At 31.2% G+C, this 115,343-nt stretch carries 106 protein-coding genes, 2 tRNA genes and 2 riboswitches (2 of these 110 running past the window's edge); of the genes, 66 read left to right on the top strand and 42 right to left on the bottom strand.

Annotated features, from left to right (window positions below; genetic code table 11):
* Nucleotides 1–799, bottom strand: partial view of a histidine kinase gene (locus MHN29_RS01535; protein ID WP_235273365.1) — the 5' end (the start) only. 1,424 nt of this gene lie to the left of the window's left edge; 799 of the gene's 2,223 nt are visible here — the first part of the coding sequence; its start codon is at nt 797–799; the stop codon falls past the left edge of the window.
* Between the two features lie 227 nt (nt 800–1,026).
* Between MHN29_RS01535 and MHN29_RS01530 the strand changes: the two genes are divergently transcribed.
* Nucleotides 1,027–2,145 carry a VWA domain-containing protein gene (locus tag MHN29_RS01530; RefSeq protein ID WP_235273366.1) on the top strand — a complete coding sequence of 373 codons (1,119 nt, stop codon included), beginning with the start codon at nt 1,027–1,029 and terminating at the stop codon, nt 2,143–2,145.
* 51 nt (nt 2,146–2,196) lie between these two features.
* On the opposite strand, the gene MHN29_RS01525 is transcribed toward MHN29_RS01530, so the two are convergent.
* The 4 genes from MHN29_RS01525 to MHN29_RS01510 are packed head-to-tail and all read right to left on the bottom strand — an operon-like array spanning nt 2,197 to nt 6,403.
* On the bottom strand, nt 2,197–2,988 hold the full coding sequence (locus MHN29_RS01525; RefSeq protein ID WP_235273367.1) for a glucosaminidase domain-containing protein: 792 nt from the start codon (nt 2,986–2,988) through the stop codon (nt 2,197–2,199).
* On the bottom strand, nt 2,988–3,902 hold the full coding sequence (locus MHN29_RS01520) for a 1-aminocyclopropane-1-carboxylate deaminase/D-cysteine desulfhydrase (RefSeq protein WP_235276243.1): 915 nt from the start codon (nt 3,900–3,902) through the stop codon (nt 2,988–2,990). The genes MHN29_RS01525 and MHN29_RS01520 overlap by 1 nt, the downstream gene beginning before the upstream one ends.
* Nucleotides 3,903–3,924: 22 nt before the next feature.
* Nucleotides 3,925–4,482 (bottom strand): hypothetical protein, encoded by a 558-nt coding sequence (locus MHN29_RS01515; protein ID WP_235273370.1) that lies wholly within the window; start codon nt 4,480–4,482, stop codon nt 3,925–3,927.
* 1 nt (nt 4,483) lies between these two features.
* A complete protein-coding gene (locus tag MHN29_RS01510) occupies nt 4,484–6,403 on the bottom strand; it encodes an ABC-F family ATP-binding cassette domain-containing protein (RefSeq protein WP_235273371.1) in 1,920 nt (639 codons plus the stop codon).
* Nucleotides 6,404–6,519: 116 nt separating this feature from the next.
* On the opposite strand from MHN29_RS01510, the gene MHN29_RS01505 reads away from it, so the two are divergent.
* The gene (locus MHN29_RS01505) at nt 6,520–6,915 is read left to right on the top strand and encodes a DUF983 domain-containing protein (protein WP_235273372.1); all 396 of its coding nucleotides are present in this window, start codon (nt 6,520–6,522) and stop codon (nt 6,913–6,915) included.
* 4 nt (nt 6,916–6,919) lie between these two features.
* On the opposite strand, the gene MHN29_RS01500 is transcribed toward MHN29_RS01505, so the two are convergent.
* From MHN29_RS01500 to topA, 7 genes are all read right to left on the bottom strand, one after another.
* Entirely contained in the window at nt 6,920–7,969 is a 1,050-nt protein-coding gene (locus MHN29_RS01500) for an FAD-binding oxidoreductase (protein ID WP_255689027.1), read from the bottom strand.
* Between the two features lie 76 nt (nt 7,970–8,045).
* Nucleotides 8,046–8,903, bottom strand: coding sequence for a gliding motility protein GldN (gldN, locus tag MHN29_RS01495; RefSeq protein ID WP_235273373.1), 858 nt, complete (start codon nt 8,901–8,903; stop codon nt 8,046–8,048).
* Between the two features lie 18 nt (nt 8,904–8,921).
* A complete protein-coding gene (gene gldM, locus MHN29_RS01490; protein WP_235273374.1) occupies nt 8,922–10,454 on the bottom strand; it encodes a gliding motility protein GldM in 1,533 nt (510 codons plus the stop codon).
* Nucleotides 10,455–10,496: 42 nt separating this feature from the next.
* A complete protein-coding gene (gene gldL, locus MHN29_RS01485) occupies nt 10,497–11,132 on the bottom strand; it encodes a gliding motility protein GldL (RefSeq protein ID WP_235273375.1) in 636 nt (211 codons plus the stop codon).
* A 51-nt stretch (nt 11,133–11,183) separates the two neighbouring features.
* Nucleotides 11,184–12,566 carry a gliding motility lipoprotein GldK gene (gene gldK / locus MHN29_RS01480; RefSeq protein ID WP_235273376.1) on the bottom strand — a complete coding sequence of 461 codons (1,383 nt, stop codon included), beginning with the start codon at nt 12,564–12,566 and terminating at the stop codon, nt 11,184–11,186.
* Between the two features lie 99 nt (nt 12,567–12,665).
* Nucleotides 12,666–13,826: a formimidoylglutamase gene (locus MHN29_RS01475; protein ID WP_235273378.1), complete on the bottom strand. Its 1,161-nt coding sequence runs from the start codon at nt 13,824–13,826 to the stop codon at nt 12,666–12,668.
* A gap of 62 nt (nt 13,827–13,888) precedes the next feature.
* Complete coding sequence (gene topA / locus MHN29_RS01470; protein WP_235273379.1) at nt 13,889–16,375, bottom strand: type I DNA topoisomerase; 2,487 nt, start codon at nt 16,373–16,375, stop codon at nt 13,889–13,891.
* Between the two features lie 204 nt (nt 16,376–16,579).
* On the opposite strand from topA, the gene miaB reads away from it, so the two are divergent.
* The 8 genes from miaB to MHN29_RS01430 all read left to right on the top strand — a co-directional run bounded on the left by miaB (nt 16,580) and on the right by MHN29_RS01430 (nt 25,475).
* Entirely contained in the window at nt 16,580–18,034 is a 1,455-nt protein-coding gene (miaB, locus tag MHN29_RS01465) for a tRNA (N6-isopentenyl adenosine(37)-C2)-methylthiotransferase MiaB (protein WP_235273380.1), read from the top strand.
* A 15-nt stretch (nt 18,035–18,049) separates the two neighbouring features.
* Entirely contained in the window at nt 18,050–19,279 is a 1,230-nt protein-coding gene (locus MHN29_RS01460) for a sigma 54-interacting transcriptional regulator (RefSeq protein WP_235273381.1), read from the top strand.
* 45 nt (nt 19,280–19,324) lie between these two features.
* Complete coding sequence (locus tag MHN29_RS01455) at nt 19,325–19,831, top strand: LptE family protein (RefSeq protein WP_235273382.1); 507 nt, start codon at nt 19,325–19,327, stop codon at nt 19,829–19,831.
* Nucleotides 19,832–19,834: 3 nt separating this feature from the next.
* Nucleotides 19,835–20,581, top strand: a complete 747-nt coding sequence (locus MHN29_RS01450; protein ID WP_235273383.1) for a hypothetical protein — start codon at nt 19,835–19,837, stop codon at nt 20,579–20,581.
* Nucleotides 20,581–20,922 (top strand): preprotein translocase subunit SecG, encoded by a 342-nt coding sequence (gene secG, locus MHN29_RS01445; RefSeq protein ID WP_150900108.1) that lies wholly within the window; start codon nt 20,581–20,583, stop codon nt 20,920–20,922. The genes MHN29_RS01450 and secG overlap by 1 nt, the downstream gene beginning before the upstream one ends.
* Before the next feature lie 168 nt (nt 20,923–21,090).
* A complete protein-coding gene (groES, locus tag MHN29_RS01440; RefSeq protein WP_150900107.1) occupies nt 21,091–21,366 on the top strand; it encodes a co-chaperone GroES in 276 nt (91 codons plus the stop codon).
* Nucleotides 21,367–21,402: 36 nt separating this feature from the next.
* Nucleotides 21,403–23,037, top strand: a complete 1,635-nt coding sequence (gene groL / locus MHN29_RS01435) for a chaperonin GroEL (protein WP_150900106.1) — start codon at nt 21,403–21,405, stop codon at nt 23,035–23,037.
* A gap of 95 nt (nt 23,038–23,132) precedes the next feature.
* On the top strand, nt 23,133–25,475 hold the full coding sequence (locus MHN29_RS01430; protein WP_235273384.1) for a hypothetical protein: 2,343 nt from the start codon (nt 23,133–23,135) through the stop codon (nt 25,473–25,475).
* 38 nt (nt 25,476–25,513) lie between these two features.
* Here the strand turns inward: MHN29_RS01430 and MHN29_RS01425 are convergent, their stop codons facing one another.
* Nucleotides 25,514–26,491 carry a polyprenyl synthetase family protein gene (locus MHN29_RS01425; protein ID WP_235273386.1) on the bottom strand — a complete coding sequence of 326 codons (978 nt, stop codon included), beginning with the start codon at nt 26,489–26,491 and terminating at the stop codon, nt 25,514–25,516.
* A 62-nt stretch (nt 26,492–26,553) separates the two neighbouring features.
* Between MHN29_RS01425 and MHN29_RS01420 the strand changes: the two genes are divergently transcribed.
* Nucleotides 26,554–27,117: a hypothetical protein gene (locus MHN29_RS01420; protein WP_235273387.1), complete on the top strand. Its 564-nt coding sequence runs from the start codon at nt 26,554–26,556 to the stop codon at nt 27,115–27,117.
* A gap of 4 nt (nt 27,118–27,121) precedes the next feature.
* Here MHN29_RS01420 and rlmN read toward each other — a convergent pair whose 3' ends face one another.
* The 11 genes from rlmN to ruvC form a co-directional block, all read right to left on the bottom strand.
* A complete protein-coding gene (gene rlmN, locus MHN29_RS01415) occupies nt 27,122–28,162 on the bottom strand; it encodes a 23S rRNA (adenine(2503)-C(2))-methyltransferase RlmN (protein ID WP_235273389.1) in 1,041 nt (346 codons plus the stop codon).
* 70 nt (nt 28,163–28,232) lie between these two features.
* Nucleotides 28,233–29,282 carry a tRNA preQ1(34) S-adenosylmethionine ribosyltransferase-isomerase QueA gene (gene queA, locus MHN29_RS01410; RefSeq protein ID WP_150900102.1) on the bottom strand — a complete coding sequence of 350 codons (1,050 nt, stop codon included), beginning with the start codon at nt 29,280–29,282 and terminating at the stop codon, nt 28,233–28,235.
* Nucleotides 29,283–29,349: 67 nt separating this feature from the next.
* Nucleotides 29,350–30,582 (bottom strand): 3-phosphoshikimate 1-carboxyvinyltransferase, encoded by a 1,233-nt coding sequence (locus tag MHN29_RS01405; protein ID WP_235273390.1) that lies wholly within the window; start codon nt 30,580–30,582, stop codon nt 29,350–29,352.
* A gap of 5 nt (nt 30,583–30,587) precedes the next feature.
* Nucleotides 30,588–30,836: a hypothetical protein gene (locus tag MHN29_RS01400; RefSeq protein ID WP_235273391.1), complete on the bottom strand. Its 249-nt coding sequence runs from the start codon at nt 30,834–30,836 to the stop codon at nt 30,588–30,590.
* Entirely contained in the window at nt 30,837–31,163 is a 327-nt protein-coding gene (locus MHN29_RS01395; protein WP_086031186.1) for a nucleotide pyrophosphohydrolase, read from the bottom strand.
* 46 nt (nt 31,164–31,209) lie between these two features.
* On the bottom strand, nt 31,210–31,590 hold the full coding sequence (locus MHN29_RS01390) for a VOC family protein (RefSeq protein ID WP_235273392.1): 381 nt from the start codon (nt 31,588–31,590) through the stop codon (nt 31,210–31,212).
* The gene (locus tag MHN29_RS01385; protein ID WP_235273393.1) at nt 31,556–32,791 is read right to left on the bottom strand and encodes an MFS transporter; all 1,236 of its coding nucleotides are present in this window, start codon (nt 32,789–32,791) and stop codon (nt 31,556–31,558) included. Before MHN29_RS01385 ends, MHN29_RS01390 begins: the two co-directional genes overlap by 35 nt.
* A gap of 1,343 nt (nt 32,792–34,134) precedes the next feature.
* Nucleotides 34,135–34,887, bottom strand: a complete 753-nt coding sequence (locus MHN29_RS01380) for a cyclase family protein (RefSeq protein WP_235273394.1) — start codon at nt 34,885–34,887, stop codon at nt 34,135–34,137.
* 10 nt (nt 34,888–34,897) lie between these two features.
* Entirely contained in the window at nt 34,898–36,010 is a 1,113-nt protein-coding gene (hemW, locus tag MHN29_RS01375) for a radical SAM family heme chaperone HemW (protein ID WP_235273395.1), read from the bottom strand.
* Between the two features lie 89 nt (nt 36,011–36,099).
* Nucleotides 36,100–36,459, bottom strand: a complete 360-nt coding sequence (locus MHN29_RS01370) for a four helix bundle protein (protein WP_235273397.1) — start codon at nt 36,457–36,459, stop codon at nt 36,100–36,102.
* A 41-nt stretch (nt 36,460–36,500) separates the two neighbouring features.
* Nucleotides 36,501–37,052 carry a crossover junction endodeoxyribonuclease RuvC gene (gene ruvC, locus MHN29_RS01365; protein ID WP_235273398.1) on the bottom strand — a complete coding sequence of 184 codons (552 nt, stop codon included), beginning with the start codon at nt 37,050–37,052 and terminating at the stop codon, nt 36,501–36,503.
* Between the two features lie 265 nt (nt 37,053–37,317).
* Here ruvC and MHN29_RS01360 point away from each other — a divergent pair, with 265 nt between their 5' ends.
* The 8 genes from MHN29_RS01360 (at nt 37,318) to MHN29_RS01325 (ending at nt 43,350) form a co-directional block, all read left to right on the top strand.
* Nucleotides 37,318–37,650, top strand: coding sequence for a hypothetical protein (locus MHN29_RS01360; protein WP_235273399.1), 333 nt, complete (start codon nt 37,318–37,320; stop codon nt 37,648–37,650).
* 75 nt (nt 37,651–37,725) lie between these two features.
* Entirely contained in the window at nt 37,726–39,447 is a 1,722-nt protein-coding gene (locus MHN29_RS01355; RefSeq protein ID WP_235273400.1) for a tetratricopeptide repeat-containing sensor histidine kinase, read from the top strand.
* Nucleotides 39,440–40,186, top strand: a complete 747-nt coding sequence (locus tag MHN29_RS01350; protein WP_150900092.1) for a LytTR family DNA-binding domain-containing protein — start codon at nt 39,440–39,442, stop codon at nt 40,184–40,186. Before MHN29_RS01355 ends, MHN29_RS01350 begins: the two co-directional genes overlap by 8 nt.
* Nucleotides 40,187–40,524: 338 nt before the next feature.
* A complete protein-coding gene (locus MHN29_RS01345; protein WP_235273401.1) occupies nt 40,525–40,920 on the top strand; it encodes a DUF1842 domain-containing protein in 396 nt (131 codons plus the stop codon).
* Nucleotides 40,921–40,938: 18 nt separating this feature from the next.
* A complete protein-coding gene (locus MHN29_RS01340; protein WP_235273402.1) occupies nt 40,939–41,403 on the top strand; it encodes a hypothetical protein in 465 nt (154 codons plus the stop codon).
* Between the two features lie 67 nt (nt 41,404–41,470).
* A complete protein-coding gene (locus tag MHN29_RS01335; RefSeq protein ID WP_235273403.1) occupies nt 41,471–42,841 on the top strand; it encodes a beta-1,3-glucanase family protein in 1,371 nt (456 codons plus the stop codon).
* On the top strand, nt 42,834–43,142 hold the full coding sequence (locus tag MHN29_RS01330; protein WP_235273405.1) for a hypothetical protein: 309 nt from the start codon (nt 42,834–42,836) through the stop codon (nt 43,140–43,142). Before MHN29_RS01335 ends, MHN29_RS01330 begins: the two co-directional genes overlap by 8 nt.
* A gap of 31 nt (nt 43,143–43,173) precedes the next feature.
* Nucleotides 43,174–43,350 (top strand): hypothetical protein, encoded by a 177-nt coding sequence (locus MHN29_RS01325; protein WP_235273407.1) that lies wholly within the window; start codon nt 43,174–43,176, stop codon nt 43,348–43,350.
* 66 nt (nt 43,351–43,416) lie between these two features.
* On the opposite strand, the gene ade is transcribed toward MHN29_RS01325, so the two are convergent.
* The 3 genes from ade to MHN29_RS01310 all read right to left on the bottom strand — a co-directional run bounded on the left by ade (nt 43,417) and on the right by MHN29_RS01310 (nt 47,200).
* A complete protein-coding gene (ade, locus tag MHN29_RS01320) occupies nt 43,417–45,039 on the bottom strand; it encodes an adenine deaminase (protein ID WP_235273408.1) in 1,623 nt (540 codons plus the stop codon).
* A 79-nt stretch (nt 45,040–45,118) separates the two neighbouring features.
* Nucleotides 45,119–46,732 (bottom strand): phosphoenolpyruvate carboxykinase (ATP), encoded by a 1,614-nt coding sequence (gene pckA / locus MHN29_RS01315; protein WP_235273409.1) that lies wholly within the window; start codon nt 46,730–46,732, stop codon nt 45,119–45,121.
* 84 nt (nt 46,733–46,816) lie between these two features.
* Entirely contained in the window at nt 46,817–47,200 is a 384-nt protein-coding gene (locus MHN29_RS01310; protein ID WP_235273410.1) for a DUF423 domain-containing protein, read from the bottom strand.
* A 79-nt stretch (nt 47,201–47,279) separates the two neighbouring features.
* Between MHN29_RS01310 and MHN29_RS01305 the strand changes: the two genes are divergently transcribed.
* The 3 genes from MHN29_RS01305 (at nt 47,280) to MHN29_RS01295 (ending at nt 50,261) form a co-directional block, all read left to right on the top strand.
* Nucleotides 47,280–48,650, top strand: coding sequence for a saccharopine dehydrogenase family protein (locus MHN29_RS01305; RefSeq protein WP_235273411.1), 1,371 nt, complete (start codon nt 47,280–47,282; stop codon nt 48,648–48,650).
* Nucleotides 48,651–48,671: 21 nt separating this feature from the next.
* Nucleotides 48,672–49,202, top strand: a complete 531-nt coding sequence (locus MHN29_RS01300) for a DinB family protein (RefSeq protein ID WP_235273412.1) — start codon at nt 48,672–48,674, stop codon at nt 49,200–49,202.
* A 213-nt stretch (nt 49,203–49,415) separates the two neighbouring features.
* Nucleotides 49,416–50,261, top strand: coding sequence for an alpha/beta fold hydrolase (locus tag MHN29_RS01295; RefSeq protein ID WP_235273414.1), 846 nt, complete (start codon nt 49,416–49,418; stop codon nt 50,259–50,261).
* A 17-nt stretch (nt 50,262–50,278) separates the two neighbouring features.
* On the opposite strand, the gene MHN29_RS01290 is transcribed toward MHN29_RS01295, so the two are convergent.
* Both MHN29_RS01290 and MHN29_RS18255 read right to left on the bottom strand, forming a co-directional pair.
* The gene (locus tag MHN29_RS01290; protein ID WP_235273415.1) at nt 50,279–50,998 is read right to left on the bottom strand and encodes a tRNA1(Val) (adenine(37)-N6)-methyltransferase; all 720 of its coding nucleotides are present in this window, start codon (nt 50,996–50,998) and stop codon (nt 50,279–50,281) included.
* Nucleotides 50,999–51,130: a hypothetical protein gene (locus MHN29_RS18255; protein WP_255689031.1), complete on the bottom strand. Its 132-nt coding sequence runs from the start codon at nt 51,128–51,130 to the stop codon at nt 50,999–51,001.
* A gap of 108 nt (nt 51,131–51,238) precedes the next feature.
* On the opposite strand from MHN29_RS18255, the gene MHN29_RS01285 reads away from it, so the two are divergent.
* Nucleotides 51,239–51,976: a thioredoxin family protein gene (locus MHN29_RS01285; RefSeq protein ID WP_235273416.1), complete on the top strand. Its 738-nt coding sequence runs from the start codon at nt 51,239–51,241 to the stop codon at nt 51,974–51,976.
* Here the strand turns inward: MHN29_RS01285 and mnmD are convergent.
* The 3 genes from mnmD to MHN29_RS01270 all read right to left on the bottom strand — a co-directional run bounded on the left by mnmD (nt 51,973) and on the right by MHN29_RS01270 (nt 53,573).
* Nucleotides 51,973–52,626 (bottom strand): tRNA (5-methylaminomethyl-2-thiouridine)(34)-methyltransferase MnmD, encoded by a 654-nt coding sequence (mnmD, locus tag MHN29_RS01280; protein ID WP_235273417.1) that lies wholly within the window; start codon nt 52,624–52,626, stop codon nt 51,973–51,975. The two genes, MHN29_RS01285 and mnmD, sit on opposite strands and share 4 nt — an antisense overlap.
* Nucleotide 52,627: 1 nt before the next feature.
* A complete protein-coding gene (locus MHN29_RS01275; protein ID WP_239176061.1) occupies nt 52,628–52,960 on the bottom strand; it encodes a hypothetical protein in 333 nt (110 codons plus the stop codon).
* Between the two features lie 100 nt (nt 52,961–53,060).
* Nucleotides 53,061–53,573, bottom strand: a complete 513-nt coding sequence (locus MHN29_RS01270) for a DUF4920 domain-containing protein (RefSeq protein ID WP_235273419.1) — start codon at nt 53,571–53,573, stop codon at nt 53,061–53,063.
* A gap of 122 nt (nt 53,574–53,695) precedes the next feature.
* On the opposite strand from MHN29_RS01270, the gene MHN29_RS01265 reads away from it, so the two are divergent.
* Nucleotides 53,696–54,745 carry a branched-chain amino acid aminotransferase gene (locus tag MHN29_RS01265; protein ID WP_235273420.1) on the top strand — a complete coding sequence of 350 codons (1,050 nt, stop codon included), beginning with the start codon at nt 53,696–53,698 and terminating at the stop codon, nt 54,743–54,745.
* A 67-nt stretch (nt 54,746–54,812) separates the two neighbouring features.
* On the top strand, nt 54,813–55,700 hold the full coding sequence (locus MHN29_RS01260; protein ID WP_235273421.1) for a TlpA disulfide reductase family protein: 888 nt from the start codon (nt 54,813–54,815) through the stop codon (nt 55,698–55,700).
* Nucleotides 55,701–55,734: 34 nt separating this feature from the next.
* On the opposite strand, the gene MHN29_RS01255 is transcribed toward MHN29_RS01260, so the two are convergent.
* From MHN29_RS01255 to MHN29_RS01245, 3 genes are read right to left on the bottom strand one after another with little or no spacing between them, the layout of a single operon-like run.
* Entirely contained in the window at nt 55,735–56,124 is a 390-nt protein-coding gene (locus MHN29_RS01255) for a nucleoside triphosphate pyrophosphohydrolase family protein (RefSeq protein WP_235273422.1), read from the bottom strand.
* Nucleotide 56,125: 1 nt separating this feature from the next.
* The gene (locus tag MHN29_RS01250) at nt 56,126–56,806 is read right to left on the bottom strand and encodes an HAD family hydrolase (RefSeq protein ID WP_235273423.1); all 681 of its coding nucleotides are present in this window, start codon (nt 56,804–56,806) and stop codon (nt 56,126–56,128) included.
* Nucleotides 56,807–57,538 (bottom strand): SDR family NAD(P)-dependent oxidoreductase, encoded by a 732-nt coding sequence (locus MHN29_RS01245; protein ID WP_235273424.1) that lies wholly within the window; start codon nt 57,536–57,538, stop codon nt 56,807–56,809.
* 39 nt (nt 57,539–57,577) lie between these two features.
* Here MHN29_RS01245 and MHN29_RS01240 point away from each other — a divergent pair, with 39 nt between their 5' ends.
* Nucleotides 57,578–57,793 (top strand): hypothetical protein, encoded by a 216-nt coding sequence (locus tag MHN29_RS01240; protein ID WP_235273425.1) that lies wholly within the window; start codon nt 57,578–57,580, stop codon nt 57,791–57,793.
* Here the strand turns inward: MHN29_RS01240 and MHN29_RS01235 are convergent.
* The 3 genes from MHN29_RS01235 to MHN29_RS01225 form a co-directional block, all read right to left on the bottom strand.
* Nucleotides 57,790–58,710: an ion channel gene (locus MHN29_RS01235; RefSeq protein ID WP_235273426.1), complete on the bottom strand. Its 921-nt coding sequence runs from the start codon at nt 58,708–58,710 to the stop codon at nt 57,790–57,792. The two genes, MHN29_RS01240 and MHN29_RS01235, sit on opposite strands and share 4 nt — an antisense overlap.
* Nucleotides 58,711–58,794: 84 nt before the next feature.
* Nucleotides 58,795–60,840, bottom strand: coding sequence for a dipeptidyl peptidase 3 (locus MHN29_RS01230; protein WP_235273427.1), 2,046 nt, complete (start codon nt 60,838–60,840; stop codon nt 58,795–58,797).
* Nucleotides 60,841–60,884: 44 nt separating this feature from the next.
* Nucleotides 60,885–61,445, bottom strand: coding sequence for a DNA-3-methyladenine glycosylase I (locus MHN29_RS01225; RefSeq protein WP_235273428.1), 561 nt, complete (start codon nt 61,443–61,445; stop codon nt 60,885–60,887).
* A 98-nt stretch (nt 61,446–61,543) separates the two neighbouring features.
* On the opposite strand from MHN29_RS01225, the gene MHN29_RS01220 reads away from it, so the two are divergent.
* Entirely contained in the window at nt 61,544–61,951 is a 408-nt protein-coding gene (locus MHN29_RS01220) for a DUF6146 family protein (RefSeq protein WP_235273430.1), read from the top strand.
* 56 nt (nt 61,952–62,007) lie between these two features.
* Nucleotides 62,008–63,753, top strand: a complete 1,746-nt coding sequence (sppA, locus tag MHN29_RS01215; RefSeq protein ID WP_235273431.1) for a signal peptide peptidase SppA — start codon at nt 62,008–62,010, stop codon at nt 63,751–63,753.
* Between the two features lie 55 nt (nt 63,754–63,808).
* Here the strand turns inward: sppA and metK are convergent, their stop codons facing one another.
* A complete protein-coding gene (metK, locus tag MHN29_RS01210; RefSeq protein ID WP_235273432.1) occupies nt 63,809–65,065 on the bottom strand; it encodes a methionine adenosyltransferase in 1,257 nt (418 codons plus the stop codon).
* Nucleotides 65,066–65,374: 309 nt separating this feature from the next.
* Nucleotides 65,375–65,485, top strand: a riboswitch (SAM riboswitch).
* 156 nt (nt 65,486–65,641) lie between these two features.
* Between metK and MHN29_RS01205 the strand changes: the two genes are divergently transcribed.
* The 24 genes from MHN29_RS01205 to MHN29_RS01090 all read left to right on the top strand — a co-directional run bounded on the left by MHN29_RS01205 (nt 65,642) and on the right by MHN29_RS01090 (nt 90,620).
* On the top strand, nt 65,642–66,934 hold the full coding sequence (locus MHN29_RS01205) for an O-acetylhomoserine aminocarboxypropyltransferase/cysteine synthase family protein (protein WP_235273433.1): 1,293 nt from the start codon (nt 65,642–65,644) through the stop codon (nt 66,932–66,934).
* A gap of 23 nt (nt 66,935–66,957) precedes the next feature.
* The gene (thrA, locus tag MHN29_RS01200; protein ID WP_235273434.1) at nt 66,958–70,356 is read left to right on the top strand and encodes a bifunctional aspartate kinase/homoserine dehydrogenase I; all 3,399 of its coding nucleotides are present in this window, start codon (nt 66,958–66,960) and stop codon (nt 70,354–70,356) included.
* Nucleotides 70,357–70,396: 40 nt separating this feature from the next.
* Nucleotides 70,397–71,563 carry a PLP-dependent aspartate aminotransferase family protein gene (locus tag MHN29_RS01195; RefSeq protein WP_235273435.1) on the top strand — a complete coding sequence of 389 codons (1,167 nt, stop codon included), beginning with the start codon at nt 70,397–70,399 and terminating at the stop codon, nt 71,561–71,563.
* A gap of 27 nt (nt 71,564–71,590) precedes the next feature.
* On the top strand, nt 71,591–71,998 hold the full coding sequence (locus MHN29_RS01190) for an Rrf2 family transcriptional regulator (protein ID WP_150900140.1): 408 nt from the start codon (nt 71,591–71,593) through the stop codon (nt 71,996–71,998).
* A 120-nt stretch (nt 71,999–72,118) separates the two neighbouring features.
* The gene (locus tag MHN29_RS01185) at nt 72,119–72,373 is read left to right on the top strand and encodes a DUF2061 domain-containing protein (protein ID WP_235273436.1); all 255 of its coding nucleotides are present in this window, start codon (nt 72,119–72,121) and stop codon (nt 72,371–72,373) included.
* Entirely contained in the window at nt 72,370–72,996 is a 627-nt protein-coding gene (locus MHN29_RS01180; RefSeq protein WP_235273662.1) for a phosphoadenosine phosphosulfate reductase family protein, read from the top strand. The genes MHN29_RS01185 and MHN29_RS01180 overlap by 4 nt, the downstream gene beginning before the upstream one ends.
* An 11-nt stretch (nt 72,997–73,007) precedes the next feature.
* A complete protein-coding gene (gene cysD, locus MHN29_RS01175) occupies nt 73,008–73,913 on the top strand; it encodes a sulfate adenylyltransferase subunit CysD (protein WP_235273437.1) in 906 nt (301 codons plus the stop codon).
* A 53-nt stretch (nt 73,914–73,966) separates the two neighbouring features.
* Nucleotides 73,967–75,214, top strand: a complete 1,248-nt coding sequence (locus MHN29_RS01170; protein ID WP_235273438.1) for a sulfate adenylyltransferase subunit 1 — start codon at nt 73,967–73,969, stop codon at nt 75,212–75,214.
* Nucleotides 75,215–75,226: 12 nt separating this feature from the next.
* The gene (locus tag MHN29_RS01165) at nt 75,227–75,574 is read left to right on the top strand and encodes a 4Fe-4S dicluster domain-containing protein (RefSeq protein WP_150900059.1); all 348 of its coding nucleotides are present in this window, start codon (nt 75,227–75,229) and stop codon (nt 75,572–75,574) included.
* Nucleotides 75,575–75,610: 36 nt separating this feature from the next.
* Nucleotides 75,611–77,713: a nitrite/sulfite reductase gene (locus MHN29_RS01160; RefSeq protein ID WP_235273439.1), complete on the top strand. Its 2,103-nt coding sequence runs from the start codon at nt 75,611–75,613 to the stop codon at nt 77,711–77,713.
* A gap of 12 nt (nt 77,714–77,725) precedes the next feature.
* The gene (cobA, locus tag MHN29_RS01155) at nt 77,726–78,493 is read left to right on the top strand and encodes a uroporphyrinogen-III C-methyltransferase (protein WP_150900057.1); all 768 of its coding nucleotides are present in this window, start codon (nt 77,726–77,728) and stop codon (nt 78,491–78,493) included.
* On the top strand, nt 78,490–79,071 hold the full coding sequence (locus MHN29_RS01150) for a bifunctional precorrin-2 dehydrogenase/sirohydrochlorin ferrochelatase (protein WP_235273440.1): 582 nt from the start codon (nt 78,490–78,492) through the stop codon (nt 79,069–79,071). The genes cobA and MHN29_RS01150 overlap by 4 nt, the downstream gene beginning before the upstream one ends.
* Before the next feature lie 69 nt (nt 79,072–79,140).
* On the top strand, nt 79,141–80,196 hold the full coding sequence (locus MHN29_RS01145) for an NAD(P)/FAD-dependent oxidoreductase (RefSeq protein ID WP_235273441.1): 1,056 nt from the start codon (nt 79,141–79,143) through the stop codon (nt 80,194–80,196).
* A gap of 10 nt (nt 80,197–80,206) precedes the next feature.
* On the top strand, nt 80,207–80,536 hold the full coding sequence (locus tag MHN29_RS01140; protein ID WP_235273442.1) for a 2Fe-2S iron-sulfur cluster-binding protein: 330 nt from the start codon (nt 80,207–80,209) through the stop codon (nt 80,534–80,536).
* A 25-nt stretch (nt 80,537–80,561) separates the two neighbouring features.
* Nucleotides 80,562–81,305 carry a serine O-acetyltransferase EpsC gene (epsC, locus tag MHN29_RS01135; RefSeq protein ID WP_235273443.1) on the top strand — a complete coding sequence of 248 codons (744 nt, stop codon included), beginning with the start codon at nt 80,562–80,564 and terminating at the stop codon, nt 81,303–81,305.
* Nucleotides 81,306–81,327: 22 nt separating this feature from the next.
* Complete coding sequence (gene cysM / locus MHN29_RS01130; protein WP_235273445.1) at nt 81,328–82,218, top strand: cysteine synthase CysM; 891 nt, start codon at nt 81,328–81,330, stop codon at nt 82,216–82,218.
* Between the two features lie 144 nt (nt 82,219–82,362).
* The gene (locus tag MHN29_RS01125) at nt 82,363–83,973 is read left to right on the top strand and encodes a T9SS type A sorting domain-containing protein (protein ID WP_235273447.1); all 1,611 of its coding nucleotides are present in this window, start codon (nt 82,363–82,365) and stop codon (nt 83,971–83,973) included.
* Between the two features lie 141 nt (nt 83,974–84,114).
* Nucleotides 84,115–84,218: riboswitch (SAM riboswitch) on the top strand.
* A 51-nt stretch (nt 84,219–84,269) separates the two neighbouring features.
* A complete protein-coding gene (locus MHN29_RS01120; RefSeq protein WP_235273449.1) occupies nt 84,270–85,283 on the top strand; it encodes a homocysteine S-methyltransferase family protein in 1,014 nt (337 codons plus the stop codon).
* A gap of 6 nt (nt 85,284–85,289) precedes the next feature.
* Nucleotides 85,290–87,968 carry a methionine synthase gene (gene metH, locus MHN29_RS01115; RefSeq protein ID WP_235273450.1) on the top strand — a complete coding sequence of 893 codons (2,679 nt, stop codon included), beginning with the start codon at nt 85,290–85,292 and terminating at the stop codon, nt 87,966–87,968.
* Between the two features lie 9 nt (nt 87,969–87,977).
* On the top strand, nt 87,978–88,934 hold the full coding sequence (metF, locus tag MHN29_RS01110) for a methylenetetrahydrofolate reductase [NAD(P)H] (protein WP_235273451.1): 957 nt from the start codon (nt 87,978–87,980) through the stop codon (nt 88,932–88,934).
* 131 nt (nt 88,935–89,065) lie between these two features.
* A complete protein-coding gene (gene trxA / locus MHN29_RS01105) occupies nt 89,066–89,383 on the top strand; it encodes a thioredoxin (protein ID WP_235273452.1) in 318 nt (105 codons plus the stop codon).
* Between the two features lie 70 nt (nt 89,384–89,453).
* A complete protein-coding gene (locus tag MHN29_RS01100) occupies nt 89,454–90,374 on the top strand; it encodes a DUF58 domain-containing protein (RefSeq protein WP_235273453.1) in 921 nt (306 codons plus the stop codon).
* Nucleotides 90,375–90,428: 54 nt separating this feature from the next.
* A tRNA-Asp gene (locus MHN29_RS01095) sits at nt 90,429–90,502 on the top strand.
* 44 nt (nt 90,503–90,546) lie between these two features.
* Nucleotides 90,547–90,620: transfer RNA gene (locus MHN29_RS01090), tRNA-Asp, on the top strand.
* Nucleotides 90,621–90,734: 114 nt separating this feature from the next.
* Here the strand turns inward: MHN29_RS01090 and MHN29_RS01085 are convergent.
* Both MHN29_RS01085 and MHN29_RS01080 read right to left on the bottom strand, forming a co-directional pair.
* Nucleotides 90,735–92,273 (bottom strand): RagB/SusD family nutrient uptake outer membrane protein, encoded by a 1,539-nt coding sequence (locus tag MHN29_RS01085; protein WP_235273454.1) that lies wholly within the window; start codon nt 92,271–92,273, stop codon nt 90,735–90,737.
* A gap of 15 nt (nt 92,274–92,288) precedes the next feature.
* Complete coding sequence (locus MHN29_RS01080) at nt 92,289–95,324, bottom strand: TonB-dependent receptor (RefSeq protein ID WP_235276242.1); 3,036 nt, start codon at nt 95,322–95,324, stop codon at nt 92,289–92,291.
* 270 nt (nt 95,325–95,594) lie between these two features.
* Here MHN29_RS01080 and MHN29_RS01075 point away from each other — a divergent pair, with 270 nt between their 5' ends.
* The 13 genes from MHN29_RS01075 (at nt 95,595) to MHN29_RS01015 (ending at nt 114,120) form a co-directional block, all read left to right on the top strand.
* A complete protein-coding gene (locus MHN29_RS01075) occupies nt 95,595–96,593 on the top strand; it encodes a GntR family transcriptional regulator (protein WP_235273456.1) in 999 nt (332 codons plus the stop codon).
* A gap of 3 nt (nt 96,594–96,596) precedes the next feature.
* Nucleotides 96,597–97,490 (top strand): aldose 1-epimerase, encoded by an 894-nt coding sequence (locus MHN29_RS01070; RefSeq protein ID WP_235273458.1) that lies wholly within the window; start codon nt 96,597–96,599, stop codon nt 97,488–97,490.
* On the top strand, nt 97,483–99,495 hold the full coding sequence (locus tag MHN29_RS01065) for a trehalase family glycosidase (RefSeq protein ID WP_235273459.1): 2,013 nt from the start codon (nt 97,483–97,485) through the stop codon (nt 99,493–99,495). Before MHN29_RS01070 ends, MHN29_RS01065 begins: the two co-directional genes overlap by 8 nt.
* On the top strand, nt 99,495–102,521 hold the full coding sequence (locus tag MHN29_RS01060; RefSeq protein WP_235273460.1) for an aminotransferase class III-fold pyridoxal phosphate-dependent enzyme: 3,027 nt from the start codon (nt 99,495–99,497) through the stop codon (nt 102,519–102,521). The genes MHN29_RS01065 and MHN29_RS01060 overlap by 1 nt, the downstream gene beginning before the upstream one ends.
* A gap of 17 nt (nt 102,522–102,538) precedes the next feature.
* Nucleotides 102,539–105,682 (top strand): glycoside hydrolase family 2 TIM barrel-domain containing protein, encoded by a 3,144-nt coding sequence (locus tag MHN29_RS01055; protein WP_235273461.1) that lies wholly within the window; start codon nt 102,539–102,541, stop codon nt 105,680–105,682.
* 3 nt (nt 105,683–105,685) lie between these two features.
* Nucleotides 105,686–107,332: a solute:sodium symporter family transporter gene (locus MHN29_RS01050; RefSeq protein WP_175578710.1), complete on the top strand. Its 1,647-nt coding sequence runs from the start codon at nt 105,686–105,688 to the stop codon at nt 107,330–107,332.
* Nucleotides 107,333–108,478 carry a galactokinase gene (gene galK, locus MHN29_RS01045; RefSeq protein WP_235273462.1) on the top strand — a complete coding sequence of 382 codons (1,146 nt, stop codon included), beginning with the start codon at nt 107,333–107,335 and terminating at the stop codon, nt 108,476–108,478. It begins immediately after the preceding gene.
* A gap of 8 nt (nt 108,479–108,486) precedes the next feature.
* Nucleotides 108,487–108,927 (top strand): DUF4440 domain-containing protein, encoded by a 441-nt coding sequence (locus tag MHN29_RS01040; RefSeq protein WP_235273463.1) that lies wholly within the window; start codon nt 108,487–108,489, stop codon nt 108,925–108,927.
* A 3-nt stretch (nt 108,928–108,930) separates the two neighbouring features.
* A complete protein-coding gene (locus MHN29_RS01035) occupies nt 108,931–109,953 on the top strand; it encodes a UDP-glucose--hexose-1-phosphate uridylyltransferase (protein WP_235273464.1) in 1,023 nt (340 codons plus the stop codon).
* Nucleotides 109,954–110,199: 246 nt separating this feature from the next.
* Nucleotides 110,200–111,027: a prephenate dehydratase gene (locus MHN29_RS01030; RefSeq protein WP_235273465.1), complete on the top strand. Its 828-nt coding sequence runs from the start codon at nt 110,200–110,202 to the stop codon at nt 111,025–111,027.
* A complete protein-coding gene (locus MHN29_RS01025; RefSeq protein ID WP_235273467.1) occupies nt 111,024–112,166 on the top strand; it encodes a pyridoxal phosphate-dependent aminotransferase in 1,143 nt (380 codons plus the stop codon). Before MHN29_RS01030 ends, MHN29_RS01025 begins: the two co-directional genes overlap by 4 nt.
* 2 nt (nt 112,167–112,168) lie before the next feature.
* Nucleotides 112,169–113,017: a prephenate dehydrogenase gene (locus MHN29_RS01020; RefSeq protein ID WP_235273468.1), complete on the top strand. Its 849-nt coding sequence runs from the start codon at nt 112,169–112,171 to the stop codon at nt 113,015–113,017.
* A gap of 20 nt (nt 113,018–113,037) precedes the next feature.
* Nucleotides 113,038–114,120, top strand: a complete 1,083-nt coding sequence (locus MHN29_RS01015) for a bifunctional 3-deoxy-7-phosphoheptulonate synthase/chorismate mutase type II (RefSeq protein ID WP_235273469.1) — start codon at nt 113,038–113,040, stop codon at nt 114,118–114,120.
* Nucleotides 114,121–114,154: 34 nt separating this feature from the next.
* On the opposite strand, the gene MHN29_RS01010 is transcribed toward MHN29_RS01015, so the two are convergent.
* Complete coding sequence (locus MHN29_RS01010; RefSeq protein ID WP_235273470.1) at nt 114,155–114,850, bottom strand: GLPGLI family protein; 696 nt, start codon at nt 114,848–114,850, stop codon at nt 114,155–114,157.
* Between the two features lie 122 nt (nt 114,851–114,972).
* Here MHN29_RS01010 and rsgA point away from each other — a divergent pair, with 122 nt between their 5' ends.
* Nucleotides 114,973–115,343: the 5' end (the start) of a ribosome small subunit-dependent GTPase A gene (gene rsgA / locus MHN29_RS01005; protein ID WP_235273471.1), read on the top strand. Its footprint extends 571 nt past the window's final position; the window shows 371 of its 942 coding nt (coding positions 1–371); its start codon is at nt 114,973–114,975; its stop codon lies off the right edge, out of view.

Raw genomic sequence — 115,343 nt, 5'->3', positions numbered from 1 at the left:
TCAATGCACTTTTATAACTATCTAAAGCTTTCTCTAATTCTAATAAATTTTTATACGCATCTCCTAATCCTTCATAAGCTAACAAACGATCATATTTACTTAACTTCCCCTTTAATACTTTTTTATAATTCCTCTTTGCATCTCCATTCTTTAAGGCTAATAATTCAGTTTTGGCTAGCAATAACAATACTTTATTATCATAAACTTCATTTATAGATGCTTTATAATTCTCTATTGCTAAATCGTACTGTTTCCAATATGTATATATTTCCCCTAGCTCTTTATAAGAAACTGACTTACGTCTTTTAGTTTCACTTTCGTTAAGCATTCTTTCAACAAAAGTTAAACTTTTATCTAAATTTTTTTGTTTATAAAATTTTACTGAATCAAAATATTGACTATACAGGTCTAAATCTTTTTTTCTTGATCTTCCTCTACTATTAAAAGAAACTTTGCTAAAACTATATTTAGATTTTTTCTTTCCTTCAAAATCCTTAACTAAAACCTTTATGTCTTCACTATCTTTAATAGTGTAATAAACAGTCATAAAATCTGGATGAGTAACCACAAGTTCATCTTTTGATTTTGCTTTAACTATATATCTATCCTGAGAATTTGAAAACAAAAACCTCTTACCGTTTACTGATACATCTGCATTTTTAATTGCCTCACCTGAGTTATTATCTACTACCTTAACTTTTACTGAAAACTCTTTAGCTACATTCTCTTTATTTTGAGAAAAAACCACACAAAAATTCAATAATAACAGTATAAATAATATGCTTATTTTTTTATTCATCTTTCTCTTAATTAGTGTAAACATACATACAAAAACTGAGTTCGAAAAATTGAAAACTTCCGGAATATCCTTAAAACACTCATCAAAAACCTCTTTTACTCATTTCTTAACTCTAATTACTCATTAACACCGACTGTTTACTCATTCTAGTTTTTTTATCAAATAAGTTGCTCTTAGTTTTGAAATAATTAGCCACCAAACTATTGATAACTTAAAACAAAATAATTATGAAAACTCAAGTATTAAAAATTTTATTCGTTTTTACTTTTCTATTTTCTATAGTTGGTTATGCTACCAACCCTGATAATAAAACACAAACCACTAAGGTTGCTATATTATTAGACACAAGTAATAGTATGGATGGGCTTATTAATCAAGCAAAAGCTCAATTATGGGAAATTGTAAACGAATTATCTTATGCCAAATGTAATGGAGTAACTCCTAAATTGGAAATTGCATTGTATGAGTATGGTAACGATCAATTATCTTCGAAAGAAGGATATATTCGTCAGGTATTACAATTCACCAGTAACTTGGATGATATCTCTGAACATTTATTTTCTTTAACCACAAATGGAGGAAGCGAATTTTGCGGGCAAGTTATTCAAACCTCTCTTAATGAACTTGATTGGGGTAAAAGAAAGAATGATTTAAAAATGATTTTTATTGCAGGAAACGAACCTTTCACTCAAGGTAAGTTAAACTATAAAGATGCGATAACCAACGCTAAAGAAAAAGACATTACTATTAATACTATTTTTTGTGGTGATTATAATTTAGGAATTTCTGGAATGTGGCAAGATGGTGCTATTTATGGTGGTGGTGATTATATGACTATTAATCACAATAAGAATATTGTTCATATAGTTACTCCTTACGACAAAGAAATTATCATTTTAAATAAAAAACTAAATAAGACTTATATTCATTATGGAAACAAAGGATACTCTAAGTATAGTAATCAAACAAAACAAGATTCTAATGCTCTTACTTTAAACGAAGTAGTTGTTGTAAAAAGAGCTGTTACTAAAAGCTCTAAATTGTATAAAAATGCTGAATGGGATTTAGTTGATGCTTCTGAAGAAAAAGAAATTGATTATAATAAATTAAAGAAAAAACAACTTCCTAAGCATTTACAAAACAAGTCTTCAAAAGAAATAAAAAAGTATGTAGAAACTAAACGTAAGGAACGATTAGAAATTCAAGAAAAAATAAAAGAATTAAATAAAAAAAGAAAACTATACGTAGCTAAAAAACAACGTGAATCATCTAAGAATAACGAGTTGGAAAGTGTTATGATTAAAGCGATAAAAAACCAAGCGAAAAAGAAAAACTATTCTTGGTAGGTTTAGTTTGATTAGTAGTTAGTTTTCAAAGCGGAGTGGTACTCCGCTTTTTTATTTTACTATTAGTTTTTCTCCTATACTAATGCTGTTACTTGTAAGTCCATTGGCTTCTTTTATTTTACTTACAGTTGTTTGGTATTTCTTTGCTATAGAATACAAAGTATCCCCTTTTTGCACTTCATGATATCCTCTTTGAATCTTTTGAGGTTTTCTATAATTTTTAGGTTTTACCCTATCATATTTTGCTAAATCATATTTTTTTATAATACCAATTAATTTTTGCGGATAGCGTTTATCTGTTGCGTAACCTGCTCTTCGTAAACCATAAGCCCATCCTTTATAATTTGTATGCCCCAATTTAAATAAGCTTGCATAGCGTTTACGTGTAAGTAAAAACTGCGAATGATCTTCATAAGATGTTTCTGGATATTTATATTTTCTGAAACACTCTCCTTTTTCATCATCGTCATGTGTTACACTTTTTCCTTTCCAACCTCTATGACATTTGATTCCAAAATGATTATTTGATCTTCTTGCTAAATCACTTCTTCCACTCCCTGATTCTAATACTCCTTGCGCTAGTGTTATACTTGCTGGAATATTATGCTCATGCATTTTTTTTACAGCAATTGGTGCAAACTTCTGAATATAAGCTACTGTATGGTTTGTATTTGTTTTTAAAGGTTTTTGTATCTGCTCTAATTGTGGTAGCTCTGGCACCACTTCTTCAACCTCTTCTAAAACAACTTCTTTTTGCTTTGACTTAACTACATTTTTATTAGAACCACAGCTTACTAAAAATGCTGTACAAATTGCTATATAAAAAACTAACTTTATTCTCATTAAATGTTTATTATCTCTTGATTTTTATTCTTTAATTTTTGGTTTACCCCTGTTATTCCTTGTAAACCTCCTGTATGAATTGCTAATACTTTACTATTTCTTGGAAATTCATCTTTCTTTACCTTTTCTAGTATTCCAAACATCATTTTACCTGTATAAATTGGATCTAATGGAATATTTGTAGCTTTTTTGAACTCATTTATAAAACAAATTAGCGCTTCATTATATTTTCCGTATCCACCAAAATGATACTCATTTTCCAAGCTCCAATTATCATTCCTTTGAACAAACTGTTGAATTTCTTTTTCTAAAAAACTTCCTTTTAATGCTGGAAAACCAATTATTTTTTGATGCTCTTTAGCTGATTCTATTAGACCAGAAATAGTACCTCCAGTACCAATTGCAGAACAAATATAATCGAATTTTTCATCTTCTTTTGTTAAGATCTCTTTGCAACCTTTTATTGCCAATTCATTAGTTCCTCCTTCTGGTACCAGATAAAAATCTCCAAACTCTTTTTGAAGTTTTTCTACAAAACCTTTTTCTGTTTTTTGTCTATAAACTGATCTCGAAACAAATTTAAACTCCATTCCATTTTTAAAAGCTTCTCTTAAAGTTTCATTTTGAGCTAATGTTTTGTCTAAATCTATCCCCAGTTCATCTCCTCTTATTACTCCTATAGTCTTAAATCCCGATAATTTCCCTGCAATTGCTGTTGCTGCAATATGATTAGAAAATGCTCCTCCAAAAGTTAACAAAGTGCTTTTTTGTTGTTCTTTAGCTTGAGCTATATTGTATTTAAGTTTTCTGAATTTATTCCCAGAAACAAATGGATGAATTTGATCTTCTCGCTTTATATAAAGCGTCACTTGTTTTTCTTCTAAAATAGGAAGAAGAACTTGTTGATTTTGTATATTAGGATTGGACAAAAACAATTTATTTCCAATAATTTATTGATTCAAAATCATTATTATAATCTCCTATATAAGTGTTTTCCCAATATATTTCTCCTCCCTCTAGCTCAACGAAAACTCTGTAAAGCCCACTCTCAAATTTACTTGCATTTATAGTTAATGAATTGGTAAGTTTTGTTGGCTTTATTTCTTCAATAGCTTTGTTTATAACCTCACTCGCTGTGTATAAATCATTTGTCAAATAATCTTCAAAAACAACGTTTTTAAACACATTTGTTGACTGTCCCTTTAAAACCCAAACCTTTAAAATATTTTTTTGTGAAGCCAACTTAAAAATATTGACTGCTGGTATAGGATACATCGTAACAATTTTATTTTTCACATATTTAGAAGGATCATTTTGATCTTTTTCTTTCTTATAAAACAACCCATTAGGATTTCCTAAACGGCCTATTTCTAGTCCAAAATCATTTATTAATTTTATTCCTGTAACTATAGTTATATCTTTTATTTCATGGCTATCTTCATTACTACTACAAGATATTAACGCTAAAAGTGTGATGATTAAATACTTTTTCATTTTAATTATAATTTGCAATTTGTTCTTCAATTGTTTCCCATTCTTCCATTAAAGTATCAACCTCTGCCTTCTTTGCTTTATAGTTTTCAAAGAAATTAGGCTGAGAAGATACCTCTTCATAGTTTTGAGCTAACTCTAAGTCTATTTTTTCTATTTCTGCTTCGATGTCAGCTATTCTATTTTCAATTTTATTTATTTTATTTTTTAACTTTTTAATTTCTTTTTCTTGCTCTCTAGATAATTTATAACTTTCTTTCTTTGAAGTATCTTTACCTTCTTTTACAACTGTTTTCTTTTCTGCATCACGCAAACTTTCCATTTTGTGCTGCTCTAAGAAATAATCAATATCTCCTAAATATTCTTTTATTACTTTGTCTTTAAACCCATAGACTGTTGTAGTTAAACCTTGTAGAAAATCACGGTCGTGAGACACTATAATTAATGTTCCATCAAAGCTTTGAAGCGCTTTCTTTAACACATTTTTTGAAGCTATATCTAGGTGATTTGTAGGCTCATCCATTATTAACACATTGAATGGTGATAATAATAATTTACATAATGCTAAACGATTTCGTTCTCCTCCTGATAATACTTTTGCCTTTTTATCAACCGCTTCTCCTCCAAATAAGAATGATCCCAACATATCTCTGACTCGCATTCTATTAGAATCTGTCGCAGCATCTTCCATAATTTCCAATACTGTTTTTTCTGGTGGTAATTCTTCTGATTGATTTTGAGCAAAGTATCCTATTTCTACGTTATGCCCTAACTTTAAATTTCCTTCAAACGGAATTTCTCCCACCATCATTTTAGCTAATGTAGATTTTCCTTGTCCATTTTGACCAACAAAGGCTATTTTACTATTACGCTCTATTAGTAAATCTACATTTTGAAGCACTTGTTTTTCTCCATAACTTTTGGCTAAGTTTTCTGCTTCTACAATTATTTTACCTGGCTCTTTTGAAATTGCAAAACGAACATTCATTGTTGCATTATCATCTTGATCTACTTCAATACGTTCTACTCTATCAAGTTTCTTTATTAAGGATTGAGCCATTGCAGCCTTATTCGCCTTTGCTCTAAACTTCTCAATAAGCTTTTCTGTATGCTCTATTTCTTTTTGTTGATTCTTTTGCGCTTGTAACTGCTTTTCTTTTATTTCTGCACGTAACTTTAAAAATTCCGAATAAGGCTTTTTATAATCGTAAATTTGACCTAAAGATATTTCTATAGTTCTATTGGTTACATTATCTAAAAACATCTTATCATGCGAAACTAAGACTACTGCTCCAGCATAATTTTTTAAGAAGTTTTCTAACCAAATGATCGATTCAATATCTAAGTGGTTAGTAGGCTCATCCAATAATAAAATATCATTACTTTGTAATAATAATTTTGCTAATTCAATACGCATACGCCAACCTCCTGAGAAAGTATCTGTCAGCTTATCAAAATCTTCTCTTTGGAAACCTAAACCTTGTAAAATCTTTTCTGTTTCTCCTTGATAATTATAACCTCCCAACAACTCATAACGCTCAGTCTTTTCATTCAAACTAATGATTAAATCATTATAAGCTTCACTTTCATAATCGGTTCGTTCGGCTAGCTGTTGGTTAATTTCATCAAGCTCAAATTCTATTTCTTTAATTTCTGTAAAAGCCTGATACGCTTCTTCCAATATTGTTCTACCATGAACAAAATCTATATCCTGACGTAAAAAACCTATTCGTACTTCTTTATCAAAAGCCATAGTACCTCCACTGCTTTCGATATCTTTAGAAAGCACTTTTAATAAAGTAGATTTTCCTGCTCCATTTTTTCCAATCAATCCTATTCTATCTCCTTTATTTAATTTAAAAGTGATTCCTGAGAATAAATCTGTTCCCATGAACGAAACCGATAAATTATGTACGTTTAACATAGTCTTTTTACGAATTACTTTGTTTTTGTAACTACTGTTACAAAATACTGTGTTATTTTTGTTGAAATTTGTGCAAACTTACAAAACGAAATAATTAATTAGGCCTATAATAAGATATGTTTGGAAAAGGAAGTAAACTATACAGTATTTTTAAAAGTAAATGCCCTCGTTGTCATGAAGGTGAATTTTTTAAATACCGTATATCTTTCAATCCAAAGAAAATAACAACTTTGCATGAAAATTGCCCTAAATGTAACTTAAAATACATGATGGAACCTTCTTTTTTCTTTGGTGCAATGTATGTTAACTATGCTATTGCTGTTGCTTTATTTGTAGGTATTTTTATTATAGCTAAAGTTTTCATTGGACTCTCTATCTTAAAGAGTTTTATCTCAATTGTAGTTGTTTCTTTATTACTGACACCTATCAATTTACGTTTATCTCGTATTATCTGGATTAATCTCTTTGTCTCTTACAATAAAAAGGCTAAGGAATTACAGTCTGAAAAATAACATTTTATTTTTCAAACCTTTTTATATCTATTTCTTTATCTAGTTTTTCACCTTTTTCTAAGTGTTTAAATAAGCTTATGGCAATACTTGGACCTATCATAACACCTCGGGTTCCTAAACCATTTAAAACTGCTAATTGTTTATATTTAGAGTGTGTTCCTACTAAAGGTCTTCTATCTTTTACTGTAGGTCTAATTCCTGCCAATTGATTGGTTACTGTGTATGGAACTGAAATTACTTTTTGTAGTTTATCTTCCAACTCTTTTCTTCCTTCTTTTGTAGGTAATGATGTTTTATCTGTCCAATTAAAAGTAGCTCCAACCTTGTAATAATCATTGCCTAATGGCATTACAAACACACTTGATTTTAATAAGAAATTGATTTTTAATTCTGGTGCATGAATTGTTATCGTTTCTCCTTTTGCCTCTTTTAGTGGAAGCTCATTAAAATATGGGTTATTCTTTACTCCAAAACCTTCACAAAAAACAACTCTATTAGCAATAATATTATTATAATTTACTTTTTCTCCTTTCAAAATTAACTCTGAATGTTTAAAACTTTCATTTATTAACAAGTTCTTCTCATTCAAATACGCTTTATACAATTTTACAAGTGTTGTAGTATCAACTCTTCCCGTACCTTTTAATTCACCAAATCCAAAATCACCTACAACACCATCTATTTTTCCTTTTAATACCTTAGGAAGCATGTATTGAGCTAACATTGGTTTATCTGAAGCTATAAACCAGTTGTTTTCATCCCCTATACTATTGAACACTTTTTTTGTTGGAAATTCATAATCCAATTGAGTCGATAGTTTTTCCTCTATATTTTTATAAAATGGTTTTGCTAGTTCTATTTGTTTATGCCCGTTCCAAACAGGCGTAAAACGTTTTAATATTACTGGATTATATACTCCACCTGCTACTATAGAGGAGTTTTGTGAATTATCTTCAAAAACGACAAAACTCTTATTATTTCTTTCTAAAATTTCAGCAAATGATATCCCTGCTAAACCTAAACCTACTATAATATAATCAACCTCAATATTCATAGTTCAAAAATACTACTATTAAAACAAAAAAAGCGTTTGCATTGCAAACGCTTTTTATTTTATTCAATGAGAATTACTAGTAATTCCACATATCCATTTCTCTGTTACGAATTCCTTCTTTAATTCTATCAGCTTCTAATAATTGGAATAAAGAATTTCCTCTTACATAATCTTTAATAGATCTATCTCCGTAAATATTCTCTTCCTTTCTAACTGTAGAAGTAAATCTTCTCGCATTTAACAAGTTATCATAAGATAACGGTTGAGCTGAGTTTTCAGGATTAAATACTTTTGATGCATGTAAAGTTTCTCTTGCATCAGGGAAGAATACCCAGAATAATGCATACTCTCCTTCATCTTCGATATCTGTACCTAAAATCTGTACATCTGGTCCCATTGGTGCTAAAGCTAACATACGATACTTAAGCTCTCCACCTCTTTTGTCAAAATACCAAATACCTTTTATTAAGTATCCTTTGATATCTGCAGACTGTACAGAATATGGATCAATGTTTCCGTAACCATCATCACGCTCGTTGTAAGTCATAGATTTAATTTCTTCCATTCCAATCTTAGTTGTAAAATAAGAATCACTATAAACCTCTTTGATCTCACCATTTTTAATACCTTTTAACAATGTATCAAATAATGAACGTCTTGTTAAACCTGCATTTGTAGTATCAATTGGATAGTAATAAGGTAAATTGATCTTTTGATTTAAATCAACATATTCCCACACCACTTTAGACCATAACACATCTCTATCGCTAATATAACCATAAGGAAGTGGCTTATCGTCCTCTGAAACTATTTGTGCTTCAGATTTAACTCCAATTTCATCTACCTTTGTAGCATTTAAGAGGTTAGCTTGGGCACTTACATAACTTGTTGTAGCAAGTGCAAATAAAACCATATAAAAACGCTTCCAATTCATACTTTAAATTTTTACTTATTAATTCGTAATTTCTATACTAACAGGTAATACTTTCTTGATTTTATAGTTAGAACCAGATACAGATGCTTTAATATCATAAATAGTAATCACATCATTTCTTCTTGCTCTACCTAATGCCTGTTTTGCTCTAGCTGTTAACTTAGTTCCATTTACTGGTACAGTTACCTGACCTGGTACTTTAATTTTAAAACTAGATACATTTAATTTTAAATCGAATAAGAAATCTGGTAAACCTGCACCTACATTAATTCTAGATACACTAGCTTTAGGCATTCTTACAGTACCATATTGACCTCTTACCATACCTACTGCTGGTGGTATGTCTTTAATTCTATATTTCTTTGGTGTATTAATTTTTCCACCACCTGGTAATTCTGCAGAAACTCTAATAGTTACTTCTCCACCTTTACCTGGTCTCATTACATACTTGTCTCCTTTAACTTGTCTTAATCCTGGTGCAGAAGCTTTTACTTTGTTACTTGCTACTCCTGGTACAGAAATAGTTAACGGGTTTGGTAATCCACGGTATACTACATTCATTTTGTCTGCAGATACCACAGCTTCATTAGGCTTTGGAATTACTGAATAACCTCCTACAATCGGAATAGTTACTAAAGAATCGTTTTCCATGAATTGGAACTCTCCTTCTAATGTCTTATCCCCTACAGATCCAGCTGGTCCGTCTAAGATAACCTGTCCTGCCTTGATTTTGTCAGCTTCAATTTCTTTACCGTTAACAATTACTTTTTCAGCAGTTAAATTGTCATCTTTCTTACCTAAAACAATCTTACCTGATAATTTTTCACCTGGGTAGTATGCATTCTTTTCAAAAAGAACCATTGCTTCATAATTCTTTAAAGAAACTGCACTCTCTAATTCACCTTGTAATAAAGCAGATAATGCATCAGATTCAGTTGCTTTAACATCAGCTTGAATTTGAGTAAACTTAGTTAAAGATGCTACTAAAGGAAATCCTTCATAGTTGTATTTTAACCAGTCAATTTTCTTTTTATCTTTATTAGTTACTTTGTCTGTATTAAAACGAGCTTTAATAACTTCTGCAACTTCTGTTCCTTCTAATAAACCTGCTGCTTGGTTTCTAAACTCTTCGATTTTAGCAACGAATTCTTTACCTTGCTTAGATACTTTACCTCCTTTGAAAAAAAGTACATCTAAGAACTTAGATTTATCCATTGACTCATAGGCTTTAGGATCTTTAACTCCTGCCATCATTTGAGTTTTTAAATCTCCAATGTATCCATATAAATCATCAGCTAAAACTTTTAATTTATCTGTTTTTTCTTTAGCCTCTCCGTATTGTTTAGCTTGCTCTTGAGCTTTTTGAGCTAAAGTAGCGTATGCGCTTGTGTTCTTTACAGTTGCTTTATCATTTGCTTCTACAAGCTTCTCATTCATCAAACCGAAAGCAGATAATACCTCTTTACTCATATTCATTGCTAACATTGCAATAAATACCAGATACATTAGGTTAATCATCTTCTGCCTTGGTGATAGTTTTCCTCCTGCCATACTATAATTAGTTTGTTAGTTAATATTAATTAGATAAACTAATTATTTATTCGACATTGCAGTTAACATACCTCCGTATACTCCGTTTAAAGAAGATAAGTTAGTAGCTAACGATTCCATTTGTTCTTGTAAACGTTGAGAGTTTTCAACTAATGCAGAGTTTAAATCAGCTTGCTTACCAGCATTTTCTACTTGTGTAGCATATAATCCGTTTAACGACTCTAATTTAGCAGCAGCCATAGCCATTTGCTCGTTATATTGATTAGTTGAAGCTATTGTATTTGAAGTTGAAGTTAATCCTTCAGCAGCACCTTGGAAGTTTTTGATGCTCTCTCCTAAACTAGATACTAAGTTTGCGTCTAAACGAGCGTCTCTTAAGATATCATCTAATTTTTGAGATAACATGCTTTGAGCTTCAGCTGGGCTAGCTTCTCCATTTCTTTCAATAGACTCTCCACCTGCTAATTCTGGGTAAACTTTTGTCCAGTCTAATTCATCTTCTACTGGTTCAAATGCAGAAATACCAAATACTAGTGCTTCTACTATCATACCTACCATTAATACTTCGTTTCCAAAAGGCCAGTGTAAGATTTTAAATAATGCTCCAATAATTACAACTGCGGCTCCTAAACCGTAAGCCATATTGAACATTTTCTTAGTTGATTTTGATTGTGCCATAATTCTTTTGATTTTTAAGGGAATTAATATTTATTCTTGTTTGTAATTTGTTTACTGATTTTTGTTAGTACCTAAGTAATCTTGTACTGTTCTAAATCCGATGTAACTTCTTGCTGTATCTGCATATTCCCAGTCACGAGAACTTACTTCTAAGAAATACGCTACATCTTTCCATGATCCTCCACGGATGATTTTCCTTCTGTTTTCTTTTATTTCTACATTTGGATTCATTGTTGATCCCATGTAGTATGACATTTGATTATATGCTGTGTTTGTCCACTCTGCAACGTTACCTGCCATATTATACAATCCATATTCATTAGGGTTATATGAAACTGCTTCTACAGTATATAAAGCTCCGTCAGCTGCATAATCTCCACGTACTGGTTTAAAGTTTGCTAAGAAACAACCTCTATCACTTGTTGTACTAGGACCTCCCCATGGATATTTTGCATAGTTTAAACCTCCACGAGCAGCATACTCCCACTCTGCCTCTGTTGGTAATCTGAAGTTAGGTACTAAACCTAATTTCTTTCTAGATCTTTGATATCTATTTTTTGTTTTAGTCCTCCAGTGACAGAAAGCTTTTGCTTGGTTCCAAGTTACTCCTACTACAGGGTAGTTTTCGTAAGCTTTGTGTGCAAAATATTCTTGATGCATTGGGTCGTTATAAGAGTAATTAAAATCTTTAATCCAAACTGTTGTATCTGGATATACATTGATTACCTCACTCTTCATAAAATCTTTTCTATTCTTACCTGTTCTTGCAGCAGCATCGTTATCAAACCAGAAGTATCTGTAGTTTAATAATTTTGTATTAAAAGTTCTGATTCCGTTTAAGGCTTCGTCCTTTTTTATATATAAAGAATCCATTACTTCTACATAGTCAGCATCTGGATACTCCTGAGCTTCCCATACTAAGTCTTCTTGCCAGTTTAAAGGCTTTAAAGAATCTAATCCTTCTCCTAACTCATAGTAATTTTCTCTCATATACTTTTCGTAAGGAGTTTCATTTACTGTATCCTTAGAAGCAAAAGCATATAATTGTATACCTTGAGCATTTTTACCTGCATTAGCTGGGTCTTCATCACCTCCTGAAGCAAACTCTGCTTGGTAAGCTAATTTTGTTCTAGTAATTGAATCTCTTACCCAGTATACGAACTGTTTATATTCACTATTAGTAATTTCAGACTCATCCATATAAAACGGCTGAACGGTTACTGTCTTAGTTGGGGCATTCATAGCTCCTAAAGGATCTTCATCTTGTTTACCCATTGTAAACGAACCTCCAGGGATTTTAGCCATTCCATATGGCTTTTCTGCAAACCATTTTCTTTTTGACTTTACTCCGACTAATTCTCCTCTATCTCCTCCACCTGAACCACAAGAGTAAGCGATAGATACTAATAATGCAAGTACTGCTATTTTCTTCATATTATTCCTTTCTTAAAAAAGAGGCGTAAACCTATTATTTTTTTTATTAAAAAACAATTACGTATTATATTTTTTTACCATTTAAAAGACAACTCTCTTTTAAACAAGCTTTTGCAAAGCTTTAAACCATCTATTAGGCATTTTTTGCTTAAGTGCCTGTTCATAATCTTGATAGTTACATGGTATTAACGCATGTCTTTTGTGTTTATTATTCGATATTAAATTTATTTCCATCCACCAACGACCTGTTTTGTCACTTTTATAAAAGTTTATTGGGTCGTCATCGTTCAAAAGAACTGTAAATTTTTGATATTTTTCTTTTGTTACAAAAGGGTAATCTTTTGCTCTGTAATTTACTCCTTCTATAAAATACCAAATCATTTGAGCAATTAAATTCGCTGTTTGATAATTTGAATCTAACATACTGTTGTATTCATATATTCCAAAAGAAGTAACCTTATCGCTTATACCAGCATATCTGGTTATAGCACATATATCTTCGCCATAAAATCCATTTGGTGAGGCATTGCTATTTGCTGGAGCTTCGCTTTGACGTATACAACCAATATCTATACTTACAATATCGGCATCTCTCATTATAGGCTCTACTAAAGTTACATTTTTAACTTCTCCTAACCTAAAAGCGTCAAAATATAACTTATCTAGTAAGTCAATTTCTTCTTGTGAATTAAAATAAGTTTGATATCCTATATTACTATAGTTAAACAAGTTATTAGGCTGCTCCATTATCACTTTACTTAAAAAGGATTTTGAAGACATTTCCTCATCTATAGAACCTAAATCAAAACGACTGTCTACTGACACTAAATTAACTGTTTGTTCTAAAGCATCGTAAGCTCTATAATTGGCATAAGTAATATCTTGACTTCCACCTATTATAATAGGTAAGATATTTTTTTTAATTAAAAATTCTACGGAAGTACTCACAGCAAAGTAAGTATCTTTAACTGTATTACCTTGTTCTATATTACCTAAATCAGCAATTTTTGTTTTCCATTTACCTGGAAATAATTCGTACAACTTTTTACGAATATGTTGTAAGTCGTTACCACAGCCCTCATTATTTTCAGCTCCTCTACCATCTTTTACACCAAGAATAGCTATGGTTACCCCTGATAAATTAGGGAAACCATCTTCGGTTGTGTGTAAACTAATATTTTGCCCCAATGCAGATGTTGGCTGTGACAATACATGCTCAACTACAGCATCTTTTATAGGCTTAAAAAAATCGTAATTCATCTTTAAGGGGATCAGATTAACGAATTCGCAATATACTAAACTATTTTTTTCTAAAAGCTACTTTATTTTTTTTTAGTGGTTTTCCTCTTAGTTGTTTTCTTTTTTGGAGTTTTAGCCTCTATCATTTTCACAGCTTCATCTTGAGTTAACTTCTCAATTTCAGTGGTTTTAGGCAATTCAACTTTAATCTTACCTTTGATAACATTAAAACGACCCCAACGAGCTTTTTCTACTCGAATACCCACTTCTTCAAAATTATGAATTAGTTTTTCGCGTTCTTTTCTCTTTTTATCTTCAATTAACGTTTCTAAATCTTCCTGAGAAAGATTATCAAAATCGTATTTTTTATTTACGTTTATAAAAATTGAGTTCCATTTAATAAATGGCCCGAAACGTCCAACTCCTTTTTGAATTGGCATTCCTTCATATTCTCCTATCGGTGCATCAGCTTTTCTTTTAGCTTCAATTAACTCAATAGCTCTATCCATATCTACAGACATTGGATTTTCACCTTTATCTAAAGATACATATTTTCCATCAAACTTTATATAAGGTCCAAAACGACCATTTGCTACAACTACCTCTAAATTATCGTATTCACCTAATGTTTTTGGCAATTTAAACAAATCCATTGCCTCTTCATAAGTAATCGAGTTCATTGTTTGATCTCCTTGTAAACTCGCAAAACGTGGCTTTTCTTCATCAGTAGCCTCACCTATTTGCACCATTGCGCCGTAACGTCCTAAACGCACATAAACATTCTTACCACTTTCTGGATCTACTCCTAACAAACGTTCTCCTTTAGCTCTTTCGGCATTTGCTGCAACATCTTCAACAACAACATGAAAATCTTGATAGAACTCCTTTATCATGGCAGTCCAGTCTTCTTTTCCTTCAGCTATCTCATCAAAATCACTTTCTACCTTAGCTGTAAAACCATAATCAAGAATTGCATCAAAATTAGCTACTAAGAAATCATTTACAATATTACCAATATCAGTAGGAACTAGTTTACCTTTATCTGAACCTACTCTTTCAGTTAATAATTCTTCTTTGACTGCTTGATTAGCTAAACGTAACTGAACATAATTTCTTTCTTTTCCTTCTACTGTTCCTTTCTCTATATACTCTCTTCTTTGAATTGTAGAAATTGTTGGTGCATATGTAGATGGACGTCCTATTCCAAGTTCTTCTAAACGCTTAACTAAAGCTGCCTCTGAAAATCTTGCTGGAGGACGTGAATAACGTTCTGTTGCTGTAATATATTCATTCCCTAAAACTTCTTTAACACTCATTTTAGGTAACATTCCTGCTTGCTCTTCTTCCTCATTATCTGTTCCTTCTAAGTAAACCTTTAAGAAACCTTCAAATGTGATAACCTCTCCATTTGCAGTGAATTGTTTATCGTTTTTAGTATTATCTATTTTTACAACTGTTCTTTCAAGTTGTGCTTCACTCATTTGTGATGCTAACGTTCTTTTCCAAATTAAACTGTATAATCTAGTTTGATCATACTCTCCTGTAATTTCATGATTCTCCATGTTAGTTGGACGAATCGCCTCGTGAGCTTCTTGCGCTCCTTTAGATTTATTTGAAAAATTACGTGGCTTGCTATACTCTTCTCCATAAGAAGCTATAATCTCAGCCTGAGCAGCATTTTTAGCATCATCTGATAAGTTTACGCTGTCCGTTCTCATATAAGTAATCAAACCGGCTTCATATAAACGTTGAGCAACCATCATCGTTTTAGCTACTGGAAAACCTAGTTTCCTTGAAGCTTCCTGTTGCAATGTGGATGTTGTAAATGGTGGTGCTGGAGATTTCTTTGCTGGTTTTTTCTGTAAATCAGCAACTGAGAATTCGGCATCTAAACATGAATTTAAAAAGTCTTCAGCTTCTTTCTTTTCGGTAAAGTTCTTAGCTAATTTAGCTTTAAACTTTTTACCATTTTCATTTATAAATTCAGCATCTACTCTATATGATGCAACTGGTGTAAACCCTTCTATATCTCGCTCACGTTCTACAATTAAACGTACTGCTACCGATTGTACTCTACCAGCCGATAATCCTCCTTTTACTTTTCTCCATAACACTGGTGAAAGTTCGTATCCTACTAATCTATCTAATACACGACGTGCTTGTTGTGCATTTACTAAATTGTAGTTAATATCTCTTGGATTCTCAACAGCTTTTAAAATGGCTTTTTTAGTAATCTCATGAAAAACAATTCGTTTCGTCTTCTCCTCTTTTAATTTTAATTGCTCAGCCAAGTGCCATGCAATAGCTTCTCCCTCGCGATCCTCATCACTTGCTAACCAAACAGTTTCTGCTTTCTTTGCTAAATCTTTCAGTTTTTTTACAACTGCTTTTTTATCTGTAGAAACTATATACTTTGGTTTAAAATCTCCTTCCACATTTACACCTAGCTCTTTCGAAGGCAAATCGGCAATGTGACCAAAACTCGATTCAACTTGAAAATCTTTACCTAAAAACTTTTCAATTGTTTTTGCTTTTGCAGGTGACTCAACTATTACTAAATTTTTTGCCATATGTATTTCTCTTAATCTCTTTTCACTCCATATTAATAAGAATATGGTGTTTTCAATTTGCAAAAGTATGTAGTTTTTTTTTAACGAAAGATTTTTCTACAAACTTTACCATTTATTAACTTTAAAAAGTATTCATGCCAATTTGTCACAAGTTACCCTTTTTGGTTGTATCTTTGCAGACTATTTATTACGATTTTAGCATTTATGGAACACGTAGAGAAGGTAATTGACGAAGATAAACAAGGGAAACCTCTTGTTATTGAACAAAAAGAAGGAAACAACAAAAAACTTTTTATTGAAAGTTATGGTTGTCAAATGAACATGAACGATAGTGAAATCGTTGCTTCTATTTTAGCTGAACAAGGTTTTAATACAACTCAGAGTTTAGAGGACGCTGATTTAGTATTGGTAAACACTTGCTCTATTAGAGAAAAAGCTGAGACCACTGTTCGTAATCGTTTGAAAAAATACAACGCGGTAAAAAAAGTAAACCCAACAATGAAAGTTGGTGTTTTAGGTTGTATGGCTGAACGTTTGAAGGAAAAGTTTTTAGAAGAAGAGAAGATTGTTGATTTAGTTGTGGGACCAGATGCTTACCGCGACTTACCTAATTTAATTGAAGAGGTTGATGCAGGTAGAGATGCTGTAAATGTGATTTTATCTAAAGAAGAAACGTATGCTGATGTTTCTCCTGTACGTTTAAATTCAAATGGAGTTTCTGCTTTTGTATCTATTACACGTGGTTGTGATAATATGTGTACATTTTGTGTAGTACCTTTTACTCGTGGACGTGAACGTAGTCGTGATCCTCAAAGTATTATTGAGGAAATTGGTTCTATGGTTGATAAGAACTTTAAAGAAATCACTTTATTAGGACAAAACGTAGATTCCTATTTATGGTATGGTGGTGGATTAAAGAAAGACTTTAAAAAAGCTTCAGAATTAGCACAAGCTACCGCTGTTGATTTTGCACAACTTTTAGACATGTGTGCTACTACTTATCCTAAGACTCGTTTTCGTTTCTCTACATCTAACCCTCAGGATATGAGTTTAGATGTAATCCATACAATGGCTAAGCATAAAAACATTTGTAAATACATTCACTTACCAGTTCAAAGTGGAAGTAACAATATGTTAAAAGCCATGAATCGTCAACATACTCGTGAAGAGTATATTGAATTAGTAGATAATATTTACAGGATTATTCCTGAAATGGCTTTAAGTCAAGATATGATTAGTGGTTTCTGTGGAGAAACTGAACAAGATCATCAAGATACCTTAGACTTAATGCGTCATGTAAAATACGACTTCGGTTTTATGTTTGCTTACTCTGAAAGACCAGGAACTTTAGCTGCTAAAAAAATGCCTGATGATGTTCCTTTAGATGTTAAGAAAAGACGTTTACAAGAAGTAATCGATTTACAACAAGAACATAGTTTATATAGAACTCGCCAGCACTTAGGAAAAGTTGAAGAAGTTTTAATTGAAGGAACTTCTAAAAAAAACCCTAACGAATGGAAAGGTAGAAATACTCAAAATACTGTAATTGTATTTCCTAAAGAGCATTATAAATTAGGTGATTTTGTAAATGTTAAAGTTGAAGACTGTACTTCTGCTACGTTAAGAGGAACTGCTGTTGGATACTCAGATAATAATTAAATTTTAAAATAAATAATGGAAAACCTACAAGCTATAAAACAACGTTTTGGAATCATTGGTAACGATTTACATTTAAATCGCGCCATAGAAAAAGCCATACGCGTTGCTCCTACCGATATTTCGGTTTTAGTTACTGGAGAAAGTGGTGTAGGTAAAGAAAATATTCCTAAAATAATTCATCAACTATCACACAGAAAACATGCAAAATATATTGCTGTAAACTGTGGTGCAATTCCAGAAGGAACCATTGATAGCGAATTATTTGGTCATGAAAAAGGAGCTTTTACTGGAGCAACTGCTACACGTAAAGGTTATTTTGAAGTTGCAGACGGAGGTACCATTTTTTTAGATGAAGTTGGTGAACTTCCGTTAACAACTCAAGTACGTTTATTACGTGTACTTGAAAATGGAGAATTTATTAAAGTAGGTTCTTCTCAAGTACAGAAAACAAATGTTCGTATTGTAGCTGCCACCAATGTAAATATGCATCAAGCTATTTCTAAAGAGAAGTTTAGAGAAGATTTATATTATCGTTTAAGCACTATTGAAATAGGTTTACCTGCATTACGTGATAGAAACGAAGACATTCATTTATTATTTAGGAAGTTTGCTTCAGATTTTGCTCAAAAATATCGAATGCCAACTATTCGTTTAGATCAGAATGCAGTAAAAATGTTATTGAGTTATCGTTTCCCTGGTAATATCCGTCAGTTAAGGAATATTGCTGAACAAATTTCAGTAGTAGAAGAAACCAGACTTATAACTCCTGAAAAACTTGTGCAATACTTACCTAATAATAAAGGTAATTTACCTGCCATAGTTGGAGGGCAATCAAGTAGTTCTGATTTTGCAAACGAACGTGACATTATGTATAAAATTTTATTTGACATGCGTAATGACATAAACGACTTGAAAAAACTCACATTAGATTTGATGCAAAATGGAAATTCTGAACAGGTACAAGCAGAAAACCATCAATTGATTCAAAAAATATATCAAGAACAAGAACTTCCAGAAACACAAAACGTCGAGGTTGTTCAAATACCTCAATCTTCTACAGTTCCAAGCAATTACGAATATGCCGAAACAATAGAAGAAGATGAAAACTTATCATTGCAAGAAAAAGAAATTGAAATGATTAAGAAATCTTTAGAAAAAAATAGTGGTAAACGTAAATTAGCTGCTAAAGAATTAGGTATTTCTGAAAGAACATTGTATCGAAAAATTAAACAATACGATTTATAATCTAGTTAACAATTAAACGGCTAGGAATTCTTTATTTTTGACTCTATGAAAAAATTATTTTACATATTTACATTTGCACTTTTAACAGCAATACTAGTTGGTTGTGGAGCCTATTCATTTACTGGAGGTGACACTGGAAATGCTAAAACTATTCAAGTTGACTTTTTTCCTAACCAAGCACCTTTAATTGAGCCTACTTTAAGTCAAAAATTTACACAAGATTTACGTGATTTATTTACAAGGCAAACCAATTTAACGTTAGAATCAAATAACGGTGATTTGCATTTCTCTGGAGAAATAACAGATTATAGAATTACTCCAATGAGTGCTACTGCCAACCAAACTGCTGCTCAAAACAGATTGACAATTACTGTTAATGTAAACTACATAAACAATTTAGATGATAAAAAGAGTTTTGAAAAACGTTTTTCTTATTATCATGATTATGGAGCAAATGAACAGTTAACAGGAAGTGTATTAACCAATGCTTTGAATGTAATTACAGAGAGAATTACACAAGATATTTTTAATGCATCTGTTGGAAAATGGTAAATTTTGGATAAACAAAAATACATACAACTTATTGAAAGTCCTCAATTAGTATCTCAAGAAACTAGTTCTGGGCTTAAAGATATTATCCAAGAATTTCCTTATTTTCAATCAGCAAGAGCATTACATTTAAAAAATTTAAAAAACCAAGAAAGCTATAAATACAATAATGAATTAAAAGTTACAGCTGCCTATACCACAGATCGTACACTTTTATTTGATTTTATAACTTCAAAAGCTTTTCAGAAGCCAAATAATTTAAAAGAAGAAATTAAAGTTAGTTTAAAAGAAAAACTACTTCCTTCTAAAAAAACAAAAAAAATCACAGATATTGAGAAGAATTTAGCTATTGGAAGTCCGCTTTCCTTTACTAAAAATGAATCATTTTCATTTAATCAATGGCTTCAATTATCTTCAAAAAAAACAATTATAAGGAGTTCTGAATCTCCATCAATTTCTGAAGAGAAAATTTCTTCTGAAAAATCTGAACATGAAGCTATTATTGATCGTTTTATAAAAGCTTCTCCTAAAATTTCACGACCAAACAAAGCTAATCCTTCTGAAATAAAAGTTATAGAAAGTAAGCAAAACTCTCAATTAGCAACAGAAACTTTAGCCAAAGTTTATCTTGAACAAAAAAAATACGATAATGCAATTCAGGCTTATAAAATATTAAGTTTGAAATATCCAGAAAAAAGTGGTTTCTTTGCAGACCAAATTAAAAGAATACAAATTTTACAAAACAATAAATAATGACAACGTATACTTTACTTTTAGTTTTAATTTTGATTGTTGCTATAGCATTAATCTTAATAGTAATGGTTCAAAATCCTAAAGGTGGAGGATTATCTTCTTCTTTTGGAGGTGGTGGTGCTCAAAACATTGGTGGAGTACAAAACACAAATAGTTTTTTAGATAGAACTACTTGGACTTTAGCGATTACAATGTTTGCATTAATCTTATTAGCTAATTTCGCTATTCCAAGAGGTAATGCTGGAGATGCTCCTCAATTAGATAGTACATTAGAGAATGTTGAGGCTACTACACCTGCTACGCCAGCAACGAATGATGCGGCTAAAGACAGCGTAAACTAATCTTAACATAAGAAAATATACAATGCCAACGTAAATGACACGTTGGCATTTTTTTTATAGTAATTTTAAGCTCTTTAGAAAAAATGTCAGCAAAGTTCTAATGGCATAATTTCTGACTATTTCAAAAACATAAAATAAAAACAAATACTTAATCATAATTTATATAAAATGGGATTAAACATTAAACCTTTAGCAGACAGAGTTCTTGTAGAACCAGCTGCCGCTGAAACAACTACAGCTTCAGGAATTATTATTCCTGATAACGCAAAAGAAAAACCGCAAAAAGGAACTGTTGTTGCTGTTGGAAACGGAACTAAAGATGAACCTTTAACGGTTAAAGTTGGTGATACTGTTTTATACGGAAAGTACGCTGGTACTGAATTAAAACACGAAGGAAAAGATTATTTAATCATGAGAGAAAGCGACATCTTCGCTATCATTTAATTTCATTCAATAAAACAACTAAAAGATTAAATCAAAATGGCAAAAGATATAAAATTTGACGTAGAGGCTCGTGACGGATTAAAACGTGGAGTTGATGCATTAGCTAACGCTGTAAAAGTAACATTAGGACCTAAAGGTCGTAACGTGATTATTTCTAAATCATTTGGGGCACCTCACGTAACTAAAGATGGTGTTTCTGTTGCTAAAGAAGTTGAGTTAGAAGATGAGTTAGAAAACATGGGAGCTCAAATGGTAAAAGAAGTAGCTTCTAAAACTAACGATTTAGCTGGAGATGGAACTACTACTGCTACTGTATTAGCACAAGCTATAGTAAAAGAAGGTTTGAAAAACGTTGCTGCCGGAGCTAATCCAATGGATTTAAAACGTGGTATTGACAAAGCTGTAACTGCTATTACTGAAGATTTAGCTAAGCAATCTAAAGAAGTTGGTGATTCTTCTGAAAAAATTCAACAAGTAGCTTCTATTTCTTCTAACAACGATAATGTAATTGGAAACTTAATTGCTGAAGCTTTTGAAAAAGTTGGTAAAGAAGGTGTTATTACTGTTGAAGAAGCTAAAGGAACTGATACTTATGTTGATGTTGTAGAAGGTATGCAATTTGACAGAGGATACTTATCTCCTTACTTTGTTACTGATGCTGACAAAATGATTGCTACTTTAGACAATCCATATATTTTATTATTCGATAAGAAAATTTCTAACTTACAAGAAATTCTTCCAATTTTAGAGCCAGTTTCTCAATCAGGAAGACCTTTATTAATTATTGCTGAAGATGTTGATGGACAAGCATTAGCTACTTTAGTAGTAAACAAATTAAGAGGTGGATTAAAAATTGCAGCTGTGAAAGCTCCTGGATTTGGAGATAGAAGAAAAGCAATGTTAGAAGACATTTCTATTTTAACTGGTGGAACTGTTATTTCTGAAGAAAGAGGTTTCTCTTTAGAAAATGCAACTTTAGATTTATTAGGTACTGCTGAAACTGTAACTATTGACAAAGACAATACAACTATTGTAAATGGTTCTGGTGATGAAACACAAATTAAAGCTCGTGTTAACCAAATAAAAGCACAAATTGAAACTACTACTTCTGACTACGATCGTGAAAAATTACAAGAGCGTTTAGCTAAGTTAGCTGGTGGTGTGGCTGTACTATATGTTGGTGCTGCTTCTGAAGTAGAAATGAAAGAAAAGAAAGATCGTGTTGATGATGCTTTACACGCAACTCGTGCAGCTGTAGAAGAAGGTATTGTTGCTGGTGGTGGTGTAGCTTTAGTTCGTGCTAAAAAAGTATTAGAATCTTTAACTACTGAAAACTTAGATGAAACTACTGGTGTACAAATTGTAAACAAAGCAATTGAAGCTCCTTTAAGAACAATTGTAGAGAATGCTGGTGGCGAAGGTTCAGTTGTTATTAACAAAGTCTTAGAAGGTGAAAAAGACTTCGGTTATGATGCTAAATCTGAAGCATATGTAAATATGTTAGATGCTGGAATTATAGATCCTAAAAAAGTAACACGTGTTGCTTTAGAAAATGCTGCATCTGTATCAGGTATGATTTTAACTACAGAATGTGCTTTAATCGATATTAAAGAAGATTCTCCAGCTGGAGGAATGCCTCCAATGGGTGGTGGAATGCCAGGAATGATGTAATTCACATTATTTTATAAATTTTTAAAACCTCGAGAGTTTCTCGAGGTTTTTTTATGGAATGATTTTTGTTATTTTTTTGTTAAAACCAGAATAATATGAAAACAGAACACTACAAAAAAAACGCAATGAAAAATCTACCACTACTACTCTTACTACTATTAATCAACACATTAACAGCTCAACAAAGTAAAAAAATAAACGAAGCATATACCGATTATTTTAACTTATCTAGAGAAATCCCATATTTACACTTGAACAAAACAACCTTTGTAAAAGGTGAAAACATATGGTTTAAAGCTTATATTTTAAACTTAAACTCTAAAAAATTACATAGAGAAACCTCTAATCTATACTGTTCATTATTTGATGAAAATGGAATATTAATAGATCAGAAATTAGTATATGTAAAAAACGGTATAGCTTCTGGTAATTTCAAAACAGATGCTTCTTTTAAGGATAAAAATTATTATATAAAGGCTTCTACCAATTACATGAAAAACTTTAAAGAAGATGAAGCATATGTACAAGAAGTTTCTATTGTAAACAACAGTCCAATTACTAGCTCTGAAAAAGATAACTCTTTAGATTTTCAACTTTTACCTGAAGGAGGACATTTGATAAGCAACACTTATAATTCTTTAGGAATCATTGTTAAAAATGCTATGAATAATGGTGTAAGAATTAAAAAAGGAGAAATTTTAGAAAACAATAAGGTACTTACATCTTTTTCTACTAATAAATTTGGATTAGCAAAGGTTAACATTTTCCTAAAACCTAAGAATTCTTATAAATCAAGAATAACTTTAAACAACAACAGGGTTATTGTTAAAGAGTTCCCTATTATTGAACAAAAAGGAATTAATTTACATGTAAACAACCCTCATACGAAAGTAACTGAGTTTGTTTTTTCTACAAATAAAAATACACTTCAAGATATTGCTAACAAAAATTATTATTTCTTAATTCATAACACAAATCATTACTTAAAAAGAAAATTAATATTTAGACCAGGCATAGAGAAGCTATCTTTTTTAATAAACAATAAAAAACTACAACCTGGAACCAACATAATTACTTTATTTAACAGTGAAAACAAACCTATAGCAGAGAGAGTATTTTTTAATTATAACAACTCATTATTTGCTGATGTTAAAACTAGTTATAAATCAACAAAAGACTCATTAGAAATTTCTATTTCAAAAGAAAATAACAATACTAGAAATCTATTTTTGAGTGCTTCTATTTTACCTGACAAAACAGTTAGTTACAACCCCGAAAACTCTATAATTTCTAAATTTTTATTACGTCCTTACATAAAAGGAGATATAGAAAATCCTAACTATTATTTTAAGAAAATAAACAGAAGAAAACTTCATGAATTAGACTTACTTTTATTAACTCAAGGTTGGTCTAAATATAATTGGCATAGGATCTTCAATTCACCACCTATTGAACATTTTGAATTTGATCAAGGAATCACTATTCAAGGGGTAATTAATTCAAAAGTCCCTAAAGGAACTAATCAAATATTCTTAGCTTCTAACGACAACAACCTACTAAAAATAAACAACTTAAACGGAAACAAATTTGAATTTAAGAATCTTTACTTAGATGATGAAAGCAAATTCAGTTTAGCTACAATAACAAATAATAAAAAGCTTAAAAAAGTAAAAGCATACATTCGTGCTTTGCCTACAAAACGTTTTAGCTTAAACAATCAATCTTTTAAAAACTTATATAAAAGCACTGAAAAAGACGAGTTAATTTTTAGTGACTTTTCAATATTAAAAGAAACTATAAAATTAGATGAAGTTATTGTTAATGGTAAAAAAAGAATAAAAAATCAGCCTTTTAATTTACATCACGATTTAAGTACTTATTCTGTTGAAGATAGTCACTTTAAAAACAGAAACACCTTAGATTTTATTAGAGCAAAAGGATTTGATGTTATTGAGTCTTTTGGTCAAGTAACAATTAGGCGACCTTTTCAACACAATAGAAATGTAATAACAACTGTTTTTCTTGACAATCAACCTATACAAAATCAACTAATTAATCAACTTGATTTTATATCTAATTTAACTCTTGATCATTTTGAAGAAATATTTATTTCTAAGAGTTTTGGAGGCACTATTTATCTTTTTACAAATAGAAACTTTGAAGAAAAAAAGAGTAAATCTTTATTTTCAAAATTTACAACTCCATTAGGATATAGCAAACAAAAGAAATATTATCAACCAAAATACAGTTCAAATACAAGTAAAGAATTCAAAAACTACGGAACTATTTATTGGGAACCTAATATTGATTTAAAAGACGATAATTTCTTATTAAAGTTTGATCATTTAAATCAAAAACACTTGAAATTGTTTATTGAAGGAATATCTGAGGATGGTAAACTAATTAGAACTGAAAAAATAATAGATTTAAAAAAATAAGTTTAATAAAAAAGCCTGACTACAATCAGGCTTTTCTTTTATATCTTTCTTTCTACAACATAATCTATCATCTGTAGTAATGATCTTTTGTACTCGGACTCTGGAAAATTATCAAGTATCGCTAATGCCTTATTTTTATAGTCATGCATTTTGGTTATAGTATATTCTAAACCACCATTTTCTTTTACAAAAGCAATAACTTCTTTAACACGTTTTTTGTTAGTGTTATGTTTTTTTACTGAATTAATTAACCAAGATTTTTCTTTTTGTGAGCAGTTATTTAACGTATAAATTAATGGAAGTGTCATTTTTTGCTCTTTAATATCTATACCAGTTGGTTTCCCTATTTTGTCTTCAGTATAATCAAACAAATCATCTTTAATTTGAAAAGCAATACCAATATACTCTCCAAATTTTCTCATTTGTTGAACTGTTTCATTATTTGCCCCCACTGAAGCTGCTCCTATACCACAACAAGCTGCTATTAAAGTTGCTGTTTTCTGACGAATTATCTCAAAATAAATTTCTTCGGTAATATCTAATTTACGAGCCTTTTCTATTTGTAAAAGCTCTCCTTCACTCATTTCTCTAACTGCTATTGAAATAAGTTTTAATAGATCAAAATCTTCATTATCTATCGATAATAATAATCCTTTCGATAATAAAAAGTCTCCAACTAAAACTGCAATTTTATTTTTCCAAAGCGCATTAATTGAAAAGAAACCTCTTCTTCTATTACTATCATCAACCACATCATCATGTACTAGTGTTGCTGTATGAATTAATTCTACTACAGATGCTCCTCGGTAGGTACGCTCATCGAATCCTCCATTAGAAACCATTTTTGCTACCAAAAAAACAAACATTGGTCGCATTTGTTTTCCTTTTCTTCGGACTATATAATAAGTAATTCTATTTAATAAGGGTACTTTAGACAACATAGAATCTTTGAACTTGGTTTCAAAGAGTTCCATTTCTTTTGCTATGGGAAGTTTTATTTGCTCTACTGGCTTCATATCGGGGAACAAAAATAAGAAATATATTAGGATTGTTTTATCTTTGAAAAAACGAATTAATTATGCGCAAAATTATCTTAACATCTCTTATTTTTTCATTTGTTTTAATTGGTTGTAAAATAGAAAAAACATCTAATTACGACCTTGAAAAAGCGGTTAAGACTTCTTTGATATTCCCTAATGACTTTATAGGAATATATAAAGGTAAATTGCAAATAGATAATCCGAAAGGTTCGCAAGAAATTGATATGGAATACCATTTATTGCCTACAGATTCTGTTGGTAAATTCGAATATAAATTGGTATACAATGGTAAAGCTAGAAATTATTTTTTAATAGAGAAAAACAAAGAAAAAGGGATTTATGAAGTAGATGAAAACAATGGAATTATTCTTCCAACATATTTAAATTCAAATACTTTACATAGTTTTTTTGAAGTACAAGGAAGCCTTTTAAGTTCTCGTACTAAATTTTCCAAAGACCAATTAGAATTTGAAATTTTATTTACCAAACTAAAAAACAAAGTTAAATCAGGAGGAACCTCTGAAGAAGTTCCTGAAGTTTTTGGGTACCCAATTACTGTTTTTCAAAAAGCTATTTTATACAAACAAGACACCTTAAAATAAGTTTCTAAGATTTATTTGCTAATTGACCACAGGCTGCATCTATATCTTTCCCTCTAGATCTACGAACATTTACAACAATATCGTGCATTTCTAAATTTGAAATATAGTTGTTTATTGCTTCTGGACTTGCTTGTTGAAACTCTCCATCGTCAATTGGATTATATTCAATTAAATTTACTTTACATGGAACATGCTTACAAAACTTAATTAAGGCTTCAATATCTTCTTTTCTATCATTAATACCTCCCCAAACAACATACTCGTAGGTAATTTTTCTTTGAGTTTTCTCGTACCAATACTCTAAAGCCTCTTTTAAATCTTTTAAAGGGAAAGTTGTGTTAAAAGGCATAATCGAAGTACGTACCTCATCTATGGCTGAGTGTAACGAAACAGCTAAGTTAAACTTCACCTCATCATCAGCCATTTTTTTTATCATCTTAGGAATTCCTGAAGTTGATAGTGTAATTCGCTTAGGAGACATCCCTAAACCTTCTGGGGATGTTATTTTCTCTATTGACTTAATTACATTATTGTAATTCATTAATGGCTCTCCCATTCCCATAAAAACAATATTAGAAAGCTTTCTATTGTAGTACAACAAACTTTCTTTATTGATGGCTGCTACTTGATCATAAATCTCATCTGGATTTAAGTTTCGCATTCTTTTTAAGCGTGCTGTAGCACAAAATTTACAATCTAAACTACAACCTACTTGACTTGAAACACATGCTGTAGTTCTTGTTTTTGTAGGAATTAAAACCGACTCTACGACAAGTCCATCATGCAATCGTACTGCATTTTTTACTGTACCATCCTTACTACGCTGCATGTCATCAACCTCTATATGATTGATTACAAAATTCTCATTAAGCATTTGACGTGTTCCTTTAGATAGGTTTGTCATATCTTCAAATGTATGTGCAGATTTACTCCACAACCATTCATACACTTGATTTCCTCTAAATGCTTTATCTCCGTTATTCACAAAAAAATCGCGAAGCTGGTCTTTTGTTAATGCGCGTATGTCTTTTTTCTTCACTTTCATCGGGTACAAAAATACACAAAACCTCACAAGTAGTCTTGTGAGGCTTTGTTTTTCATTTTATTCTTTGCTCTTACAAAATTAACATCGCATCTCCGTACGAGTAAAACTTGTATTTTTCTTTAATTGCTTCTTGGTAAGCTTCCATCATAAAATCATGGCCTGCAAATGCAGAAACCATCATTAATAATGTTGATTTTGGTGTATGGAAGTTTGTAATCATACAGTTTGCAATACTAAAATCATAAGGAGGAAAAATAAATTTATTAGTCCATCCTTCATATGGATTTAATTTCTTTTTAGAAGATACAGAAGACTCTATTGTTCTCATTACAGTAGTTCCAACTGCACAAACTCTTCTTTTATTTTCCATAGCATTGTTTACTATGTCTGCACTACTCTGAGGTACAATAATCTTCTCAGAATCCATTTTGTGTTTAGATAAATCTTCAACCTCTACTGGATTAAAAGTACCTAATCCTACGTGTAATGTAGTCTCAGCAAAATCAATACCTTTAATTTCTAATCTTTTCATTAAGTGTTTAGAAAAGTGTAATCCTGCAGTTGGTGCTGCAACAGCTCCTTCGTGCTTTGCAAAAATTGTTTGGTAACGATCTTCATCAGATGGTTCTACCTCACGCTTAATATATTTTGGTAATGGTGTTTCACCTAACTTAACTAACTTTTCTCTAAACTCTTCATATGGTCCATCAAACAAGAAACGTAATGTTCTTCCTCTAGATGTTGTATTATCAATAACTTCAGCTACTAAACTTTCATCATCACCAAAGAATAACTTATTTCCTATTCTAATTTTTCTAGCTGGATCAACTAATACATCCCATAAACGATTTTCAGCATTTAACTCACGTAATAAAAATACTTCAATACGAGCTCCAGTTTTTTCTTTGTTCCCGTACATACGAGCTGGAAAAACCTTTGTATTGTTTAACATCATTACATCTCCTTCATCAAAATACTCGATTAAGTCTTTGAACTGTCTGTGTTCAATCTTTTGAGTATCTCTATGTAATACCATTAAACGTGATTCATCTCTATGCTCTGAAGGGTACTCTGCCAATAATTCTTCTGGCAGGTCAAAATTAAAATTTGATAATTTCATTGATAATATTTTCTAAACGTGGGCAAATATACAATTTCGACATAGGCCTTGTCAAGTGATTCGCTGTTTATTTTACATCTTTGGTTTCAATACCTATCTCTCTCATATCATTCCAAAAGTTTCTATATGACTTTGTTACTACTTCTGCTTCTAAAATAGTTATTGGTACTTTAAATGCTAATGGAGCAAATGCCATTGCCATTCTATGATCGTTATAAGTTGCTATTGAAACATCCTCATTTATTTTTTCTGATGCTTTTAAGTGTAAACTTTCATTAGTTACCTCAATTTCTGCTCCTAAATTTGTTAACTCTTCTCTTAAGGCTTCTAATCGATCTGTTTCTTTTATTTTTAAAGTATGTAATCCTGTTAATTCACAAGCTACTCCTAACCCGAAACTTGTTACCGCTATGGTTTGAGCTATGTCTGGAGCATTTTTTAAATCTTCAACTAATACTTCTGTGTTATGCTTTCTTTCTTTGGTTAAAGTTATTGAGTTCTCTTCAAATTTAGTTGCAACACCAAAATGCTTATAAATTCTAGCTAAACAACTATCTCCTTGCAAACTATCTTGTTTATATGCTGATAACTTTACTGATGAACCTATTTCACTCAAGGCTATTAAAGAATAAAAATAAGATGCTGAACTCCAGTCTGATTCAACCGTAATATTTTTTGATTGAATATCTTTTTTAGGCTCTACACTAATAATGTTTCCTTCAAAGCTTGCTACAATTCCTATTTGGTGTAACAAAGCTAAAGTCATTTTTATATAAGGAACTGAAGTTATTTTGCCTTCTAATTGAATTTCTAATCCATTCTCTAAACTTGAAGCTATTAGCATTAAAGCTGAAATATATTGACTACTTACATTTCCGTTTATAGAGACCTTGTCTTTAGCCAACTTTTTTCCTGTAATTCTTATAGGTGGATACCCTTCCTTTTCTAAATATTGAATTTCTGCTCCTAAACTACGAAGTGCATCAACTAATATTTCTATTGGACGATTGTGCATTCTTTCCGACCCTTGCAAAATTTTCACACTCCCTTCTTGAGTTGAAAAGAAAGCTGTTAAAAATCGCATGGCAGTTCCTGCGTGTCCTATATCTGCTATTTCATTAGTAGAAGATAATGCTTCTTGTAAATGATGTGTATCATCTGAATCTGATAAATTATCTATACTAATGCTTGGAAATAACTGTTGTAAAATTAACAATCTGTTTGACTCACTTTTTGAACCTGAAATTGTTATCTCTGAAGCTATTTTTTTATTCTCTTTGGTTTTAAGATGTAAATTCATACAAATTATTTCATTTTTTTATTCACTATATACATACCATACAACACGCTAACTGTAACTTTGGTAAGCCAAAAACGAACCCATTTTTTTTCTGAAAAGTTAATTGTATTTACCTTTTCAAAATCTCCTGTAAACAACGCTTTTCCACTGTTTACCAATAATGAAAATAGGGTTACAAAAATTAAAAACGGTATACTTACCTTTAAAACGTTAATCCAAAAAATTCTCTTTTGTATGTTTTTACCGAAACTCATTTATTTTAATTTTTCATTGTTATGATGACGATCGTGATCGCGTTTTGTTTTAATATCTAACTTCTTATCAAAAGCCTCTTGTAAATTAACTCCTGTTTGATTTGCTAAACATAAAACTACAAACATTACATCTGCTAATTCTTCACCTAAATCTTTATTTTTATCGCTCTCTTTTTCACTTTGTTCGCCATAACGACGCGCAATTATTCTTGCTACTTCTCCTACCTCTTCTGTTAATTGAGCCATATTAGTTAACTCGTTAAAATAACGAACACCATGGTTTTTAATCCAATCATCAACTTGTTTTTGAGCGTCTTGTATATTCATTTGTTTTGTTTTAACTTTTTTAAAAAATCAAATATAAAATTTCTTCTTACTTATCAATTCTCCATGGCGGATTTTTTCTATTCTCTCCTGCTTTAAATAATATTAATTTGTTTCCATCTGGATCTAATAAATGTGCTTCTCTCCATAGCCATGTTTGGTCTTTAGGTAATTGTAAAAACTCTATTCCTTTATTTTGAAGCTCTTTTACTAGCTCATCTAAATTTTCATCTTCAAAATACAATACTACACCTTCTCCTTTAGGCATAGACTCTACTTGATGTATTGAAAATGTGCTATCTCCATCTGGAACTTCAAAACGAACATATCTAGGTCTTGCATCTACAATTAGATGCAAGCCTAGTTTTATATAAAACGCTGTGGATTTCTCAACATTAACTGAGGGCAGGGTTACTTGATTTAAGTTCATTTTTTTCCTTTTTAATTACACGTATTAATATTAAAAGAGCAAATACACCTATTGAAGATAATCCTGCCATAACATTCCAAGTACTGTCAAAACCATTTCTACTTATTAGCTGTAGACCTGTGTTATGAGCAAATATGTGAGATGCTGAAAAAGCAATGCTATAGTATGCCATGTATTGCCCTTGATTTCCTTTTTTTGCTCTTTCCATTACAAAAGCATTTGAAAATGGAAAAGCAATCATCTCCCCAACAGTCATTAGCAACATTCCTATAATTAAGACACCTACCCAACCTGTTAGGTTTAAAACTAAGAAGCTTAATCCTGTTAGAAGTAAACCAAAAAACATTAAAAACTCTTTCGAATATTTACTTTCTTCCAACCATTTAATTAATGGCATTTCTAGTACAAAAATTAAGAAACCATTCATTCCCATAAGTAACCCAATTTGTAATTCTGACAAATGATGTGCATCTTTATAATACAATGGCATTGTAGAAAAATATTGCAAGAATATAAAACCGAATACAAACATTGCTACAAAAAAGATCCAAAAGGCTTTATCAGAAAAAACTGAAACAGGATTTTCTACTTTTACCTCATCTACTACTTTGGATTTCTTTGGATTTAAAACATTTACCAATAATATAGTTGCTAAAATACAAGTAACTCCATCTATCCAAAATAGCCCATTATACCCTAAAGAAGTTATAATAAGACCTCCAACTGCTGGACCTGCAGAGAATCCTAAATTAATCGCCAAACGAATTAAGGTTACCGAACGTGTTTTATTTTCTGGTTTACTATAAGCACTCAACGCAACAAACATAGCTGGCCTAAAAGTATCGGCCACTAGCATTACTAGAAAGATTCCTATACCAAATCCAATAAACGTTGTTACAAATTGCAGAGCAATAAACAACACGCCTGTTAAAAACAAGCTTACTTTCATCACCTTATAAAAGCCTATTTTATCTGTTAACTTTCCTCCTAGCCAAGATCCTGCAACTGACCCTACTCCATAAATTGATAAAATCCAACCAACTTCATTAAAGTTAAAATTTAGGCTTTTGTTCAAATACAATGATAAAAAAGGAATTACCATAGTACCTGCTCTGTTTATTAAGGTTATTAAAGACAGCCACCAAACTTCGGTAGAGAGGCCTTTAAAAGTGTTCAAATAATTAAAATAAAGTTTTTTCATAGTATTGTGGTTTAGTTGTTAGTGGTTTGTTTAAAAATAAAAAGTCCGACTATGAAGTCGGACTTTTTACAATTGATATATTTTATATTTAAATAATCATAATACATAAATAGCCCGATATCTTCCGTATCTCACGGTAGACTTACACTGCTTATATGTATTAAAATTTGTCATTTTATTTATTAATTGAGCTGTAAAACTATAAAAAAAAGAAATAGGTTTTACAAAAAACATTTTAAAGTTCGTTTTTATATTCATTCTAAACTATTCATAACCAAACTTTGAACTTAACTCATTTAATTGTCTATATCTACTTTGAAGATACATTTATACCATTCGTCGATACTAAAACTCTTCTAAACCTATATTCATCTTTTCTATTTCAATGTTGTAATATCTTTGAAGTGTAAATGAAACATAAAGTAAATCTCGCCAAACAGATAGAGATCCCTAAAAAGAAACATTTATAAATAACTAGAAAAAGTAAACAACACAAAATATTAAAACCCTTATTGTATGAATATCATTTTATCAAATCGCCAAACCTACTACTATACGATTTTATAAAAACCAATTCGCTTCAACTAGCAACTTTTCCATACGGAGCTATAATTAAATTGACCAATACTTTGCCGTATTTTATTAACAGACATTTAATTTCAGCTCCGTGCATTTAATCGAAATGCTTAAAAGACACATTCAAACCATTCATCGATACTATAGTACTTTTTATCGTGCATTCAACTTTTTTACTGTAATGCTATTGTATTTTTGAAGTGTAAATGAGACATAAAGTAAATTTCGCCGAACAGATAGAGATCCCTAAAAAGAAACATTTATAGAAAATATTAAGAAAAAGAACTAATTTTATAATACTATGAAATATAGTATTACATCAACATTATTTTGTTGAATCACTACGCTTATACAGTCTACCATACTGTCATCCCAAAACCTTTCTTTTATATTGTCTTCGCTATAGCCGAAAGTATACGCAATTTCTTATATCATCAGAATATACTATTAACATGTATATTTAGCGACAATTCTAATTTCCAAAAAAATTGATTTTCACTCCATTAATACAAAGAAACCTAATTATACTTAAAAGATATATTCTTACCATTCGTCGATACTAAAACTCGTTTAATCTTAAATCAACATTTTTAATTGTAATGCTGTTGTATCTTTGAAGTGTAAATGAAACATAAAGTAAATCTCGCCGAACAGATAGAGGTCCCTAAAAAGAAACATTTATAAAAGACACTAAGAAAAAGAATAATTTAAATTAATCGTAAAACTGTTATCATATGAATATAATTTTATTATTATCGCTAAACCTACTACTTTTCAATTTTATACAAAATAGGCTTGCTTGGACTAGCGTCGTTTTCGAAAGGTGCAATCATTAAGTTTAAGAAATAAATACCATCCTTTATTTCATTAGCAACAAAAATGAACTCTGTAATTGTTGCTCCCATTCTTAGCTCTCCTTTTGTATTCCAAAACGCATTATGTGCTAACAATTTCCCTTCATCTTTTTCTTTATCTACCGAAGGTAAATCTATCAACAAATGTTCTATACCCTTTTCTTTTAAGTATTCTGCTGCCTCTTCTGCTAAATATGGTGGATTTGTATTTGAATAGCGTTTCGACTTTTTATCTAATAAATTTGGTATTGTTCTAATTACAATTGCTTCTCTTTCTTTGTTTCCTAATACTTCTTGCAATTGCTCTTTGGTAATTAACAAATCTTCATCTGCTTGTAACACTGGTTGTATAGTCACAACTTCTGCTAAATAAAAAAACTCTTTTAAGTTTTTATTTACTGAATGTACTTCTTTTGTAATATGACCAACACATTCGGTATGAGTAATATGTGCATGTGGATTAAATACTATAGTATTAAAATTAACATCAGCTCCTTGTGCAACACTTCCTACCCAGTCTCCTGATTGAACAGGTGAAATTTCTGGATCTTCTAAATACCATGCATTAATATTTTGCTTAGCTAAATCTACAGAAATAGATATATCTAATGGTTTTGAGAAATCTATTTTATATTTTCCTGTTTTGTGTTGTATTTCTGCAATCATACTTATGCTTTTAAACTATAAACAATTCGGAAGCCAATCCGTCTGCTAAAAACTTTCCTTTAGAAGTTGTTTTTAATGTATCCTCTTCTATTGTTAACAATCCTTGTTCTATAAACTTTTTCGAAGAAGCTAATAAACTTTCTCTAAAAATAGGGTTTATTTTATCTAAAGACACACCCCAAATGGTTCGTAGTCCTGTCATTAAATATTCATTAAATCTATCTTCTTCAGTTAACTCTTCTATTTCATTAGGCAAATTACCTAATTCAAGTGTTTTTATATATTTAGCATTATTAGAAATATTCCAGCTTCTATGGGTTTTATTAAATGAATGCGCTGAAGGTCCTACTCCTATATACTTTTTTCCTAACCAATAAGAAGTATTGTGTTTTGAAAAATAATCTGGTTTCCCAAAATTAGAAATTTCATAATGTACAAATCCGTTTTTAGCGGTTTCTTCCATTAAAATATCAAAATGCGCTTTAGCTTCTACCTCATCTGGTTCTGGATATTTCCCGTTCTTTACAAATGTATCCAATACTGTTTTGGGTTCTACTGTTAAAGCATAACTAGAAATATGACTAATTCCAAAATCGAAGGCTATTTGTAAATTTTCTTTCCAGCGCTCGTTTGTCATATTTGGAACTCCGTAAATTAAATCAATGGTAATATTATCAAAATAGCGAGTCGCTAGAGATAGACAGTTCTTTGCTTCCTCTGCATTATGTGCTCGATTCATACTCTTTAAATCTTCCTCAAAAAAAGATTGTACACCTATACTTAATCTATTTACTGGAGATTCTGCTAATTCTAAGATTTTCTCTTCTGATAAATCATCAGGATTCGCTTCTAACGTAATTTCTGGCTGCTCAATTACTTGATAATTCTGATATATCGTATCTAATAATAATGTTATTTCTTTGGCTGATAACAAACTTGGTGTTCCTCCTCCAAAATAGATCGTCTCTATTGTTTCATTATTCAACTCTCCTTTCCGAAGTTCCAATTCTTTTACCATACAAACAATTAGCTCTTCTTTTCTCTTTAATGATGTAGAAAAATGAAAATCGCAATAATAACACGCTTGCTTGCAAAATGGGATATGTAGGTAAATTCCTGCCAAAATTTTTCAGTTATCAGTTATCAGTTATCAGTTATCAGTTATCAGTTATCAGTTATCAGTTATCAGTTATCAGTTATCAGTTATCTAGGTTACTTATTTATTCTTGTAGTTTTTAAAATTGAGAAAAGAATTTTTGAAATTTCATCGGCTTTATCAAATAATTCATTAAAACTAACCATATCTAAATCACCACTATCTTTTAACAAGGATAGCCAATATTTTGTTTCCAAGCATTCTTTATAAGCTATTGAAATTTTGGCAGAAAAATCTGCTTTTGATATTGCTCCATTTGCTTCAACAATATTAGCTCCTACCGATGTTCCACTTCTAACAATTTGCTTTGACAATATGAACTCTTTGTTTTCTTTCGTTAATCTTTTACCTAATTTAACAATTAAAAGAGCAAAATCATACGACTTGTTTTGAAGTGGGTTATTTTCTAATTTCATAACATTATTGTTGGTAATTGTTTATTGATCACTGATCAATGTTAATTGACCTTTTTCGGATTCTGCTTAACAAAGGCTGCCCAACCAGTATAGTTTTTACCGCCTATTTTTTGTCCAGAATTATAATAATGACAAACAGCTGCTGCCAAACCATCGGTAGCATCTAAGTTTTTTGGTAGCTCTTTTAAGTTTAATAAAGACTTTAGCATCATTGCTACTTGTTCTTTACTTGAAGTTCCTTTTCCAGTAATAGCCATTTTAATTTTCTTAGGTGCATACTCTGTAACTGGAATTTGCCTTGACAATCCTGCTGCCATTGCTACTCCTTGCGCTCTACCTAGCTTTAACATAGATTGTACGTTTTTTCCAAAAAACGGAGCTTCTAAAGCTATCTCATCTGGATTATAAGTGTCTATTAGTTCAATAGTACGTTCAAAAATGAGTTTTAGTTTTAAATAATGATCGTCATATTTTTTTAAAAGTAATTCGTTCATTTGAACAAATTCCATCTTTTTACCAATCACTTTTATAATTCCAAACCCCATGATACTAGTTCCTGGGTCGATACCTAATATTATTTTTTCTGTCTTCAAAAACGCTTACTTTCTATAAATACAAAACTAATCATTTAATATCGTTTATAAACCTCAGTATTCTAATATCGATTAGTATAATTTACTTTCTCTTTTTAATTAAAAACCTCCTATGACAAGTCCTCTATATTTTGTTCTTTAAAAAACAATTCTTGTTCCTATAAATCTCCATCTTATTCCTTTTTTTTCTAACAGCTTAATATTTTATTGTTTATTTGAAAAAAGAAACAATAAAATATTATTAACCAATCTAAAATTAACTATTATGGCAACATTAACTGTAAAAGGAGTTCAAATAACTTTAAGTGCAATCGAAAATAGCAACTCAACTTATACCCTTACTGGAAAATATAGCTCTGGAAGCTTTGATTTTCAATTAGCAAATGACCCTGATAATCCTCAATATAATGGTAATGCTATTGAAATAACAATCCCTTCTTCACAAAAAAATAGTCCCATAGAATTTACTCATACTGGAGATCCTAGTGACTTATGGGTATGGGCAAGTTCAGATATAACTACCGATGTAATAGGAGACCCTACTACTCCTAGAGGTACCAAAGTAATTGTAAGCAAACCTCCTGTTGAAATTAAATAATAAAAACATTTAAAATGTTCTGTATAACTACAGAACATTTTTTACATTGTGGAAATAATTTTTTATTTCATTAAAATGAATTATAAATTACTTCTACTCTTTTCTATTTTTATTACTCAACTTGCTTTTTCTCAAAAAAAAGATAGTCTTTTATATGCAAAAGTACTTGAATATTCATCTCAGTTTAAATCTGCTACGGAATTAAAAAAAGCAGCTGTATTCTTTTCAAAAAAAGAATGGGACTCCACTTTAATCTATACCCAAAGACAGTTAAATAAAGATAATAAAAATGATAAACTTATAGAACTTTGTAATTATTTTAGAGGAGTTAGTTTTAGTAATAAAGCTGTTCATGAAGAAGCTATCAAACACCTATTATTAGTTTCTAACAACTTCAAATTTAACAACGTAAAAGAATCCTACTTAGCCTACTCAAATATTCAAGCAGAAAAATATGAAGAAGCTATTAAACATCTTATACCTCTTTCTAAACTATCTTTAAAAAAATTAAAATACATTGATAAAAACACCGTCTTAAGAAACCTTGGAATCTGTTATCTATACTTAAAACAATACGACAAATCTGAAAACTATTTTAAAAAAAGTTATCAGAACACAAAAGATACTATTCAAATAATTGAGAGTTATTCTAATATTGCAAACTTATACTACAATCTTTACAAAGATGATTTAGCCATTCCTTATTTTTTAAAAGCCTATAATTTATCTAAAAACTGTAAAGATTTCAATGTAAAAAATCTTGCAGCTATAAACATGTCTGTTGTTGAAGAAAACCGTAAAGATTTTAAAAAATCTTTAACTTATAGAAAAGAAGCTCAACAATGGAAAGACTCTCTAAATGATCAAAACAAAATTTATGCAGTAGCTCAAAAAGAAAAAGAGTTTGCTGTAAAACAAAAACAAAATGAGGTTGATATTTTACAAGTTCAAAATGAATTAAAAGAAACTCAACGTACTATCTTTTTATATGCTGCTATTGGCTTATTTATTCTTTTAGGCGTTAGTCTTTACTTCTATAGAGAAAAAGTAAAACGAAATAAGATTATTGCTAATCAAAAAGAAAACCTTGATGCCTTAAACGCTACTAAAGACAAACTTTTTTCTATTGTAAGCCACGATTTACGTTCTTCTGTTAATGCTTTAAAAACCAGTAATGGTTCTTTAGTTAAAAATTTAGACAGTAATAATTTAAGTGCACTACGTAACTTACTTCAAAAAAACAGTGCCATTGTTAATGGTGCTTACGGTCTTTTAGACAATCTTTTAAATTGGGCTTTATTACAAACCAACCAAGGTTACTTTAGTATTAGTTCACTGCGTTTATTTTTTATTACAGAACAAGTATCTTACAACTACCAACCTTTATTACTAGAAAAGGAGTTGAGTTTAGAAAACACCGTTTCTAAAAAAGATATTGTTTTTGCCGATCAGGAATCATTAAAAATTGTGTTACGTAATCTATTAGACAATGCTATTAAGTTTTCTAAACCTAACGGTAGTATTAAAATATATTCTCAAAACTCTTCTGATGATTTTTGCGATTTAATTATTGAAGACACAGGTTTAGGAATGAGTGAAGCTACACGTTTAGAGTTATTAAAAGACACAGCGCTTTTACATAAAAAAGAGCACGAAGATGTAATTGGTACTGGTTTAGGCTTGCAATTATGTAAATCGATGATTCGAAAAAACAATGGAAAATTTGATATTGAAAGTGAATTAGGAAAAGGTACTAAAATGATTGTATCTTTACCTAAAAATCCTTCGAATGAATAATGTGAATGTTTTTATTATAGAAGATACTCCTGCTGAAAGTGATCGTCTAATTCAAGTTCTTGAAGACAACAATTATACGGTTACTGGAATTGCTAGAAACTTTAAAGATGCTTTAGATCAATTTTATAAAATTGATGTTGACATTGTTATTATCGATATTTTTTTAAACGGTTCTCCTGATGGAATTACCTTTGCCGAAACCATCAATGCTGTACCTAATTCTTCTAAGCCATTTGTGTTTTTAACAAGTTCAAGAGACCGAAGTATTTTTGAAAGAGCTAAGCTAACTCAACCGTTTAGCTTTTTAATGAAACCTTTTAACGAATTAGAAGTTTTATACGCCATAGAAATGGCCGTTGAAAAGTTTTATGCACAAAACGATGTCTTTTTAAGTGATGAAGAAGATACGGTAATTAGTGAAGATCATTTATTTATTAAAAAAGGAAAATCGCTAAAAAAAGTATTAATTACTGATATTGTTTATATCGATGTTGAAGAAAAATACTGCAATATTGTTACGGAAAAAGAAAAGTTTGTTATTCTTATTTCATTAACTAAAATTCTTCAACTACTAAACAATCCTATTTTCCAAAGAACACATCGAAACTTTATAGTAAACACCAAACACATTACTGAGATTATTCCTGCTGATAATTTAATCTTACTTACTGGAAATAAGAAAGCTACCTTAAGCGAACGTTATAAAGATATAATTAAAAAGGTACGCACACTTAAGTAACTCAAACACAACACATATCAGATTACTTAAATAAAATCTTCCTACTATTTTTTTCTGTTTTTATGGAAAAAATATACTCGCTTGTGCCATTTTTTTCCGCTCACCTCTACTTCTAATCTAATTTTAGGTCAGAAATAAAGCGCTAGCACAAATTATTTCACTGTTCTTAAATACTAACAAGTGTAGAAACCCAACCGTGTTTTCGGTACATACTATAACTACTACACTTTACTATTTAACAACTAACTAAACTTAGACTAAAATGGAGCAGTCACCATTAAAAAAAACGAGGCGGAATCCGAAAAGCCTTATGAGTAGGAAAACTAATCTTATTAATTATGTCAACAACAGTAGATACAGCAGTAGAAACAATATATTTTAAAGGAACTATGGGCTTTGCTCCTAATCTTTTAGCAACTATCGTAAACTTTTCATTATTAGTACACCCAGAAAACCATACAGTTAGTGGAACAGTTACCATTAATGTAGGTACTGATAAAAAAAGCTATACTGGAAAAGTAAGTGGAACAGTATACTCAACTGGGTTGGGAGATATTGTAAGAGTATTAAGTTTAAAAGGAAGTATTCCTTCTAACAACAAATTAACTCCATTACAATTTCCTTTCGAAGCAAACATGGCTTTAAAAGCTGATTGGAATGGTGAAGGTGGATTTACTTTCCAAGGTAAACATGAGGAAAAAGTACCTGTTAATGGACATATTTTCAATTTATAATTTAAAACCTCAATAACTATGTCTAACAACGTTTTTCAACTATCGGCTTTAAGTCAGAATGATCCTGGAGCTAATGATGGCGCTAAATTATACTGCAAAATCATAGGGGTTTGTAATGGAACACTTCGCAAAGGATCATCTGCTGTAAATGAAAACATTCATTTACCAGTTCCTCCAGGACAAAATGGATCAGGACCAACACCTACATGGTTTTTAGTTCCTGAAAATGGTTTAGAAGGAAGTTTTTCTATAGAAATTTTCTGCCCTTCTGATGCTTCGTATCCTAGCAAAACAATTACAGTTTCTGAATCTGATGTAAAAAAATGGGCTTCTGTTCCTTTTGAAGAAAGAGAAAACCAAATATATCAAGAAGGTGCAAACGGGATTTTCGGTTTTGCTCAAGAAGGACCAAATGGACCTATCTATACTATAACAGCTGGTGTATTAAACCCAAGATTACACGGTAACGAAGCCACTGTATAATTTCAAAGTAAGCTCTATGTTACTTTAATAGAGCTTACTTCTTATAACTAACCAAACCTCTACTACCATGAGTATATTAACCATAAAATTTAACAAAGGAATAGATGTTGCTGAAAAAGACATCTATATTGGTTTTGTTTCTGGAAGCACTGACAACTTATTTAACGTCAGTTATAAAGCCGGAGAATTAGAACCTTTAGAAATCGACATCAAACCAGTAAACACAGCTAGTGGCGAAGGAAACTGGTATCCTTATGAAGAATTAAAAAACGGAGTACAAGTAAAAAATTTTAGTGGACGAATTTATGTTTGTTACGGACAAGCATGGAAAGTTGTAAGTCCATATTACGAACCTGCTCAAAATGTTACTGATCCTAATTTCTTCTTACGATATGACAAAATGGAACTTACTTTTAATGGAGCTGCTACAGATGTTGCCGATTTAACTAGTATCGACTATTGGAGTATTCCTATGAAATTAGAAACTTCTTTGGATGGATTAATTCCAGAACAGATTGATTACGGTTTAAAACAAGGAATTTCTTCAAATCAAGTATATGAAGCTTTAAAAGAATTAACTAATACTCCTAAATCTGGATTAGCAAATGCAAAACCTGCTTTGGTACCAGGAAATTTTAAGCAGCATAAGAATCAGCATGGGTCTGGATTTGCTAGAATTATTGGACCTTCTTCATATCCACCTATTGGTGGAGTACCAATTACTCCATACCATTTATTTGAATCGTATTTAACCTATTTAAACAACAACTTTGGAACTTCTGCAAAAGCGGATGCAGTATCTATTAGTGGATTAGGTAATGGGGTTATTGCTAAAATTAGTGGACATTTTAATGGTGTTGGACCACACGTTCCACCTACAGGACCACAAAGCGCTCAAGATTATGATTTAACAGCAACTATTGATGCTAGCTTAGATATTACATTAACTGGAACTGTTGGAGGAAACAATGTTACCATGTTTTATAAAAAAGAAGATTTGATTAATCCTAATGGGATCTATGGAGCTAATGCCATGTTTTCTTTAAATAAAGCAGCGAAACAAAGTCCTGCAAACGATGTATACGGATGGATTACTGGCGATTTATTAGCTGGTTTTAATATTGGAGCTATTGGTTCTACAACTTCTTTTGGTAGAACTCAAGCTGGAGCGATGAAAAGTAGCGACTGGTTTAGTAAAATACCAAATACAGAACTATTTGGAAATCTACAGAATAATGATGCTTACTACAACCAGTATGCAGCAACGTTGCAGCCACTATCACAAGCATACAATTTTGCTTATTCAGATCGTTTTTCTGCAGTACAGGTATCACTAAACCCTGCAAAAATAAACACACTTGAAGTATCATTCTTTGATATTGATACATCAGCTAAAAAAACAACTCAACAACAATTAAAACATATTGAAAATGTCTAATAATACAGTTACATCACCGATTAAAGGAGTCCGTAGAATGGGAGGACTTGAAATATCATACAGCATAGATACCACAACTAATATCATTACAACTTCATTGAATTTTGATGGATTGAATTTAGGAGAAGGAAAAATGACTCCTGAAAATCCTAATCAGGCAATATGGAAAAATACTGGATTGCAAGAATTTAGTGGAGAACTTTCTGCAAACTACCAAAATTCTACATTAGAATGTCTTTTTGAAATTACCGAGTATGGTGAAGTTGTTTATAAAAACAACGAAACTGTTGTTCAGTGGTAACTATTTATAAACCTAATATAAATTTAATCTTATGAAAACTTTAGACACAAAAGAAGTCTCTGTTGATTATGAAGTAATCGTATCAGAGCCAAAAACAACAGAAGAATTTATTGAATTTTTAAGAAGCCAAGGCTTTAAAGGAAATGTAGGTGTAAACCCTAATTATCCTCAAAAAGTTTGGTTAGGACCAAACCCTAATATCAAATAGATTATTGTTAAAAAAACATATGCGCTTCTTTTAATTCAGAAGCGCATAATTTAGTTACTAGAACTATTATTTTACTTCAACAGAAGTAAACTGAAATGTACTTCCGTTAAATAATCCTTTGTCTGATAATTTTAATGCTGGTATTACCAATAGTGCCATAAAAGACAAGGTCATATATGGAGCTCTTAAAGAACTTCCCATTTCCTTAGCCATACGATCTAACTCTGCATATGCTTTTCCTATTTCTTCAGCAGGTTTATCACTCATAATTCCTGCTACTGGTAAAGCAACTACTTTTTCTTCTGAATTAGAAACAGCACAAATTCCACCTTTATTTTCAATTAAAAGGTTTACAGCTTTACAAATGGCTTCATCAGAAACTCCTACTGCAATAATATTATGAGAATCATGTCCTACCGAACTTGCTATTGCCCCCTCCTTTAATCCGAAGTTTTTAATAAACGCTATCGATGGTTCTGCATTTTTATAACGGTTTACTACCGTCATTTTTAACACATCATTTTCAGTATTAGAAACTAAATTCCCTTCTTCTATTAAAGAATCTACTTCTATTTCATTAGTTACTAATTCTCCATCTAAAGCTTCAATTACTCTAATTTTATCAGAAGCAGAATGAAACTCAAAATCGGCAACTTGTTTTTTATCCGTATCAAAGTTATTTAACACTTCAAAGTCAACATGCTTTACAAACGACTCTCCTTTGTCTGCTACTAACTCACCGTTAATGTAAGTTTGTAATACTTTAAAATTCTTTAGGTTTTCGGTTACAATAAAATCGGCATCATCTCCTTCTTGTAATAATCCTACATCTAAATTATAATGCTTTACTGGATTTACACAAGCTGCTTGTAACACTTTAAAAACGTCTATTCCTTTAGCTATAGCTCTTTCACATAACTCATTTAAATGTCCTACTAATAAATCATCTGGATGTTTATCATCAGAACAAAACATCATATTCTCATAATGCTCAGGTAATAAATCAATAAGAGCTTCAAAGTTTTTAGCAGCACTTCCTTCTCTAATAATTACTTTCATACCTTTTTGAAGTTTTTCTAATGCTTCTTCATAAGTAAAACACTCGTGATCAGTATAAATTCCAGCTGCAATATACTTATCTAAATCTTCTCCTCGTACTCCAGGAGCATGCCCATCTACTGGTTTGTTATAATGTTTTGCCCAAGCTATTTTCTTTAATACTTCCTCGTCCTGATAAATAACTCCTGGATAATTCATCATTTCTGCTAAATATTTGATATCTGGATTTTCCATCATCTTCTTAATATCATCAGAATCGATAACGGCTCCCGCACTTTCAAAAGAAGTCGCTGGCACACAAGAAGGCGCTCCAAAATTAAATTTCAACGGAACTTTCTTTCCGTTTTCAATCATAAAATCAACTCCTTTCACCCCTAAAACATTTGCTATTTCATGAGGATCAGAAACAGTAGCTACTGTTCCATGAACTACAGCAATTTTTGCAAATTCTGACGGTACCAACATTGAGCTTTCAATATGAATATGAGCATCTACAAAACCAGGGAGTATATAATTTTCTACAGTATGATTAGCTTCTCTTATTGCTTTTATCTTACCATTTTCAACTTCTATTTCTCCTTTATAGATTCTTTTATTCAGTATATCAACTATATTTCCTTGTACTATCATTATTTATTTTTTAGGATTACAAAAATAGGTAGTATTTCTGCATAAAAAAAGCATCCTTTTCGGATGCTTTCTTATCTATTTATTTTTCAACATTTGGTGGTCCACCTGCTAAAATTTCTTCATTTGCATATTCTTCAAATTTCTTAAAGTTTTCTTTGAACGAATCTGCTAATTTATGTGCTGTTTTATAGTACTCTTCATCATTATTCCAAGCTTGACGCTGACTTAATAATTCTGATGGTACTCCAGGACATTGTCTTGGTTGCGCTAATCCAAATACAGAGTGAATGTGGTAGTTCTCGTGAGTAATTTCTTGAGGTAATCCACCATTTAATGCTGCATTGATCATAGCACGAGTGTACTTTAATTTCATTCTATCACCAACTCCGTAAGGTCCAGCAAACCATCCTGTGTTTACTAACCAAACGTTTACACCAGTTTCTTTCATTTTTTCGCTTAACATTTCTGCATAACGAGTTGGGTGTAATGGCATAAATGGCGCTCCAAAACATGCTGAGAAACTTGGTTGTGGTTCTGTAACTCCAGCTTCAGTTCCTGCCACTTTTGCAGTATATCCAGAAATGAAGTGATAAGCCGCCTGACCTGGTGTTAATCTTGATATTGGAGGCAATACTCCAAATGCATCAGCAGTTAAAAAGAATATGTTTTTTGGATTCTTTCCTATTGATGGCTTTTGAATATTATCAATATGGTAAATTGGATAACTTACACGTGTATTTTGTGTAATTGAAGTATCGTGAAAATCTACATTTCCATCTTTATCCATAACTATATTTTCAAGAATAGCTCCTTTCTTTATAGCTGCATAAATTTCTGGTTCTTTTTCTTGAGATAAGTCAATTACTTTAGCGTAACACCCTCCTTCGAAGTTAAATACTGTATTCTCAGAAGTCCAACCATGCTCATCATCACCAATTAAACTACGATTTGGATCTGTAGATAAAGTTGTTTTTCCTGTTCCTGATAATCCAAAGAAAATAGCTGTATCTCCTTCTTTACCAACATTCGCAGAACAGTGCATTGGTAATGTATTCTTAAATACTGGTAATATAAAGTTTAATGCAGAGAAAATTCCTTTTTTAATTTCTCCTGTATATCCAGTTCCACCTATTAAAGCAATCTTCTTTTCAAAGTTTAAGATTGCAAAATTGTGTTGACGTGTTCCATCTACTTCTGGATCAGCCATAAAACCTGGTGCATTAATTACAGTCCATTCTGGAGAAAAACCTTTTAATTCTTCAGCAGTTGGGCGTAAAAACATGTTGTAAGCAAACATGTTACTCCATGGATACTCGTTTACTACTCTAATATTTAGTTTGTAATCTTCATCAGCACATGCATAACTATCACGTACAAAAACTTCTTTATTAGAAAGGTAATCAGTTACTTTCTCGTATAATTTATCAAATTTATCTGAGTCGAATGGTATGTTGATGTCTCCCCACCATATTTCGTCTTTTGTTATATCGTCTTTAACAATAAAACGGTCCATAGGAGAACGTCCTGTAAATTCACCTGTTTTAACAGCTAATGCTCCAAAACTAGTTTTCTCTCCCTGTCCTTTTTCAATGGTTGTATCATGTAACTCGTCTGAAGTCAATTGATAACGAATCGTTGCTCCCTTAATTCCTAAGTTATCTAACGATATCGTTTTCGTATCAAGATTTGTCATCTTAGAATAATTTAGTTGTGTTTAATTTTAGACAAAAATAGTTCTTTTTGATTAAACTCATTAATCATTAAAAAATTTTATGAACTATTCTTTTTTAATAACTTTTTTGACAAACTGAAAAGTCATCAAAACCCAGGCTACTATTAGTAAAACTCCTCCTAAAGGTGTTATAAACCAAATTGTTTTGGCTGGAACATTTAACAAGTGAATTGCATAAATTGATCCTGAAAACAATAAAATTCCACCTATTAAAAATCTACTAATTGCACTTTTTTGTTTCAAATTAAACTCTTTGTAGCTGTTTACAAATAATAATACAAGCACATGAATAAACTGATATCTCACTGCTGTTTCAAAACTTTGCATTGCTTCTGGACTTAATTTAGCTTTTAATGCGTGTGCTCCAAAGGCTCCTAAAATTACTGCCAGTACTCCTAAGACAGATGCTATTGTTAAATTTTTATACATTTTATCGATTTTTGTTTAATTTTAAACTTTTTTAGCGATATTGTCGCCACAAATTTTAGACCACTAAAGTACACCATAAATGAGAAAAATATTAATTATTGGAGCTGGTAGATCTAGCTCATCCCTTATAAAATATTTACTAGATAAATCGACACAAGAAAATTTACACATTACCATTGGTGATGTTTCTATTGAAAGTGCTCAAGAAAAAACAAACAATCATAAAAACGCTACAGCTATTAGTTTAGATGTTTTTAATGCTGAGCAACGTATTGAAGCAATTCAAAATGCTGACATCGTTATTTCTATGCTTCCAGCTCGTTTCCATATTGAAGTAGCTAAAGATTGTGTTACTTACAATAAACACATGGTAACTGCATCTTATGTTTCTGATGAAATGCAAGCTTTAGATGAAGCTGTTAAGGAAAAAGGATTAGTTTTTATGAATGAAATTGGATTAGATCCTGGTATTGATCATATGAGTGCAATGCAAATTATTGATCGTATTAGAGATAATGGTTCAAAAATGTTATTATTTGAATCTTTCTGTGGAGGTTTGGTTGCTCCTGAAAGTGATGATAATTTATGGAACTATAAGTTTACTTGGAACCCTAGAAACGTAGTTTTAGCTGGACAAGGTGGATCGGCTATGTTTATTCAAGAAGGAACTTATAAATACATTCCTTATCATAAATTATTTAGAAGGACAGAGTTTTTAACAGTGAATGGTAGCGGAAAATTTGAAGCTTATGCCAACAGAGATTCTTTAAAATACAGAAGCATTTATGGTTTAGATGATATTCCAACCATGTATAGAGGAACTATTAGAAAAGTTGGTTTTTCTAGAGCTTGGAATGTTTTTGTACAATTAGGAATGACTGATGATTCTTACACTATTGAAAATTCTGAAAACTTAACTTATAGAGATTTTACTAATTTATTCTTAGCCTATTCTCCTTCTGATTCTGTTGAATTAAAATTCCGCTCATACTTGAAAATCGACCAAGATGATATTATGTGGGATAAATTTTTAGAGTTAGACATTTTTAATGCTGATAAAAAAGTAGGACTGAAAAATGCGACTCCTGCACAAATTTTACAAAAAATATTATCAGATAAGTGGACATTACAAGATGACGATAAAGACATGATTGTAATGCAACATATTTTTGGTTATCAGTACAAAGAAGAAAAATTACAAATTGAAAGTAGTATGATTATTAAAGGTGATGATCAAACTTACACAGCAATGGCAAAAACTGTTGGTTTACCTGTTGCTATGGCTGCTTTAAAAATATTAAATGGAGAAATTAAAACTCCTGGAGTGCAAATTCCTATCACTAAAGAAGTATACGAACCTATTTTAAAAGAGTTGGAAGAATACGGAATAACTTTTGTTGAAAAAGAAGTTCCTTATTTAGGTTATAATCCTGAAAGTTTAAGAGGATAAATTAAGTTTAAATAAATTATAATGATAAAACATATTGAATTTCCATCAAAAAATGAATACCCTTCATATGCAGAAATGTATATGAAATTGGTAAAAAAAGATGGAAGTTTAATACAACAGTTAAAATCTAGTTTAGAAACTACCAAAGCTATCATTCATAATTTATCAGAAGAACAGCTTAATTACAGGTATCAAAAAAATAAATGGTCTATTAAAGAAGTTTTGGTTCATATAATTGATGACGAGAGAATTTATGGATATAGAGCACTTGCTTTTGCTAGAAATGACCAAACATGTCTTCCTGGTTTTGAACAAGATGATTACAATCTTTTTTCCGATACTTCTGAAAGGACTATTGAAAACATCATGGCTGAATATGAGGCTTTGAGATTATCTACAATTACTCTTTTTAATGGGTTTTCTAATAATTCTTTAAAGCGCATAGGCACTGCAAATGGTAACCAAACTAGTGTTAGAGCTTTAGGTTATCATATTTTGGGACATGAACTACACCATGTAAAAATTATAAAAGAGTTCTATTTAAAAAGCTAAACAATTACATACAACTCTTATAAATTCAACAAAGGCATCAGTATATTGATGCCTTTATTTTTATTCTTAATTCTCCCTAAACCACTTGTTCATTAAAAAATGGTTAACATCATAATTTAGAAATAAGTTCTTTCTTGATTCTTAATTAGAATCTATTAGCTTTGCCGGATCATAAAACATTTATTAAAAACAAATTACACACATCCTAACACAATGAGAAAAATAATACTTTTTAAAGCAACCTTATTGCTTTTCATTTTTCAAACAAGCATTCTTTTAGCTCAGCAAAAATTAAGCACACCTTATGGTAATAATAAAGAAGTAGGTAAACATGTAAATGTAAACGGTACTAAAATATATTATGAAGAATATGGAAAAGGGGAACCATTATTAGTTATTCATAGCTGTGGTACTGACATCAGTGCTATGGAATATCAAATCGATTATTTTAAAGATAAATTTCGAGTTATTGCTGTTGATAGTAGGGGTCAGGGAAAATCTAAATTAAAAACAAAAAAATTAACCTATGATTTAATGGCAGAAGATTTAGAAGCTCTTGTAAATCATTTGAAATTAAAAACTATTAACATTCTTGGATGGAGCGATGGTGGAATTATTGCTTTAAAAATGGGAATTAACAATAAGGTAAATATCAATAAAATAATTGCCATGGGAGCTAACCTAAGACCTGATACTACTGCTATTAATTTTTGGGCGCGTAAACAAGTAGTAGAAATGCATTCCAACACCATCAAAATGATTAAAAAAGGGGATACTTCTAAAGACTGGGAAAGAGAATTACAGTTAGACAAACTTTTATTAAATCAACCTAACATAAGTCATGCAGAATTGGCTAAAATTAAAGCTGCTGTTTTAATCATGATTGGTGATAGAGATATTATTAAAAATGAGCACGCTGTTGAAATATATAATAATATTCCTAAAGCACAACTTTGTATAATGCCAGGAATAAATCATGGTGCTCCTCGTAATCAATCTAAAATATTCAATAATATAGCTGATACTTTTTATTCAAACACTTACGATTATACTAAATAAAAAAAGATGTAGAAAAACTACATCTTTAAATAAAAATCTTTAGTTAACTCAATATAGGCATCAGTATACTGGTGCCTTTCTTTTTCTATAATTAACTCCTCTTCTTTAACTTCTTGCTCTTGAAAAGAAAAGGTTAACATACTTCTCTTTAATTCTGAAGTTTCATTTCCTTTTACTCTACAAACTCTTTGAGTAAATAATCCATTTTCTCTTGCTAATTGCACAAAACTTTCTTCCTCCTTAAATGGAATAATTACAGAAAAAAATCCGTTTGTAGATAATATTTTAGAAACGCCTGCTAGTAAATCTTCAAAGGTAAGTGACGATGTAAAACGAGCTCTATTTCTTGCTTCATCTTTTGTTTCAAAATCATCAGTATAAAAAGGTGGATTCGATACAATAACATCATATACTTCCTCTTCTTCTGCCATTTCTTCTGCAAAATCATTAAAAGATGCACTGTAACAAAACAAACGATCGCCCCAATCAGATTGTTCAAAGTTTTCTACCGTTTGCTCATAAGCTCCTTCATCTATTTCTACCGCATCTATAGTCATGGCATCGCTACGTTGTGCTAACATTAACGAAATAACACCTGTACCTGAACCAATATCTAATATTGCATCTGGAAATTCACCTAAATCACACCAAGCTCCTAACAAAACGGCATCAGTACCTATTTTCATCGCTGTTTTATCCTGATGTACCGTAAACTCTTTAAATTTAAATGGCTTCATTTATAAAATTCTTTCCATTAGTTTTTCGGCATAAAACCATAAAAATAAAACTACTGCCAATAACAATACTAAAAACAACCCTCTTTTAGGATTTGTTCGTTTTCTATTTCCAAATCTTCTTTGAAACTTCATCCTTCATTTTATATTTAAGCATCGAAGATATTAATTCTATTCTTAACTTCTTATAAACTGTAAGGATTAAAAGCAAAATTCGCCTAACTCTCAAATTCATATTAAGTAATGAAATACGCTTTTATTTTTTTTCTAGCTACCTTATTTTATACAAATTCAGAGAATACTAAAGACGAAACCTACCCTCCTTTTGTTGTATTTCAGTTATTTACATCTCAAGGTTGTAGTAGCTGTCCACCTGCTGATTATTTGCTCGAACAAGTCAAAAAAAACACATCAAACACTAATATTATTGTGATGTCTTATCATGTAGATTATTGGGACAGATTAGGTTGGAAAGATCCTTTTAGTAAAAGAACCTATACTGAATTACAGTACAATTACGCTCGTAAGTTTAACAGTTCTAGCGTATATACACCTCAATTAGTGGTAAATGGAAATGAGCATTTTACTGGTTCTAACAACAGAAAGCTTAATAGAGCTTTAAAAAAATATACTTCAGAAAAAGCTTCTAATGCTATTACTTTATCCAATGTTTATAAAAAAGACAGACTTATAAACATTGATTATAAAATAAAGGGTGATTTAAATGACAAAACTGTTTCATTTGCTTTGGTATTAGAAGAAAAAACAACCTTTGTTAAAAGAGGAGAAAATTCTAATAGAAAAATTAAAAACAGTAACATTGTTATTAACCAAGTTTCTCTTCCTGTTAAAGGTAAAGCAAATGGAAATATATCGTTAAATATCCCTGAAAATTTTGACATTAACGATAATTACAGAATTATTGCTTTTGTACAAAATCCTAATTTACAAATTACTGGAGGGGTTCAAAAAAGTCTTTAATGCTTTACCGCTCTTAACATTTCTCTTTTTCCAGGTGGACCAGGTAAACGTTCTACTTCAAAACCTACTGCCTGCATAGCTCTACGAACGCTTCCTTTAGCTGAATAAGTTACTAAAACACCATTTGACTTTAAGGCATTAAACATTATGGAAAAAATCTCTTCAGTCCATAATTCTGGTTGATTTCTTGCTCCAAAAGCATCAAAATAAATTAAGTCGAAGGTGTCAATATCGTCAATATCTTTAAAAAACTGTTGACGTTTTGTTAAGTAGAAGCTTTCTGTTATCTCGTGTTTCACTCCCCAAGAAACCTCATGCATTTTTTTAAACACAGATTCTTTAGCTACTGCTTTGAGTTCCGCTACATAATTTAATTTTGCAACCTCCTCTTCAGCAACCGGATAAGCTTCAACTCCTACATAATTAACAGTTTTATCACTTTCTAAAAAAGTAATAAAACTGTTCAATCCTGTACCAAATCCAATTTCTAAGATTGAAATTTCATCTTTATCTAATATCTCTAAACCATTCTTTATAAAAACATGATATGCTTCTTGAATTGCCCCATGTTTAGAATGATATTGCTCATTCCAATCGGGCAAATGAATTGTTGTTGAACCATCGGATGTTATGATAATTTCTCGTTTCAAATTAATTGATTAATAATTTTTTAATTCTAGGAATTGGACCTCTACATTTCATTTGATGACAAGCTATACACGAATTAATCGCATCATTAAACTGCTCTTTCCTTTCTTCTTTAGAAACTTCAAAAAGCTTTCTATGCATTTTTTCAAAATGATTAGCATAGGTTAAAAAGTTTTCGTCTAAATCTGTACTATCAGTAAGCTTGGCTGTATGTATTTTAATATACTCTTTGTTGAAATCACCTATTTCTTCTCCTTGAATAATTTGAGTTCTCACTTCTTTATTCTTGGCGAGCATATTCCTCATTAATTCCGCCATTTCAGACGTTTTATACATCTGAAAATTTGACGGAACCTTTTTTACAATCTTTATTTCTTTTGTTTCTTTTTGTGTTTGACAACTTAATATCAAACTCAAAAAAAACACAAACAAAATTCTATTTTTCATCAGCTGTAGCCTCTAACAATACTCCATCTGCTAAGAAAGAGTACGTTACTTTTGGTTCAGTAATTTTAGCTATTTCCTCTTCAGATTTCCCAGCATCTTTTGCATAATGTTGTAACTCTTCTACTGAAACTTCATTTTTAAATGCTTTTCCGTTTAAAACAACCTTACTTTTTGCCGAATTAAAAGGCATGAAGAATGCATAATCTTTAAACTTTACAAAAGATGTTTTTTTATTGTCTAAAGGTACTTTAATCCAACATCCTTTTTTCTGGCATACCTCAGCTATTTCTCCCGTAAATTTCACATCCAAAGTATCTCCGGCATTCATAGTTTCAAACTTCTTAGCCATTTCTTCTTTAGTAATAGCATTATCTGCTGAAATTTCCTTTCCAAAAGAAACTAATTCAATAGCTTTCACCTCTTGTTTCTCTTCTTTTTTCTCCGTCTTACACGCTATAAATGAAAGACTTAAACAAAGCCCTAATAAAAGTATTTTTTTCATTTGTTTTTCAATTTAATCTAGTTAGATAACAAATATAATTATTATTCACTAAGTCTGTCTTCAAAAAAAGCATAATACAGCTAGTTTTTGTATCTTCGTAGCACTTGTAAAAACAGCAATTTATGGATATTAAAATTCAGCAAATAGAGCAATCAAAAATTGACTCTGTAGACTTTGATAATTTAAATTTTGGACGAACTTTTTCGGATCACATGTTTGTTTGCGATTATGTTGACGGACAATGGGTAAACCCAGAAATTAAACCTTATGGTCCAATTTTATTTGAGCCTTCTGCCAGAGTTTTTCATTACGGGCAAGCTGTTTTTGAAGGTATGAAAGCCTATAAAGACGAAAATGATGATATTTTTCTTTTTAGACCTGATGAAAATTTTAACCGAATAAATTTATCTGCCGAACGTTTGGCTATGCCTCCTGTTCCTGAAAATGTATTTTTTGAAGGTTTAAAAAAACTATTACACATTGATAAAGACTGGATAAAAAAAGGGTTGGGTAACTCTTTATATATCCGCCCGTTTATTATTGCTACAGAAGGAGCCATTGCTGCTTCTCCTGCTGAAGCTTATAAATTTATGATTATCTGTTCTCCTGCTCAATCATATTATGCTGGTGAGGTTCGAGTTATTTTTTCTCAAAAATATAGTAGATCTGCCGATGGTGGTGTTGGATATGCCAAAGCTGCTGGTAATTATGCTGCTCAGTTTTATCCTACTAGTTTAGCTCATAAAGAAGGGTATCAGCAAATTATTTGGACAGATGCTAATACTCATGAGTATTTAGAAGAAGCTGGAACGATGAATATTTTCTTTAGAGTTGGTGATAAATTAATTACTACTCCAACAAATGATCGAATTTTAGATGGTGTTACTAGAAAATCTATTATTCAACTTGCTAAAGATAACAACATTGAAGTTGAAGTTAGAAAAGTATCTGTTTCTGAAATTAAAGAAGCTGCTAGATTAGGTGAACTAAAAGAAATTTTCGGTTCTGGTACTGCTGCTGTAATTAACCCAATAAAAGGATTCAAACATAAAGACACTACTTTCGAATTACCAAACATTGAAAATTCTTACGCTAGTTTATTTAAAGAAAAACTACTTAATATTCAGTATAATAAATCGGAAGATCAGTATAACTGGCGAGTGAAAATTTAATTTTTCAACAAAAAAAAGCTATATTAGTAACTTATAGTCAAATATTTACAATAAAATTCAAGGGGAAATGAAAAATATTGTACCGACTGTTTTATCTATTATAATAGGTTTTTCTATATCACTATTTGCTTTAAATAGCTATTCGAGTGAAAGTCTTAAAACCAACGATACTAAAACAGCTAAAAAAACTGAAGTTAAAAAGAAAACCAAAGCTTCTTCTAAAAAAAAGAGCGAAAAAAAATCTGAATCTAAAACTCCTAAAGAAACTAATTTAAGTGATATTCAAGGAAGTTTTGAGAATTGGAATAAGTATACGAAAGAGAACATCGATTTGATGTCTACCTTTGTTCCTATTGACGATAAAGGTGTAAAAACTGATAAAGGTGTATTTCTTAGCTTATTAAGAACTGGTGCTTTTATTCCTGTTAAAGATATCGTAAAGGGTGAAACCCAATACAAACTTATTAATCTGGAGCAATCTGCTGACAAAAAAATTAAAAAAGGAATTGTAGGCAAAGCAACAATAGCTTATCAATACTTTAGAAGAGAAGGTAAAAAACTTCCTAGTTATGATTTTGTCGATTTAAAAGGAAAATCTCATAATAAAGCTGATACTGAAGGTAAAATATTGGTTTTAAAATGTTGGTTTATTAACTGTAAAATATGTGTAGAAGAGTTTCCTGAACTAAATGCTTTGGTTGATAAATATAAAGGTGATAATATTGAATTTGTAAGTTTAGCATTTGATAAAAAAGATAAACTTGTTGATTTTTTAAAAACGAAATCTTTTAAATTTTCTACTGTTCCTGAGCAGAAAGACTATATGTCTAAAAAGTTAAAAGTTAAACAATATCCTACCCATTTAATTGTAGACTCTAATGGTGTTATTCTTAAAATGGTTAACAATGTTAAGACTTTAACTTCCGAACTAGATCGCATTATGAAAAAACAATAATAAAAAAGCTCCTTAAAATTAAGGAGCTTTTTTATTACAATTTATTTAATATTTCTTTAATGTTAGGTTTAAAGTAATTTGGTCCTTTTAACACCTTACCATCTTCTCTATAAATAGGTTTTCCATCTTCTCCTAACTTACTCATATTACTTCTTTGGATTTCATCAAATACTTCTTCTATTTTGTGTTGCATACCATGTTCAATAATAGTTCCACATAGAATGTATAACATATCACCAAGCGCATCTGCTACTTCAACTAAATCGTTATTTTTTGCTGCTTCTAAATACTCTTCATTCTCTTCTTTCATTAACTCAAAACGCAATTGTTTTCTTTCATCAGAAATAGCAACTGTTGGTTCATTTTGAATGTTTAATTTAAATGCTGAATGAAATTCATGTACTGCTTTTATTTTATCTTTCATCTTATATTATTTCTAATTCTGTTTGTATTTTTTGAAAATCAAAATGAGACCAATCTACAATATGACTTTTTATATGGTGTTGTTGAAAATCTTCTAAATTTTTATTTCTAATTCCTAAAAAGTGAACTCCAAGATTATGAGCTGTTTTTAAATCCCAAATACCATCTCCTACCGAGATTATTGTTTCAAACTCATCTACCTGAAAATATTTTTTAGCTTTTTCTATCGCCGATTTTACAATTTCTTCTCTTGTATAAAAAGAACTTGCAGTTTCTATTACATCTGGTATAAAATTTATTTCTGCTTGTTGTAGTTTTATTAAAGCTGGTTCTAACAAAGATCCTGTAGCAAAACAAATAGCATAATCTGTTTCATTCATAAAAAAATCTACAATAGCTTTTGCTCCTAGTATTTCTTTTGTTTCTTGTAAAGAGAGTAAATGTTCCGTCATCTTTTTCTCAAACTCCGGCATCATTGAAAAATCAAACTCTTTGTTAAAATTACGCTCGTAGTTTTTCTTCAAAATATAACTATCGGTCATATTCTTATAGGATTTCCAATCTTTATTAATATTAGTAATCCCAGAACTAATCATTGCTTCTACAAAAGCTGTTTGATGCTGATTCTCACTTTTTGTTAAAGTATCATCTATATCAAAAACTATTAAATTTTTCTTTTTCATTTAAGTTGCCATTTTTAATAATCGAGTTGGTACTATTTTTAAAACCCAAGCAATTAAGCGCCATCTTTTTGATATATAAGCTACTCGCTTTTTTCTTTTTATTGCTGAGTAAATTTGTTTTGTTGCTTTTTCTAAAGAAACCATCCAAAAAATACCATCTCCTAAGGCCATCGCTGTATCTACAAAACCAGGTCTTATATCGGTTATAAAAACCTTTCTTGATTTTATGGTTTTAGTTTTAATATATAAACTTTCTAAATATGCTTTCTGATATGCTTTAGAAGCAAAATACGAAGGTGCCGCTCTATTTCCTCTAAGCGATGCTATTGATGAAATCCCTACCAAATGTCCAAATTGTTGTTCTCTAAATAAATTATAAGCCAATCCGTATAATTTCGTTGCGCCTACAACATTGGTTTGGACTGTTTTATTTTCCGTACTCCAATCTAGTTTATTATTCACCTCTCCTACTCCCGATGAATGTACTACTAGATGCACCTCTCCTAATTCGGTAACAATTTCATTAAAAGTCTTTTCTACTTCTTCTACTTGAGTTATATCGTTTTGTTTTATAATTATTTGGGCAGGGTTTTGGGCTTTTATTTCTTCAAGCATCTCTAGCCTTCTTCCCGTTATTGCAACAATATAATTATCTTTTACTAACAGTTCTGTTAGGTTTTTACCGATACCAGATGTTGCTCCAAAAACAATTGCTGTTTTAGTTTTCTTCATTATAAAATCATTCTTTAACTTTGCTAAAAATACAATTTTATGTTTACACTTATTGCTGCCAAAATGTTTACTACTGGAAGAATTATTTTTGCCAGTTTATTTGTTATCGCTTTTGTTGCTTTAATGATTTTCAGCTATAAAAAAGATGCTAAAAACAATAAAAAACATTATCAAAATGGTGCTTTGTATGTAGCTATCGGTATTATTACTGTGATTGCTCTTTTATTTCTTTCGAAATACTTAATTAAGGGTTAAACCATTTCTTCTACTTCATTAATCTTTTCATGATCTAGGACTGTATAGCCTTCTTCATTAAAATGAAATGATCGTTTATACTTTACTGCTGATTTTAGCTGTTGAAAGTCATATGAAGTGATTTGATATACTTTTTGCCCGAAAGATTCTTCATGATATTGGATCAAGGCATAAAGTTTTGCTTCTAAATTTAAAATTTCTTCATCAGAATATTTAAACAATGGACTTTTTTCATCTATTTCATGAACTATAGTCCACACTGTAGGTAAGTACATGATTTTATCTCTTTCCAGCTTTAATCGATAAAATTCTCTTTTATACTCACCCTCTAGGTTCTTTTCATTAATTGATAAAGTTACCGTTATTTCTGGCTCTATCATAACTGTTTTTCTACTGTTCATTAAACGAAACATAATAGCTCTATGCCCTTTAAAATCTCTTAAAATTAAGTTTTCACTGAAATGAATAGCTGCTTTAGCCCTTGAGAATCGTCCGTACAGTAACCCTGTAATAAATGAAAAACTTAACAAGCCTATCATTGCTTCAAATGCAGCAATTAAATTAGCAGTAACTCCTTGTGGTGCAATTCCACCATAACCTACAGTTGTTAATGTTTGAGCACTAAAGAAGAATCCGTTTAAAAAATCATCTATAAAATTCCCTCTCGATGGTGTTATTTCTTCAATACCAATTGCCATATATACAAATCCAAAAACGATATTTAAGAATGTATATCCTACAATAATTAACAAGAAAAACTTCCACCACGACAATTCTATAAAAAAGGTATACATATCATCCAAATTAAACTTTTTGTTAATATGTATAACATTAGAACTTCCGTCTTTATTTACAATTCCTTTAATGTTCTTTCTTGAATTGTATCCAAATCCTGGGTCTTTTATTTTCTTTGCCATTGTTAGTTTCTTTATGCTCTAAAAATACAAAAAACCGACACTGCATTCAGTGTCGGTTTTATAATTCTTATTTGCTAAACTCTATTAGTTCTTAATTGGTAAGAAATTATAGTTTTTAGCATAAAAATTCATTTGCTCTTCAAATGTATTTGGTTGTGTAATTTTTACATCAGTTATATTTCCTTCTACATCTTTTACAGGCTCTAAAACAGGATTTACAAACCCACTATAAGGAGCTGAAGTAAATTGTTTATTACGATCTAATACTTCTTTATGTATGTCTTGATCTACTTTTACACCATACCCTTCTACTAATGCTTTTGCAGCTTCAAAATCTCCTTCAGATTTAATTCTTTGTGCTTCTTTTAATAAACGTCCAAAAATTTCACGAAGTTTCATGTAATCATTTACAACAAAATATGTTTTACCATCTTTTGTTACTTTCTCTATTACATTATCTTTTTTACCTTGTTCGAAAGCCCAAGCTGAAACCCACTGACGGTTTACCATATGATCTTCTTCAATATCATCTCCTAAATTGATACGAATTAATTGAGTCATTAATCCATTTCTGATATAACCATCATAAGCAGCTTTTCCTACTTTTTGCCAGTCATCTACTAATCCTAATTCTTGTAACTTAGGATCCATTAAATAGTATAATCCAACTAAATCTGCTCTACCTTCTTCCATTGTAGATGCATAATTTTTTAAAGTCTCTTTTGGCTGTCCTACTCCTTCATTTATTTGTCCAGAAGCATGTCCAATTACCTCATGTAAAGCTGTATGTAACTTATCCGCTAACTTTCCATACTTAATCTCTAAATCTATTTCCTCTTGATCGTGAGCAAACTCTTTTAAACGTCCTGTTCCTCCTGCATTGTTATATGCTCCAATAATATTTCCTAAAGAAACTGATTTTGAACCATGTTGCTGACGAATCCAGTTGTTATTTGGTAAGTTTACTCCAATTGGAGTACTTGGAGATGCATCTCCTGCTTCTCCTGCTACATTTACAGTTTTGTATGATACTCCTACAACATTTTGTTTTTTATGCGCTGGAGATAATGGTGAATTATCTTCAAACCACTGAGCGTTATCAGATAAAACCTTCATTTTTTTAGACATATCGAAATCTTTAATCTCAACTATTGTCTCATAAGATCCTCTATATCCTTTAGGATCATTATATACTTCAATGAATCCATTAATCCAATCAATATTTCCTTCTGTAGAAGTTGCCCAAGCAATACAGTATTTATCCCAAACATCTAAACTACCTGTTTTATAGTACTCAATTAACAACCTTAATGTTTCTGCTTGCTTTTCATTTTCTGCAACACCTTTCGCTTTTTCTAACCAAAAAATAATTTTATCAATTGCAGCTCCATACATTCCTCCAGATTTCCATACTTTCTCCACTAACTTTCCGTTTTCACGTACTAATTTAGAATTCAATCCTGCTTCTATTGGTTGATTTTCTGGACCTTTATATGCTGTAGCATAAAAATCTTCAACATCCTTATTTGTAATTTTTGGACCGTAAAAGTTTATAGCAGATGCTAGTACATTATCTACTCCTGCTTTTTTATTCACCTTTTTCATGTCTTTATCGTTAAAAATAACATCTAAAGCTTCTGGCGAAATTGTTGTGTTTGTTTCTTTCAATAAACCTTCCAAGTATTCTTTAGAAAACTCAGCTTTAATTTTATCATTAGAATAATGATGATGTATTCCGTTTGAAAACCAAACTCTCTTTAAATAAGTTGTAAAGTTTTTAAAATCCTGAGAAGTTCTATCTCCCTTAAATTCGTTATTTACTTTTTCTAAAGCTGTTCTTATTTCAAGATTATGACGGTAATTTTGATCCCACATAATATCTCTACCTGCTAAACCAGCTTGAGTTAAGTAATACACTAACTTTTTTTCTTTTAAAGTTAATTGATCAAACCCTGGTATTTGGTATCTTAATACTTTAATGTCTGCAAATTGCTCAACTTCATAATCAAATTTTGCTTCTTTCTTTACCTCTTTTTTTGGTTCTTCTTTTGGCTCTTTTTTCTTCTCTACATTACAAGAAACCAAAAAACCAACTGCAGCTGCAGCACAAAGCATTTGTTTTAATTTCATTTTTTAATATTTAATTGATTTTTCTGTTGATAAATGTACGAATTTTAAACTTCGTTATATCTAAAACAGTCCGTTGTATGATCATTAACCATACCTGTTGCTTGCATGTGAGCATAAATGACTGTTGATCCAACAAATTTAAATCCTCTCTTTTTTAAGTCTTTTGAAATTCTATCAGATAATTCAGTAGTTGCTGGCACTTCTTCTCGTTTTGCAAAAGAGTTTTTAATTGGTTTTCCATTTACAAATCCCCAAATATATTTTGAAAATGAGCCAAATTCTTCTTGTACCTTCATAAAGGCTTGAGCATTTGTAATTGTTGCTTTTATTTTTAATTTATTTCTTATAATTCCAGCATTTTGGAGTAATTCTTCATATTTATCTTCCCCATAATTTGCTATTTTTTTATAATCAAAACTATCAAATGCTGCTCTAAAATTTTCTCTTTTTTTAAGTACAGTTATCCAGCTTAAACCTGCCTGAAAGGTTTCTAAAATTAAAAACTCAAACAATTTATCATCCTCATATACAGGAACTCCCCATTCATTATCGTGATACTCTATATACAAAGGGTCATCACTCACCCAAAAACATCTTTTTTTCATTTCTTTATTTTAAAACTGAAAATTACTGTTAAACAGGCTAAAAATCAATGAAAAATGGAATAATTTTTGCAACTTTATAACTACTAAATCTTTTGATTATGAAAACATTAAAATACTTTTCAATACTCAGTTTATTTCTAGTGATAATTTATGCTTGTAGTTCATCTCCTATCAAAAACAGTTCAAGTTCAAAAGAAGAACCTGTTGTTATAAAAAATGATAGTTTAGAATATGAAATTACTATTATAGATCCTGGCTTTAATTATTACTTAAATACCGTAGCTAGACCTGTAGGCTTTTATTCAAAAACCTATTTAGCTAATAAAAACAGACTATATGTTCCTGTTTGGAATTCAAGAGTTAATAATCCTAACAATTTTGATCCTAATATTTATGAAAATCAAATTAATTACAGGCCTAATATTGACTATGGCTATGAAGTAAACTATAAGTTATTTAACTATTTTGAATTTGCACAACGTAAATATCGCATGCGCTTAAGGTAGCATTACAAACTCTTTGTAAAACTGTATATTTGCCAAAAAAAAATTAACAATATCAAATGAAGTTTTTAAGAAATTTATTAGCGTCAATTCTTGGTTTTTTTATAGCCATCTTTTTAATATTTATATTCTTTGTCGCTATTGCTGCAATTACAGGATCAGAGGATGAAGTAATTGTAAAGTCTAATTCTGTTTTAGAATTAAATTTAGCTACACCTGTAAAAGATTATGCTCCTAAAGAAGATAATCCATTAGCTGAAATTTTAGAGTTAAACGATGAAAAGTTAGCTTTAAATAAAATTATTAATGCTATTGAAAATGCTAAGACTGACAACAATATTAAAGGAATTAGTATAAAAACTACGTATATAAATGCTGGAATTGCACAAACTCAAGCCATTAGAAATAAGGTTGAAGAATTTAAAGAAAGTGGAAAATTTGTGTATGCCTACAATGATGTATATACTCAAAAGAATTATTACTTAAGTTCTGTGGCCGACAGTTTATTTTTGAACCCAGTTGGAGCAATTGACTTTAAAGGTTTGTCTACCGAAATTTTATATTACAAGGATTTTGAAGATAAATACGGTGTAAAAATGGAGGTTATCCGTCATGGAAAGTACAAGAGTGCAGTAGAACCATATTTAAGTAACAAAATGAGTGATGCTAATCGCGAACAAACTACTTCTTTTTTAAATTCAATTTGGTCTGAAATTACTGATGATATTAGCAACAGCAGAAACATTTCTGTAGAGAATTTAAATTTAATTGCTGATAATGCAAATGGAAGAAATGCGACTCTAGCAAAAGAAAACAAGTTAATTGATGGAATTATTTATATCGATGAATATAAAGAGAAGCTTAAATTAGGTTCTGATAAAAAAGTAAATACAATTAGCTTAGAAGATTACATCAAATCTGGAAAAGGAAGAATCTCCTCTGTAAGTAAAGACAAAATTGCTGTAATTTACGCGCAAGGTCAAATAATGTATGGAGAAGGAAATGAAGATATCATTGGTCAAGGTTTAACAAATAGAGCTATTCGTAAAGCTAGAAAAGACAAAAATGTAAAAGCAATCGTTTTACGTGTTAACTCTCCAGGTGGTAGTGCTTTGGCATCTGAATTAATTTGGCGTGAATTAGAATTAGCTAAAAAAGAGAAACCTTTAGTTGTTTCTATGGGGAACGTAGCCGCTTCTGGTGGTTATTATATTGCTTGTAACGCCAATAAAATTGTTGCTGAACCAACTACAATTACAGGTTCTATTGGGGTGTTTGGAGCAATTCCAAACTTCAACCAATTAGCAGATAATATTGGAATAAATGCCGAGCAAGTATCTACAAATAACAGTCCAAGCTATAGTGTTTTTGAACCTATGAATCAAAAGTTTTATGATGTTACTAAAGAAGGTGTTGAACAAATCTATACTACTTTTGTAAATCGTGTTGCCACTGGAAGAAATATGACTTTTGAGCAAGTAAACGAAATTGCTCAAGGTAGAGTTTGGAGTGGTAAAGAAGCTAAAGAAAAAGGATTGGTAGATAAATTAGGAAGTTTAAATGATGCTATTGAAATAGCTGCTGAATTAGCTGACCTTGAAAATTATAAAATTCGCAATTATCCTAACTATAAAAAGGATTTAAAAGAAGCCTTAAACTTTTCTCCTTTTGGTAAAGTTTCTAAAGAAGAAATTCTAAAAGAAGCTTTAGGTGATGAACACTATCAATTATACCACAATATAAACCAAATGAAAAACCTAAAAGGAATTCAAGCTAGAATGCCTTTTATCTTTCAGATAAAATAAGATGTAAAAAAAGCCTTGACATTGTCAAGGCTTTTTTTGTATCAGTTAGAGTTTATTATAAACCAAAACTCTCTTTTACTTTATCTACATAATCTAATTTCTCCCAAGTAAATGTTTCTACTTCACGCTCAATAGTATCTCCCATTGGGTTTGTAAAAGTAACTGTTTTCTTTTCTGGAGTTCTTCCCATGTGTCCGTAAGCAGCTGTCTCAGAATAAATAGGTGTTCTTAATTTTAAACGTTTCTCGATAAAATAAGGACGCATATCAAAAATAGTTTCTACTACTTTACTTATCTCACCATCAGTCATATCAACTGTTGCAGTTCCATAAGTTTCAACATTAATACTTGTTGGCTTAGCTACTCCAATAGCATAAGAAACTTGTACTAGCACTTCTTTACATAAACCAGCAGCTACTAAGTTTTTAGCAATATGACGAGTTGCGTAAGCTCCAGAACGATCTACTTTAGACGGGTCTTTTCCTGAGAAAGCACCTCCACCGTGAGCTCCTTTACCTCCATAAGTATCAACAATAATCTTACGACCTGTTAATCCTGTATCACCATGAGGTCCTCCAATAACAAAAATTCCTGTTGGATTAATATGATACGTAATATCATCTGTAAATAATGTCTGAATATGCTCAGGTAATTTAGCTACTACTCTTGGAATTAAAATAGATATAATATCAGACTTAATTTTTGCTAACATTACCTCTTCACTTTCATCAAAATCATCATGCTGAGTAGAAATTACAATAGCATCAATTCTTTGAGGAACATTATCGTCAGAATACTCAATAGTTACTTGAGATTTAGCATCTGGACGTAGGTAAGTAATATCTTTATTCTCTCTTCTAAGCTCAGCTAATTCAATTAATAAACGGTGCGATAACTCTAATGCTAAAGGCATATAGTTATCAGTTTCATCAGTAGCATAACCAAACATCATTCCTTGATCTCCTGCTCCTTGATCTTCTGGGTTTGCTCTTTCTACTCCTTGATTAATATCTGGTGATTGCTCGTGAATTGCTGAAAAAACTCCACAAGAACTACCGTCAAACATATATTCGCTTTTGGTATAGCCTATTTTGTTAATTACATCTCTTGCAATTTTTTGAACATCTAAATATGTTTTAGATTTTACCTCACCAGCCAATACAACTTGACCAGTAGTTACCAAAGTTTCACAAGCTACCTTAGACGTTTCATCAAAAGCTAAAAAATTATCTATTAAAGCATCAGAAATCTGATCTGCTACTTTATCTGGATGTCCTTCAGAAACACTTTCTGAAGTAAATAAATATGACATAAACTTCTTTTTAAAAATTAACGGAAGAAAAACTTGGATTGCTTGGTCGCTAAAAGAAGTAGATAATTACTGCTTTAGCATTTTTTATAGAGGTTGCAATCAGATCAAATTTCTCCTCAAAAATTCAGCCGCAAAGTTATTGATTAAATTCAAATTTTAAAAAGCTTTTTGTTAAAAAAGAATTAAAAATAAAATTCTATATACGTAGTATATAACGAATTAAAAAATAAAAAAAAGTAAAAAATATTAGGAAATTAAATTTTTATAACTGAATATTTGCATTCGTAAAAGTTCAATCACTTATTGACGATGTTATCAAGAAAGGTGGAGGGATTAGACCCTATGAAGCCTTAGCAACCCTTTGTTCTATACAAAGAAGGTGCTAAATTCTACCAAAATATTACTTCGGTAAAAAAATCGAAATGTAACTACAAGGATAGATAACCAAAAAGAAATTTCTATAAACTCATACTGAAATTTCTAATATTTCTTAATAACATTTTTCTAGTAAGTACGTCAAAACATTGACGCATTTGGCTTTTGGTTTAATTATTTATTAACTCAAAAACAAGAAAAATGAGTACACAAAAATTTGCAACAAAAGCGTTGCACGCAGGACATGATGTAAAACAAACAGGAGGCACAAGAGCTGTTCCTATTTATCAAACAACCTCTTATGTTTTCAATGATTCTGATCATGCAGCAAATCTTTTTTCATTAAAAGAATTAGGATTCATTTACACTAGACTAAACAATCCTACAAATCAAATTTTACAAGAGCGTTTGGCTTCTTTAGAAGGAGGAATTGGTGCTGTTGTTTTTGCCTCTGGTACCGCTGCCATCTCTACAGGGTTATTAACCTTACTAAAAGCAGGAGATCATATCGTAGCGTCTAGTAGTTTATACGGCGGAACTTATAATTTATTAAATGTTACCTTACCTCGCTTAGGTATTACTACAACTTTTGTTGATGCTTCTGCCCCTGAAAATTTCGGTAAAGCTGTTCAAGAAAATACAAGAGCATTTTTTGTTGAATCTTTAGGTAACCCTAAGCTTGATGTTTTAGACTTAGAAATTATTTCTAAACAAGCAAAAAAAGCAGAAGTTCCTTTCATTGTCGATAATACCGTTGCTACTCCTGCCCTACTAAACCCAATCAAACATGGAGCTGATATTGTTATTCACTCTTTAACTAAATACATTGGAGGGCAAGGAAACTCTTTAGGAGGTGCAATTATCGATGCTGGTACTTTTAATTGGGCTAATGGTAAATTTCCTGAATTTACAGAACCCACAGCGGGATATCATGGTTTAAAGTACTATGAAACTTTAGGAGCCGCATCTTATACTTTTAAATTAATTTTAGAAGGCTTACGTGATTTTGGAGGCGCTTTAAGTCCTACAAACGCTTTTAACATTATTCAAGGGTTAGAAACCTTAGACATTAGAATTCAAAAACATTCAGAAAATGCTTTAGCATTAGCCCAATGGTTAGAGGAACAAGAAGAGGTTTCTTGGGTAAACTATCCTGGTTTAAAAAGTAGTAAATACAAAACCTTAGCCAATAATTATCTACCAAAAGGACAAAGCGGAATAGTCACTTTTGGGGCTAAAGGTGGTTTTGAAGCAGCAAAAACAATAGCTAATACCACTAAAACATTTTCACTTTTAGCAAATATTGGAGATACAAAATCTTTAATTATTCATCCTTCAAGTACTACACATCAACAATTAACCCCTGAAGAACAAGCTAGTGCTGGTGTTACAGAAGATTTAATAAGGTTATCTGTTGGTTTAGAAAACATTGACGATTTAAAATCAGACCTAAAAGAAGCTTTCAATAAAATACCAAAGGAAGCTTTTGTTTAAAAATTTAAAGACTGCTTTAAATAATGAAAAGCGAATTATTACATATAAATATTCTTAGTTACACAACAGGAAGTGGTGCCCAGTTTAATGATATACCTTTAAGTTATCAGTTGTTTGGGAAACATTTGGGTACTGCTCCTGTTATTCTAATTAATCATGCATTAACAGGAAATAGTAATGTTGCTGGCGAAAATGGTTGGTGGAAAGATATTATTGGAAAGAACAAAGTAATAGATACTCAAAAGTATACTGTTTTATGTTTTAATATTCCTGGTAATGGTTATGATGATTTCTTAATAGATGATTATAAAAATTTTGTAGCTAGAGACATTGCCAATATCTTTTTATTAGGCTTGCAAAAACTAAACATTAAAAAGCTATTTGCTTTAATTGGTGGTTCTTTAGGAGGAGGCATTGCTTGGGAAATGGCTGTTTTAAAACCAACTATAACCGAACATCTAATCCCTGTTGCTACAGATTGGAAGTCTACCGATTGGTTAATTGCTAATTGCCAAATTCAAGAACAGTTTTTAACCAATTCTAGTAATCCTGTACACGATGCTCGCATGCATGCTATGCTTTGTTACCGTACTCCAGAGTCTTTTAAAAAACGCTTTCAACGTTCAAAAAATGAAGAATTACAAATCTTCAACGTAGAAAGCTGGTTACTTCATCATGGTAAAAAATTACAAGAGCGCTATCAATTAGCATCTTATAAATTAATGAATCAATTATTAAAAACAATTGATGTAACTAAGGAACGTAAAGTTTTAAATGTCTTAGAAACGATAAAAGCCGACATTCATATTATAGGCGTTGATTCTGATTTGTTTTTTACTGCAGAAGAAAATAGAGAAACACACAAAGAACTTGCAACAGTACATTCAAATGTAACTTATAATGAAATCAATTCTGACCACGGTCATGATGCTTTTTTAATAGAATACGAACAACTAAAAGAAATTATTGAACCCATATTCAATAAAAATTCAAAAAACAACAAAATGAAAGTTTTAAAATTTGGTGGAAAATCATTATCAAACAAAGGAATACACAATGTAATTTCTATTATAGAAAATAAAATTAATGATGGTGAAAACATTGCTGTTGTTGTTTCTGCCCGTGGAAACGCTACCGATACTTTAGAAGACATTTTAAATAAGGCCGCTAAAAACGAAGCATACCAACAACAACTTGAAGCTTTTAAACATGAACAATCATTACTAACACCTTTAATAGATTTTTCTTCAGAATTCTCTCGTTTAGAAAAATTATTTGAAGGAGTAAACTTATTAGGCGATTATAGTATTAAAATAAAAGATGAAGTTTTAGCACAGGGTGAATTACTATCTATAAAAACTGTATCGGAATTATTACAGCAAAAAGGAATTAATGCAAATCCTACAGATTCAAGAATATTATTAAAAACCGATGAAAATTTTGGTAATGCACAACCAATTTTAGAGGTTTCTAAGGAGAATGTTAAAAAACATTTTAACCAATTTAATAATACTACTGTAAATGTAGTATCAGGCTTTATTGCTTCAAACTTAAAAAATGAAACCACTACTCTTGGAAGAAATGGCAGTAATTATACAGCATCTTTATTGGCTAATTATTTAGATGCTGACGAATTACAAAATTATACACATGTTGATGGAATATTTACAGCTAATCCAGATTTGGTAAGTGATGCTAAAAAGATAGAAAGTCTTTCTTTTTCTGAAGCAAATGAATTAGCAAACTTCGGTGCTAATATTTTACACGCCAAAACAATTATTCCTTTACTTGAAAAAAACATCAATTTAAGAATATTAAATACCTTTAATCCTAATGATAAAGGAACTTTAATAACCTCTAAATCTACTTCAAAAGGAATAAAATCATTATCCGTTTTAGATAATGTAGCTTTATTAAACTTTGAAGGAAGGGGCTTATTAGGAAAAGTTGGTGTTGATGCTCGTATATTTAAAACCTTAAGTAGTTCTGATATTAGTGTTAGTTTTATTTCTCAAGGATCTTCAGAAAGAGGCATTGGATTGGTTGTTGAAAAAACCAGAGCTGAAGAAGCTGTAAAAGCATTAAATAAAGAGTTTGAAAATGAATTTTACACCAAAGATGTCCATAAAATATCAGTAGTAAAAAATATTGCTGTAATATCAATTATCGGGCAAGATTTGAGTGAATTTCATCATCCTTATAATGCCTTAATCAAGAATCAAATAATACCATTATTATTTAATAATACTGTTACAGGAAAAAATATTAGCTTGGTTGTAAAAAAAGAAGAATTACACAAAGCTTTAAATGTAATCCATGGACAAGTTTTTGGAATTTCTAAAAAAATAAACATTGCCCTTTTTGGTAAAGGTTTAGTTGGAGGAACTCTAATAGAACAAATATTAGAAAATGCTAAGACCATTTTAGAAAAACGAAAAATACAGTTAAATATTTTTGCTATTGCTAACTCCAAAAAAGTACTTTTAACTAAAGATGGAGTAACTAAAAGTTGGAACAAAGATTTAGAAGATTCAAAAGAAAGCACCACAATAGTTCAAGATATTATTGACTTCTCTAAAGAAAATCATTTAGAAAACTTAATTGCTGTTGACAATACGGCAAGTACCGATTTTATTAACAACTATATTCCTTTAGTAAATGCTGGTTTCGATTTGGTTTCATCTAATAAAATAGCCAATACAGTATCATATAATTCTTATAAAAACCTAAGAAAAACTTTAGAAAACACCAATAAGAAATATCTATACGAAACCAATGTTGGTGCAGGATTACCATTAATTGACACTATTAAACTATTACATGACTCAGGAGAAAATATTACCAGAATTAGAGGTGTTTTTTCTGGATCTTTAAGTTATATATTCAATCATTATTCATCAAGTAACTCAACATTTTCAACGGTATTACAAGAAGCAATAGACAAAGGATTAACAGAACCAGACCCTCGCGAAGATTTATGTGGTAATGACGTTGCTAGAAAACTATTGATATTAGCCAGAGAACTTGATTTAGAAAATGAATTTGAAGATATTTCAATAGAAAATTTAATTCCAAAAGAACTTCAAAATATTTCTTCTACAGCCTTTTTATCTGATTTAGAAAAATTAGATTTTTCTTTCCAAAAATTAAAAGAAAATCAAGAATCAAATCATGTATTAAGATATATAGGAGACTTATCTGGAGACCTACAACAAACAAAAGGAAACTTAAGTGTAAAACTAACTTCTGTTCCTATCAATTCACCTCTTGGAAGTTTAAAAGGCTCTGATGCTATTTTTGAAATTTACACAGAATCTTACGGAGAGCAGCCAATTGTAATTCAAGGAGCTGGAGCTGGAGCAAAAGTAACAGCCAGAGGAGTATTTGGAGATATTTTACGATTAGCTAACAACAACAACTAAACATTAAACCACTATTTAATAGTTCTTAAATATAAAAATAATGAGCAACCATTTCGAAACAAAAGCTATTAGAATACAAACTGAACGCTCTCAATTTTCAGAGCATTCAACTCCGTTATATTTAACATCAAGTTTTGTATTTGATGATGCAGAAGACATGCGTGCTTCTTTTGCTGAAGAAAAAAATAAAAATCTATACAGCAGGTTTTCAAACCCAAATACTACAGAATTTGTAAATAAAATAGTGCAAATGGAAGAAGCTGAAGCTGGCTATGCTTTTGCCACTGGAATGGCTGCTGTATTTTCTACTTTTGGAGCTTTATTAAATGCTGGAGATCATATTGTTTCATGTAGATCTGTATTTGGATCAACCCATAGTTTATTTACAAAATATTTACCAAAATGGAATATTGAAACAAGCTATTTCAAAATAAATGAAGTTGAAAAAATTGAGCAGTTAATTCAGCCAAACACAAAAATTCTATATGCAGAAACACCTACAAATCCAGCAGTAGATATTATTGATTTAGAATTACTAGGAAACATTGCTAAAAAACACAACTTACTTTTAGTTATTGACAATTGTTTTGCTACTCCTTATTTACAAAACCCAATTAAGTTTGGTGCCGATTTAGTTATCCATTCGGCTACTAAATTAATTGATGGACAAGGAAGAGTTCTAGGAGGAATTACCGTTGGAAAGAAAGAATTGATTCGTGAAATTTATCTTTTTTCAAGAAATACTGGTCCTGCTATGTCGCCTTTTAATGCATGGGTATTATCTAAAAGTTTAGAAACCTTAAGTATCAGGGTTGAAAAACATTGTGAAAATGCTTTAAAAGTGGCTACATTTTTAGAAAAACACCCAAGGGTAAACCTTGTGAAATATCCTTTTTTAAAATCACATCCTCAACATGAAATAGCGAAAAAACAAATGAAATTAGGAGGCAATATTGTGGCTTTTGAAATTAAAGGTGGAATTGAAGCTGGACGTAGCTTTCTAAATGCCATAAAGTTATGTTCATTATCGGCAAACTTAGGAGATACAAGAACCATAGTTACTCATCCTGCATCTACTACTCATAGTAAATTGAGTGAAGAAGACAGGTTAGAAGTTGGTATCACAAACGGATTGGTACGCTGTTCCGTTGGTTTAGAAAATATAGATGATATTATTAACGATTTAACACAAGCATTAGATACTTAAAAAGTAAATAAAGTGTATTTTTGTAATATGCTTTCTAAGAAAACAAAATACGGTTTAAAGGCACTAACCTTTATTGCAAGACAAGAAAAAGGAAATAAAGTACAAATAGCTACTATTTCCGAGAGTGAAAACATATCACATAAATTTTTAGAAAGTATATTACTTACCTTACGAAAAGCAGGATTTTTAGGAGCCAAAAAAGGAAAAGGTGGAGGTTATTATATGTTAAAAGAAGCCTCAGAAATTAAGATGACTGATGTTATCAGAACTTTAGAAGGCCCTATTGCTATGCTCCCTTGTGTAAGCTTAAATTATTATGAAAAGTGTGATGACTGCCCTGATGAAGACGCATGTTCAGTACATAAATTAATGATTCAAGTTAGGGATAATACCCTACAAGTACTTCGTAATAATACACTAGCAGATTTAGTGTAAAATAACACAAATGTTATTCTATTGTAAAATTTTCAAATAAATGTTTTCACATTTAAAATGAATGTATACATTTGTCACTTCTTAAAACCTAGTTACCCGATAGGGTAATAGAATTTAAAAATGATTTTAGAACAAATAATAGAAAATAAGAAAAATTATACGCTAGATAAAGCTTCTGAAAATCCGTTGAGAAGCATTGTAAAATCAATTAGCTGGAGAGTTATAGGAACAATAGATACCATATTAATATCATGGTTAATTACGGGAGAAGTAGCCACAGCATTTTCAATAGGGAGCATTGAGTTAATCACAAAAATGGTGTTGTACTTTTTTCATGAAAGAGTTTGGAACAAAATAAAATGGGGCAAAAAATGAGCTTAGAAAGTCAATTAAATATTGAAGAATTAAACAAAGGGTTAGCAAAGTTAACTCCACAACAAATCATAGAATGGGTTTTCGAATTAAAGAAAAGAACAATTATTACAACAAACTTTAGACCTTATGAAGTAGCTATTTTACACTTAGTGTCTAGAAAGAACCCTTATATAAAGGTTATTTGGTGCGATACAGGTTATAACACACCACAAACCTATAAACACGCTGAGGAATTAATTGAAAAACTAGGCTTGAATGTTCATTTATATGTTCCTAAACAAACAGTGGCTCATAGAAATATTGTTTTAGGTATTCCATCAATAGAACATAAAGATCATGCTTTATTTACAGAACAAGTGAAACTAGAACCATTTAAAAGAGCAATTAAAGAACATCAACCAGAAGTTTGGTTTACCAATTTAAGAAAAGGGCAAACAGCATTTAGAGATAATATAGGAATACTCTCTTTTAGCAAAGACGGAATTTTAAAAGTAAGTCCATTTTATCATTGGTCAGATAAGGAATTAGACGAATATTTAGAACAACATAATTTACCAAATGAATTTAAATATTTCGATCCAACAAAAGTAGAAAGTAACAGAGAATGTGGTTTACATATTTAAAGAATATGATTATGAATACAGAAACAATACAAGTAGGTGCTTTAGAAAGCGAAGCCATATATATATTTAGAGAAGTTGTTGCTCAATTTGAAAAACCAGTTTTACTATTTTCTGGTGGAAAAGATAGCATAACATTAGTAAGATTAGCTCAAAAAGCATTTTATCCTGCTAAAATCCCTTTTCCTCTTTTACATATAGATACTGGGCATAATTTTCCTGAGACAATAGAATTTAGAGATCGTTTAGCAAAAGATCTCAACGTTGATTTAATTATTAGAAATGTTCAGGATAATATTGACAAAGGTCGAGTAAAAGAAGAAACTGGAAAGTACGCAAGCCGAAACATGCTGCAAACAGAAACGTTATTAGATGCAATTGATGAATTTGGTTTCGATGCATGTATCGGTGGAGCGCGCAGAGATGAAGAGAAAGCAAGAGCTAAAGAACGAATTTTCTCTGTTCGTGATGATTTTGGGCAATGGGATGAAAAAAATCAACGTCCAGAATTATTCGATATGTTAAACGGAAGAATTGATTTGGGTCAAAATGTAAGAGTCTTCCCTATTTCTAACTGGACAGAATTAGATGTATGGTCTTATATAAGAGATGAAAATATCGAAATCCCTTCTATTTATTTCGCTCACAAAAGAGCTACATTTTTAAGAGATGGACTTATATGGTCTGCAGAAGATGATGTGGTTTATAGAGATGAAAATGAAAAAGTTGAAGAACGAATGGTACGTTTTAGAACAGTTGGAGATATGAGCTGTACAGCTGCAGTACTATCCAATGCTGTAGATATAAATACCGTAGTAAACGAAATTAAAGTATCAACAATTTCCGAAAGAGGTGCTAGAATAGATGACAAACGATCGGAAGCTGCAATGGAAAAAAGAAAACAACAAGGATACTTTTAAAACTTATAACAAACATTTAAACACAAGTTGTTACACAACAACTAATACATAAAATGAACGTACTAAAAATAGCAACTGCAGGTAGTGTCGATGATGGCAAAAGCACATTAATCGGTCGCATACTATACGATACTAATTCATTAACTGATGATAAACTAGAAGCCATTGAAGAAAAAAGTAGACAAAGAGGCTTTGATTACTTAGATTTTTCATTAGCTACCGATGGTTTAGTTGCCGAAAGAGAACAAGGAATTACTATAGATGTAGCTCATATATATTTTTCAACACCAAAAACGAGTTTCATTATAGCTGATACACCTGGACATATAGAATACACTAGAAATATGGTTACTGGCGCTTCAAATTCACAAGCTTCTATTGTTTTGATAGATGCTCGAAACGGAGTTATAGAGCAAACATATCGTCATTTTTTCATTAATAATTTATTGAGAGTAAAAAATGTAGTAATAGCCATTAACAAAATGGATTTAGTTGATTATTCAGAAGAAAAGTTTAATCAAATAAAAAATGAAATTGAGTATTTAGCTAGTAAGAGTGCTTATAAAAATCAGCAATTAGCCTTTATCCCTCTTTCTGCATTAAAAGGAGATAATGTTGTTGAAAAATCAGAGAATACTCCTTGGTATAATGGAGAAACATTACTAAATCATTTAGAGAGTTTACAAGCTGATGATATAGAAGAACAATCACAAACACGATTTCCTGTACAAACAGTAATCAGACCTAAAACAGACGATTATCATGATTTCAGAGGTTATGCTGGTAAAATCTATGGAGGAAATTTAGCAGTTGGCGATTCTGTTACTGTATTGCCTTCCGCTACTGAATCCAAAATAAAGAGCATTCATTTTTTTGATAAAGAATACTTACAGGCAAAAAGAGGAAGCTCGGTAACTATTACTTTGGAAGACAATGTAAATGTAAGCCGCGGAGACATGTTGGTAAAAACAAAAGAAGTTCCTACGGTATCAAAAGAATTAACTGCTACAATTTGTTGGATGGATAAAAGTCCATTACAAGCTTCTGATAAATATTATATAAAACATGGAGTAAATGATGCACAGGCAAAAATTATGTCTTTATCGTCCATTATAAAAACAGATTTTTCAGGCAAGGAAGAAAATCCATCACAATTAACTTTAAATGAAATTGGCGATGTTACCTTAAAAGTTAGCAAGCCATTGTTTTATGACTCTTATCAGAAAAACAAAGCTAATGGAACTTTCATTTTAATCAATCCAAAAACCAACAATACAGCCGGAGTAGGCTTTATTCAGTAATAAGAAAATCAAATGGCAATTATAATAACAGATGAGTGCATCAATTGTGGAGCATGCGAACCAGAATGCCCAAATACAGCTATTTATGAAGGAGCTTCAGACTGGAATTATAACGAAGGAACCTCATTAAATGGAAATATTCAATTATTGAATGGAACAGAAATAGACGCAAATGAAGATCAAGAACCAATTTCTGACGAGTACTATTTCATTGTTCCAGACAAATGTACAGAGTGTAAAGGATTTCATGAAGAACCACAATGTGCAGCAGTTTGCCCAGTAGATTGTTGTGTTCCTGATGAAGACATTATTGAAACAGAAGAAGAACTATTAGCAAAACAACAGTTCTTACACAATTAAAAAAAGTAACGCTTACAAGCTTTAAAAAATAAAGTAATGCAAAGTTTTAGAACCGAAATAGAGAATCCAATTGTAGAAAAAGATATTCTAGAATTAGAACGTAAAATCCGTTTATTTAAAGAAGGTCAAATAGACGAAGAACGCTTTAGAAGTTTACGTTTGGCTAGAGGTGTATACGGTCAACGTCAGTTTGGAGTACAAATGATTCGTATAAAACTACCTTATGGTAAAGTTACTAGCGAACAATTACATCGAATAGCAGATGTATCGGACGAATACTCAAGAGGACGCTTACATATTACAACTCGTCAAGACATACAAATTCACTATGTGAGTTTAGATAGAACTCCTGAATTATGGGCACAATTAGAAAAAGATGATATCACCTTACGTGAAGCTTGTGGAAATGCAGTTAGAAATGTTACAGCTTCTGAAACTGCTGGGATAGACATCAATGAACCTTTTGATGTAACACCCTATGCACATGCTACATTTCAGTTTTTCTTACGTAACCCTATTTGTCAGGAAATGGGAAGGAAATTTAAGATGTCTTTTTCTGCAACAGACCATGATACTGCATTGAGTTTTATGCATGATTTGGGCTTTATTGCTAAAACAAAAACTATAAAAGGTAAAGAAGTCAAAGGTTTTAAAGTTTTATTAGCAGGAGGATTAGGTTCGCAACCTAGACATGCAGATGTAATCTATGAATTTTTAGAAGCTGATTTATTAATTCCTACTATTGAAGGTGTTTTACGTGTTTTTGATAGACATGGAGAACGTTCAAAAAGAGCAAAAGCACGTTTAAAATTTTTAGTTAAAGATTTAGGAGTTGATGCCTTTTTAAAATTAGTTTCTGAAGAACAAAAAGCATTTGCTTATCAAAGATATCCGATAAACACATCTGATTTTGAAAAGGAAATTCAATTTGAAACAACAGAAATTCCTTCAGTAAAAATAACTGATAACGAAGCTTACCAAAACTGGAAAGAAACCAATGTTATTCAACAAAAACAAAAAGGATTATATGCCATTGGAATTAAAGTTCCTTTGGGAGATTTTTACACAGACAAAGCTCGTTTACTTGCAGATTTAATTAAAAAATATGCAGCAAATGAATTGCGTTTTACATTACGTCAAAATATCTTAATCCGTCATGTCAGAGAAGAGTTTTTACCATTCTTTTATGTTGAATTAGAAAAATTAGGTTTTACAGAAATAGGCTATAATAGCTTAACAGATATTACAGCATGCCCAGGAACTGATACTTGTAACTTAGGTATTTCAAGTAGCACAGGTATTGCAACAGAATTAGAGCGTGTATTAAAATCAGAATATCCACAATATGTAAATAATAAAAATATAACTATTAAAATTAGTGGTTGTATGAATGCTTGTGGACAACATAATATGGCACATATAGGATTTCAAGGAATGTCTGTTAAAGTTGGAAACTTATTAGCTCCTGCCCTTCAAGTGTTAATTGGTGGAGGTGTTTTAGGTAATGGTAAAGGACGTTTTTCAGATAAACTAGTAAAAATACCAAGCAAAAGAGGTCCTGAAGCTCTACGTATTCTTTTAAATGATTTTGAAGATCATAAACAAGAAAAAGAAGACTTCTTAACGTATTATGATAGATATGGAAAAACCTATTTCTATGATTTATTAAAACATTTATCAGATACTTCCAATTTAAATCAGGATGATTTTATCGATTGGGGGCATGATAAAAACTATGTAAAAGCCATTGGTGTTGGAGAATGTGCTGGAGTTGTTATCGACTTGATTGCAACCTTACTATTTGAAAGTGAAGAAAAAATAGAAAATGCTATTGGTGCATTGAATGAAAAGCAATGGTCTGACAGCATATATCATTCATATTCAGCAATCATCAATACTGCAAAAGCATTGTTAACTTCAGAAGGAGCAAAAACCAATACACAAGCTAGTATTATTAAAAACTTTGATGAAGTATTTATCAGTACTAATAAGATTGAATTACCAACTTCATTTACTGATTTTGTATATCAAATAAAAGAAAATAACCCAACAGAAGCTTTCGCTAAAAAGTATCTGGAAGAAGCAAAATCGTTTTATAAAACGGTAGATGCATACAGGAAGCAAGTAGTAGAAAGTTAAACATAAAGAGACATGAGAAATCTACCAAAATTAACCGTAGTGGGGGCTGGTCCTGGTGATGTAGAACTAATCACCTTAAAAGCGATCAATGCTTTAAAACAAGCAGATGTAGTGTTATATGATGCTTTGGTTAACAATGATTTATTAAAATATGTAAATCCAAATGCTGAAATAATTTTTGTTGGTAAAAGAAGAGGCTGTTACCGTTATCAACAAGAACAAATTAATGAACTAATAGTAGCTAGAGGTCATTCACATGGACATGTGGTACGTTTAAAAGGTGGTGATCCATTTATTTTTGGTAGAGGCGCAGAAGAAATGGAATATGCTGCAAAATTTGGACTACAAACAGATGTAGTTCCTGGTATTTCATCATCACTAGCAGTACCTGCATATCAAAATATTCCTTTAACAAAACGTGGAAGTTCAGAAAGCTTCTGGGTAATTACAGGAACAACAAAAAAACATCAAATTTCTAGTGATGTTGCGTTAGCTGCAAAGTCTAATGCTACTGTAGTTATATTAATGGGAATGGGTAAATTATCCGAAATCATTCAACTTTTTCAAAAAGAAAAAAAGCATGATTTACCTGTAGCTATTATACAAAATGGTACTACTCCACAAGAAAAAATCGGAATTGGTACTGTAAACACCATAGAACAAGTAGTTGCAAAAAACAAATTAAGTAATCCAGCAATCATCGTATTAGGAGAAGTTGTAAAACACAGAGCAGAACTTCAATTGGTACAATCGCAAATAAAAACCAATATCGCGGTATGATAGTAGAAGAAAAAAATAACCTCTACCCTATCTTTTTAAAAGTACATCAATTAAATGTTCTCTTAATAGGTGCAGGTAATGTTGGATTGGAGAAATTGAGTTTTTTATTAAAGTCAAGTCCAAATGCGAAAGTTCAAATAGTGGCAATCGATATACTTCCAGAAGTAAAAAACTTAGCTGAAAAGCATCATATTGAAATAATTCAAGAAGCTTATAAAGTAAGTCATTTACATAATAAAGACTTGGTAATTGTTGCTACAGATGACAATCATGTAAACATACAAGCTTACAACGATTGTAAAGAACAAAACTTATTGGTAAACGTTGCAGACACACCTCATCTCTGTGATTTCTATTTAGGTGGAATAGTAACAAAAGGAAATGTCAAAGTAGCTATTTCAACTAATGGAAAATCTCCAACAACAGCTAAAAGATTACGCCAGTTTTTTGAAGAAGTAATTCCAGAAGACATTAACGAATTAGTTCAAAATTTAAATAAGTACAGAAAGACCATCAAAGGTAATTTTGAAGAAAAAGTAGAAACATTAAACAAGTTAACAGAAGGTTTAATAAGCTAAGAACAGAAGTAAATAAATCTTAAAAAAGATGTTTTTACGACTTTACACACTAGTGACAAAAAAATAAAAATGATTACAACAGATATATTAATTATAGGAGCGGGTCCTACAGGGCTTTTTACAGTTTTTGAAGCAGGATTATTAAAATTAAAGTGTCATTTAATTGATGCATTACCTCAACCAGGAGGGCAATGTTCAGAAATATATCCTAAAAAACCTATTTATGATATTCCTGCTTATCCTGAGATTCTAGCAGGTGATTTGACAAAGAATTTATTAGAACAAATAAAACAATTTGAACCTGGGTTTACCTTAGGAGAAAGAGCTGATACTATAGAAAAACAAGAAGATGGAACTTTTATAGTTACCACAAACAAAGGAACAAAACATCATGCTCCGGTAGTAGCTATAGCAGGTGGCTTAGGAAGCTTTGAACCTAGAAAACCACCTATTCCTAATATTTCAAATTATGAAGACAAAGGAGTGGCTTACATTATTAGAGAACCAGAAATTTATAGGAATAAAAAAGTGGTTATAGCTGGTGGAGGTGATTCGGCTTTAGACTGGGCTATATATTTAGCTGACATTGCTTCGGAAGTAACTTTAGTTCATCGTAGAAATGAATTTAGAGGAGCCTTAGACTCTGTAGAAAGAGTGCAAGAATTGAAAGATATTGGAAAAATTCATTTAATAACACCTGCAGAAATAAAGGAAGTTTATGGAGACGAGCATGTTAATGCTGTTCAAATAGTAGAAAAAGGCAAAGAGCCATATACTTATGAAACAGATCATTTTATTCCACTATTTGGTTTATCACCAAAGCTAGGACCTATTGCTAACTGGGGACTTGAAATAGAAAAAAATGCCATAAAAGTAAACAACGCTTTAGATTATCAAACAAACATACCAGGTATTTATGCCATTGGAGATGTTAATACATATCCTGGAAAGTTAAAACTGATTTTATGTGGATTTCACGAAGCTACGCTAATGTGTCAAAGTGCTTTTCAACGTATACATCCTGATAAAAAATATGTAATGAAATACACAACTGTTGGTGGTGTTGAAGGTTTTGATGGTTCAAAAAAAGAAGCTCCAAAAGCTGTAGTAAAAGCAATCAATTAAAAAAAATACAATGTCAGATATCAATATAAAAATAACCGATCGAGAAGGAATACTTCATGAAGTAATTGCACCTACCGATATGGCAATGAACTTAATGGAAATTGTCCGTTCCTATGAACTGGCAGAAGAAGGTACAATTGGTATTTGTGGAGGTATGGCTATGTGTGCATCTTGTCAATGTTATGTAAAATCAAATCATCAATTATCTGAAATGACTCCTGATGAAGATTTAATGTTAGCAGAAGCATTTCATGTAGAGGAAAATAGTCGTTTAGGCTGTCAAATTCAAATAACTCCTGAGCTAGAAGGCTTGGAAATAGAATTGGCACCCGAAAATTAATTTCATACAGAAAAGTACTATTAAAATGCAGTTTAAAAATTATAATTTATCATTAAAAGACAATGTAGAAACTTTTACAAAACAGCTATTCTATGCTTTATTTAGTGATGTATGCCAAGAAAAAGCTACACATTTAAAAAGTCAATTCATTATTATTTTAAAAGAACTAAACATTCTTGAAGGAGAAAGTATTTGGACATTATACCAAGAATCCTTTTGTAAAATAAGAGAACAATTAGATTTAGATGCTTTAGCTTTTGAACAAAATGATCCAGCATGTAAAAGCCTAGAAGAAGTTTATTTAGCCTATCCTGGTTTTCATGCAATAGCAGTATATCGATTAAGTCATGAATTGGTAAAATTAAACGTACCTATTTTACCTCGTATGATGAGTGAATACATCCATGGAGTAACAGGTACAGATATTCATCCTGGTGCAACTATAGGTGCTTCATTTTTTATTGATCATGCTACAGGAATTGTCATTGGTGAAACTACACACATTCAAAATAATGTAAAGATTTATCAAGGAGTAACTCTAGGGGGGCTTCAAGTAAAAAAAGAATTAGCTTCAACAAAAAGACATCCAACCATAGAGAATAATGTAACTATTTACGCTAATGCCACTGTTTTAGGAGGAAACGTAGTTATAGGACAAAATAGCATTATTGGTGCTAACGTATGTGTAACAGAATCAGTTCCAGAAGGATCAATTGTTACTTACGAATCAGAAAATAAAATTACCACCAGAAAGTCATATGCAAAATGATTTTCACAATAAGAAACAAACCATGAAAACAAAAAGTATTATCGATTTTGTAGGAAATACTCCTCTTGTAGAAATAACAAATGCTTTCAATAAACCCAATGTTAAATTATTATTGAAACTAGAAGGAAACAACCCTGGTGGTAGCGTAAAAGATAGAGCTGCTTATTTTATGATTTCCGAAGCAATCAAAAGGAAAAACATAAAAAAGGGTGACACTTTAGTAGAAGCAACTAGTGGAAATACTGGAATTGCACTAGCTTTAATGGCAAAGGTATTAGGAGTTAATATGGTACTGGTAATGCCTGAACATGCAACTGTTGAAAGAGTAAAAACCATGAGAGCTTATGGAGCAGAGGTTATTTTAACTCCAAGCGCTTTAGGAATGGAAGGAGCTATAGACCATGCTTTAGAATTAAAATATAAAAAAGGATATTTTAGATTAAATCAGTTTGATAATTTTGATAATCCAAAAGCACATTATACAACTACTGGCCCTGAAATTTGGAAAGATACAGAGGGACAAATAACACATTTTGTATCAGCCATGGGCACAACAGGTACCATAACTGGAGTTTCAGATTACTTAAAAGAACAAAATGATCAAATTCAAATCATAGGAGTACAGCCTAAAGACGGTGCTAAAATTCCTGGAATTAGAAAATGGCCACAAGAATATTTACCAGCTATTTTTAAACCACAAAAAATCAATAGAATTTTAGAAGTAAATCAGCAAGAAGCTGAAGAAGCAACTATAAAATTAGCCGAACAAGAAGGAATTTTTGCAGGTATGAGCAGTGGTGGTGCTTTTGCCTCAGCACTTAAAGTAGCCAACTCTATAGAAAAAGGAGTCGTTGTGGCTATAGTTTGTGATAGAGGTGATCGTTATTTATCTTCAGAACTATATGGTTTATAAAATATTTTATAAACCATATCTTATTTTAAAAGTTACCTTTCGGAAACATATTTAGTTGTTTCGGAAATTTATAAACACCATTGGAAAATGATGCTTTTACTTTTGTGATAGATTTAATGCTAACCCCCGAAAAAAATCATCAAAATGGAAAAAGTAAATACTTTTAAGTTATTGCTATGCGCAATATTTTTATGCAATTTTAGTACAATGTTCTCTCAACCTTATTATACTTATGAGTTAAAAAATGGGAGTTTTGAAACATTATCAGCAGGTAATTCAAGTAATATTTATGCACACTTTACCGCAAGAAGGTTAGGAACAAGTTGGTACGCCCATAAGGGAAATCCGAGAGTACATCATAATGGTTATAATAATGTTCATACTTGTGGACCATGTGGAAATGGATCTAAATATGCTTCTTTACGATATAGCAATACAAATGGTCAGAAAAGAGGAAACTCTATGTTTATGTATTACCCTATGAAAAGTGGTAAAACCTATAAACTAAAATTTGATTATAAAAAATATAGTAATAATGGAATTTTATATGTTATAGCCACTAACAGTGCTACTGCAAATTACAATACAAATAGTAGTCTTGTTGAAACAATAGGAAATATAAATAACAACCAGTATAGTTCATTACCTTCTAATGATCAAATGCTTGTAACAAAAGTTATTCAAAATACAGGTCCAAGTACTAGTTGGAGTAACAACATACCAACAGGAAATAATATAAGTCCGAACATTACATTTACACCTAATAAAGATTATACGCAACTATTATTTGTCTACTATTCTACTCAATATACTGCACAGGGAGAAATGTATATTGACGGTGTTACTATGTCTGGAGATTTAAACCAATCTGGTAGCGTTTCAATGGCACTTAACGGGACTAATTCTAATACAAATATTGGGATTCAAATTTGTAGTGGGGATCCTGTAATTTTAGATGGTAGAGGAACAGTTGACACTTCTTTAGATCACAACAACAGAATTCAATATTTTACCGCTATTTATAAAATTGGAAGTAATGGACAAGCTGTAGATGGCTCTGAAATTTGGAACGATGGTGTTCCTTATAGCGAACTAGACCTACAAACTCAATTTCCTCTAACTTCTCCTTATGGAGTTACTACTCAATACCACGTTAAATTGGCTATAAATTCAGGGCCAAACAATACATGGATAGAAAAAGTGATGAAAGTTTATGTAGTAGGTAAACCTAATTTTTCTATAAATAAAACATTTATTTTCTCTAATCCTCACAATAGAGTAAGGTTAAGAGTTCAAGGCTTGCCTACAAACACAACTTACACTTATAAATGGTTCAGAACAGGGAACCCGCTTGTACTAGGAACAAATTATCAATATGATGCTTATAGTTCTGGATCCTATACAGTTGAGGTTACAGCTGCTAACACAGGTTGTACCACCAAAAAAACAATTAATGTTTATGTTCCTCCTGTAATGAAAAAAACAAAAGATGCTGTATTAAATGAATTAATGCCTAGAAATAATTCGAATAATGATAATGATATTAAAGTATATCCAAATCCAGTTTCAAATATTATAAATGTGAAGTCTAATACCAACATAGATAGATTAGAACTTTATTCTATTGGAGGAACAAAAATTTCAACTTCAAGAGGAAACACTATGGATGTAAGAAATATTAAAAAAGGTGTTTACATACTAAAAGCAATTTCAGAAAACACAACTATAAAAGAATCAAAAATTATAAAAAAGTAACTAATTAATTAGGGAACACATTAAATCTTAAAATCTCACTTACAGCTAGTAAGTGAGATTTTTTATTAAATAAAAAGAATAATTTATTGGGAAACTAAAAATAAACTAATAGATTTGCACCATAGTTCATTAACTTAATTGATGTTATCAAGAAAGGTGGAGGGAATAGACCCTTTGAAGCCTTAGCAACCCTTTGTTTATACAAAGAAGGTGCTACATTCTACTGCTTGGCAGAGAGATAACGGAAAGAATTTTACTTCCTCTTTTCCTGATAACACAACTTTTAATTATCAGGAATGTCAAACATATATACAGAAATACAAAAAAGAATTCTCGTGCTCGATGGGGCCATGGGAACAATGCTTCAAGAATATAAATTTACAGAAGAAGATTTTCGTGGAGAACGTTTTAAAGACTACCCCTCTCCTCTCCAAGGGAATAACGATTTATTATCTATTACCCAACCAGAAGCAGTAAAAGAAGTACATAGAAAATATTTTGCTGCTGGAGCAGATATTGTTGAAACCAATACTTTTTCTGGTACAACTATAGCTATGGCCGATTATCAAATGGAAGATTTGGTTTACGAATTAAATTACGAATCGGCAAAAATAGCAAAAGAAGTAGCTAACGAGTTTACTAAAAAAGAACCTCATAAACCTAGATTTGTTGCTGGTTCTATAGGCCCAACAAACAGAACAGCTAGCATGTCTCCTGATGTTAATGACCCAGGTTACAGAGCTGTTACATTTGATGAACTAAGAATAGCTTATAAAGAGCAAGTAGAAGCTTTATTAGATGGAGGTGCCGATATTTTATTAGTAGAAACAGTCTTTGATACATTAAATGCAAAAGCTGCATTGTTTGCTATTGAAGAAGTAAAAAGCGAGCGAGGAATTGAAGTTCCAATAATGGTATCGGGTACAATTACAGATGCATCAGGAAGAACATTATCTGGACAAACCGCAGAAGCTTTTTTAATTTCTATTTCACATATTCCATTATTATCAGTTGGTTTTAACTGTGCACTAGGGGCCAATTTATTGCAACCACACTTAGAAGTCATAGCTTCAAAAACAAAATTTGCTACGTCAGCACATCCAAATGCTGGGCTTCCAAATGCTTTTGGTGAATATGATGAAACACCAGAAGAAACGGCTTTGCAAATAGAAGAATATTTAAAAAAGGAGTTAATCAATATAATTGGAGGATGTTGCGGAACCACACCAAAACATATTGCTGCCATAGCTGAAGTAGCTGCTAAATATAAACCGAGGGAAGTTTTAAACATTCATACTGTTGAAAATTAAATGAAGATGAGCACACAACAAAGAAAATTCATGCGTTTATCGGGTTTAGAGCCTTTAATTATTACCGAAAACAGTAACTTCATTAATGTAGGAGAACGCACCAATGTAGCTGGATCTCGTAAATTTTTACGCTTAATAAAAGAAGAAAAATATGACGAAGCACTAGCTATAGCAAGGCACCAAGTAGATGGAGGAGCACAAATTATCGATATTAATATGGATGATGGCTTAATTGACGGAAAAGAAGCCATGGTTCGTTTTTTAAACTTGATTGCTGCCGAACCAGATATTTGTCGTGTTCCTATTATGATAGATAGCTCTAAATGGGAAATTATAGAAGCTGGCTTACAAGTGGTACAAGGGAAATGCGTTGTCAATTCTATTAGTTTAAAAGAAGGTGAAGAAAAATTTATTTGGGAAGCAACTCAAATAAAACGCTATGGAGCTGCAGTAATTGTAATGGCCTTTGATGAAGTTGGGCAAGCAGATAATTATCAACGAAGAATAGAAATAGCTGAACGTTCGTATAGAGTTTTAGTAGATAAAGTTGGATTTCCTTCAGAAGATATCATCTTTGATTTAAATATTTTCCCTGTAGCTACAGGAATGGAAGAACACAGAAAAAATGCTATCGATTTTATAGAAGCAACTCGATGGGTACGTAATAACTTACCTAATGTTAGTGTTAGTGGTGGCGTAAGTAATGTTTCTTTTTCATTTAGAGGGAATAATACAGTAAGAGAAGCAATGCACTCCGTTTTTCTATACTATGCAATTCAAGCAGGTATGAACATTGGAATTGTAAATCCGGCCATGCTAGAAGTTTATGATGACATTCCTAAAGACCTTTTAGAATATATAGAAGATGTAATTTTAGATAGACGTGACGATGCTACTGAACGGTTATTGGACTTTGCTGAAACTGTAAAAGGAAAGAAAAAAGAAGATGATGGAAGAGCATTAGAATGGCGAAACTTATCATTGCAAGAACGAATTACACATTCATTGGTAAAAGGAATTGATGCTTTTATTGTAGAAGATACAGAAGAAGCTAGATTAACTGTAGAAAGACCTTTACATGTAATTGAAGGACATTTGATGGCTGGAATGAATGTGGTTGGTGATTTATTTGGTTCAGGAAAAATGTTTTTACCACAAGTTGTAAAATCGGCCAGAGTAATGAAAAAAGCAGTGGCATATCTTAATCATTTTATTGAAGCAGAAAAAGGTGAAGAACAAAAAGCGCTAGGTAAAATTTTAATGGCTACTGTAAAAGGTGATGTTCATGATATAGGTAAAAACATTGTCTCAGTAGTTTTAGGATGTAATAACTATGAAATAGTTGATTTAGGAGTAATGGTTCCTCCTGAAAAAATTATTGAAACTGCAAAAAAGGAAAAAGTAGATGCCATTGGCTTAAGTGGTTTAATCACCCCATCGTTAGATGAAATGGTATACTTAGCCAAAGAAATGGAACGTCAAAATTTAGATGTACCGTTACTCATTGGTGGAGCTACAACTTCCAAAGCACATACAGCAGTAAAAATTGATACTCAATACAAAAACGCAGTAGTACATGTAAATGATGCTTCAAGAGCAGTAACAGTTGTTGGAGACTTACTAAATGAAAATACAAAAAACGAATATGTAGCTAAGCTAAAAAAAGACTACGAAGAGTTTCGAGATAAATTTTTAAAAAGAGGAAAAACAAAAGCATACATTTCTATAGAGGAAGCTCGTAAACGTCAATTTAAAATAAACTGGGAAACAAGCAATATTGTAAAACCAAAAGAATTAGGTATTCAAACATTACAACAAATAAGTTTAAAGGAATTAATTCCTTTTATAGATTGGTCTCCTTTTTTCCGTTCATGGGACTTACACGGAAAATTCCCTAATATTTTAACAGATGAAATTGTAGGTGAACAAGCTACTAGTTTATATGAAGATGCTCAAAAAATGTTGCAAGAAATTGTAGCTAAACAATTATTAAAACCTAAAGGAATTTTTGGATTATTTGAAGCTAATTCTATTAACATAGATGATATTTCTATACAGAAAAAAGGAAAAGAAATAGCTGTATTTAGAACGCTTCGTCAACAATTAAAAAAACGAGATAACAAACCAAGCTTTGCTTTAGCAGATTTTATAGCACCAAAAGAAACTGGCAAAAAGGATTATATGGGAGCTTTCTGTACAGCTATTTTCGGCGCAGATGAATTAGCTACAAAATATAAAGACCAACAGGACGATTACAATGCTATTATGGCACAAGCATTGGCCGATCGTTTTGCTGAAGCTTTCGCAGAATACTTACATCATAGAATAAGAACAAAACACTGGGGATATAGTATAGACGAAAACTTAACTAACGAAGAATTAATTAAAGAAAACTATAAAGGTATTCGTCCAGCTCCAGGATACCCAGCATGTCCAGATCATTTAGAAAAAGAAACTATTTGGCAATTATTAGAAGTTGAAAAACAAATTGGAGTTTCCTTAACAGAAAGCTTGGCTATGTGGCCAGCAGCAGCTGTATCTGGTTATTATTTTGCAAATGAAGAATCTAAATATTTTGGATTAGGAAAAATAACCGATGATCAAGTAAAAGATTATGCCACAAGAAAAAACATCACATTAGACGAAGCAAGAAAATGGTTACATCCAACAATTGCCGACAATTAAAATAACATCATGAAAGTTACAGAACATATAAAAAACGCCAATGGTAAAACATTGTTTTCATTTGAAATATTGCCTCCTTTAAAAGGACAACATATACAATCTATTTTTAATAATATAGATCCTTTAATGGAATTCAATCCACCTTTTATAGATGTTACCTATCACAGAGAGGAATATATTTATAAAGAACTTGAAAATGGCTTATTAAAAAAGCAAGTTGTTAAAAAAAGACCTGGTACAGTAGGCATTTGTGCAGCCATTCAAAATAAATATCAGGTAGATGCTGTGCCACATATTTTATGTGGTGGTTTTACAAAAGAAGATACCGAGAACTTTTTAATCGATTTAGATTTTTTAGGAATTGATAATGTCGTAGCATTGCGAGGTGATGCAGTAAAAAGCGAGACATACTTTAAACCAGAAAAAGATGGACATAAATATGCAAGCGAACTTGTTTCTCAAATTCAAAGCTTAAATAATGGAAAATATTTAGATGACGAATTACAAAATTCATCACAAACAAATTTCTGCATAGGGGTTGCTGGATATCCAGAAAAACATATGGAAGCTCCAAGTTTAGATTCTGATATCCATTTTTTGAAAAAGAAAATTAAAAACGGAGCTACTTATATAGTGACTCAAATGTTTTTTGACAATCAAAAGTACTTTGACTTTGTGGCTAAATGCAGAGCTGAAGGAATCACAGTTCCCATTATTCCTGGCCTTAAACCTATTTCAACAAAAAAACAACTTAATTTAATTCCTCATCGTTTTAAAGTTGATTTACCGGACGATTTAATTATGAGTGTAGTAAAATGTAAAGACAACAGCGAAGTACGTCAGATAGGTATAGAATGGTGTATACATCAAAGTAAAGAATTAATAAAAGCAGGAGTTCCGTTATTACATTATTATTCTATGGGAAAATCAACCAATATTCAACAAATAGCAAAAGAAGTCTTTTAATCTTGTAAGGAAATAGAAAGTATTGATACTATGATAGTAAAAAGTAATTTTTGTAAAATTGTATTGGTAAAATATTTGATTACTTTTGTAACTTACAAACAAAGACAATAACTTAATTAAAATATAATAAAATGGCATTAGAAATTACAGATGCAAACTTTCAAGAAGTAGTATTAAATTCTGACAAACCAGTATTGGTTGATTTTTGGGCAGCTTGGTGTGGGCCATGTAGAATGGTTGGACCTATTGTTGATGAAATTCACAGTGAATATGAAGGAAAAGCTGTAGTTGGAAAAGTTGACGTTGACAACAACCAAGAGTTTGCTGCTAAATATGGTGTAAGAAACATTCCTACAGTATTAATCTTTAAAAACGGTGAAGTAGTAGACAAACAAGTTGGTGCTGCTCCTAAAAAAGCGTATACTGATAAAATTGATGCTGCTTTATAATCAGTACAATTACAATATATAACAAGAAAAGGTTTGGCTATCGCTAAACCTTTTTTTATTTTCGGGCTATATGATTGATTTAAATAGTACTTCCTCAGAAATTAAAAATCTTGATATTCTTGCAAAGCAAGTAGTAGAAGGTTTTATAACAGGTATGCATAAAAGTCCTTTTCATGGATTTTCTGTTGAGTTTTCAGAACATAAATTATACAACAAAGGTGAAAGTACTCGTCATATTGATTGGAAGCTCTTTGCAAAAACAGAAAAACTTTATACTAAAAAGTATGAAGAGGAAACAAATTTACGTTGTCACTTAATTATTGACAACTCTGCTTCAATGCATTACCCTATAATTAAAACGCAATCTGTAGATAAATTAAATAAAATTGGTTTTTCAGCTATCGCAGCAGCCTCTTTAATGGAGATTTTAAAGCGTCAAAGAGATGCTGTAGGCTTAAGTATCTATTCTGACACTTATGAGTACTACGCTCCTGAAAAAGGCAGTGAGCGCCATAGAAAAATGTTGTTAAACCAATTAGAGAGTTTGTTAAGCTCAAACTCAAAAGCTACAACAGAAACTCATGAGTATTTACATGAAATTGCTGAAAAAATACATAGGCGTTCTTTAATCTTCTTATTTACCGACATGTTTCAAACAACAAAAAATGAAGAAGAACTTTTTGAAGCTTTAAGACATTTAAAATACAACAAACACGAAGTTATATTATTTCATACTTATGATAAAAAGACTGAATTCTTATTTGATTTTGGTAATACTCCAAAAAAGTTTGTTGATGTAGAAACTGGTGAAGAAATAAATTTATATGCTGAAAATGTTCAAGAAAATTACAAAGAACTAAGCTCAAGATTCTTCAACAACCTAAAGAACAAATGCTTACAATATAAAATAGATTACATCCCTGTTGATATTAATGAAGGGTACGATAAAATTCTTACCGCATATTTAATCAGCAGGCAAAAAAAAATGTGATTTCTCCTTTTTTTTTTAAAAAAAGATTATATATTTGCATCCGCTTAGAGCAACGGTCTGGTAGTTCAGCTGGTTAGAATACATGCCTGTCACGCATGGGGTCGCGGGTTCGAGTCCCGTCCAGACCGCTAAAGTTTTTTCTAAGCTCACATAATATATTGCTAAAAGCAACGGTCTGGTAGTTCAGCTGGTTAGAATACATGCCTGTCACGCATGGGGTCGCGGGTTCGAGTCCCGTCCAGACCGCAAAAAGCTTCTCAAATTTGAGAAGCTTTTTTTATTTTACATTTATTCCAAAAAAAATAGCTGAGGTTTTTACACCTCAGCCACCCTTCAATCAATGAAGAAATAATTACAAAATTAATTCACTTCATTATTATTATTAATTTCCGACAATGGTACCGGTAAATACGCATGTCCTGCAGAAGTAAATCCAGTTCTATTAGCCGCTTGCATAGCTTGATCTAACATCCCCCATCTTCTTAAATCAAAGAATCTTGTAGACTCTAATGTTAATTCCATAGTTCTTTCATGAATAATTTGATTTTTCACATCATCTTTAGAAGTAACTGTAATTGGCGGCATCAATCCATGTACATCTCTCACTCTATTTATCAATGGTATTGCCTGCGCCGTTGCCCCCGTTTCATTTAAAGCTTCAGCATACATCAACATTACATCAGCATAACGCATTAAAACCACATTAACACCTACGTAAGAATTATTCCAAACATAGTTAGGTAACCATTTTCTAAAATACACTTTACCAGCATTTGTATTACCATATTGCCAATCCATTAACTGGTCCCAAGTATACCCTTGCATTTGCGGACTTGCTCCGTCATTAAAGAAAGGGTCTCTAAAATAAATAGTTCCATACAATCTATTATCATACAAACCATTAGTTGCTACCATACCCTCAGATTTCATTACTGTTTCTAATCCTTTAGTAGCCTCTAATCCACCCCAGCCTCCAATAGACCAATCTCCAACAAAAGCATGTAACCTTGTTGCATTCCACGAAGTAGCATCTCCTGATTTAAATTGCAACTCAAAAATAGATTCTTGATTATTTTCATTCTCCCCATTAAAAAGACTTAAAAAATCAGGCTCTAAATCATAACTCCCAACCGCACCATCAACAATAGGTTTAAAAGCATCCAATGCATTTTGGAAATCAGTACTTTCTGACGAAGTAGCATCTCCCGCTTTATACATATACGCCTTCCCTAAATATGCATAAGCCGCTCCCTTTGTAGCTCTCCCTGGCTCTGTAGCATCTTTATTTTTAAGCATTGTTGCAGCCTGCTTAAAATCTTCTATAATTGCAGCCCAAGCCTCTGGCCTTGTAGATAGAGCCTTATCTAAAGTTTCCGCCGTTATAATTTCTGTTCTTAAAATTATTTGCTCAAATAATGTTAACAACTTAAAATGATAATAACCTCTTAAAAAAGTTGCCTCACCTATTATTTGTTTTTTATCAGCATCAGATATCTGATCCGCAGTCATTTGACCAACCTTAGTAATCACTTGATTTGCAAAATTCAATCCTTTGTAATTTGTCCTCCAAACTACATTAATATGCGTATGTCCGTTTGTATAATTAAAATTGAAAATTTCTCTCCAATGCGCATAATTCACCGCATCAGGACCAGGCAAAGCATAATCAGATCTATAATATTCAATTATAGGCCTCCCTTCTTGCCATCCATCCCAAAAATTACTTCTCGATTCTAACTCCGCATAAACTGCTGTTAAGCCAGACATCGCATCATCTGTATTTCTCCAAAAAGAATCAGACGTTAATTGATCAGGTGATTTCTGATCTAAAAAATCATCATCATTACACGATATAAAAACTACTAATGTTAGTAATGCTGTTGTTATTATTTTTTTCATCTTCTGATTGTTTAATTAAAATTGAATTTGCGTTCCCAAAATCACTGATTTATATTGCGGATACAAAGTCCTATCCACACCTCTCGAAAGAATCGAACCTCCAACCTCTGGATCTAAACCACTATAATTTGTAAAAGTGAATAGATTTTGCCCAGTAACAAAGAACCTCAGCTTACTCATATTCAACTTATCCAAAACTTTTTTCGGAAATGAATACCCCAATTGAATTGTTTTAATACGCAAATAACTCCCGTCTTCTAAAAAGCGACTTGAAGCTCTATTATTCCTATTTGGATCTCCTAAAACCGCTCTTGGAATATCTGTATTTGTATTTGTTGGCGTCCAAGCATTCAATGTAGAAGCTTCAAAATTTCTTCCTGTATCTACTCCAATTGACTGGAATCGATTTCCATTATAAATCTTATTACCTCCTACCCCTTGAAAGAAAACATTAAAATCAATTCCTCTATAGTCTGCAGATAGATTTAAACTATACTCATACTTAGGTAAAGCACTCCCCAAATACACTTCATCATCACTATTTAAAACTCCGTCTCCATTTTGATCTATAAAACGAATATCCCCTGGTTTTGCATCTGGTTGCAATGTTCCCGTTGGATCATGAGCATCAATCTCTGCCTGACTTTGAAAAATCCCGTTAGCCACTGGTAAAAAGTAAGCTCCTGGCTCGTAACCAACTTTTGTTTGATTCACAAAATGATCAGATCCAAACAATAAACCAGCCCCTCTTAAAACCTGACCTGGTCTTGCTAATTTAGTCACCTCACTATTTAATGTTGAAAAAGTTGCAAATGCTGAAAATTTCACTTCATTAAAACTCTCATTATACCCTAACTCAAACTCAACACCACTATTTTCAAACTCACCTACGTTAATTACTGGATTACGCACACCACTAGAAAGCGGCACTTCTTTAACTATTAATAAATCTTTTGTTTTAGTGTTATAATAATTTATAGAACCCTTTATTTTACTATCTAAAACCGAATAATCTACCCCTAAGTTTGAAGAAATATTCGTTTCCCATTGCAAATCTGGATTCTCTAAATCCCTAGCAATTCCTCCTACATATGAAGATTGTGGATTTCCAAAAATATATCCTCCGTTTGACGAGTTAGCACCTTGAGAAATTAACGCTACAAAATCATAATTACCCAAAGCATTATCACTACCAGCTTCTCCCCAACTAAATCTCAACTTTAAGAAATCAAAAATATCTTGGTCATTCATAAAGCTCTCTTCAGTAATCTTCCAACCTAATGCAAACGATGGGAAAACACCATATTTATTATTCTTACCAAACTTAGAACTACCATCCCTTCTTATACTTGCTTGAAATAAATATTTATCATCATAAGCATAATTAACCCTACCAAATAATGAAGCTAATGTGTATTCTGAATTTGTTCCACTTCCTGAGAATGTTGCTTCTGCAGCCCTAAATGCATTTAACGTTTTAAAATTCTCATCTAATAATGTTATTGGTTCTTTATCATCCAAATCTCCATTACCATCTAAGTCTTGATCAGATATTTTCCACCCTTCAGCCTGAACATATGTTTCTGAAAAAGGCTCAATAATTCTTTGATACCCACCTAAAAGTTCAATCGCATGTTTTCCAATTTCTGTCTTATAATTTATTGTATACTCTTGATTAATTCTTCTAAAATCACTGTTATATTCTGACAAAAAGAAGTATTGATTTTGCTCATTATCATCAACATCCCTAACCCTAAAAGGCTTATGAAAAGCGTACGAAAAGTTAGCCAAGTTAGATATTGAATAATTCGCACCTAACTTTAAACCTTCAAACAATTCATACTTAACCCCAACATTTCCTATGAAATACTTTAACTTCGTATACCCCTCTCTAAAAAAATCTTCACCTACAGGGTTTCTATGATCCGGTAAATCTCCATCTCTATAACCATAACCAGAAGGCTTAGTTGGATCCAATATTGGTATTAAAGGAGATATTTGATACGTTTCCCTTAACGAAAACCTATAATTCTCTCTATATGTTTCAGAATAATTAAAAGCTCCAGTTACTTGCAACCTTTCATCAGTAAAAGTCGCATTTGCAAAAAGACCTCTCTTAGTAAACTCTGAACCTATTAACACTCCTTTTTCATCAGCAAAATTCCCTCCAAGAGTAAAGTTTAACTTCTCTGAAGCCCCACTAACTCTCGCATTTAATAATTTCAATTCACCATCTCTATGTGTAGCCCCTAACCAATCAGTATTCACATTTGGTGGACTTGTCACATAACTAGGTAAAGCAACACCCGCATTTTCATACATTTGTCTATGCACCTGAACATAGCCGTCTGCATCTAATAAATTCAGCTTTTTTCTCTGTGTATTAAAACTTAAAGATTGCTCAATATCTACAGTAATTTTTCCTTTTTTCCCTTTTTTAGTAGATATAATCACCACACCATTTGCAGCTCTCGTTCCATAAATTGAAGCCGAAGCAGCATCTTTCAACACCTCTATAGATTCAATATTATTAGCATCAATAAAATAAGGATCTGCCTGTACACCATCAACAATAAACAATGGTCTATTACTTCCAAAACTTCCAACTCCTCTTATTAAAATATCCGCCACTCCCCCTGGCGTTCCAGAAGATGATGTTACCGTAACCCCAGCAACCCTTCCTTGTAGTGCATCTGTAGGATTCGTAGTCACCACCTTGGTTAATTCTTTTGCTTTTACTTGACCTACTGCACCAGTTACATCACTCTTTTTTTGTGATCCATAACCTATAATAACCACTTCCTCCAAAGTATTATCTTCTTCTAAAGTTACATTTATAGTCAATTGATTTCCAACCAACACCTCTTTAGATGCATAACCAACAAAACTATAAACCAATATTGTTGCTGGACCTGCCTTAATTTTGTAATCTCCATTAAAATCAGCTTCTACTCCTTTTAATTCACCTTTAACAGTTACTGTAGCTCCAGGTAAACCCATCCCGTTACTATCTGATATTTTCCCAGTAATTTCAGCCTCTTGAGAGAACACATTTTGAGAAAAAACAAACAGAAAACAAACTAGTAGGGTCAAGAAGACCTTTTTTAATAATTTTTGTTGTAATCTTAATTCCTTTTGTTTCATAAGTTAGAAAATATTAGTTTTTATTTTTATACGCACCCCGCTTGCTTTCTCTAATACATAAACATTATAATTAATTATAAAAGCCATAGGTATGCAGCTAATCTAAAACTAGTTACACAAAAAACAAACCAGTACCTACCAGTTTGTTTTTATTTTAATAAATTATATATTTGTTTCATGAGCATAATTCATATAGAAAAAAATGTAGGCATTCCGAAGTACAAACAAATTGTTACTTCTATAGAAAATGCCATTGCATTAAAACAAATAAAACTGGGAGATAAACTCCCTTCAATCAACAGCATAAGAACTAAATATAAATTATCAAGAGACACTATTTTATACGCCTACAACGACTTAAAAGTTCGAGGAATTATAGAATCAATTCCCGGAAAAGGGTATTATGTAAATAGTGAGAGTGTGTATATTACTCAAAAAGTCTTTTTATTATTTGATGAGCTTAACGCCTTTAAAGAAGATTTATATAACTCTTTCTTAACAAACCTCAACGAAACTATAGAGGTAGATATTTTCTTTCATCACTTTAACTATGATGTCTTTAAAAAACTAATCTATGATAATTTAGGAAAGTATAATTACTATATAATTATGCCTGCTAAACTTGAAAAAACAGAACTAATTTTAAATAAAATATCTCAAAAAAAAGTATACATATTAGATCAAACAAACAGTGAATTATCTCATTACCCAGCTATATACCAAAACTTTGAAAAAGATATTTTTAATGGCTTATTAGATGGACTTAAACTATTGAAAAAATATGACCATTTAGTTTTTCTTTTTGAAGAAGATAAACAACCCAATGGCTTGTTAAAAGGCTTTAAAAAATTCTGCTCCATGAATAGATTTAAAAACACTGTTATTGAATCTTTAGAAGGCTTTGAAATTGAAAAAGGTGATGTATTTATAATACCCGACGATAGAAACCTTATTCGAATTATTAAAAAGGTTAAAGAAACCAAATTTAAAATAGCTTCTGACATTGGAATTATCTCATACAATGATACATTATTAAAAGAAATTGTAGAAGATGGAATAACCACTATTTCTACAGATTTTAAAGCCATGGGAAAAAAGCTTGCTCAAATGATTTCCAATAATGAAGAAGGGCAAATAGAAAATGAAAACAAACTAATAATTAGAAATTCTCTGTAAAATTTGCAAGCAATCAAACAAAACATTACTGAACAAGGTACTAATATCACCTTGCATAATGATAAATCGAAAGCAGAAATCTCCCTTATTAACGGAGGAAGTTTAACTCAATTAACATTGAATAACTCAATTATTATTAAAGATTTTTCCAGTATAGTATCTTACAAAGAATCATATGCTTCTGCAATATTATTTCCTTTTGCCAATAGGATTTTAAATGGCGAATATGAATACTTAAATCAGAAATATCAACTAGAAAAAAACTCTTCTTGTAGCACAAACGCTATACATGGTTTAATATATAACAAACCATTTAAATTAGCATCAAAAGAAATCAATGAACATTCGGTTTCTGTTACCTTAACTTACCAGCAAGAAACCAAAGAAAATGGATTCCCTTTTCTATTTTCTATTTCGATAACATATACATTATCTAACAATCAACTAGATTTAAATGTAACTATCAACAACAATGACAACTCATCTTTTCCTTTCACTATTGGATGGCACCCTTATTTCCATTCTAAAAACATTGAAAATAGCGTTTTAGAAATAAATTCAGACAAGGAGATTATTCATGATCAGGAAATGATCCCTATAAAAACTGAAAACAACAAAACACCGTATAAATTTAAAATTGGAAGTAAAAAACTAGACAATTGTTACTTACTAAAAAACAATTTTATTGGATTCAAAACCCCTGATTACCTACTAAAGATAATTTCCTCTTTTAACAACAACTATATACAAATTTATACTCCAGACTTAGAAAACCATATAGCTATAGAACCTATCACAGGACCTTCTAATAGCTTTAACAACAAAATAGGACTACAAACTTTACCATCCAAGGGAGAGTTTAATATTCAATGGACAATTCAATTAAAAAATGAATAACTTAAAATACATAACAGCATTTACTTTTGCTCTTGTTTTACTAAGCTGTAATTCAAAACAAAAAAACGATTCAAGAAAAACACCCAAGCATACCAATATGTATGCAAACATTCTTGACTATAAGATAAGTCCTCAACAAAAATTTGATAAAGATGGACTAATGTTTTCAGATCAAGGAGCTTGGTTTGCTTACAGTTTTCATGAAAGCACAGCCGAATCAATAGGTTTTAGCGGTCCTTTTTTAATGACACAACAAAATGGTATATGGCTAACACCCTCATTTACTGATTTGAGCATTATTGAAAATGATAATTACCCTAAGAGTTTTAAAAACATAAGATCTAATGCTTACACAAGTCATCTAGAGCAAACTTTTAGCTCTGAGGAAATAGAAGTTACTCAAAAACTTGTTTTTAAAAGTGGACATACAGCTTTAATCGAAACAACTATAAAAAACAACTCAAAGAAGGAGAAAGATTTATCATTGAAATGGGGACAATCACCAATATTAGCTGATGGAATTTCTTTTGAACTTGAAAAGAATGAATTAAAAATAAACTCAACTAATTCTTTAGCAAAAGGACACCTTATATTTCCAAAAGATGTTGAAATAAAATTAATAGACAGCCTACATTATCAAGCCCACAATAAATTGAGTTTAAAACCAAACGAAAAAAAATCGTTTGTAATTTCTCAATCTTTTATTTTCCCAGAATATTCATGGGATAAAGAAAAAGACAACATTAAAAATGCTGATTTTGAAGAAGTCTTACAAAAGAGAAAAAAAGAAAAAGAAACACAACTAGCTTTATTAATAAAAAATAGCAAAAAACAATTTCAAGATAGCGTTTACAACAAAGCATTAATTAAAGCACATTTAACTTTACAAAACAATTGGCGCATACCAGCTGGAGAAATTAAACACGAAGGCTTATTCCCAAGTTATCATTATAAATGGTTTAATGGCTTTTGGTCTTGGGATTCTTGGAAACATGCTGTTGGATTATCTTACTACAACACAAAACTTGCCAAAGAACAAATGAGATTAATGTTTCATTTTCAAAAAGATGATGGTTTTATTGTTGATTGCGTTTACAGGGATACACTAATAGAGAAACATAATTATCGCGACACCAAACCACCTCTATCTGCATGGGCAGTTTCTAAAATTTACAACAAAGACAAGGATATTGAATTCATTAAAGAATTTTATCCTAAGCTAAAAAAATATCACCAATGGTGGTACAACAAAAGAGACCATGACAAAGACGGACTTTGCGAATACGGATCTACAGACGGAAGTTTAATTGCTGCAAAATGGGAAAGCGGTATGGACAACGCTATACGTTTTGACAATTCTAAAATTTTAAAAAATGAAGAAGGCGCTTATTCTTTAGACCAAGAAAGTGTTGACTTAAACGCATATCTTTATGCTGAAAAAATATACCTAAGTCAATTAGCAACCGAATTAAAACTCACTGAGGAAAGTCAGCAATATATCACAGAAGCCAACAAGTTAAAAACTAAAATTCAGGAACAATTTTACGATAAAAATGATGGTTGGTTTTACGATACTAACTTAGAAGGAACAGCTTTTATAAAAGGAGAAGGAAGTGAAGGTTGGACTGCTTTATGGGCAAATGCAGCTACACAAGAACAAGCAGAAGCAGTAAAAAATAAAATGATGAATACTGCTAAGTTTTACACAAAAGTTCCCTTTCAAACTATGAGTGCCGATCATCCTAAATTTGATCCATTAAAAGGATACTGGAGAGGACCTAATTGGCTAGACCAATCCTACTTTGGCGTAAAAAGCTTACGAAATTATGGTTTTCATTCAGAAGCAGACAAAGCTACTATTCAAATTTTAAAAGGAGCAGAAGGATTATTAGAAGATGGTAAATCAATTAGAGAAAACTATCATCCTTTAACAGGAAAAGGCTTACATGCTAAAAACTTTAGCTGGAGCGCTGCACATATTATTATGCTATTACAAAAAGACTAATGGACTACAATCAAATAAAAATATCGACTCAGCAAGCTGAAGAAATTCTTTTAGAACTTTTTAATATAAGAGGAACAGCAACTTCGCTACCTGGTGAAGTAGATTTTAATTTCAGGATAAAAGTAGAAAATAATGAAGGTTATGTGTTAAAAATATCTCGTCCTGAAGAAGATATAAACTATTTAGATTTTCAGCAAAAGCTATTACAACACGTAGATAATAACACAACAAATCTAATCACTCCAAAAGTAATAGAAGATAGAAGTGGAAATGCTATTTCTGAAATTACAGATAGCTTTGGTAAAACACGAAAAGTACGTTTACTTACATGGATTTCAGGAAGAGTATGGAGCAGTGTAAATCCCCAATTAGACGAATTAAGATTAAGTTTAGGAAAACAATGTGGCTTATTAACACAAGCACTACAAGGATTTGATCATCCAGAAGCTCACAGAAAATTTGATTGGGATGTTGCTCAATCATTATGGACAAAAGAACATTTAGAATTGTTTTCTAAAGAAGAAAAAGAAATACTTAACACATTTCAACAACAATTCGAAACTGTACAATCGACTTATACAAGACTTCGAAAAGCAGTAGTTCACAACGATGCTAACGATAATAACGTTATTGTTTCTAGTAATAAATTAAACCCTACTGTAAAAGCTGCAATAGATTATGGAGATTCTGTCCACACTCAAATCATAAACGATTTAGCCATTAGTTGTGCTTATTGTATTATGCATCACAACGATCCTTTAACGGCAGCTATACCCATTGTAAAAGGTTACCATTCTTCTTTTTATTTACAAGAGGATGAACTAGCACATCTATATATCGCTATAGCTATGCGATTAGTAATATCCGTAACAAAATCGGCTATCAACAAACAAAAAGAGCCAGACAACGAATATTTATTAATTAGTGAAAAACCTGCTTGGGAATTACTTAAAAAGTGGAAAAACATTCATCCAGATTTTGCTGAATATACTTTTAGAAATAGTTGTGGCTACACAGCACATCCACAACAAGACCAATTTGAAAACTGGGCTACTAAAAACACATTCAATTTATCAGACTTATTCCCTACTATAAACAAAAACATTGTACATCCTCTTGATTTAAGTGTATCTAGTAAGTGGATTGGACATCAACAAGATTTTAACGATTTAGAATTATTTCAATTCAAATTAAATCAATTACAAAAAACAGTTCCTAGCAAAATTATTGCAGGAGGCTATCTAGAACCACGCCCTATCTACACCTCAACAGAATATGATAGCATTGGAAATTATGGTAGAGAAAGCAGAACAATTCATTTAGGAATAGATTATTGGTTATCTGCAAACACAGCTGTTCATGCTATTTTAGATGGTGAAGTTATAATAGCTACAAACAATTCTGGAAACAAAGAATATGGAGGTTTAATTGTTTTAAAACATCAAATTAATGAATTAGAATTCTATACATTATATGGTCATTTAACAGTTAAGAGCGCAACAAAACACAACTTAGGTGATATCATAAAGAAAGGAGAAAAAATAGCAGAATTAGGAGACCATCCAGAAAACGGGAATTGGGCACCTCATTTACACTTCCAAGTAATGTTATCTTTATTTGACTACAAAAATGATTTTCCAGGTGTAGCATACTTCAGCCAAATAGAAACTTGGAAAAGTATTTGTCCAAATCCTAACTTACTATTTAAATCAGAGGCTTTAGAAGAAACAACAACAATTGATAACGAGTCGTTAATTTCCTACAGAAAACAACACTTAGGAAAAGGATTAAGCTTACAATACAACACTCCTATAAAAATGGTTCGAGGAGCTGGTCAGTATTTAATGGATCAATATGGTCGTAAATACCTAGACACTGTTAACAATGTAGCTCATGTAGGCCATGAACATTATGAAGTTGTTAAGGCTGGACAAAATCAAATGGCGCTTATAAATACGAATTCAAGGTATTTACATGAAAACATAAACGAACTAGCTAAAGAACTTATTGAAACTTTACCTCCAGAATTAAATGTTTTACACTTTGTAAATTCTGGAAGCGAGGCAAATGAATTAGCAATCCGTATGGTCAAAGCTGCTACAGGCGCAAGAGATATTATTGCTAGCGAAATTGGATATCACGGAAATGCTAACATGTGTATTGACATATCTTCTTATAAATTTGATGGAAAAGGAGGCGAAGGAGCACCAGAGCACACCCATATATTTCCACTACCTGATGCTTTTAGAGGAAAATACAGAGGTACAAACACAGGAGATAAATATGCTGAAGAGGTACAAAAACAAATAGATATAGTTCACAAAAAAGGACGCAAAGTAGGAGCTTTTATAATAGAACCTATTATTTCTTGCGGAGGACAAATAGAACTACCTGAAGGATTCTTAGAAAAAGCATATAGGAATATTAGAAAAGCTGGAGGTTTATGCATCTCAGATGAAGTTCAAGTAGGATGCGGGCGCTTAGGAAAAGCATTCTGGGGCTTTCAACTTCACAATGTAATTCCGGATATCGTAACCATAGGTAAACCTTTAGGTAACGGACATCCACTTGCTGCTGTTGCTTGTACACAAGAAGTTGCAAATAAATTTGCCAATGGCATGGAGTATTTCAACACTTTTGGTGGCAACCCAGTTTCTTGTGCCATAGGAACAGAAGTACTTAGAACTGTAAAAAGAGAGAAATTACAAGAAAATTCTTTAAATGTAGGTAACTACCTAAAAGAGGAATTAAAAAAACTAGCTAAGAAATTTCCTATCATAGGAGATGTACGAGGACAAGGTTTATTCTTAGGTTTTGAATTAACAGATACCGAATTAAATCCTTTACCAGAACAAACTGATTACTTAGCAAATCGTATGAAAGAACACGGTATTTTAATGAGTACTGATGGACCAGATTATAATGTATTAAAAATAAAACCTCCAATTGTATTTACTAAGGAGAATGCTAAAGAGTTAATACATTATTTACAATTGATTTTTAAAGAGGATTTCATGCAACTTTAACAAACAACACTAACATCATGACTAAAAAATATCTAATCATATTATTAATCTCCTTTTTATGGAGCTGCAAAAGTGAAATTCTAGAAGAAGTTCCTGAACAAAAGAATCATTTCAATCATCAAATATTTGAAGAAAATAAACTTCCTCCTCGTGCTTCATTTTTTGCTTTTGAATCGGACGACATTAAAGAAAAGGAAAATTCAACACGCTTTATAAACTTAAATGGTAATTGGAAATTTCATTGGACAAAAAATCCACAAGAAAGACCTACTACTTTCCACAATACCAATTTTAATGATAATCATTGGAGTACTATTAAAGTTCCAGCAAACTGGGAAGTTGAAGGTTATGGAAATCCAATATATCTAGACGAACGTTATCCTTTCACTACAAAATGGCCAGAGACTCCAAAGGATTACAATCCTGTTGGAACATACCGAAAAACGATAACATTAGACAAAAACTTTTTAAAAGAAGATATTATCCTTCATTTTGCGGGAGCTAAGTCAGCAATGTACGTGTATATAAACGGAAAATACGTAGGTTATTCGCAAGGAAGCAAAACTTCTGCTGAGTTTAATATAACCTCTTATTTAAAAGAAGGCAAAAACACTATAGCCTTGCAAATGTTCAGATGGAGTGATGCTAGTTATTTAGAAAGCCAAGATATGTTGAGAATGAGTGGTATTGAAAGATATGTATATTTATACTCTCAACCTAAAGTATTTATTTCAGATTACCATATCAAAACTACTTTGGACGATTCTTATAAGCATGGAATTTTTGACGGAACTGTTTCTATAACCAACAGCACAGATATTCTGGTTAATCAAAATTTAATAGTCCAGCTACTTGACAAAAAAGGCACCATTATAAATTCAAATAAAGAAATTAAAATACCAGCAAATTCAACAGTTCAAATTACTACTAAAAAGATTGTTAAAAACATAAAATCTTGGTCTGCTGAATCACCTAATTTATATGACTTGAGAATATCATTGAATTACAATCAATTCATAAATAAACATGTTGGCTTCAAACGTGTAGAAATTAAAAAGTCACAAATTCTTATAAACGGTAAACCAGTTTATTTTAAAGGAGTAGACAGACATGAGACAGACCCTTTTACTGGGCACGTAATATCTAAAACATCTATGCTAAAAGATATTACTCTTATGAAACAAAACAATATAAATGCAGTACGTTCATCACACTACCCTAACGATCCATATTGGTTAGACTTATGTGACAAATATGGTTTATATGTAATAGACGAAGCAAATATTGAAAGCCATCCTTTAGCTATTAATAAAGAAACCCAAATAGGAAATGAAATGAGTTGGCTACCTGCTCATATGGCGCGTACCAAACGCATGTACTACCGAGACAGAAATCATCCATCTATTTACTCTTGGTCTTTAGGTAATGAAGCAGGAGAAGGTGACGTTTTTAAAACAACCTATAAATGGCTAAAAGCACAAGACGATAATAGAATTGTACAATACGAACCAGCAGGCAAAGAAGATTATACCGATATTTATTGCCCAATGTATCCAAAACCAGAATACTTAATCAATCATGGGAAATCAAATTCCAAAAAACCATCAGTAATGATTGAATACTGTCATGCTATGGGAAATTCTGTAGGCAACTTACAAGATTACTGGGATATTATTGAAAAATACCCAAATCTTCAAGGTGGATATATTTGGGATTGGGTAGATCAAAGTTTAGAATACAAAGATAAAAATGGGAATCCATATTTAGCTTATGGACATGATTATCACCCAGACCTACCTACTGATGGTAACTTTTTAAACAACGGATTGGTAGACCCTTATCGCAATCCTCACCCACATTTATCTGAAGTTAAAAAAGTATATGAACCTGCACATTTTGAATATTTAGATAATGAAGAAATAAAACTTACCAATAAAAACTTCTTCGCAGATTTTTCAGACAAAATAATTTCTTTTGAGTTATTAGAAAATGGGAAGGTTGTCAATAAAAAAGAATTAATCGATATCAATGTTCAACCTCAAGAAAGTATCATTTTAAAAATAGATAGAAAAAACTTTCCTAAGTTTCATTCAAAATCAGAATATATCATACGTGTAAGTTTACATCAAAAAGAAAGCAAAGGCTTACTTCCTAAAAATCACGAAATAGCTTGGGATGAATTTATTATCCAAGAAACATCAAAAGAACAAACACCTCTTTTAGAGTTCACAGAAACAAATAAACCTGAAGCTACTCCAATTGAGATAATTAATAACGACATTATTGAAGTTAAAAACAATAAATTCAATTTAAAACTCAATGCTAAAACAGGAGAAATTGTTTCTTGGCATTTTGAAAATATTCTAGTTACGAATCATCCTATAAAACCTAATTTTTGGCGACCACCAACAGATAATGATTTAGGAAACGGAATGGATAAATGGGCTAAGATTTGGCAAAACGCTAGTTACAAATACACATCAAGTTTAACATCAATCCCAAAAATTATAAATAATAATGCTGTTTTTGAAGCAGCATACTCAACTCCTAAAAACGAAGCAATAACAAAAGTTAAGTACACCGTATCACCAAAAGGTCAATTAACTATTAACTATTTCTTCAAACCTAATAAAAAAGAATTACCAAACATTCCAAGACTAGGTATGTATTTAACCTTACCTAATAATTTCACAGATATTTCTTGGTATGGAAAAGGTCCAGAAGAAAGTTATTGGGATCGTAAAACAGGGCAAAAAACAGGAATTTACTCAGGTAAAATCAATACACAATTTGAACGTTATTCTCGCCCACAAGAAACAGGAAATAAATCGGATATTCGATGGGCTAAATTATCTTCTGATAAATTAACTCTTCATCTAGAAAGTAATGATTTATTAAATACCAGTGCATGGCCTTTTTCAATGTCTGAAATAGATTTTAGTAGTGAAGAAGCAGGCAAATCAGCTTCTGGACTAGTACCAGTAACTAAAAAGCATGGAGCAGATATTAAAATTGGAAATACTGTGCAATGGAATATTGATTATTTACAAATGGGAGTTGGAGGAGATACTTCTTGGGGACGTTTGGTTCATCCTGAATATACTATTCCAGCAAATAAAAATTATACTTATACCTTTACAATTCAACCTCTAAAAAAATAACACATGCAGTTTATCACATTTCTAGGATTCACAATTCTTGTTGCTATTATTTCTTACCTCAAAACAAGAAAAACTAACGAAAACACTTCCGACGGGTACTTTCTTGGAGGAAGAAGTTTAACTGCAGGCGTTATTGCAGGATCATTATTACTTACAAACCTATCTACCGAGCAAATTGTTGGACTAAACGGATCAGCATATGAAAGTGGTTTATCGGTAATGGTATGGGAAACCTTAGCAGCAATTGCTATGATTGTAACCGCTATGTTTTTACTTCCTAGATATTTAAAAGGAGGATTAACAACAATTCCTCAATTTTTATCAGAACGTTTCGACGTAGCTACAAAAACATGGACTTCTATCCTATTCTTAACAGGGTATGTTGTGGTCCTACTGCCTGTAATTTTATATTCAGGTTCATTAGCTATTAGTGGTATGTTTAACATTCCAGAGTTGTTAAATGTTTCACACACACAATCTATTTGGATTTGTGTTTGGGGAATTGGAATTATTGGTTCTATATACGCTGTATTTGGAGGACTAAAAGCTGTAGCTGTTTCAGATACTATTAATGCTATTGGTTTACTTATAGGAGGATTATTAATTCCTATCTTCGGATTAATAATGATTGGAGATGGCAGTTTTTTTGATGGAATTTCTATTTTAACTACTGAAAATCCAGAGAAATTTAAATCCATGGGAGGACCAACTGACCCAGTTCCTTTTTACACCATTTTTACTGGAATGATGTTAGTTCAATTGTTTTATTGGGGAACTAACCAACAAATAATTCAGAGAGCTTTAGCTGCTAAAAACTTAGAAGAAGGACAAAAAGGGTTATTATTAGCTTCTTTTATAAAAATACTAGGTCCTTTAATTGTTGTATTACCTGGATTAATCGCTTTTCATTTATTTAATGGTAGTTTAGAAAATCCGGATGATGCTTACCCTATGTTAGTAAATAAAGTGTTACCAAAAGCTTGGGTTGGATTTTTTGCAGCAGTATTGTTTGGAGCTATTTTAAGTTCCTTCAATAGTGTTTTAAATAGTGCTGTAACATTATTCGGAATAGATGTCTACAAACAACACATAAACAAAGATGCTAACGAAAAAACAGTTGTAAAATATGGTAAATTATTTGGAGTAATTTTAGCTTTTGCGGCTATGTTTATAGCTCCTTTAATAGCCAATGCTGGAAGTCTATTTAAATATTTACAAGAAGTAAATGGTATTTATAGCATCCCTATTTTAACTATCATAGTTGTTGGTTTCTTAACCAAAAGAGTTCCTGCTATAGCAGCCAAAATAGGTTTAATATCAGGTTGTCTATTATACATTCTAAGCCAATTCTTTTTACAGCCTTATTTTGTAGATAATGCCTTAGCAAAAGCTAAAACTTCAGGTATTGTTGACACAGCTGAACTAGCCTTAGTAAAAGCTAATGCATATCCACATTTTTTAGACATCATGGCTATTCTATTTTTATTAAACGTAGGAATCATGTTAATTATAGGAAAACTAAAACCAAGAACAGAAGATTTTGTTCAAAAATACACAGAACAAGTAGACATAAAACCTTGGAAATATGTAAAACAAGTGGGACTTATCATATGCCTAATTGTTATTGGAGTATATATATATTTTGCATAAATGAATCAGTCATTAAAAGAACAAGTACAGCAAGAGTTCTTAAATTATTTTAAGACAGAACCTTTATTAGTTTTTTCTCCCGGAAGAATTAATTTAATTGGAGAACATACCGATTACAATGAAGGCTTTGTATTTCCAGCTGCCATAGACAAAGGTATTTATACTGCAATTCAACAATCTGAAACAAATAAAAGTACCATTGTTGCTTTAGACAAAAATGAGCAATATGAATTCACCACAAATTCTGTTTCTCCTCTTACAGCTAATGGATGGCAAAATTATATTTTAGGTGTTGTAAGCGAAATTCAAAAAAAAGGAAAAATAATTCCTAATTTTAATCTAGTATTCTCTGGAGACATTCCTTTTGGAGCAGGCTTATCATCTTCTGCTGCACTCGAAAATAGTGTTGTTTTTGGATTAAATGAAGTATTTCAACTTCAATTAACAAAACAAGAAATGATTTTTATTTCACAACAGTCCGAACATAATTTTGTTGGTGTTAAATGTGGAATTATGGATCAATACGCATCCATGTTTGGTCAAAAAAACAAAGCCTTGCATTTGGATTGTAGAACGCTTGATGCAACAATACATACAGCTAATTTTGAAAACTATGAGCTTATCCTAATCAATACAAATGTAAAACATTCATTAGCTGATAGTGCATACAACAAAAGGCATGCTGTGTGTAAAAACATATCTAAATTATTAAACAAATCTAGTCTAAGAGATGTTAAAGAGTATGATTTAATTACCATAAAAGATAAAATCTCTTTAGAAGAATACGAACAAGCTCTGTATGTAATTCAAGAAAACAAACGCACATTACAAGCTGTAAAATCATTAGAAACCAATAATGTCTCAAAATTTGGAAGCTTGCTTTTCGAATCTCATAAAGGGCTTTCAAAACAATATAAAGTAAGTTGCCCTGAATTAGATTTTTTAGTTTATAAAGCACAAAAACATTCTTCGGTAATAGGTGCTAGAATGATGGGAGGCGGATTTGGTGGCTGTACAATTAACCTAATTAAAACCTCAGAAAAAGAAGCTTTCTTAACACAAATACAACAAGAATATGCACAAAAATTCAAACACAATTGTGCTATCTATGAAGTAAATTTATCTAACGGAACACAAATAATATAATATATAAAATGAAGAAACTAATTTTAATCGCCTTTGTACTTATAGGTATTTCTTGTCAAAAAGAAACCCAAAAAACATCAGAAGCTACAGATAAAAAAGAAATTTTGGCTATCATGAAATTCCAAGAGAAAGCATGGTCAAATCATGATTTAGAGGGATTCATGCAAGGATATTGGAAAAATGATTCTTTAAAATTTTATGGCAGTAGCGGCTTAACATATGGCTGGAATAAAACATTGGCTAATTACAAAAAAGGATACCCAACAAAAGATCACAGTGGTACTTTAAAATTTAAGGTTAACGATATTAGTAAAATAAATAACAACGCCTATTTTGTTATGGGAGAATATCATTTAACACGTCCAGTTGGTAATGCCAATGGAGTATTTATGATTATCTTCAAAAAAATAAATGGTGAATGGAAAATTATTGCAGATACTTCTTGTTAAAATATGAATTCACATTTAGATAATTACTCACATAAACGTTATAACATTTTAACTGGTGAGTGGGTACTAGTTTCTCCACATAGAGCAAAACGCCCATGGCAAGGTCAAGAAGAAGATACAACTCAAAATAAAAGACCAACGTACGATCCTAGTTGTTATTTATGCCCAGGTAATACCCGTGCTAACGGAGAACAAAATCCAGACTATAAAGACACCTATGTTTTTACTAATGACTTCGCTGCTTTGCAAAATGAAACACCTAATTTTTCTATAGATGATGGATTGCTAAAAGCTGAATCTGAAAAAGGAATTTGTAAAGTAATTTGTTTTAGCTCGGACCATTCAAAAACATTAGCTGACATGGATAAAAATGCCATTGAAAAAGTGGTTTCATTATGGCAAAAAGAATATTCGGAGTTAAGTAAATTAGACTTCATAAACTATGTTCAAATTTTTGAAAATAAAGGAGCTGTTATGGGGTGTAGCAACCCTCATCCCCATGGTCAAATATGGGCACAATCTAGTATTCCAAATGAGGTTAGTAAAAAAGACAATCAACAAAAAAAGTATTTCAACATTAACAAAAGTTCGTTACTAGAAAACTATTTAAAACAAGAGCTAGAAAAAAATGAACGTATATTATTTGAAAACGAAAATTTCGTAGTTATAATTCCTTTTTGGGCAATTTGGCCTTACGAGACCATGATAATTCCTAAAAAGCAACAGGTAAACATTAGTCAATTAACACCAAAAGATCGAATAGACTTTGCCGAAGCTATTTCTAAGATTACAAGTGCATATGACAAACTTTTTAATTGCTCTTTTCCTTATTCAAGTGGCATACACCAAGCCCCTTGTAATAATCAAAATAACGAGTATTGGCATTGGCATATGAGCTTTTACCCACCCCTACTTCGTAGTGCTAGTGTAAAAAAATTTATGGTTGGATATGAAATGTTCGGAATGCCACAAAGAGACATCACTGCAGAAAGTGCTGCTAATAGTTTAAAAAAATTAATCTTTTAACCTCTTTAAAAACAAGACATAAATAGATTATTTAAAAAAACAACAATTAAATTTGGTTTTCTAAAATTAATTTTCAAGATTTGTCCCGTACAACAAAAACAAAACAAACGATGTTACAAAACATTTGGCAAGGTTTCTATTTTTACTTTTATTTTTTCAATAAGAGTTGAGGCTTTGTACCATATTGTTAACACAAAATAATATCCTATAAAGTCTCGAATTTCGAGGCTTTTTTTTATGTTTAAAATGAAGAAAAAAATAGCCATACAAGGAGCAGAAGGTTCAAATCATCATAAAGTAGCTCGTGATTTTTACGGAGATAACGTAAACTTACAAGAGTGCTTATCATTTGATACATTAGTAAATAGCTTGTTAGATAAAACCTCCGACAAAGGAATTATGGCTATTGAAAATACTATTGCAGGTTCAATAATTCCAAACTATGCCTTAATTGATGCTAATAATCTTCATATTTCTGGAGAAGAATATTTAAATATTCATCATCATCTAATGGCGCTACCAGGGCAGCAAATTGAAGACATTAAAGAAGTATGTTCACACCCAATGGCTCTATTACAATGTAAGGAGTTTTTCAAAAAACACCCACATATAAAATTAGTTGAAGATGTTGATACTGCTGAAGTTGCTAAAAGAATTTCAAAAAACAAATTAGAAGGTGTAGCTGCAATCGCACCCAAATTGGCTGCTGATATTTTTGGCTTAGAAGTTATAGAAGATGAAATTCAAACGATGAAGGAAAATTCAACTCGTTTTGTCATTATTCAAACAGAAAAACCAAACAATGGAATAGATCAAATCAATAAAGCTTCTTTAAAATTTCAATTAGACCATAAAAGAGGAAGTTTAGCAGCTATTTTAAATGTATTAAGTGATTGTAAAATGAACCTAACTAAAATACAATCTTTACCAGTAATAGAAACACCTTGGAAGTATTCATTTTTTGTTGATGTTACTTTTGACGACTATAAAGACTACGAAAAAGCAGTTGCTATTATAAAAATTATGGCTTCAGAATTTAAAGTTTTAGGGGCATATAAAAATGGAAGAAAATGATTAAAGCAGCAAAAAGACTAAATACTGTACAGGAATACTACTTCTCTAAAAAATTGAGAGAAGTAAGAGAATTGGCTGCGTCAGGTAAACCAATAATTAATATGGGAATTGGTAGCCCAGATTTGCAACCACCATCAAAAGTTATAAATGCAATTCAACAAAGTTTTAATGACGCATCGGCTCATAAATACCAGAGTTACCAAGGTTTGCCAGAATTAAGAACTGCTATCTCAGAGTTCTACAAACAAAAATTTAAGGTAAACTTAAACGCTGCAAATGAAATCTTACCTTTAATGGGAAGCAAAGAAGGAATTATGCATATTTCTATGGCTTTTTTAAATGAAGGAGATCAAGTATTAATTCCCAATCCAGGATACCCAACTTACACATCAGTAACAAAGTTAGTTGGAGCGGAACCAATTTTTTACCAATTAGAAGAAAATAATAATTGGCAACCAAATATTGATGCACTAGAAAAATTAGATTTAACTAATGTAAAAATAATGTGGGTAAATTATCCACATATGCCAACTGGGACAAATGCTTTAAAAGAAACCTTTGAAAAGTTAGTTGCTTTTGGAAAAAAGCATGAAATCTTAATTGTGAATGACAATCCTTATAGTTTTATTTTAAACAATAACCCATTGAGCATTTTACAAGTTAATCGAGCAAAAGACATAGCTTTAGAATTAAACTCGTTAAGTAAAACATTCAATATGGCAGGCTGGAGAGTTGGAATGGTTTTAGGTAATGCTAACTATATAGAACAAATTTTAAAGGTAAAAAGTAATATGGATTCTGGTATGTTTTACGGAATTCAAAAAGGAGCAATTGAAGCACTTCAACTATCAGATGATTGGTTTAAAAATCAGAATAAAGAGTATGAAGAAAGAAGAGAATTGATTTTTAAAATAGCAGATAAATTAAACTGTATATATAATAAAAACTCAACAGGATTATTTGTTTGGGCAAAGATTCCAGAAGGAAAAACATCTGAAGAAGTAACAGATATGATTTTATATGATAAAGATATTTTTATCACACCGGGAACAGTTTTTGGAAGTCAAGGAGAAGGATACATTCGCTTTTCATTATGTGTTTCAAAAGAAATAATTAACAACGCACTGAATCGATTTTAAAAATGAATGTATTTGTAATAGGTATTGGATTAATTGGAGGAAGTATGGTATTGGATATAAAAAAACATTATCCAGAAGCTACTATATATGGAATAGACACCAACGAACAACATTTAGAAAAAGCAATTGAAATAGGGGTAGTAGACAAAAAAGCTACATTTAATGATATTGAAAATGCAGATATTGTAATTGTTTCTATCCCTGTAGATGTTCAATTACATGTAATTCCGAAAGTATTAGATGCGGTTAACGACAATACATTAGTACTAGATGTGGGATCTACAAAAGAAGATATTTGTCTTGCTTTAAAAGAACATCCAAAAAGGAGAAATTATTTAGCTACGCACCCAATAGCTGGAACAGAATTTTCTGGACCTACTGCTGCACATATTGGTTTATTTGAAAAGAAAACTAATATCATTTGTGAAGTAGAAAAAACAGCTTTTAAGCTACAAGAAAAAGCGTTAGAAATTTTTTCAAAATTAGGAATGCGTATACGTTATATGGATCCTAAATCGCATGATAAACACATCGCTTATATGTCGCATTTATCGCACATAAGTTCTTTCATGTTAGGAAAAACTGTAATAGAAAAAGAAAAAAACGAACGTGACATTTTTGATATGGCTGGAAGCGGATTTGCATCGACAGTTCGTTTAGCCAAGAGTTCACCTGCAATGTGGGCTCCAATTTTTGAACAAAATAAAACTAATGTTATTGAAACATTAGACGAATACATAAACAACCTTCAGCAATTTAAAGAGCTGATGAAACAAAACGATTTTACTGAAATTTATAACGAAATGGAAAGTACAAATCACATAAAGCAAATTTTAAACGGCATAAAATAAGAAGCCAAAACAACAGAAAAATGGAAAATACAAAAGAATTAAAAACATGGTTGGATGATATGAAGCTTACGCATCCACTAGTAATAGCAGGGCCTTGTAGTGCAGAAACCGAGGAGCAGGTTTTGAAAATAGCACACGAATTAAAAGATTCTGATGTAAACTATTTCCGTGCCGGAATTTGGAAACCAAGAACTCGCCCAGGAAATTTTGAAGGAGTTGGTGCATTAGGCTTAAAATGGTTACAAAAAGTAAAAGCAGAAACAGGAATGAAAACCTGTACAGAAGTTGCAAATGCAGCACACGTAAAGTTAGCTTTAGAACATGATATTGATTTATTATGGATTGGAGCTCGTTCTACCGTATCACCTTTTATTATGCAAGAAATTGCAGATGCTTTACAAGGAACTGACAAAATAGTGTTGGTAAAAAACCCAGTAAATCCAGATTTAGCATTATGGTTAGGAGGTATTGAAAGGTTATATACAGCAGGTATTAAAAATCTTGGAGCAATTCACAGAGGGTTTTCAACTTATGAAAAATCGAAATATAGAAATATTCCAGAATGGCAATTAGCTATTGAATTCCAAAACAGATTCCCTGACTTACCTTTAATATGTGATCCTTCTCATATTACAGGAAAAAGAGATATGGTTTTTGATGTATCACAAACTGCTTTAGATCTTAATTTTGATGGATTAATGATTGAAACTCACATCGATCCAGATAACGCATGGAGTGATGCTGCTCAACAAGTAACTCCAGCAACATTAATTCAAATGATGGAAGATTTAAAAATTAGAAAAGAAACAGAAACTGATTCTAGTTATAGAGAATCTTTAGAAAGTTTACGTGCTCAAATTAATGTTGTTGATGATCAATTAATAGAATTGATGGGTAAAAGAATGAAAGTAGCAGACAAAATTGGTCTTTTGAAAAAAGAGAAAAATGTTGCTGTACTTCAATCGAGACGTTGGAATGAAATTTTAGGTAAAATGATACTAGAGGGTGAAGAACGAGGTTTAAGTGAAGAATTTGTTTTAAAAATGTTTAAGGCAATTCACCAAGAATCTATTAATCACCAAGAAAAGATTATCAAAGGATAATTTCACAAAAAAAGGCTACAAAATGTAGCCTTTTTTATTTTATTTCATCCTCTAAAATCAATTCACCTTTTGTGGGTTCTTTAATTTCTAATTCTTCATCATTTAGAAACTTTATCTCATCTACTATAAAACCTCTATTATCTTCAGACAACTCCAAAATAAGTCCCGGAAGACCACCATATCTTATTGGCCCTAATTTAACAGGTATTTCTGGGCTATACCAAGCTATTATTTCCCATGGAAACTCTCTACCTCTCCATTTTTGGATATAAGTATATGTAGCCTTAAAACATTTATACCCCTTTATTTCTTTTGTTTCTTCAGTCAATTTCCAATTTATAAAATTTGCCTTTCTAACTTTTAAAAGATTTTGATAAGAATAATATAACTCTTCTATCAGTTTATCTTCTTTTTTATCAATATAAATTTTATCAAATCCATAAAACAAAGCTGTTACATACTTCTTTCTCTCTTGATCTTCATGTTCTGAAATTAAGTTTTTAGACAAATAGAATAAGGACTTACTTTTATTAAAATCTAAATTATAGATTAACATTTTTGCCATCATTTCCTCATCTAGATATTCTTGATAACGCAATACATTTACAGCTCTTAATTCTTCTGTAGCTTCAGATTTGGAAAAAAAGGCCCTATATCTAATTCTTCCTTTTGTTTGTGCTATGATTAAATTAAAAGTAAAAAGTAAAATCAGTAAAGTTATTTTCTTCATATAAGCATTTTTTGTAGGAACTAAATTAATTCAAAAAGTCAAAAAAACTATTCTTTATTAAAAATTAAAACAAATAATTTATCTGTATTACAACATTTAATTTTTATTCTCATCTTTGTTGTATGACAGGAACGGTATATAAATCTACAGGAAGTTGGTATTGGGTGAAGTCTAATCAGATTTTATATAAATGCCGTATTAAAGGAAAATTCCGTATTAAAGGAATAAAAAGTACCAACCCTATTGCAGTTGGTGACAAGGTTGATTTTGAATTAGAAACAAAAAATAACGAAGAAACAGGAGTTATTAGTAACATACATGAGAGAGATAATTATATTGTAAGAAAATCAGTAAACTTATCTAAACAAACACATGTTATTGCAGCTAATATTGACCAAGTATTTTTACTTATCACGATAAATAACCCTCCTACTTTTACTACTTTTATTGACCGCTTTTTAGTAACTACAGAAGCATATTCTATAAAAACAAT

It is taken from the genome of Tenacibaculum sp. Cn5-46 (assembly GCF_022347705.1).
Classification (GTDB): domain Bacteria; phylum Bacteroidota; class Bacteroidia; order Flavobacteriales; family Flavobacteriaceae; genus Polaribacter; species Polaribacter aiptasiae.
This window is presented reverse-complemented; position numbering and strand designations above follow the sequence as displayed.

Bases quoted from the DNA above. Each gene is read 5' to 3' on its own strand.
- MHN29_RS01530 (WP_235273366.1), top strand. From the start codon at position 1,027: ATGAAAACTCAAGTATTAAAAATTTTATTCGTTTTTACTTTTCTATTT.
- MHN29_RS01525 (WP_235273367.1), bottom strand. From the start codon at position 2,988: ATGAGAATAAAGTTAGTTTTTTATATAGCAATTTGTACAGCATTTTTA.
- MHN29_RS01515 (WP_235273370.1), bottom strand. From the start codon at position 4,482: ATGAAAAAGTATTTAATCATCACACTTTTAGCGTTAATATCTTGTAGT.
- MHN29_RS01510 (WP_235273371.1), bottom strand. From the start codon at position 6,403: ATGTTAAACGTACATAATTTATCGGTTTCGTTCATGGGAACAGATTTA.
- MHN29_RS01505 (WP_235273372.1), top strand. From the start codon at position 6,520: ATGTTTGGAAAAGGAAGTAAACTATACAGTATTTTTAAAAGTAAATGC.
- MHN29_RS01500 (WP_255689027.1), bottom strand. From the start codon at position 7,969: ATGAATATTGAGGTTGATTATATTATAGTAGGTTTAGGTTTAGCAGGG.
- gldN (WP_235273373.1), bottom strand. From the start codon at position 8,903: ATGAATTGGAAGCGTTTTTATATGGTTTTATTTGCACTTGCTACAACA.
- gldM (WP_235273374.1), bottom strand. From the start codon at position 10,454: ATGGCAGGAGGAAAACTATCACCAAGGCAGAAGATGATTAACCTAATG.
- gldL (WP_235273375.1), bottom strand. From the start codon at position 11,132: ATGGCACAATCAAAATCAACTAAGAAAATGTTCAATATGGCTTACGGT.
- gldK (WP_235273376.1), bottom strand. From the start codon at position 12,566: ATGAAGAAAATAGCAGTACTTGCATTATTAGTATCTATCGCTTACTCT.
- MHN29_RS01475 (WP_235273378.1), bottom strand. From the start codon at position 13,826: ATGAATTACGATTTTTTTAAGCCTATAAAAGATGCTGTAGTTGAGCAT.
- topA (WP_235273379.1), bottom strand. From the start codon at position 16,375: ATGGCAAAAAATTTAGTAATAGTTGAGTCACCTGCAAAAGCAAAAACA.
- miaB (WP_235273380.1), top strand. From the start codon at position 16,580: ATGGAACACGTAGAGAAGGTAATTGACGAAGATAAACAAGGGAAACCT.
- MHN29_RS01460 (WP_235273381.1), top strand. From the start codon at position 18,050: ATGGAAAACCTACAAGCTATAAAACAACGTTTTGGAATCATTGGTAAC.
- MHN29_RS01455 (WP_235273382.1), top strand. From the start codon at position 19,325: ATGAAAAAATTATTTTACATATTTACATTTGCACTTTTAACAGCAATA.
- secG (WP_150900108.1), top strand. From the start codon at position 20,581: ATGACAACGTATACTTTACTTTTAGTTTTAATTTTGATTGTTGCTATA.
- groES (WP_150900107.1), top strand. From the start codon at position 21,091: ATGGGATTAAACATTAAACCTTTAGCAGACAGAGTTCTTGTAGAACCA.
- groL (WP_150900106.1), top strand. From the start codon at position 21,403: ATGGCAAAAGATATAAAATTTGACGTAGAGGCTCGTGACGGATTAAAA.
- MHN29_RS01430 (WP_235273384.1), top strand. From the start codon at position 23,133: ATGAAAACAGAACACTACAAAAAAAACGCAATGAAAAATCTACCACTA.
- MHN29_RS01425 (WP_235273386.1), bottom strand. From the start codon at position 26,491: ATGAAGCCAGTAGAGCAAATAAAACTTCCCATAGCAAAAGAAATGGAA.
- MHN29_RS01420 (WP_235273387.1), top strand. From the start codon at position 26,554: ATGCGCAAAATTATCTTAACATCTCTTATTTTTTCATTTGTTTTAATT.
- rlmN (WP_235273389.1), bottom strand. From the start codon at position 28,162: ATGAAAGTGAAGAAAAAAGACATACGCGCATTAACAAAAGACCAGCTT.
- queA (WP_150900102.1), bottom strand. From the start codon at position 29,282: ATGAAATTATCAAATTTTAATTTTGACCTGCCAGAAGAATTATTGGCA.
- MHN29_RS01405 (WP_235273390.1), bottom strand. From the start codon at position 30,582: ATGAATTTACATCTTAAAACCAAAGAGAATAAAAAAATAGCTTCAGAG.
- MHN29_RS01400 (WP_235273391.1), bottom strand. From the start codon at position 30,836: ATGAGTTTCGGTAAAAACATACAAAAGAGAATTTTTTGGATTAACGTT.
- MHN29_RS01395 (WP_086031186.1), bottom strand. From the start codon at position 31,163: ATGAATATACAAGACGCTCAAAAACAAGTTGATGATTGGATTAAAAAC.
- MHN29_RS01390 (WP_235273392.1), bottom strand. From the start codon at position 31,590: ATGAACTTAAATCAAGTAACCCTGCCCTCAGTTAATGTTGAGAAATCC.
- MHN29_RS01385 (WP_235273393.1), bottom strand. From the start codon at position 32,791: ATGAAAAAACTTTATTTTAATTATTTGAACACTTTTAAAGGCCTCTCT.
- MHN29_RS01380 (WP_235273394.1), bottom strand. From the start codon at position 34,887: ATGATTGCAGAAATACAACACAAAACAGGAAAATATAAAATAGATTTC.
- MHN29_RS01370 (WP_235273397.1), bottom strand. From the start codon at position 36,459: ATGAAATTAGAAAATAACCCACTTCAAAACAAGTCGTATGATTTTGCT.
- MHN29_RS01360 (WP_235273399.1), top strand. From the start codon at position 37,318: ATGGCAACATTAACTGTAAAAGGAGTTCAAATAACTTTAAGTGCAATC.
- MHN29_RS01355 (WP_235273400.1), top strand. From the start codon at position 37,726: ATGAATTATAAATTACTTCTACTCTTTTCTATTTTTATTACTCAACTT.
- MHN29_RS01350 (WP_150900092.1), top strand. From the start codon at position 39,440: ATGAATAATGTGAATGTTTTTATTATAGAAGATACTCCTGCTGAAAGT.
- MHN29_RS01345 (WP_235273401.1), top strand. From the start codon at position 40,525: ATGTCAACAACAGTAGATACAGCAGTAGAAACAATATATTTTAAAGGA.
- MHN29_RS01340 (WP_235273402.1), top strand. From the start codon at position 40,939: ATGTCTAACAACGTTTTTCAACTATCGGCTTTAAGTCAGAATGATCCT.
- MHN29_RS01335 (WP_235273403.1), top strand. From the start codon at position 41,471: ATGAGTATATTAACCATAAAATTTAACAAAGGAATAGATGTTGCTGAA.
- MHN29_RS01330 (WP_235273405.1), top strand. From the start codon at position 42,834: ATGTCTAATAATACAGTTACATCACCGATTAAAGGAGTCCGTAGAATG.
- MHN29_RS01325 (WP_235273407.1), top strand. From the start codon at position 43,174: ATGAAAACTTTAGACACAAAAGAAGTCTCTGTTGATTATGAAGTAATC.
- ade (WP_235273408.1), bottom strand. From the start codon at position 45,039: ATGATAGTACAAGGAAATATAGTTGATATACTGAATAAAAGAATCTAT.
- pckA (WP_235273409.1), bottom strand. From the start codon at position 46,732: ATGACAAATCTTGATACGAAAACGATATCGTTAGATAACTTAGGAATT.
- MHN29_RS01310 (WP_235273410.1), bottom strand. From the start codon at position 47,200: ATGTATAAAAATTTAACAATAGCATCTGTCTTAGGAGTACTGGCAGTA.
- MHN29_RS01305 (WP_235273411.1), top strand. From the start codon at position 47,280: ATGAGAAAAATATTAATTATTGGAGCTGGTAGATCTAGCTCATCCCTT.
- MHN29_RS01300 (WP_235273412.1), top strand. From the start codon at position 48,672: ATGATAAAACATATTGAATTTCCATCAAAAAATGAATACCCTTCATAT.
- MHN29_RS01295 (WP_235273414.1), top strand. From the start codon at position 49,416: ATGAGAAAAATAATACTTTTTAAAGCAACCTTATTGCTTTTCATTTTT.
- MHN29_RS01290 (WP_235273415.1), bottom strand. From the start codon at position 50,998: ATGAAGCCATTTAAATTTAAAGAGTTTACGGTACATCAGGATAAAACA.
- MHN29_RS18255 (WP_255689031.1), bottom strand. From the start codon at position 51,130: ATGAAGTTTCAAAGAAGATTTGGAAATAGAAAACGAACAAATCCTAAA.
- MHN29_RS01285 (WP_235273416.1), top strand. From the start codon at position 51,239: ATGAAATACGCTTTTATTTTTTTTCTAGCTACCTTATTTTATACAAAT.
- MHN29_RS01275 (WP_239176061.1), bottom strand. From the start codon at position 52,960: ATGTATAAAACGTCTGAAATGGCGGAATTAATGAGGAATATGCTCGCC.
- MHN29_RS01270 (WP_235273419.1), bottom strand. From the start codon at position 53,573: ATGAAAAAAATACTTTTATTAGGGCTTTGTTTAAGTCTTTCATTTATA.
- MHN29_RS01265 (WP_235273420.1), top strand. From the start codon at position 53,696: ATGGATATTAAAATTCAGCAAATAGAGCAATCAAAAATTGACTCTGTA.
- MHN29_RS01260 (WP_235273421.1), top strand. From the start codon at position 54,813: ATGAAAAATATTGTACCGACTGTTTTATCTATTATAATAGGTTTTTCT.
- MHN29_RS01255 (WP_235273422.1), bottom strand. From the start codon at position 56,124: ATGAAAGATAAAATAAAAGCAGTACATGAATTTCATTCAGCATTTAAA.
- MHN29_RS01250 (WP_235273423.1), bottom strand. From the start codon at position 56,806: ATGAAAAAGAAAAATTTAATAGTTTTTGATATAGATGATACTTTAACA.
- MHN29_RS01245 (WP_235273424.1), bottom strand. From the start codon at position 57,538: ATGAAGAAAACTAAAACAGCAATTGTTTTTGGAGCAACATCTGGTATC.
- MHN29_RS01240 (WP_235273425.1), top strand. From the start codon at position 57,578: ATGTTTACACTTATTGCTGCCAAAATGTTTACTACTGGAAGAATTATT.
- MHN29_RS01235 (WP_235273426.1), bottom strand. From the start codon at position 58,710: ATGGCAAAGAAAATAAAAGACCCAGGATTTGGATACAATTCAAGAAAG.
- MHN29_RS01230 (WP_235273427.1), bottom strand. From the start codon at position 60,840: ATGAAATTAAAACAAATGCTTTGTGCTGCAGCTGCAGTTGGTTTTTTG.
- MHN29_RS01225 (WP_235273428.1), bottom strand. From the start codon at position 61,445: ATGAAAAAAAGATGTTTTTGGGTGAGTGATGACCCTTTGTATATAGAG.
- MHN29_RS01220 (WP_235273430.1), top strand. From the start codon at position 61,544: ATGAAAACATTAAAATACTTTTCAATACTCAGTTTATTTCTAGTGATA.
- sppA (WP_235273431.1), top strand. From the start codon at position 62,008: ATGAAGTTTTTAAGAAATTTATTAGCGTCAATTCTTGGTTTTTTTATA.
- metK (WP_235273432.1), bottom strand. From the start codon at position 65,065: ATGTCATATTTATTTACTTCAGAAAGTGTTTCTGAAGGACATCCAGAT.
- MHN29_RS01205 (WP_235273433.1), top strand. From the start codon at position 65,642: ATGAGTACACAAAAATTTGCAACAAAAGCGTTGCACGCAGGACATGAT.
- thrA (WP_235273434.1), top strand. From the start codon at position 66,958: ATGAAAAGCGAATTATTACATATAAATATTCTTAGTTACACAACAGGA.
- MHN29_RS01195 (WP_235273435.1), top strand. From the start codon at position 70,397: ATGAGCAACCATTTCGAAACAAAAGCTATTAGAATACAAACTGAACGC.
- MHN29_RS01190 (WP_150900140.1), top strand. From the start codon at position 71,591: ATGCTTTCTAAGAAAACAAAATACGGTTTAAAGGCACTAACCTTTATT.
- MHN29_RS01185 (WP_235273436.1), top strand. From the start codon at position 72,119: ATGATTTTAGAACAAATAATAGAAAATAAGAAAAATTATACGCTAGAT.
- MHN29_RS01180 (WP_235273662.1), top strand. From the start codon at position 72,370: ATGAGCTTAGAAAGTCAATTAAATATTGAAGAATTAAACAAAGGGTTA.
- cysD (WP_235273437.1), top strand. From the start codon at position 73,008: ATGAATACAGAAACAATACAAGTAGGTGCTTTAGAAAGCGAAGCCATA.
- MHN29_RS01170 (WP_235273438.1), top strand. From the start codon at position 73,967: ATGAACGTACTAAAAATAGCAACTGCAGGTAGTGTCGATGATGGCAAA.
- MHN29_RS01165 (WP_150900059.1), top strand. From the start codon at position 75,227: ATGGCAATTATAATAACAGATGAGTGCATCAATTGTGGAGCATGCGAA.
- MHN29_RS01160 (WP_235273439.1), top strand. From the start codon at position 75,611: ATGCAAAGTTTTAGAACCGAAATAGAGAATCCAATTGTAGAAAAAGAT.
- cobA (WP_150900057.1), top strand. From the start codon at position 77,726: ATGAGAAATCTACCAAAATTAACCGTAGTGGGGGCTGGTCCTGGTGAT.
- MHN29_RS01150 (WP_235273440.1), top strand. From the start codon at position 78,490: ATGATAGTAGAAGAAAAAAATAACCTCTACCCTATCTTTTTAAAAGTA.
- MHN29_RS01145 (WP_235273441.1), top strand. From the start codon at position 79,141: ATGATTACAACAGATATATTAATTATAGGAGCGGGTCCTACAGGGCTT.
- MHN29_RS01140 (WP_235273442.1), top strand. From the start codon at position 80,207: ATGTCAGATATCAATATAAAAATAACCGATCGAGAAGGAATACTTCAT.
- epsC (WP_235273443.1), top strand. From the start codon at position 80,562: ATGCAGTTTAAAAATTATAATTTATCATTAAAAGACAATGTAGAAACT.
- cysM (WP_235273445.1), top strand. From the start codon at position 81,328: ATGAAAACAAAAAGTATTATCGATTTTGTAGGAAATACTCCTCTTGTA.
- MHN29_RS01125 (WP_235273447.1), top strand. From the start codon at position 82,363: ATGGAAAAAGTAAATACTTTTAAGTTATTGCTATGCGCAATATTTTTA.
- MHN29_RS01120 (WP_235273449.1), top strand. From the start codon at position 84,270: ATGTCAAACATATATACAGAAATACAAAAAAGAATTCTCGTGCTCGAT.
- metH (WP_235273450.1), top strand. From the start codon at position 85,290: ATGAGCACACAACAAAGAAAATTCATGCGTTTATCGGGTTTAGAGCCT.
- metF (WP_235273451.1), top strand. From the start codon at position 87,978: ATGAAAGTTACAGAACATATAAAAAACGCCAATGGTAAAACATTGTTT.
- trxA (WP_235273452.1), top strand. From the start codon at position 89,066: ATGGCATTAGAAATTACAGATGCAAACTTTCAAGAAGTAGTATTAAAT.
- MHN29_RS01100 (WP_235273453.1), top strand. From the start codon at position 89,454: ATGATTGATTTAAATAGTACTTCCTCAGAAATTAAAAATCTTGATATT.
- MHN29_RS01085 (WP_235273454.1), bottom strand. From the start codon at position 92,273: ATGAAAAAAATAATAACAACAGCATTACTAACATTAGTAGTTTTTATA.
- MHN29_RS01075 (WP_235273456.1), top strand. From the start codon at position 95,595: ATGAGCATAATTCATATAGAAAAAAATGTAGGCATTCCGAAGTACAAA.
- MHN29_RS01065 (WP_235273459.1), top strand. From the start codon at position 97,483: ATGAATAACTTAAAATACATAACAGCATTTACTTTTGCTCTTGTTTTA.
- MHN29_RS01060 (WP_235273460.1), top strand. From the start codon at position 99,495: ATGGACTACAATCAAATAAAAATATCGACTCAGCAAGCTGAAGAAATT.
- MHN29_RS01055 (WP_235273461.1), top strand. From the start codon at position 102,539: ATGACTAAAAAATATCTAATCATATTATTAATCTCCTTTTTATGGAGC.
- MHN29_RS01050 (WP_175578710.1), top strand. From the start codon at position 105,686: ATGCAGTTTATCACATTTCTAGGATTCACAATTCTTGTTGCTATTATT.
- galK (WP_235273462.1), top strand. From the start codon at position 107,333: ATGAATCAGTCATTAAAAGAACAAGTACAGCAAGAGTTCTTAAATTAT.
- MHN29_RS01040 (WP_235273463.1), top strand. From the start codon at position 108,487: ATGAAGAAACTAATTTTAATCGCCTTTGTACTTATAGGTATTTCTTGT.
- MHN29_RS01035 (WP_235273464.1), top strand. From the start codon at position 108,931: ATGAATTCACATTTAGATAATTACTCACATAAACGTTATAACATTTTA.
- MHN29_RS01030 (WP_235273465.1), top strand. From the start codon at position 110,200: ATGAAGAAAAAAATAGCCATACAAGGAGCAGAAGGTTCAAATCATCAT.
- MHN29_RS01025 (WP_235273467.1), top strand. From the start codon at position 111,024: ATGATTAAAGCAGCAAAAAGACTAAATACTGTACAGGAATACTACTTC.
- MHN29_RS01020 (WP_235273468.1), top strand. From the start codon at position 112,169: ATGAATGTATTTGTAATAGGTATTGGATTAATTGGAGGAAGTATGGTA.
- MHN29_RS01015 (WP_235273469.1), top strand. From the start codon at position 113,038: ATGGAAAATACAAAAGAATTAAAAACATGGTTGGATGATATGAAGCTT.
- MHN29_RS01010 (WP_235273470.1), bottom strand. From the start codon at position 114,850: ATGAAGAAAATAACTTTACTGATTTTACTTTTTACTTTTAATTTAATC.